General features: G+C 66.2%; 93 protein-coding genes, 4 tRNA genes and 1 pseudogene (1 of these 98 running past the window's edge). 50 read left to right on the forward strand and 48 right to left on the reverse strand.

Annotated elements, in window-relative coordinates; translation table 11 throughout:
* Nucleotides 1-87: 87 nt before the first annotated feature.
* The 4 genes from MKW15_RS11990 to MKW15_RS12005 form a co-directional block, all read right to left on the reverse strand.
* Nucleotides 88-1,257 carry an acyl-CoA dehydrogenase family protein gene (locus MKW15_RS11990; protein ID WP_240857853.1) on the reverse strand — a complete coding sequence of 390 codons (1,170 nt, stop codon included), beginning with the start codon at nucleotides 1,255-1,257 and terminating at the stop codon, nucleotides 88-90.
* A 13-nt stretch (nucleotides 1,258-1,270) separates the two neighbouring features.
* Nucleotides 1,271-1,885 (reverse strand): peroxidase-related enzyme, encoded by a 615-nt coding sequence (locus MKW15_RS11995; protein ID WP_240857854.1) that lies wholly within the window; start codon nucleotides 1,883-1,885, stop codon nucleotides 1,271-1,273.
* 26 nt (nucleotides 1,886-1,911) lie between these two features.
* Nucleotides 1,912-2,499, reverse strand: coding sequence for a peroxidase-related enzyme (locus MKW15_RS12000; protein WP_240857855.1), 588 nt, complete (start codon nucleotides 2,497-2,499; stop codon nucleotides 1,912-1,914).
* A 161-nt stretch (nucleotides 2,500-2,660) separates the two neighbouring features.
* The gene (locus tag MKW15_RS12005) at nucleotides 2,661-4,244 is read right to left on the reverse strand and encodes a peptidoglycan recognition protein family protein (RefSeq protein ID WP_240857856.1); all 1,584 of its coding nucleotides are present in this window, start codon (nucleotides 4,242-4,244) and stop codon (nucleotides 2,661-2,663) included.
* A 288-nt stretch (nucleotides 4,245-4,532) separates the two neighbouring features.
* On the opposite strand from MKW15_RS12005, the gene MKW15_RS12010 reads away from it, so the two are divergent.
* Nucleotides 4,533-6,065: a SpoIID/LytB domain-containing protein gene (locus tag MKW15_RS12010; protein ID WP_240857956.1), complete on the forward strand. Its 1,533-nt coding sequence runs from the start codon at nucleotides 4,533-4,535 to the stop codon at nucleotides 6,063-6,065.
* 25 nt (nucleotides 6,066-6,090) lie between these two features.
* On the opposite strand, the gene MKW15_RS12015 is transcribed toward MKW15_RS12010, so the two are convergent.
* From MKW15_RS12015 to MKW15_RS12035, 5 genes are all read right to left on the reverse strand, one after another.
* A complete protein-coding gene (locus MKW15_RS12015; protein WP_240857857.1) occupies nucleotides 6,091-6,774 on the reverse strand; it encodes a GAF and ANTAR domain-containing protein in 684 nt (227 codons plus the stop codon).
* Nucleotides 6,775-6,862: 88 nt separating this feature from the next.
* Nucleotides 6,863-7,525: a class I SAM-dependent DNA methyltransferase gene (locus MKW15_RS12020; protein ID WP_240857858.1), complete on the reverse strand. Its 663-nt coding sequence runs from the start codon at nucleotides 7,523-7,525 to the stop codon at nucleotides 6,863-6,865.
* The gene (locus MKW15_RS12025) at nucleotides 7,522-8,292 is read right to left on the reverse strand and encodes a PIG-L deacetylase family protein (protein WP_240857859.1); all 771 of its coding nucleotides are present in this window, start codon (nucleotides 8,290-8,292) and stop codon (nucleotides 7,522-7,524) included. The genes MKW15_RS12020 and MKW15_RS12025 overlap by 4 nt, the downstream gene beginning before the upstream one ends.
* Nucleotides 8,289-9,278, reverse strand: a complete 990-nt coding sequence (locus tag MKW15_RS12030; RefSeq protein ID WP_240857860.1) for an acyl-CoA dehydrogenase family protein — start codon at nucleotides 9,276-9,278, stop codon at nucleotides 8,289-8,291. Before MKW15_RS12030 ends, MKW15_RS12025 begins: the two co-directional genes overlap by 4 nt.
* Entirely contained in the window at nucleotides 9,275-10,003 is a 729-nt protein-coding gene (locus tag MKW15_RS12035) for a glycosyltransferase family 2 protein (RefSeq protein WP_240857861.1), read from the reverse strand. Before MKW15_RS12035 ends, MKW15_RS12030 begins: the two co-directional genes overlap by 4 nt.
* 161 nt (nucleotides 10,004-10,164) lie before the next feature.
* Here MKW15_RS12035 and glf point away from each other — a divergent pair, with 161 nt between their 5' ends.
* The 13 genes from glf (at nucleotide 10,165) to MKW15_RS12100 (ending at nucleotide 32,495) form a co-directional block, all read left to right on the forward strand.
* Nucleotides 10,165-11,367, forward strand: a complete 1,203-nt coding sequence (gene glf, locus MKW15_RS12040; protein WP_240857862.1) for a UDP-galactopyranose mutase — start codon at nucleotides 10,165-10,167, stop codon at nucleotides 11,365-11,367.
* A complete protein-coding gene (locus tag MKW15_RS12045; RefSeq protein WP_240857863.1) occupies nucleotides 11,368-13,308 on the forward strand; it encodes a glycosyltransferase in 1,941 nt (646 codons plus the stop codon).
* On the forward strand, nucleotides 13,289-14,032 hold the full coding sequence (locus MKW15_RS12050) for a phosphatase PAP2 family protein (protein ID WP_240857864.1): 744 nt from the start codon (nucleotides 13,289-13,291) through the stop codon (nucleotides 14,030-14,032). The genes MKW15_RS12045 and MKW15_RS12050 overlap by 20 nt, the downstream gene beginning before the upstream one ends.
* The gene (locus MKW15_RS12055; RefSeq protein ID WP_240857865.1) at nucleotides 14,029-14,952 is read left to right on the forward strand and encodes a decaprenyl-phosphate phosphoribosyltransferase; all 924 of its coding nucleotides are present in this window, start codon (nucleotides 14,029-14,031) and stop codon (nucleotides 14,950-14,952) included. Before MKW15_RS12050 ends, MKW15_RS12055 begins: the two co-directional genes overlap by 4 nt.
* The gene (gene zomB, locus MKW15_RS12060) at nucleotides 14,939-17,167 is read left to right on the forward strand and encodes a flagellar motor control protein ZomB (protein WP_240857866.1); all 2,229 of its coding nucleotides are present in this window, start codon (nucleotides 14,939-14,941) and stop codon (nucleotides 17,165-17,167) included. Before MKW15_RS12055 ends, zomB begins: the two co-directional genes overlap by 14 nt.
* A 443-nt stretch (nucleotides 17,168-17,610) precedes the next feature.
* Nucleotides 17,611-18,606 (forward strand): alpha/beta hydrolase, encoded by a 996-nt coding sequence (locus MKW15_RS12065; protein ID WP_240857867.1) that lies wholly within the window; start codon nucleotides 17,611-17,613, stop codon nucleotides 18,604-18,606.
* 245 nt (nucleotides 18,607-18,851) lie between these two features.
* Nucleotides 18,852-20,282 carry an alpha/beta hydrolase-fold protein gene (locus tag MKW15_RS12070; RefSeq protein ID WP_240857868.1) on the forward strand — a complete coding sequence of 477 codons (1,431 nt, stop codon included), beginning with the start codon at nucleotides 18,852-18,854 and terminating at the stop codon, nucleotides 20,280-20,282.
* Between the two features lie 168 nt (nucleotides 20,283-20,450).
* Nucleotides 20,451-20,987 (forward strand): DUF732 domain-containing protein, encoded by a 537-nt coding sequence (locus MKW15_RS12075; RefSeq protein WP_240857869.1) that lies wholly within the window; start codon nucleotides 20,451-20,453, stop codon nucleotides 20,985-20,987.
* Nucleotides 20,988-20,991: 4 nt separating this feature from the next.
* Nucleotides 20,992-21,999 carry a cutinase family protein gene (locus MKW15_RS12080; RefSeq protein WP_240857870.1) on the forward strand — a complete coding sequence of 336 codons (1,008 nt, stop codon included), beginning with the start codon at nucleotides 20,992-20,994 and terminating at the stop codon, nucleotides 21,997-21,999.
* Between the two features lie 231 nt (nucleotides 22,000-22,230).
* Complete coding sequence (locus MKW15_RS12085) at nucleotides 22,231-23,232, forward strand: LLM class F420-dependent oxidoreductase (protein WP_240857871.1); 1,002 nt, start codon at nucleotides 22,231-22,233, stop codon at nucleotides 23,230-23,232.
* Between the two features lie 284 nt (nucleotides 23,233-23,516).
* Nucleotides 23,517-25,424 carry a long-chain-fatty-acid--AMP ligase FadD32 gene (gene fadD32 / locus MKW15_RS12090; RefSeq protein WP_240857872.1) on the forward strand — a complete coding sequence of 636 codons (1,908 nt, stop codon included), beginning with the start codon at nucleotides 23,517-23,519 and terminating at the stop codon, nucleotides 25,422-25,424.
* Nucleotides 25,425-25,614: 190 nt separating this feature from the next.
* A complete protein-coding gene (pks13, locus tag MKW15_RS12095) occupies nucleotides 25,615-30,942 on the forward strand; it encodes a polyketide synthase Pks13 (protein ID WP_240857873.1) in 5,328 nt (1,775 codons plus the stop codon).
* 2 nt (nucleotides 30,943-30,944) lie between these two features.
* Complete coding sequence (locus MKW15_RS12100; RefSeq protein ID WP_240857958.1) at nucleotides 30,945-32,495, forward strand: acyl-CoA carboxylase subunit beta; 1,551 nt, start codon at nucleotides 30,945-30,947, stop codon at nucleotides 32,493-32,495.
* Nucleotides 32,496-32,869: 374 nt separating this feature from the next.
* On the opposite strand, the gene MKW15_RS12105 is transcribed toward MKW15_RS12100, so the two are convergent.
* The 5 genes from MKW15_RS12105 to MKW15_RS12125 form a co-directional block, all read right to left on the reverse strand.
* Nucleotides 32,870-34,078: a DICT sensory domain-containing protein gene (locus MKW15_RS12105; RefSeq protein ID WP_240857874.1), complete on the reverse strand. Its 1,209-nt coding sequence runs from the start codon at nucleotides 34,076-34,078 to the stop codon at nucleotides 32,870-32,872.
* Nucleotides 34,079-34,137: 59 nt separating this feature from the next.
* Nucleotides 34,138-34,368, reverse strand: coding sequence for a hypothetical protein (locus MKW15_RS12110; protein WP_240857875.1), 231 nt, complete (start codon nucleotides 34,366-34,368; stop codon nucleotides 34,138-34,140).
* Nucleotides 34,365-34,922, reverse strand: coding sequence for a Dps family protein (locus MKW15_RS12115; RefSeq protein ID WP_240857876.1), 558 nt, complete (start codon nucleotides 34,920-34,922; stop codon nucleotides 34,365-34,367). The genes MKW15_RS12110 and MKW15_RS12115 overlap by 4 nt, the downstream gene beginning before the upstream one ends.
* Nucleotides 34,923-35,038: 116 nt before the next feature.
* Nucleotides 35,039-38,359, reverse strand: a complete 3,321-nt coding sequence (locus tag MKW15_RS12120) for an arabinosyltransferase domain-containing protein (protein ID WP_374247009.1) — start codon at nucleotides 38,357-38,359, stop codon at nucleotides 35,039-35,041.
* Complete coding sequence (locus MKW15_RS12125; RefSeq protein WP_240857877.1) at nucleotides 38,352-41,759, reverse strand: arabinosyltransferase domain-containing protein; 3,408 nt, start codon at nucleotides 41,757-41,759, stop codon at nucleotides 38,352-38,354. Before MKW15_RS12125 ends, MKW15_RS12120 begins: the two co-directional genes overlap by 8 nt.
* A 135-nt stretch (nucleotides 41,760-41,894) precedes the next feature.
* Here MKW15_RS12125 and MKW15_RS12130 point away from each other — a divergent pair, with 135 nt between their 5' ends.
* Both MKW15_RS12130 and MKW15_RS12135 read left to right on the forward strand, forming a co-directional pair.
* A complete protein-coding gene (locus MKW15_RS12130; RefSeq protein WP_240857878.1) occupies nucleotides 41,895-45,212 on the forward strand; it encodes an arabinosyltransferase domain-containing protein in 3,318 nt (1,105 codons plus the stop codon).
* Complete coding sequence (locus tag MKW15_RS12135; protein ID WP_240857879.1) at nucleotides 45,205-48,513, forward strand: arabinosyltransferase domain-containing protein; 3,309 nt, start codon at nucleotides 45,205-45,207, stop codon at nucleotides 48,511-48,513. The genes MKW15_RS12130 and MKW15_RS12135 overlap by 8 nt, the downstream gene beginning before the upstream one ends.
* A gap of 518 nt (nucleotides 48,514-49,031) precedes the next feature.
* Here the strand turns inward: MKW15_RS12135 and MKW15_RS12140 are convergent.
* Complete coding sequence (locus tag MKW15_RS12140) at nucleotides 49,032-50,999, reverse strand: heavy metal translocating P-type ATPase (RefSeq protein ID WP_240857880.1); 1,968 nt, start codon at nucleotides 50,997-50,999, stop codon at nucleotides 49,032-49,034.
* Nucleotides 51,000-51,058: 59 nt separating this feature from the next.
* Between MKW15_RS12140 and MKW15_RS12145 the strand changes: the two genes are divergently transcribed.
* Nucleotides 51,059-51,415, forward strand: coding sequence for an ArsR/SmtB family transcription factor (locus tag MKW15_RS12145; protein ID WP_240857881.1), 357 nt, complete (start codon nucleotides 51,059-51,061; stop codon nucleotides 51,413-51,415).
* A gap of 112 nt (nucleotides 51,416-51,527) precedes the next feature.
* On the opposite strand, the gene MKW15_RS12150 is transcribed toward MKW15_RS12145, so the two are convergent.
* Nucleotides 51,528-54,890 carry an arabinosyltransferase domain-containing protein gene (locus MKW15_RS12150; RefSeq protein WP_240857882.1) on the reverse strand — a complete coding sequence of 1,121 codons (3,363 nt, stop codon included), beginning with the start codon at nucleotides 54,888-54,890 and terminating at the stop codon, nucleotides 51,528-51,530.
* Between the two features lie 58 nt (nucleotides 54,891-54,948).
* Here MKW15_RS12150 and aroQ point away from each other — a divergent pair, with 58 nt between their 5' ends.
* The 4 genes from aroQ to MKW15_RS12170 all read left to right on the forward strand — a co-directional run bounded on the left by aroQ (nucleotide 54,949) and on the right by MKW15_RS12170 (nucleotide 57,443).
* On the forward strand, nucleotides 54,949-55,428 hold the full coding sequence (aroQ, locus tag MKW15_RS12155; protein WP_240857883.1) for a type II 3-dehydroquinate dehydratase: 480 nt from the start codon (nucleotides 54,949-54,951) through the stop codon (nucleotides 55,426-55,428).
* A 226-nt stretch (nucleotides 55,429-55,654) separates the two neighbouring features.
* On the forward strand, nucleotides 55,655-56,107 hold the full coding sequence (locus MKW15_RS12160; protein ID WP_240857884.1) for an SRPBCC domain-containing protein: 453 nt from the start codon (nucleotides 55,655-55,657) through the stop codon (nucleotides 56,105-56,107).
* On the forward strand, nucleotides 56,100-56,459 hold the full coding sequence (locus MKW15_RS12165; protein ID WP_240857885.1) for an ArsR/SmtB family transcription factor: 360 nt from the start codon (nucleotides 56,100-56,102) through the stop codon (nucleotides 56,457-56,459). Before MKW15_RS12160 ends, MKW15_RS12165 begins: the two co-directional genes overlap by 8 nt.
* A gap of 21 nt (nucleotides 56,460-56,480) precedes the next feature.
* Entirely contained in the window at nucleotides 56,481-57,443 is a 963-nt protein-coding gene (locus MKW15_RS12170) for a DUF389 domain-containing protein (protein ID WP_240857886.1), read from the forward strand.
* Nucleotides 57,444-57,749: 306 nt separating this feature from the next.
* Here MKW15_RS12170 and MKW15_RS12175 read toward each other — a convergent pair whose 3' ends face one another.
* The 10 genes from MKW15_RS12175 to MKW15_RS12220 form a co-directional block, all read right to left on the reverse strand.
* Nucleotides 57,750-58,496: an MBL fold metallo-hydrolase gene (locus MKW15_RS12175; protein ID WP_240857887.1), complete on the reverse strand. Its 747-nt coding sequence runs from the start codon at nucleotides 58,494-58,496 to the stop codon at nucleotides 57,750-57,752.
* Entirely contained in the window at nucleotides 58,493-60,460 is a 1,968-nt protein-coding gene (locus tag MKW15_RS12180; protein ID WP_240857888.1) for a galactan 5-O-arabinofuranosyltransferase, read from the reverse strand. The genes MKW15_RS12175 and MKW15_RS12180 overlap by 4 nt, the downstream gene beginning before the upstream one ends.
* A 3-nt stretch (nucleotides 60,461-60,463) precedes the next feature.
* The gene (locus MKW15_RS12185; protein WP_240857889.1) at nucleotides 60,464-61,225 is read right to left on the reverse strand and encodes a decaprenylphospho-beta-D-erythro-pentofuranosid-2-ulose 2-reductase; all 762 of its coding nucleotides are present in this window, start codon (nucleotides 61,223-61,225) and stop codon (nucleotides 60,464-60,466) included.
* A 95-nt stretch (nucleotides 61,226-61,320) separates the two neighbouring features.
* Nucleotides 61,321-62,745 carry an FAD-binding oxidoreductase gene (locus tag MKW15_RS12190; protein ID WP_240857890.1) on the reverse strand — a complete coding sequence of 475 codons (1,425 nt, stop codon included), beginning with the start codon at nucleotides 62,743-62,745 and terminating at the stop codon, nucleotides 61,321-61,323.
* Nucleotides 62,746-62,809: 64 nt separating this feature from the next.
* Nucleotides 62,810-63,232 (reverse strand): type II toxin-antitoxin system VapC family toxin, encoded by a 423-nt coding sequence (locus MKW15_RS12195; RefSeq protein WP_240857891.1) that lies wholly within the window; start codon nucleotides 63,230-63,232, stop codon nucleotides 62,810-62,812.
* A complete protein-coding gene (locus MKW15_RS12200; RefSeq protein ID WP_240857892.1) occupies nucleotides 63,229-63,501 on the reverse strand; it encodes a type II toxin-antitoxin system Phd/YefM family antitoxin in 273 nt (90 codons plus the stop codon). The genes MKW15_RS12195 and MKW15_RS12200 overlap by 4 nt, the downstream gene beginning before the upstream one ends.
* A 61-nt stretch (nucleotides 63,502-63,562) precedes the next feature.
* Nucleotides 63,563-64,024 carry a hypothetical protein gene (locus MKW15_RS12205; RefSeq protein WP_240857893.1) on the reverse strand — a complete coding sequence of 154 codons (462 nt, stop codon included), beginning with the start codon at nucleotides 64,022-64,024 and terminating at the stop codon, nucleotides 63,563-63,565.
* A 112-nt stretch (nucleotides 64,025-64,136) separates the two neighbouring features.
* A complete protein-coding gene (gene arr, locus MKW15_RS12210; protein WP_240857894.1) occupies nucleotides 64,137-64,562 on the reverse strand; it encodes an NAD(+)--rifampin ADP-ribosyltransferase in 426 nt (141 codons plus the stop codon).
* On the reverse strand, nucleotides 64,559-66,091 hold the full coding sequence (locus MKW15_RS12215) for a phytoene desaturase family protein (protein WP_374247017.1): 1,533 nt from the start codon (nucleotides 66,089-66,091) through the stop codon (nucleotides 64,559-64,561). Before MKW15_RS12215 ends, arr begins: the two co-directional genes overlap by 4 nt.
* A 40-nt stretch (nucleotides 66,092-66,131) precedes the next feature.
* Nucleotides 66,132-67,331 carry an alpha/beta hydrolase family protein gene (locus tag MKW15_RS12220; RefSeq protein ID WP_374247019.1) on the reverse strand — a complete coding sequence of 400 codons (1,200 nt, stop codon included), beginning with the start codon at nucleotides 67,329-67,331 and terminating at the stop codon, nucleotides 66,132-66,134.
* Between the two features lie 88 nt (nucleotides 67,332-67,419).
* On the opposite strand from MKW15_RS12220, the gene MKW15_RS12225 reads away from it, so the two are divergent.
* Genes MKW15_RS12225 through MKW15_RS12235 form a run of 3 tightly spaced genes read left to right on the forward strand, consistent with a single transcriptional unit; the run spans nucleotide 67,420 to nucleotide 70,197 of the window.
* Nucleotides 67,420-68,250 (forward strand): aldo/keto reductase, encoded by an 831-nt coding sequence (locus MKW15_RS12225; protein ID WP_240857896.1) that lies wholly within the window; start codon nucleotides 67,420-67,422, stop codon nucleotides 68,248-68,250.
* 9 nt (nucleotides 68,251-68,259) lie between these two features.
* Entirely contained in the window at nucleotides 68,260-68,757 is a 498-nt protein-coding gene (locus MKW15_RS12230; RefSeq protein WP_240857897.1) for a GtrA family protein, read from the forward strand.
* 9 nt (nucleotides 68,758-68,766) lie between these two features.
* Nucleotides 68,767-70,197 (forward strand): phytoene desaturase family protein, encoded by a 1,431-nt coding sequence (locus tag MKW15_RS12235; RefSeq protein WP_240857898.1) that lies wholly within the window; start codon nucleotides 68,767-68,769, stop codon nucleotides 70,195-70,197.
* 353 nt (nucleotides 70,198-70,550) lie between these two features.
* Here the strand turns inward: MKW15_RS12235 and MKW15_RS12240 are convergent, their stop codons facing one another.
* The 4 genes from MKW15_RS12240 to MKW15_RS12255 all read right to left on the reverse strand — a co-directional run bounded on the left by MKW15_RS12240 (nucleotide 70,551) and on the right by MKW15_RS12255 (nucleotide 76,698).
* On the reverse strand, nucleotides 70,551-73,160 hold the full coding sequence (locus MKW15_RS12240; protein WP_240857899.1) for a dipeptide ABC transporter ATP-binding protein: 2,610 nt from the start codon (nucleotides 73,158-73,160) through the stop codon (nucleotides 70,551-70,553).
* A complete protein-coding gene (locus MKW15_RS12245) occupies nucleotides 73,157-74,122 on the reverse strand; it encodes an ABC transporter permease (RefSeq protein ID WP_240857900.1) in 966 nt (321 codons plus the stop codon). The genes MKW15_RS12240 and MKW15_RS12245 overlap by 4 nt, the downstream gene beginning before the upstream one ends.
* Nucleotides 74,123-74,127: 5 nt before the next feature.
* Nucleotides 74,128-75,663 carry an ABC transporter substrate-binding protein gene (locus tag MKW15_RS12250; RefSeq protein ID WP_240857901.1) on the reverse strand — a complete coding sequence of 512 codons (1,536 nt, stop codon included), beginning with the start codon at nucleotides 75,661-75,663 and terminating at the stop codon, nucleotides 74,128-74,130.
* A 156-nt stretch (nucleotides 75,664-75,819) separates the two neighbouring features.
* Nucleotides 75,820-76,698, reverse strand: coding sequence for a TIGR03619 family F420-dependent LLM class oxidoreductase (locus tag MKW15_RS12255; RefSeq protein ID WP_240857902.1), 879 nt, complete (start codon nucleotides 76,696-76,698; stop codon nucleotides 75,820-75,822).
* A 164-nt stretch (nucleotides 76,699-76,862) separates the two neighbouring features.
* Here MKW15_RS12255 and MKW15_RS12260 point away from each other — a divergent pair, with 164 nt between their 5' ends.
* On the forward strand, nucleotides 76,863-77,303 hold the full coding sequence (locus MKW15_RS12260) for a hypothetical protein (protein ID WP_240857903.1): 441 nt from the start codon (nucleotides 76,863-76,865) through the stop codon (nucleotides 77,301-77,303).
* Between the two features lie 262 nt (nucleotides 77,304-77,565).
* Here MKW15_RS12260 and MKW15_RS12265 read toward each other — a convergent pair whose 3' ends face one another.
* Entirely contained in the window at nucleotides 77,566-78,042 is a 477-nt protein-coding gene (locus tag MKW15_RS12265; RefSeq protein WP_240857904.1) for a winged helix-turn-helix transcriptional regulator, read from the reverse strand.
* 54 nt (nucleotides 78,043-78,096) lie between these two features.
* On the opposite strand from MKW15_RS12265, the gene MKW15_RS12270 reads away from it, so the two are divergent.
* The gene (locus MKW15_RS12270; RefSeq protein ID WP_240857905.1) at nucleotides 78,097-79,518 is read left to right on the forward strand and encodes a DHA2 family efflux MFS transporter permease subunit; all 1,422 of its coding nucleotides are present in this window, start codon (nucleotides 78,097-78,099) and stop codon (nucleotides 79,516-79,518) included.
* A 7-nt stretch (nucleotides 79,519-79,525) separates the two neighbouring features.
* Here MKW15_RS12270 and glfT1 read toward each other — a convergent pair whose 3' ends face one another.
* Genes glfT1 through MKW15_RS12290 form a run of 4 tightly spaced genes read right to left on the reverse strand, consistent with a single transcriptional unit; the run spans nucleotide 79,526 to nucleotide 82,690 of the window.
* A complete protein-coding gene (glfT1, locus tag MKW15_RS12275; protein WP_240857906.1) occupies nucleotides 79,526-80,428 on the reverse strand; it encodes a galactofuranosyltransferase GlfT1 in 903 nt (300 codons plus the stop codon).
* Nucleotides 80,425-81,228, reverse strand: coding sequence for a galactan export ABC transporter ATP-binding subunit Wzt/RfbE (wzt, locus tag MKW15_RS12280; protein ID WP_240857907.1), 804 nt, complete (start codon nucleotides 81,226-81,228; stop codon nucleotides 80,425-80,427). Before wzt ends, glfT1 begins: the two co-directional genes overlap by 4 nt.
* Before the next feature lie 9 nt (nucleotides 81,229-81,237).
* Nucleotides 81,238-82,104 (reverse strand): galactan export ABC transporter permease subunit Wzm/RfbD, encoded by an 867-nt coding sequence (wzm, locus tag MKW15_RS12285; RefSeq protein ID WP_240857908.1) that lies wholly within the window; start codon nucleotides 82,102-82,104, stop codon nucleotides 81,238-81,240.
* A gap of 52 nt (nucleotides 82,105-82,156) precedes the next feature.
* Nucleotides 82,157-82,690 (reverse strand): bacterial proteasome activator family protein, encoded by a 534-nt coding sequence (locus MKW15_RS12290; protein ID WP_240857965.1) that lies wholly within the window; start codon nucleotides 82,688-82,690, stop codon nucleotides 82,157-82,159.
* Between the two features lie 80 nt (nucleotides 82,691-82,770).
* Between MKW15_RS12290 and MKW15_RS12295 the strand changes: the two genes are divergently transcribed.
* The 3 genes from MKW15_RS12295 (at nucleotide 82,771) to MKW15_RS12305 (ending at nucleotide 86,332) form a co-directional block, all read left to right on the forward strand.
* The gene (locus MKW15_RS12295) at nucleotides 82,771-83,967 is read left to right on the forward strand and encodes a cysteine desulfurase-like protein (protein ID WP_240857909.1); all 1,197 of its coding nucleotides are present in this window, start codon (nucleotides 82,771-82,773) and stop codon (nucleotides 83,965-83,967) included.
* Nucleotides 83,968-84,038: 71 nt separating this feature from the next.
* Entirely contained in the window at nucleotides 84,039-84,509 is a 471-nt protein-coding gene (locus tag MKW15_RS12300) for a MarR family winged helix-turn-helix transcriptional regulator (RefSeq protein ID WP_240857910.1), read from the forward strand.
* Nucleotides 84,510-84,847: 338 nt separating this feature from the next.
* The gene (locus MKW15_RS12305; protein ID WP_240857911.1) at nucleotides 84,848-86,332 is read left to right on the forward strand and encodes an ICP22 family protein; all 1,485 of its coding nucleotides are present in this window, start codon (nucleotides 84,848-84,850) and stop codon (nucleotides 86,330-86,332) included.
* A 71-nt stretch (nucleotides 86,333-86,403) separates the two neighbouring features.
* Here the strand turns inward: MKW15_RS12305 and MKW15_RS12310 are convergent, their stop codons facing one another.
* Complete coding sequence (locus MKW15_RS12310) at nucleotides 86,404-87,378, reverse strand: NAD(P)H-quinone oxidoreductase (RefSeq protein WP_240857912.1); 975 nt, start codon at nucleotides 87,376-87,378, stop codon at nucleotides 86,404-86,406.
* A gap of 79 nt (nucleotides 87,379-87,457) precedes the next feature.
* Here MKW15_RS12310 and MKW15_RS12315 point away from each other — a divergent pair.
* The 3 genes from MKW15_RS12315 (at nucleotide 87,458) to MKW15_RS12325 (ending at nucleotide 89,105) form a co-directional block, all read left to right on the forward strand.
* Nucleotides 87,458-87,542, forward strand: a tRNA-Ser gene (locus tag MKW15_RS12315).
* A gap of 648 nt (nucleotides 87,543-88,190) precedes the next feature.
* Nucleotides 88,191-88,382, forward strand: a complete 192-nt coding sequence (locus MKW15_RS12320) for a hypothetical protein (protein ID WP_240857913.1) — start codon at nucleotides 88,191-88,193, stop codon at nucleotides 88,380-88,382.
* Nucleotides 88,383-88,394: 12 nt separating this feature from the next.
* Complete coding sequence (locus MKW15_RS12325) at nucleotides 88,395-89,105, forward strand: hypothetical protein (RefSeq protein WP_240857914.1); 711 nt, start codon at nucleotides 88,395-88,397, stop codon at nucleotides 89,103-89,105.
* Nucleotides 89,106-89,175: 70 nt separating this feature from the next.
* Here the strand turns inward: MKW15_RS12325 and MKW15_RS12330 are convergent, their stop codons facing one another.
* On the reverse strand, nucleotides 89,176-89,565 hold the full coding sequence (locus tag MKW15_RS12330; protein ID WP_240857973.1) for a DUF5997 family protein: 390 nt from the start codon (nucleotides 89,563-89,565) through the stop codon (nucleotides 89,176-89,178).
* 48 nt (nucleotides 89,566-89,613) lie between these two features.
* Here MKW15_RS12330 and MKW15_RS12335 point away from each other — a divergent pair, with 48 nt between their 5' ends.
* Together MKW15_RS12335 and MKW15_RS24435 are read left to right on the forward strand one after the other, a co-directional pair.
* Nucleotides 89,614-90,363, forward strand: coding sequence for a LysR substrate-binding domain-containing protein (locus MKW15_RS12335; RefSeq protein ID WP_240857915.1), 750 nt, complete (start codon nucleotides 89,614-89,616; stop codon nucleotides 90,361-90,363).
* 851 nt (nucleotides 90,364-91,214) lie between these two features.
* Nucleotides 91,215-91,346, forward strand: a complete 132-nt coding sequence (locus MKW15_RS24435; protein ID WP_276614896.1) for a hypothetical protein — start codon at nucleotides 91,215-91,217, stop codon at nucleotides 91,344-91,346.
* Between the two features lie 116 nt (nucleotides 91,347-91,462).
* Here the strand turns inward: MKW15_RS24435 and MKW15_RS12340 are convergent, their stop codons facing one another.
* The 3 genes from MKW15_RS12340 to MKW15_RS12350 all read right to left on the reverse strand — a co-directional run bounded on the left by MKW15_RS12340 (nucleotide 91,463) and on the right by MKW15_RS12350 (nucleotide 94,690).
* Nucleotides 91,463-92,305, reverse strand: a complete 843-nt coding sequence (locus tag MKW15_RS12340; RefSeq protein ID WP_240857916.1) for a hypothetical protein — start codon at nucleotides 92,303-92,305, stop codon at nucleotides 91,463-91,465.
* A gap of 33 nt (nucleotides 92,306-92,338) precedes the next feature.
* On the reverse strand, nucleotides 92,339-93,736 hold the full coding sequence (locus MKW15_RS12345; RefSeq protein ID WP_240857917.1) for a phosphatase PAP2 family protein: 1,398 nt from the start codon (nucleotides 93,734-93,736) through the stop codon (nucleotides 92,339-92,341).
* A gap of 123 nt (nucleotides 93,737-93,859) precedes the next feature.
* The gene (locus MKW15_RS12350) at nucleotides 93,860-94,690 is read right to left on the reverse strand and encodes a class I SAM-dependent methyltransferase (RefSeq protein ID WP_276614898.1); all 831 of its coding nucleotides are present in this window, start codon (nucleotides 94,688-94,690) and stop codon (nucleotides 93,860-93,862) included.
* A gap of 160 nt (nucleotides 94,691-94,850) precedes the next feature.
* Here MKW15_RS12350 and MKW15_RS12355 point away from each other — a divergent pair, with 160 nt between their 5' ends.
* The gene (locus MKW15_RS12355) at nucleotides 94,851-95,525 is read left to right on the forward strand and encodes a winged helix-turn-helix transcriptional regulator (protein WP_240857918.1); all 675 of its coding nucleotides are present in this window, start codon (nucleotides 94,851-94,853) and stop codon (nucleotides 95,523-95,525) included.
* 12 nt (nucleotides 95,526-95,537) lie between these two features.
* Here MKW15_RS12355 and MKW15_RS12360 read toward each other — a convergent pair whose 3' ends face one another.
* The gene (locus MKW15_RS12360) at nucleotides 95,538-96,518 is read right to left on the reverse strand and encodes an alpha/beta hydrolase (protein ID WP_240857919.1); all 981 of its coding nucleotides are present in this window, start codon (nucleotides 96,516-96,518) and stop codon (nucleotides 95,538-95,540) included.
* A 117-nt stretch (nucleotides 96,519-96,635) separates the two neighbouring features.
* On the reverse strand, nucleotides 96,636-97,688 hold the full coding sequence (locus tag MKW15_RS12365) for a magnesium transporter CorA family protein (protein ID WP_240857920.1): 1,053 nt from the start codon (nucleotides 97,686-97,688) through the stop codon (nucleotides 96,636-96,638).
* Between the two features lie 57 nt (nucleotides 97,689-97,745).
* Here MKW15_RS12365 and MKW15_RS12370 point away from each other — a divergent pair, with 57 nt between their 5' ends.
* Both MKW15_RS12370 and MKW15_RS12375 read left to right on the forward strand, forming a co-directional pair.
* Complete coding sequence (locus tag MKW15_RS12370) at nucleotides 97,746-98,879, forward strand: acyltransferase family protein (protein ID WP_240857984.1); 1,134 nt, start codon at nucleotides 97,746-97,748, stop codon at nucleotides 98,877-98,879.
* A gap of 30 nt (nucleotides 98,880-98,909) precedes the next feature.
* Nucleotides 98,910-100,175, forward strand: a complete 1,266-nt coding sequence (locus MKW15_RS12375; RefSeq protein WP_240857921.1) for a hypothetical protein — start codon at nucleotides 98,910-98,912, stop codon at nucleotides 100,173-100,175.
* Between the two features lie 4 nt (nucleotides 100,176-100,179).
* Here MKW15_RS12375 and MKW15_RS12380 read toward each other — a convergent pair whose 3' ends face one another.
* Nucleotides 100,180-100,614, reverse strand: a complete 435-nt coding sequence (locus MKW15_RS12380; protein WP_308221043.1) for an acyl-CoA thioesterase — start codon at nucleotides 100,612-100,614, stop codon at nucleotides 100,180-100,182.
* A gap of 174 nt (nucleotides 100,615-100,788) precedes the next feature.
* On the opposite strand from MKW15_RS12380, the gene MKW15_RS12385 reads away from it, so the two are divergent.
* Nucleotides 100,789-101,772, forward strand: coding sequence for an alpha/beta hydrolase (locus MKW15_RS12385; protein ID WP_240857922.1), 984 nt, complete (start codon nucleotides 100,789-100,791; stop codon nucleotides 101,770-101,772).
* Between the two features lie 159 nt (nucleotides 101,773-101,931).
* On the opposite strand, the gene hisC is transcribed toward MKW15_RS12385, so the two are convergent.
* A complete protein-coding gene (gene hisC, locus MKW15_RS12390) occupies nucleotides 101,932-102,999 on the reverse strand; it encodes a histidinol-phosphate transaminase (RefSeq protein WP_240857923.1) in 1,068 nt (355 codons plus the stop codon).
* Between the two features lie 131 nt (nucleotides 103,000-103,130).
* Between hisC and MKW15_RS12395 the strand changes: the two genes are divergently transcribed.
* From MKW15_RS12395 to MKW15_RS12420, 6 genes are all read left to right on the forward strand, one after another.
* Nucleotides 103,131-103,219, forward strand: a tRNA-Ser gene (locus MKW15_RS12395).
* A gap of 56 nt (nucleotides 103,220-103,275) precedes the next feature.
* Nucleotides 103,276-103,348: transfer RNA gene (locus tag MKW15_RS12400), tRNA-Arg, on the forward strand.
* 206 nt (nucleotides 103,349-103,554) lie between these two features.
* A complete protein-coding gene (gene aqpZ, locus MKW15_RS12405) occupies nucleotides 103,555-104,316 on the forward strand; it encodes an aquaporin Z (protein WP_374247031.1) in 762 nt (253 codons plus the stop codon).
* A 350-nt stretch (nucleotides 104,317-104,666) separates the two neighbouring features.
* Nucleotides 104,667-106,364, forward strand: coding sequence for a cation:proton antiporter (locus MKW15_RS12410; RefSeq protein ID WP_240857924.1), 1,698 nt, complete (start codon nucleotides 104,667-104,669; stop codon nucleotides 106,362-106,364).
* 89 nt (nucleotides 106,365-106,453) lie between these two features.
* Entirely contained in the window at nucleotides 106,454-107,230 is a 777-nt protein-coding gene (locus MKW15_RS12415; RefSeq protein ID WP_240857925.1) for a hypothetical protein, read from the forward strand.
* 161 nt (nucleotides 107,231-107,391) lie between these two features.
* Entirely contained in the window at nucleotides 107,392-107,946 is a 555-nt protein-coding gene (locus MKW15_RS12420; protein ID WP_240858005.1) for a putative glycolipid-binding domain-containing protein, read from the forward strand.
* Nucleotides 107,947-108,036: 90 nt separating this feature from the next.
* Here MKW15_RS12420 and MKW15_RS12425 read toward each other — a convergent pair whose 3' ends face one another.
* A complete protein-coding gene (locus tag MKW15_RS12425) occupies nucleotides 108,037-109,008 on the reverse strand; it encodes a prephenate dehydrogenase (RefSeq protein ID WP_240857926.1) in 972 nt (323 codons plus the stop codon).
* 77 nt (nucleotides 109,009-109,085) lie between these two features.
* Between MKW15_RS12425 and MKW15_RS12430 the strand changes: the two genes are divergently transcribed.
* The 6 genes and pseudogenes from MKW15_RS12430 (at nucleotide 109,086) to MKW15_RS12455 (ending at nucleotide 112,741) form a co-directional block, all read left to right on the forward strand.
* On the forward strand, nucleotides 109,086-109,625 hold the full coding sequence (locus MKW15_RS12430) for a tRNA adenosine deaminase-associated protein (RefSeq protein WP_240857927.1): 540 nt from the start codon (nucleotides 109,086-109,088) through the stop codon (nucleotides 109,623-109,625).
* Between the two features lie 22 nt (nucleotides 109,626-109,647).
* Complete coding sequence (locus tag MKW15_RS12435; RefSeq protein ID WP_240857928.1) at nucleotides 109,648-110,124, forward strand: nucleoside deaminase; 477 nt, start codon at nucleotides 109,648-109,650, stop codon at nucleotides 110,122-110,124.
* A 105-nt stretch (nucleotides 110,125-110,229) separates the two neighbouring features.
* Nucleotides 110,230-110,439 carry a hypothetical protein gene (locus MKW15_RS12440; protein ID WP_240857929.1) on the forward strand — a complete coding sequence of 70 codons (210 nt, stop codon included), beginning with the start codon at nucleotides 110,230-110,232 and terminating at the stop codon, nucleotides 110,437-110,439.
* 171 nt (nucleotides 110,440-110,610) lie between these two features.
* Nucleotides 110,611-110,820 (forward strand): CsbD family protein, encoded by a 210-nt coding sequence (locus tag MKW15_RS12445; RefSeq protein WP_240857930.1) that lies wholly within the window; start codon nucleotides 110,611-110,613, stop codon nucleotides 110,818-110,820.
* Between the two features lie 65 nt (nucleotides 110,821-110,885).
* Nucleotides 110,886-110,976: transfer RNA gene (locus MKW15_RS12450), tRNA-Ser, on the forward strand.
* Between the two features lie 155 nt (nucleotides 110,977-111,131).
* Nucleotides 111,132-112,741, forward strand: a pseudogene (locus tag MKW15_RS12455) (FMN-binding glutamate synthase family protein).
* Between the two features lie 318 nt (nucleotides 112,742-113,059).
* On the opposite strand, the gene MKW15_RS12460 reads toward MKW15_RS12455, so the two are convergent.
* The 3 genes from MKW15_RS12460 to MKW15_RS12470 form a co-directional block, all read right to left on the reverse strand.
* A complete protein-coding gene (locus tag MKW15_RS12460; protein WP_240857931.1) occupies nucleotides 113,060-114,196 on the reverse strand; it encodes an acid phosphatase in 1,137 nt (378 codons plus the stop codon).
* Nucleotides 114,197-114,302: 106 nt separating this feature from the next.
* Nucleotides 114,303-114,779 carry a glutathione peroxidase gene (locus MKW15_RS12465; RefSeq protein ID WP_308221044.1) on the reverse strand — a complete coding sequence of 159 codons (477 nt, stop codon included), beginning with the start codon at nucleotides 114,777-114,779 and terminating at the stop codon, nucleotides 114,303-114,305.
* A gap of 55 nt (nucleotides 114,780-114,834) precedes the next feature.
* Nucleotides 114,835-115,343: the 3' end of a TY-Chap domain-containing protein gene (locus MKW15_RS12470; protein ID WP_240857932.1), read on the reverse strand. The gene runs 670 nt beyond the window's last position; only the last 509 of its 1,179 coding nucleotides appear in the window; the start codon falls outside the window, past its right edge; the stop codon is at nucleotides 114,835-114,837.

Here is a 115,343-nt window from a genome sequence, read left to right on the forward strand (position 1 = left end):
CCGAACTTCTCGCGGAGGACTCAAGAAGTAGGGGAGGAAGTTCTTCCCCTAGTTTTGTGCGGGACCCCGCGCCGAAAGCCTGTACGGCTACAGCAACCCGAGCGCGAACGACCCGACGAAGGTGCGTGCGCTGTCGCTGTTCGGCGGATGGAAGGCGCCCGCCCGCACGTCGCGGTAGAGACGTTCGAGCTCGTTGCGTCGGTGCAGCGCTCCGGCCCCGGCGACCTCGAGCGCGAGGTCGGTGACGGTGCGTCCGGTTCGGGTGCCGTTCTCCTTGGCCGCGAACAGCCGCAGCAGCGCGCGGTCACCGAGATCCTCACCCGCGGTGAGCTGGGTGGTCAGCCGGTCGAGCTGTCCCTGGGTGCCTTCGAGAGCGAACTCCGCTTCGGCGACGTGATACTGGGTGAACGGCTTGTGCGCCACCGATTCTCCCCCGAGGCTCAGCGCGGTGCGCGACGTTGCCGAGGCGATCGCGAGATCCAAAGCACGACGCCCGATTCCGAGGTAGATGTTGCCCAGCAGCGGAAGAACCCAGGGGAAGATACCGGCGACGTAGCCGGTCGGTGGCTCACCAACGGCGTGGACTCCGACGGTGCGCTCACTCGGGACGAAGACGTCGTCGAGGAGGGTGTCGTGGCTGGCGGTGGCGCGCACGCTGAGCGTGTCCCACGTCTCGACCGTCGACACGCCGATCTCGTCGCGCCGGACGAAAGTGTGCACGATCTTCGGGTTGTCGGGGTCGGAGTTGTCGCGCGCATGCACGCCCAGCCAATCCCACGCCGGCGACAGGGAGGTGAAGATCTTGTGTCCGGTGATGCGATAGCCACCGTCGACCGGCGTGGCGATGGTCGTGGAGTCGTCGATGACGAGATCGTTGCCCGGTTCGCCGTGGCCGGCGGCGATCACCTTTCCGGCAACGATTTCCTCTGCGAGCCAGAGTAATTCCTTGTTGCCGGCGTTGAGCTGATCGGCCAGCGGGCCGGTCCAGTACAGGTGCATGTTGACCCCGAGTGCGGTGGCCGGCGCAAACGCAGCCAGGCGACGCTGCTCGAGATTCAGCTGGTGCAGGCTGATGCCGAGTCCGCCGTGCTCGCGGGGGAGTGCCGCCCGCAGGTAGCCGAGCTCGCGCAGCTCTTCGAGATCCTCTGCGAAGAAACGATTCTCACGGTCGTAGGTGACAGCTCGCTCGCGGAAGCGCTCGAGGGTGTCCTCGGGGAGGACGAAGTCGGTGGTGGCTTGACTGGTGGTGCTGGTCATGGGTTACTCCTGGTCACGAATGTGCGGCGGTGTGATCGCCGTCGAAGATCTCCGGGTCGGGCAGCAACCCGAGAGCGAGGGAGATCCGGTTGGTGGCGTTGAAGATTGCGGTGATCTGGACAGCTTCGAAGATCTCGGCGTCGGTGAGCCCGAGGCCGCGCAGGCCCTCGATGTCGTCGTCGGAGACGCCACCGGGATCGTCGGTGACCGTCAACGCCAGTTCGATGAGGGAGTGTTCGCGCTCGGATAGTTCGGGCACTTCCCGGTGGTCGAGCGAAATGCGGTGTGCGAGCCAGGCATCGCCGAGGAACTGGGCGAGTTCATGTACGTGCAGGGCGTGGCAGTACGCGCAGCCGTTGCGGACCGATACGACGGTCGCAAGGATCTCCCGTTCACGTCGGGTGATCGAACTCGGCACCGACGGGTCGCCCTGGACGAGCGGGAACAGGTAGGCGTTGAGGCGTTCGAAATGCCCCTCGTCGAGTGCGAAGCCGCGAAGCCAGTTCGGGACGAAGCCGGACTCCTTCTCGGTCTGATCAAAGAGTGCGGCGACCGAGGGGGAGAGTTGGTCGTCGGTGGGCGTGCGCAGGCGCGAGATGCGAAGCGAGGCTCCGGTGGTGGCCGTCATGAGAGTGGATCTCCTTGTGTGCCAAGTCAGTTGAAGAACTGGTCGTCGGGTGTGACCTGCAGGAAGATGGTGAACCGGTTGGCGGCGGCGAAGGCCGAGATGACGTGCACCGCCTCGAAGATCTCCTCGTCGTTCAGGCCCAGATCGCGCAGTTCGTCGATGTCGGCGTCCTCGATCTCACCGGGATGCAAGGAGAGTTTGCCTGCGAAGCGAGCGAGCGTGCGGTGCCGCGGCGAGAGTTCACGCACCTCGCGGTAGTCGATGGCGACTCGGGTGCCGAGCTTGCGGTCACCGAGCGCCTCACCGAGGCTGCCTGCGTGGTTGAGGCGGCAATAGGAGCACTTGTTCTCGGCAGAACTCACCGTGGCGAGCACCTCACGGTCGACGTAGGGCAGTCGGCCGGTGTTCGGATCGAGAAGGCCGAGGATGTAATCGTTGAACCGTGCGGCGTGCGCACCACCGAGGCTGAGCGCGCTGGCCCAGTTGGGGATGTAGCCGAGCTGACGTTCGAGCGACCCGAGTTGCTGGCGTAGGTTGTCGGGAAGCTCGTGGAGCTCGGGGACGTGCAGCCGAGAAATGGTTGTGGCAGAGGGGGATTCGAGAGTGTCGGTCATGGCTCTTCTCACGATCGAGGAAGCGATCGGCGGCGTGGCCGGTCGCGGGTGACTCCTCAGACGGTAGAGCCGGCCGCGAGATCGTCACAGAGATGAACTTTGCGTGATCGCAACCCGTGAGATGTTCCCCCAGATTCAGTTCAGGGGATCGAATGGACTTGTCAGGCGGACGGGACCGGTACCGGATTCGTCGGTGTCGCAGAAGGCGTCGACTCCGGCGGCTTGACGGACGCACCGCCGGCCAGGCCGCGGATCTGTGCGAGAGCCGAGTAGCCGTGTGTGCCTGGGCAACTCGTGCTGTTGTAGTCGCGGTGCCCGGCGATCATCGGAAGGGTGGTCTGGGCGCCGGCGGGAAACTTGCTGCCGGAGAAGCCTTCCGAGGTCAGGTTTGCCGTCCCACCGGGATTGAGCCCGGCCTTGCCGAGGCGCCAGCGCAGGAACCGGGCCACCGCGGCGACCATCGCGCCGGTGGGCGGTGTCTGGTCGAGGTTGCCGATCATCGACACCCCGACCGTCGACTTGTTGAATCCGCCGGTGTGCGTGCCCTCGACATTGCGGTCCAGTCCGCCGAACGCGCCCTCGAAGATCTGGCCGTACTTGTCGACGAGCACGTTGTAGCCGATGTCGCACCAGTTGAGGGTGCGGGCGTGGTAGGCGTAGATGCCGCGGACGATCTCCACCGACTGCGCCGCGGTGTACTCGTTGGAACCGGCGGTGTGATGCAGGATCGCCCCGCGGACCGTCGGCGAGAACGTGGGCTGAGAACAACGAATGGCCTCGTCGGCGCCCCACTGCGCGCGGGCCACCACCGAGGGGCCGCCGAGTAGCGGTGTTAGCAGCGAAGAGCCAAGGGACAGAATCGATTCCGGGCTGATCAGGGTTGCCTTGATGGCCGACAGTGCGGTGGTGACGAGCTTGGTGATGATCTCACTGGCCGAGCCCATGGCCAGCTGGGCCGGTCCGCCGCCCTGCGGTTCGGCCGCGGGGATGGCCAGGCCGTTGTCGGTCGCGGCGATCTGCACCTCGCGTGCGTTGCCGATCCAGATGGGTTCGGTGCCGGCCGGGTGGTCGGGGCTCGCTTCGCTCCCAGCTGCTTGCTCGAGCGCGGTCCATGCACCCCATCGCCCATTCGGACGCTTGGCGCGAACGAACATGTCGACGTCGACCGGGCGGTCCCAGGTGAAGGCGAGCATCTTGATCGGGGTGCTCCGACGAAGCGTTGTGACCGCCGCGCCCACGGGCCTGCCGTCGGCCATGCGGGGTTGGGGCGCGCGTGCTCGGGCCGTGGATCGGGGTGTGCCGGACGTCGTCGAGGTCGTTGTCGTCGTCGAGGTCGAATCCGACGTCGTGGTAGTCGTCGATGTGGAGGTCGAATCCGGAGATGAGGACGTCGTGGTGGTCGCGGTGGGCGAGCTGCTCGTCGACGTCGAACTGGAATCCGAAGGCGTGGCCGTGGGGACGAGACCGGAAGGGAGCGGCACGGTCAGGTCGGGCAGCGGGAACTGGTTCGGGTCGATCTTGGGCAGCTTGATGCCGGCGGCGCCGAGGCCCGACGACGCCATGTCGAGCACGACGGTCGACAGATCGCGCAGTGGTACCTGCTCGATCGTGGTGTCGGCCACCTTCTTGGTGCGATCCACCAGCTCGGGATCGTGTTTGCTCACACTGACCACGAGCGGACTCGCCACGGCAACGATCGCGATCGTGGCCAGCACGATCGACGGTTTCGGTCGGGCATAGCGCACAGGGGCTCCTCAAGTGAACGGGGCAGGTGTGTCCGGTTGGTCCGAATGGTCGATCCGGGAGTCATCGTGGAGGCGAGGATGCCGCGTCTTCGTGCACACACGCCGCGCGTGGCAACTCGTGATGCTGTTGTTATCTTCTGGGGTTGTTGTGAACCGAGTGAGTTCACTATGGTCACTTAAGTCTCAATCGTCACACCAGTCACAGGCGTTACGTCTGAGGCGAGTGTCCAACTCAGGGATGTGTTTCCGTCAGTGCAGAAGTTCCGTCCGATGACGTGGTTGTCGGGTATGGCGCCGGGTGTACGGCCTCGCCATGCCCGTCGGCGCACGCTGTCCTGGACGGCCTTCGGATTGGCGCCGGCGCTGTTGGCCGGCGGGCTGGCGGTCGCGGGATCGACCATGAGTCAGGACGTGGAACTCTCTGTGGGTTCGACGGTGACGCTGATTGGACATGGGCACGGCCACGGGCGCGGTATGGGTCAGTGGGGTGCCTACGGATACGCACGAAAAGGCTGGCCTGCCAGTCAGATTCTGCGCCACTATTACGGCGGCACCACCGCGGGGAAGGTGGACAGGCCCGAGATCACGGTGAGACTCACCGGTCAGAACTCGGTGAATGTGCACGCGGACGCCGGGATGCGAGTCGGTGGCCAGACCGTGGCTCCCGGACAAGCGGTCAGCTTGTCCGGGACCACGGCCACCATCATGAGCGGCTGCGGCGGTGGCGCGATTCGGACCGTGCGGCTGACGGCACCGTTCGTCGAGCCGATCAGCATGGCGCCCTCTCGACCGGCGCGCGACTTCCTCAAATTCTGCGGGTCCAACACGGCCTACCGCGGGGCACTCGGACTCGACGGCGGCCGCGTCGTCAACCGGCTGCACATCGACGACTACGTCAAGGGCGTCATCCCCAAGGAGAGCGTGCCCGCCTGGGGTGACTCCGGCGGCATGGAGGCGCTGAAGGCGCAAGCCGTCGTCGCGCGCACCTACGCGCTGGCCGCCATCGCCGGCGGCAAGAAGATCGACGACACCCAGAACTCACAGGTCTACGGCGGCGTCGCGAGCGAGGATCGTCGGACAAATGTCGCGGCCGACGCGACCACCGGCCAGATCCTGCGTCAGAACGGTCAACCGGCGTTCACCGAATTCTCCGCGTCGACCGGCGGCTTCACGGCGGGCGGACGATTCCCCGCCGTCGCCGACGAGGGCGACACGGCTTCACCGAACCACAACTGGACGGCGACGGTGAGTGCCGGGAGCATCGGCTCCGCGTTCGGCGTCGGCGCGCTGCGCAGTTTCGAGGTCGTCGAGGCCAACGGACTCGGCGCCGAGAACGGTCGCGCGCTCAAGGTGCGCGCGGTCGGTTCCGGCGGCACCAAGGAGGTCACCGGCGAGCAGGCGCGGACGATGCTGCAGCTGAAGTCGTCGTTCTTCTCGGTGCAGGGACAGGCGACGAAACCGAAGATCGTGCGACCGCCGGTCGGTCCGAGCGGTGGCGCCGGAAGTCTCGATCTGGGCAGCCTCAACGGACTCGCCGACCAGATCATCCCTGGCTCGTCACAGCTGCTCTCGATCGCGACAACCGCGCTGAGCGGCAAGTTCACCGACCTCGGTGGCGTACTCGGACCGCTGGGCAAGGCGATCGGCGTGCCGACCCTCACCGCAGACGCGGCCGGCGTCATCCAGGTCTTCGAGAAGGGCATCATGTACTTCAGCCGGCAGACCGGCGCGCATGCCCTCGCCGGCCGCGGACTGCAGCGCTATCAAGCCCGCGGCGGGATCGCGGTGCTCGGCTTCCCCAAGCGCGACGCCCTGCGCTGACCACCTCGCGCCGGGCCGGCGGAACTCAGGCTCCCGGGCCTGCGTCCACGATCTGCAGTGCGATGTCCACGAGCTTGGTGTTGGTGTCCTGAGAGAGTCGCGCCAGAAGCGAGAACGCGGCCGTGGCATCGATCTGGTACCGCTCCATCAGCATGCCCTTTGCCTGCCCGATGATGTCGCGTGAACTGAGTGCCGCCCGCAACTGTTCCTTCTCCCGAACCGCACCGAAGGCGGTCGCTGCGTGAGCGGCAAACAATTCGCCGAGCAGGCGCGAATCCTTGCCGAAGGAATTCGGCTCGGTGCTGTGCAGGTTGAGGGCGCCAAAGTCGTTGCCTTCGATGTAGAGGCAGAAGCACGCCATCGACCGGATGCCCAGAGCTGCGGCGGCCGGGGCGAAACGCGGCCAGCGGCGCTCGATCCGCATGTCCTCGACCCAGATCGTCTCGTCATCGACGGCGGCACGTACGCACGGTCCCTCGTCGAACTCGCGCTGGAGCTCATCGGACTTTCCGCCGAGATCGCCGACGATCACCGGGGATTCGATGACCCCTCCGCGTACCAGGGTGACTGTTGCGTATTCCGCGCCGGGGAGGGTGTCGACCGCGTACTTCGACATCTTGCGCAACACCGCTTCGGTGTCGTCGCTTTGAGCCCGCAACTCGTTCGCGATCCGGGTCATGTCAGATCGGTCATCTGCCTGCACGGTCATCCTCCTTGTATGCCAGGCGGGTCGCATCCTCACCGCACCCGATAACCACCCCGTCGGCCAATACATCCTAATGTCGTGCACCAGAAATTCACCACAGGCGCCGGAACTGCGTTCCCACGAGTCCGTCGCGCTCGGCCACCCATGGAATCCGTTGCGTGTCCCGACGCGTGAACGAGTCGGCCCTGAAGTCGCTGTCGGTGTACGTTGCCCGGCGACTCAGGCCCGGTGATTCCGAGAGTGCGTCATGTACGGCATCTCCGGACGACGGGTACTCGGCGACGTGATGGCGCCAATGAACCGCGACCAGTTCGCCGCGAGGTGTCAACGACTTGGCCAACCGCGCGATCAGCCTCGGCAAGGCCTGTTCATCGTGGTAGTACAGCAATTCGCTGACGACGATGAGGTCGAAGCTGGTCGCCGGCCACTGCGTGAACGCATCGCCGACCTGCAGACACACATGATCGGCTCCCCGCAGACGTTCGCGTGCGAGGTCGACAGCGCGTTCGCTGACATCGGTACACAACAGGCGATCGCATCGAGCGGCCAGCGCTTGGCTCAACACGCCGATCGAGCATCCGGGTTCGAATGCCGACTGGTATCGCGGCGACGAGAGCATGGCCAGCGTCAATCCGTACTTGCGCTGCTCATACCAGCGGCTCGCGAATCCCCACGGATCGTCGCTCGACTCGTACATCGCGTCGAAGTACGAACGCGGCAGATTCCCGCGCACGTCGGGCCCGGGCGTACTCATTCGAAGACGAACTCTCGGTCACGCAGCAGGTGAGACAACATGTGCGCGCTCAGGACCGCCCGATCCTCAGCTGCGTCCGACAACGGTCGCAGCTGGGATTCGAATGCGCGAACCGCCGCCCGCTTCACCTCGAGTACTCCCTCGTCGAGGGGATGGGCCCGCAACCGGTGCCAGGGAATCGAGGGGTCGCCCGGGCGCGCCCAGTGCCACATCCACACCGGGTACATCCACACCGGGATGCCGCGCTCGGTACCGATTGCCTGGGCGCAGCGGCCGACCGCTTCGTGATCGGGATGGCCGTCGTGAGCCCACACCGAGAGCAGGCCGACGCGGTTGCTGCGATATTCGTCGAGCAGCGAGCCGACGATGCCGACCATCTCCGGTTCCCGATTGTCGAGCCCACCATCGGGCAGTCCGCACCATCGCGGTGGGTCGAGTCCGAGGATGGCGGCTGCCGCGTCGAGCTCGAGGTGCCGGCGCGCAGCGAGCTGGGGCGGTGACATCGTCGGTGATCCCGGATGAGAGCCGGCCCCGTCGGACAGGCAAACGGTCACCACGTGTACGCCCGCGGCGATGGCCGCCGACATCATTCCGCTTGCTCCGAGTACCTCGTCGTCGGGATGGGCAGCCAGCACCACCAGAACCTCGACGTCGAACCGTGGGCGGGCCCACGGGCCCTGTCGGTCCAGCCACTTCGCCCACTCGGGTTCGGCGGTGCCGGTGTCCGACGGCGGTACCGCGGCGAATCGCGCCGCCGAGACGCTCACCGCGCCTGCCCGTTTCGGGTGGCCGGCAGGACTGTGTCCGGTGTTGTCGCCGTCGGGCCCGGAATGGCTGCCCCGGCCAGTGAACCGAGAACGACGAGGTCACGGTCGGCGTGCGACTGCCGGATGTACACCATGAGATCGGCGACGGCCTGAGCGTGGTCACCATCGGCGGCCAGCGGTCCGGGACCGAGCGCCCGGCCGGTGCGGTCGATGACGGTGGTGGCCACCTGCTCGATCGACCAGCGGACCTGGTGGGCCAGGCGTTTGGTGGATTCGTGAGGGTCGGCGTCGATGCGTCGGGCGGCGTCCTGCAACTGTGCCCAGCCCGCGGCGAGGACCGCGTCGACGGCCCCGAGATGCATCCGCAGCAGGGGGTCGTCGCGACGAATGGCAGCGCGGTAGAGCGGCGCCGCCACCCGGCGAGCACCACCGAACCAGCACGCCGCCACCCCGATCGCCCCATGCCAGAACCCGGGACGCTCGAGATATGCACCTGGTGGGCCCACCGGGTGGGCCCGCACACGGTCGAGCATCACCGTGCAGGTGTTCGACCCGCGCATGGCGTCGGTCTTCCACACCGAAGGGTCGGCCCGCACCCCGCCCTGACCGAGTTCGACGGCGAACAACCGATCCCCGAGCTCCGTGTGCGCGGTGATCAACGCATGGGTGCAGTGCTGCGCTCCGGAACACCACTGTTTGGTGCCGGACAGCTCCCATTCGTCGTCGCTGCCCAACGCATTGACTTGGGTGTTGGGTGGGTCGGCCGCCCACACCCCCCAGAATTCTCCCGGCCCGACCGACGCTCCGCCGATCTCGCCGAGGATCGCGTCGGCGTCCGCATGGGCCTCGATCAGCCGGCCGGTGGCGATGTCGTCCGTGCACGCCCGGGCCAGCGCGGCAAACCGCTCGCCGGTGTGTCCTGACCCGGGTCGGGGCAGGCCGAACCGGTCGGCTGTGACCGCGGCGAACGCGGCCCCCGCATTCATTGGGCAGCCTCGGTGGCCAGTTTGCGCAGATAGGCCGCGAATCCCTCGCCCACCCGGCTCGCCACGCGTGTCGACGTGCGCACCGGCGCTGCTGCGCACCGGGTGATCGAGCTGCCGAGTGCCTGCAGGCGGTCTACGAGATCGACGTCCTCGTGCACCGCCAGCGGTCGAAAACCGCCGACGGCCACATACGACGAGGCGCGCACACCGAGGTTCGCTCCGTGCACGTGTCGATGTCCGGGGCGGTGCGAATACCGCTCGAGGTAGCGCACCTCGAGGTCGTCGGGCCACTGGCCGAAACCGTCGGGGGTGACCGTGCCGACATACGCGTCGGTGCCCGCCTCGGCCGCGTCCAGATGCGTGCAGAGCCAGTCCTCGGGGACGGTGGAATCGGCGTCGGTGGTGGCGAACCACGTGGTGGCCGTCGGGCCGGATCTCTGAGTCGCGGCAAAACCCGCGCGGCGGGCGGCACCGACGTTGTGAGCGTCGATGCTCACCGCCGTGACACCGGGTCCGAGCACCGAGGCGGAATCGTCGTCGCAGGCGTCGAGTACGACGATGATCTCGACCGGCACGGGCACCGCCGCCGCGGCCGCGCAGAGCGCGTCGACACACGGTCGCAGGGTGTGCCGCTCGTTGTGTGCGGGCACCACCACGGTGACGGAGTGGATCGGTTCGGTGCCGAAACGGCGTTGGGAGAGGTCGGCAGGCTGTGAAGGCGTCACGCGGTCCCCTGATCGAGTGGGATGGGTGTCACGGGCCGCGTGTCTTCAGACCGATGTGTTCCTACCTTACCGGGGGGAGGCGCGACTGGTAGGGCAACGTTGTGATCGGGGCCGTGGTGGCTCGGAGAATCCTCAGGTTACGTCCGTTACCCTGAACACCCGTGGCAGCCGATACCAGTTATGACCTGATCGTCGTCGGATCCGGATTCTTCGGACTCACCGTCGCCGAGCGGGCGGCGACCCAGCTGGGCAAACGGGTCCTGGTCCTCGAGCGTCGCCCGCACATCGGCGGCAATGCCTACTCCGAACCCGAGCCGACGACCGGCATCGAGATCCACAAGTACGGTGCGCACCTGTTCCACACCTCCAACAAGCGGGTGTGGGATTACGTGAACCAGTTCACCGACTTCACCGGCTACCAGCACCGCGTCTTTGCGATGCACGCCGGTCAGGCCTACCAGTTCCCGATGGGGCTCGGTCTGGTCGCGCAGTTCTTCGGCAAGTACTACAGCCCCGACGAGGCGCGTGCGCTGATCGCCGAGCAGGCGGCCGAGTTCGACACCAAGGAGGCGGCGAACTTCGAGGAGAAGGCGATCAGCCTGATCGGCCGCCCCCTGTATGAGGCCTTCGTCAAGCACTACACCGCCAAGCAGTGGGAGACCGACCCGAAGAACCTGCCGGCGAGCAACATCACCCGCCTCCCGGTGCGTTACACCTTCGACAACCGCTACTTCAACGACACCTACGAGGGGTTGCCGGTCGACGGGTACACCGCATGGCTGGAGAAGATGGCGGCCGACGAGCGCATCGAGGTGCGGCTGGACGTTGACTGGTTCGACGTACGCGACGACCTGCGCGCCGCCAATCCCGATGCCCCGGTGGTCTACACCGGTCCGCTGGATCGCTACTTCGACTACTCGGCAGGCCGACTCGGTTGGCGCACACTCGATTTCGAGACCGAGGTACTCGACACCGGGGACTTCCAGGGAACCCCGGTGATGAATTACAACGACGCCGACGTCCCCTACACCCGGATTCACGAGTTCCGCCACTTCCACCCGGAGCGCGACTCGTACCCGACCGACAAGACCGTCATCATGCGTGAGTACGGACGGTTCGCCAACGACGACGACGAGCCCTACTACCCGATCAACACCCCCGAGGACCGGGCCACCCTCGCGGCCTACCGCGAGCTGGCCCGAGACGAAACCGCATCGGCCAAGGTGCTTTTCGGTGGACGCCTGGGCACCTATCAATACCTGGACATGCACATGGCGATCGCGAGTGCGCTCACCATGTTCGACAACACGCTGGCGCCGCACCTCGCCGACGGTGCGCCCCTGACCGAAGACAGCGGAGAGTAGATGAGTCTGAGCCCCGTGACCCAATCCGAGATCCCGACCGCCGGTTCCGGGCCGTCGAACGCGAAATCCCTTCTGCAGCGGGTGATCTTCCCGCGCGCCGGCGAACCGCTGGACGTGCGCTCGCTGTACCTGGTGGAGGATGACCGCAACGCCCGGCGCGCGCATGCGCCGAGTCGGACGTCGGTGCTGCTCGGTGCGGAGTCGCAGGTCAGTTTCGAGACCTACTTCAACGCCTTCGCGGCGTCGTACTGGCGCCGGTGGAGCATCCTGGATTCCGTCGTCCTGCGCGTCGAGGTCATCGGCTCGTGCCGGGTGGATCTCTACCGCTCCAAGATCGACGGCTCCCGCATCGGGATCGGCGGCGATCTCATCGCCACCGACGAAACCGGGCGTGGCGTAGCGGAATTCGAGCTCGACCTCGGGCCGTTCGAGGACGGCGGCTGGATCTGGTTCGACGTCACCACCGACACCGACACCGAGATCGTCTCGGCGGGCTGGTACGCACCCGTCGATGCGCCCGACGGTCAGGACCGGGTGGGCGTCACGGTTGGCATCCCGACCTTCAACCGGCCGGACGACGCGGTCGCCGCACTCGCCGCGCTGACCTCCGACCCGCTGGTCGACGACGTCATCGACGCGGTGCTGATGCCCGATCAGGGCACCCGCAAGGTGGTTGACGAGACCGGTTACACCGAAGCCGCTGCGCGCCTTGGTGATCGCCTGCGGATCTTCGATCAGGGCAACCTCGGCGGATCCGGCGGATACGCCCGCATCATGTTCGAGGCATTGCGTCTCACCGACAGCCCGTACGTGCTCTACATGGACGACGACATCGCCATCGAGCCCGATTCGATCTTGCGTGCGCTCGCCTTGTCGAGGTTCGCCAAGACGCCGATGCTGGTCGGTGGGCAGATGCTCAACCTGCAAGACCGCAGCCATCTGCACTGCATGGGTGAGGTCATCGACCGCGACCGGTTCATGTGGACCGCGGCGCCGTTCGTCGAATACGACCACAACTTCTCGAAATACCCTCTGCGCGACCGGGACAATTCGAAGAACCTGCACCGGCGCATCGATGTCGAGGGCAATGGCTGGTGGATGTGCATGATCCCGCGTGAGTGCGCGGAGACCATCGGTCTGCCCATGCCGCTGTTCATCAAGTGGGACGACTGGGAATTCGCCCTGCGCGCAGCCAAAGCCGGATACCCTACGGCGACCGTTCCGGGAATCGCGATCTGGCACATGGCCTGGAGCGACAAGGACGACGCAATCGACTGGCAGGCGTACTTCCATCTGCGGAACCGTCTGGTGGTCGCGGCGATCCATCACGACGGGCCGATCAACGGCATTCTGCGCTCGATGACCAAGGCGGCAGCCAAACATCTTCTGTGTCTGGAGTATTCGACGGTCGCGATCCAGAGCGAAGCGATCCGCGACTTCCTCGCCGGACCGCATCACATCCGCGAACTGCTGCCGACGGCGCTGCCCAAGGTGGCGCAGATGCGTAAGCAGTTCCCGGACGCCGTCGTACTCGCCTCGGCAACCGAGTTGCCCCCGACGTCGGGGATGGCGACGGCACTGGGCACCCGTCCGCCGCAGGGCAAACTGGCCAAGGCCAAGGCCCTTCTCGCGAGCGTGCGGAACAACGCCCGGCCCGCCGACCCGCGGCATCACGAAGTGCCGCAGGCGAATTACCCTCCGATCGAGGCGCGGTGGTTCAGCCTCGGCCGAGTCGACGGGGTCACCGTCACCACTGCGGACGGGCGTGGCGTCGTCTACCGGCAACGCGACCGGGACAAGATGATCGCGCTCGGACGGGAATACTTCGCGCTGGTGAAGGAAGTGCGGGAGAGGTTCCCGGAGATGAAGCAACAGTATCGGGCCGCGCACGCGGAACTGACCGGCAAAGAGAGTTGGGCGCGTGTCTTCGGAATCGATTGAGCGGGTCGATGGTGCAGAGCTGAGCGAACCGCGGGGCGAGGTCGCCGCACTCGTCGCGATCCAGGACGCGCTCGCCGACTCCCCCGGCGTGCTGCCCGCCGCGCGGGGACTGTCGCATGTCGGGGAGCACGCTTTCGGCTGGCTGGCGATCAGTGCCGTCGGCTGGGGTCTGGCCGTCCGCCGGGGCGATTCCGCCGCCGAGCGGCGTTGGGTCGAGGCTGGTGTCGGTGCCTTCGGTGCACACGCCGCGTCGGTCGTCATCAAACGGATCGTGCGGCGCAAGCGCCCGCACGACCCGCGGATCGTGGTCGGGGTGTCGACGCCGAGCCGCCTGAGCTTCCCGTCGAGCCACGCCACCTCGACCACCGCCGCAGCGATCCTGATCGGGCGCGCCGCCGGTTTGCCGAGGTGGCTGCTCCCGGCCGCGCTGGTTCCGCCTATGCTCACCTCGCGGCTCGTTCTCGGTGTGCACTATCCGAGCGACGTCGCGGCGGGCGCGGTGATCGGTGCACTGAGTGCGGGTGCGATCACCGCGGGCGACGCGCTCATCGAGCGCGCGGCCAACGGTGCGGCGGCCCATCCACGCTCGACGCGGGCCGCTGCGTTCGCGGTGCGCGCATCTGCGCTTGCCCTGCTGCCCGGGCAGACGGCGCGGGCAGCCGTACCGGCCGTCGCGCGTCAGTTGAGGGCTGGGCGGGTGTCGAGGAACAGGGAGAACGCATGAGCGAGGAGCCGATCGAGCACGGCAAGGTCATCGGACCGCCGAAGAATCTGGCGACCGGACTGATCAAGGCTGTGCGCCCGCGTCAGTGGGTCAAGAACGTGCTGGTTCTCGCCGCGCCACTGGCAGCGGGCACCGACTCCTTGACCAACGGTGCCGCGATGGCACGCGTTGGGATCGCTTTTGTGGCGTTCTGCCTGGTCGCGTCGTCGATCTACCTGATCAACGACGCACTCGACGTAGAAGCCGATCGCAACCACCCGACCAAACGGTTCCGTCCGATCGCGGCCGGCGTGGTGCCGCGCAACCTCGCCTTCGCGCTGGCCGTCGTCCTGGCCGCCGCGTCCATCGGAGTGTCGTTCCTGGCCAACTGGCAGACCGCCACCACCATCGCGGTCTACCTGGTGATTCAACTCGGCTACTGCTTCGGGCTCAAGCATCAGGCCGTCATCGACATCTGCATCGTGTCGTCGGGCTTCCTGCTGCGTGCTATCGCCGGTGGTGTGGCCGCCGGGATCGAGCTGTCACAGTGGTTCTTGCTGGTCATGGCCTTCGGCTCGCTGTTCATGGCGGCAGGCAAGCGGTACGCGGAGTTGCAGCTGGCCGAACGAACCGGGGCAAAGATCCGCAAGTCGCTGGAGTACTACACCACCACCTACCTGCGGTTCATCTGGACTCTCTCGGCCACGGCGATGGTCGTCTTCTACGGACTGTGGGCCTTCGACAAGGGTTCTCACGACACCAACGTCTGGTACGCGACGTCGATGGTGCCCGTCACCATCGCCCTTCTCCGCTATGCGGTCGACATCGACGGCGGCGAGGCCGGCGAGCCCGAGGAGATCGTGCTCGGAGACCGGGTTCTGCAACTGCTGGCGGTCGCGTGGATAGTATGCGTGGGTGTCGCGGTCTATGCAGTCTCCTGATCAGCGAGATCTCCAGGATGAAGAGTCCGACGATCTCGTTCTCGACGACCAGCCGACCACCCGGATCGACCGGGTAACCGACGAGCACACCGACGACGCTGCCGATTCCGCCGTCGACGAGGTCTCGACGGACGGCAGCCGACGCGGGATTCGTGCGTGGGGTTCACGCCAGTGGGTTCCGGTCATCAGTTTTGCCGTCGGCGCGATCGCGGTCAGCACGTTCTTCGCCATCGGCGCCTGGCAGCGGCGGTGGATCGCCGACGACGGTTTGATCGTCCTACGCACCCTGCGCAATCTGTTCGCGGGCAACGGCCCGGTGTTCAACGCGGGTGAGCGCGTCGAGGCCAACACGTCGACCGCCTGGACCTACCTACTGTGGTTCTGGGCGTGGGTCACCGACGGGCAACTCGAATATGTCGCGCTGTGGGTTGCTCTGGTGCTGTCGGTGTCGGCCATCCCGATCGCCATGTACGGCACTGCGCGCCTTCTGGGTTCGCGACTCGGTGGCCTGACCGGCGACGGCTGGACGCTGCTGCTTCCGCTCGGCTCGATCGTCTACATCGCCGTTCCGCCCGCCCGCGACTTCGCGACGAGCGGCCTCGAGAACGGCCTCTGCATCTTCTGGGTGGCGGTGCTCTGGTGCCAGGCGGTGGCCTGGGCCCGGCGAGGTCCGACGGGCACCCGCTCCGCGGCAGCGTTCACTCTCTTGTTGGCATTCACGGCCGGGCTCGCGCCGTTGGTCCGTCCCGAATTGGCCGTACTCGGCGGCCTGGTCCTGGTTCTGGTCTTCCTCGCGCCGCTGGGCGCGAAAATGCGGGTCGGCGTCGTGGTGGCGGCTGCGATCGTGCCGGTGAGCTACCAGATCTTCCGGATGGGCTACTACGCGTTGCTGGTGCCCAACCCGGCGGTCGCCAAGGACGCCAGCGGCGCCAAGTGGCATCAGGGCTTCGTCTACCTCGGCAACCTGTTCGGGCCGTATGTGCTGGTCCTGCCGGTGATCCTGGCCGTGATCGCCGGAGTGCTCCTGACGGTCGGAGCGCGGATGCGCGAGCGACCCGACACCGAACCCGGCGCCGGACCTGTGTCGCTGAGGACCCGGCTCGGCGGTTGGTCGCGCGGACTGCAGACCCCCAAGGCTGTGGTGATCACCGTGGTGATCGCCGGCCTCATCGGCGGCATCTACTGGATCCGCCAAGGTGGCGACTTCATGCACGGGCGCGTGCTGCTGGTGTCTCTGTTCACGCTGCTGCTGCCGGTGATGGTGGTTCCGGTGACCGTGCCCGCACATGTTCGCGCGGCGTTCCGGCGCACCCCCACCCCCGCTGACGAGGAGGTTCCGCTCCCTGAGGTGCGAGCGGAGCGAGCCTCGAAGGGCGTTGACGGTGCGTCGGAAAGCGTTGACGGTGCGTCGGAAACCGTTGACCGTGCGCCTGACCGTCGTCGTATCCGGGCTCAACTGGTCGGGGCGACTCTGATGGCGGCATTGTGGGTGACGACGCTCGTCTGGGCGATCACCTGTCACGAGAACTCCCTGCCGAATGCCGGCATCGACATCGGGCGCAGCGGCATCGTCGACGAGCGCCGGTTCTACGTCACCAACATGGGCAACGAGAACCCGGTGACCGCCGAGGACTACCTGAACTATCCCCGCATGCGGGCGATGGTCGAGATGATCGACAAGTATCGCGAGGAGGGTGGTGTCATCCTGCCGTCGTCGAGTTACGACGAGTGGTACGTCGCCCGGATGCCGGGCGTGATGCCCAAGGGCGCGGAGCGCAAGGTCACCGTCTACTTCCTCAATCTCGGCATGACCAGCATGAATGCACCGCTCGACGTGCGGGTCATCGACCAGATGGGTCTTGCCTATCCGTTGGCCGCCCATACCGAACGTCTCGAGGACGGTCGCATCGGTCACGACAAGATCCTGCCGAGCGAGTGGGTCGTCGCCGATTCGGGTGCCTATCCCCGACGCCCGGTGCTGCCCGGCTACCTCGACGAGGACACCGTCCGGCAGGCGGAAGTGGCTCTCACCTGCCCGGAGACCAAGGACCGCGAGGCCTCCTTCACGGGTCCGTGGACGTGGGCACGGTTCAAGCACAATCTGCGGGAGTCGTTCCGGTTCACCGACTACCGGATCGAACGCAATCCCGAGTACGAGTTGCAGCGATGCGGATTGCCGATCCCGCCGCCGCTGACGCCGTTGCCACCGAATTGAGTCGACTCCGCCGCACCCCGTTCGCCCTCCGGGAATCTGTACGCGGGAGGTCAGTCAAGCGCACGGTGCACCTCGCCGGGTTGAGGCGTACAGCTTTCCTGCGTGGCCTTGACCGCCGACACGAACCTCGTGTTGCCGAAGCATGTCTCGAATCGGTAACGTTCCCGCGGACCGCGGCGATACTCAGTTCGTCGTCGAGTGGTCTGGTCGAATGACCAGGCCTGCTTCGACGGCCGCTGTGTGACTGCGATCACACGGTTTGTCTGTCCTCTGGGATTGCAATAGGCTGCCGAAACGGTGAACAAAGCTCAAGAAAGAGCTGAGAATTCTCGTTTCGCCAGATGCTTTCGGGGGGACGGGCGACTGTGGTCGCTAAACCGATCCGGCTGGCAAGCTGGGGTAGAACCCCAGGTCAGACCGGTTGACGAGGGAGATTTGAGTCCATGCGCGAAGCTGTGAACCAGCCGCGAAAGCCCAGCCGGCACCGGTTGGGCAATCGCTTCATCGCCGCCACTGTTGCCCTGATGACCGTTTTCGGCCTCGCCGGAGTCGTGGTGGGGGCCGGCCAGGCCGACGCCCGGATCGGCGGCACCCAGTTCGGCAAGCAGGAGTTCTACGTCAACGGCTGTGGGATGCCCTCGGTCAAAGTGCGTGCCTGGAAGCGTAAGGGCAATTACAAGACCGTCATCATGCTCGACGGTATGCGTGCCCAGTACGACTACAGCGGCTGGGAGATCAACACCAACGTCCAGGAGATGGTCCGCTCCGGCGTGAACGTCGTCGAGCCGATCGGCGGGCCCGCCAGCTTCTACTCCGACTGGGATGCGCCGAGCAACTTCAACGGTCAGCGATACCGCTACCGCTGGAACTGCGTCATCAACCGCACCCTGGTGCCCGCGCTGGATCGCAAGGGCTTCCGCGTCGGCGCCAGCCGCAAGTACGCCATCATGGGCATCTCGTCTGGCGGCAACGCCGCACTGGTGCTCGCCGCCCAGAACCGCGCCGCCTTCGACCGCGCAGGTTCGTTGTCGGGCTACAACTTCCTGACGGCTCCCGGTATGCGGACCGCGTTGCGTCTCGCGATGCTCGACGTCGACCCCAAGCCGTGGAACATCGACTGCATGTGGGGCCCGCCGTGGAGCTTCCGCTGGTTCGACAACGACCCGTTCTGGAATCTCAACCGCATGCGCGGCATGAAGCTCTTCGTCGGCTCCGGCAACGGCCTGTTCGGCCGCTACAACGCACTGCCCAACGTCTTCGACGACCTGTTCAAGGGTTCGACGCTGGAACTGCTCGCGTTCACGCAGGCCAAGGCCTTCGAGGCGGCTGCATTTGTCCAGGGCATCCCGCTGATGACCTACTACGCCAACGGAACGCACGCGTGGGGTTACTGGCAGGACATGGTCTGGAACGCCAAGAACCGCGGTTTCTTCCGCTGATCTGAGCTCATCGAACGCCCCGCCCGGGACTACCCCGGGCGGGGCGTTTGTGTTGCTAGAAACCTCTGAAATCACATTGTTCACTCGTGTCACAGCGTGGCGCGCGTACATCGACACCCCTCGTCGTGTAAGAAACACCTGAGGCGTTTGTTGTTAGTGATGCTTGTGTGACTGGCGGGGAACCAGTCGGGCTCCGTATCCGTATCAGAACGCCAACGGACAGGGGCGAAGGAGTTCAGAAGACAATGCGGCGAACGGTGAGAGCTGAGCGGGTGGTCGGCACACGGGGGAACCGGCCACGCGGACGTGGGACCGTGGCAACGATCGTGGCGGTGTGTGCCGCCACGATCGCGTTGGTCCTCGCGGGCGGGGTCCCCGCCGGAGCGGAACCGGCACCGCCTCCCACGACCTCCCAGGAGGCACCTCCACCACCACCGGAGGCGAAGCCGGGCAAGGTCGTCAACACCTACTGGTACACCGACCGTCGCGTCGCGCTGTGGGTCTATTCACCGTCGATGAACACCAACATCCAGGTGCAGATCCTGCTCGCCCGTGATTGGTATGCGAAGCCGCGCGCCTCGTTCCCGCAGTTGACTATGCTCGACGGCCTGCGTGCGCAGGACGACCAGAGCGGGTGGGTGATCAACACCAAGGTCGTCGACTTCTACAAGGACAAGAACGTCAACGTCATCCTGCCCATCGGCGGTGAGTCGAGCTTCTACACCGACTGGAAAGAACCCGATCGAGGCAAGAACTACAAGTGGGAGACCTTCCTGATCCGCGAGTTGCCGCCGATCCTGGAGGGGCAGTGGCGCTCGACCGATGTACGCGGAATCGAGGGGCTCTCTATGGGCGGTTCGGCGGCGATGATGCTCGCCGCCCGCAACCCCGGGTTCTACAAGTTCGCGGCGTCGTTCTCCGGCATCCTGCAGATGACCTCGTACGGCATGCCGCAGGCAATCCAGTTCGCGCTGCGCGACGGCGGCGGCTACGACTCGATGAAGATGTTCGGTCCGCCCAGCGATCCGGCCTGGAAGGAGCACGACCCCTATCTGCTCGCGGAGAAGCTCCAGGGCACGAGTCTCTACATCTCATCCGGCAACGGACTCATCGGCGCACACGACAAACCGTCGGACATCCCGATGCTGGCGACCAACTATTCCGGCGTCGGCCTCGAGGTGCTGAGCCGGGTCACGTCGCAGCAGTTCGCGATCGAGTTGAACCGCAAGGGGATTCCCGGGCAGGCCGTGTACCGGCCGTCGGGTACCCACACCTGGCCCTATTGGGAGTTCGAGATGATTCAGGCGTGGCCGCAGGCCGCGAGTGCGCTGGGTCTGGCCGGCGACCGGGTCGCGTGTCGGGTCGGCGGCGCGTTCAAGAAGGTCTACGACCGCAACCGAGCACAGCTCGGTGGATGCCTCACGCCGGAGTACGGGGTGCCGGGCGGTCGGGCGCAGGACTTCTTCGGCGGACGCGTGTTCAGCGGCCCCAAGGGACCCAAGATCGTCACCGGAGCCATCGGCGGCGCCTACGCGTCCACCGGCGGCCCAGGCGGGCGTCTCGGCAAGCCGACGAGCGACGAGATGGCGACGCGCGACGGCAAGGGACGCTTCAACACCTTTGAGCACGGGCGGATCTTCTGGACCGCCAAGGGTGGCACCAAGGTGACGAAGTGATGTGTGCGGGCTGAAACTTCGCTGAGGAAACGGCGGGTTTCCGCAGGTGGAGCGGGTCGCGTGGCGGATGACCGGCCGCGTGGACGGTAGCCTGACCCGAGGTGGACGCAATGCGGCGTCCGCCCCGGGCGGGACCCGACCGGGAAGGACACGATCGAGGAAGTGGAGATGACGAGACCATTTGTTTCCACGGCGGTGATGGCCGTCGGACTCGTCCTGACACTCGGGTCGATCACGGCATGTGGCGACGACTCGACCGCGTCGGCCCCGATAACCGGCAACCCGGTCACGACCACGTCGTTGCTGTCGGGCGCCGATTCCAGCACCACCGCGGCGAATCCCTCGGCTTCGGCGACGCTCCCGAACTCGAGTACGCCGGGCGGTCAGCTGCCGGCGACCGGACCGAATCCGAGCACGACGGTGCCGTCGAACTATCCGGGTCCCAGTGGTGCGCCCCTCAGCGAGAAGGCCCGCCGGTATCTCGCGGCACTGAAGGCGCAGAACGTGACCTTCATGGGTGATTCGGACAACTCGGTGGCACTCACGATGGCCGAGTACGTGTGCGGCGCACGGGCCAAGGGCACCGACCCGACGACCGTGAAGGCCTTCGTGACCGCGTCGGTGGGGCCGGGCACCAAGACCGTCGAAGAAGCAAATGCCAAGGCCGACAAGGTGATTGCGGCCGCCGCGGACAACTACTGCTGACCGGGTGAACGCACGACGAGGATCGTCGACGGGCGGCAGACGCACCCGTCGGCGGATAGGGAAATTGGCGATCGCACTCGGTGCGCTCGCGATCCTCGCGATCATCCTGGTGGTGATCCTGGTGATCCAGCTGCTCGCACCCGGTCCCCAGCGCGGTCCGACACCGCCGAGGACCCCGACCACGCCGTCGGAGCGCCCGCAGGCTCAGCCCGCGGACTGCCCCGACGTGCTGACGGTGGTCATCCCCGGCACGTGGGAGTCGTCGCCCGACGACGACACCACCAACCCGAGTTCGAACCCCCGATCGCTGATGCTTCGGGTGTCCAAGGCCTTGCAGAGTGACTTCGACACCTCGCATTCGGAGGTGTACACCGTGGCCTACCTCGCGCAGTTCCGGAACCCGACCAACCTCGCCGACCGTCAGGCCGACTACAACGTGTCGCGCACCCAGGGATACAAGCGGGCCGCGGGCAAGATCATCGCCACCAACAAGCGCTGCCCGCTCACCCGATACGTCATCACCGGGTTCTCCCAGGGCGCGGTGATCGCCGGCGATCTCGCCAGCAACATCGGCAACGGGCGTGGCGTGCTCAAGGAAGGTGACCAAGACCTGGTGATCGGCGTCGGACTCATCGCCGACGGTCGACGCGAACCGGGTGAGCAGAACGACATCTCGCCCAGCCCGGACGGCGAAGGTGCCGAGATCGCGCTGGGCGGATTCGGCGGCCTCGTTCCGGGCATCACGATGACCGGTGCCCGCAATGGCGGCTTCGGCACGCTGCGCGACCGAGTTCAGTCGATCTGTGCCCCCGGTGATCTGATCTGCGACGCCCCGACGATCACCAATCCGCTGACCGCACTGGGACAACTCGCCAACGCGCAGAACAATCCGGTGCACGCCATGTACGCGACGACGCGGTACTGGGATCACGACGGGTCGAGCGCGACGCAGTGGATCTACCGGTGGGCGCACGACCTCATCGCCGACGCGCCCCAGCAGCCCCACGAGTGAACTCGATCGCTGGGACTCGAAAATCCGACCGACGTCACACGCGCGAGGGCTAACGTCTCGCGTATCGGCGACGACGTTCATCCGTACCCCGGGGACTGGTGGGACCCGATCGAAGACTGTGCGGTTCCTGCCAATCGATGGGCGCGTTTGGGTAGGCCACCTACGCTGCACTAACGTGTTGCCGGGTCGGCCGAACAGCCGACACCACCGAACCGACGAGGAGTGAGAGCGATGACGCAACCGGACGCCACATCGGAGCCGGGTCTGCGGAAGTTCCGCTTCGGCGCCGGCGGTGAGGGCAACAAGGACGAAGGTGGCGCGCGCAAGTTCGTCAAACTCGCCCAGACCGCCGAAGAGTACGGCTACGACACCTTCGCCATCCCCGATCACCTCGGTAACCAGGTCGGGCCGCTGGCCGCGCTGGGCGCGTTGACACAGGCCACCAGCACCATCCGGCTGGCCACCTCGGTCCTCGCCAACGGCTTTCGCCACCCCGCCCTGCTGGCCAAGGAGGCCAACACCATCGACGTGTTGAGCAAGGGTCGTCTCGAGCTCGGCATCGGCGCAGGCTGGATGAAAGACGAGTTCGACAAGGCGGGCATCGAGTTCGAGTCGCCGGGCGTGCGCATCCGTCGCCTCGACGAGGCGCTGACCATCCTCGATGGCCTGATGCGCGGTGAGACGGTCGACTTCGACGGCGAGTTCTACCAGATCAACGGACTCGAAGGCACCCCGCGACCACGCCAGGGACCCCGACCCCCCATCGCCGTCGGTGGTGGCGGACCGAAGATGCTCGCGCTGGCGGCCAAGCACGCCGACATCATCTCTGTCGCCCCGGGCACCACGCCCGACGGCAAGATGAAGCTCTCCGACATGACGATCGAGAAGACCGCCGAGCGGGTCGACCGGATCCGCCAGGCAGCGGGAGACCGCTTTCCCGACATCGAACTCAACTGGACCATCGCCGTCATCGTCATCACCGACGACCGTCATGCGACCGCGGAAATGGCCCTCAAGGCGCTCGACCAGGGCTATCCGCCGAACATCGAGCGCGACACCGAGTTCACCGTCGACGATGTGTTGTCGTCGCCGTACATCGCGATCGGCAGCTTCGAGGAGATCGCCGATCAGATCCGCGAGGTGCGGCGTCGGACGTCGATGTCGTATGTCGGGGTGTTCCCGACCCAAATGGATGCGTTTGCGCCCGTCATCTCTCTCGTCAAGGGAGAGTAAGACGCAATCGGATAAAGAGTAGAATGGCCGACGGTCTTGCGAGCGAACTGCGAGGTGAGGGCGATGACACTCGTGGTGGGTGCCGGCCAGAGAACTGCACCACAACGAAGAAATGCTTGACGATCACAAGGACCACAGAACGGGTATTGGACGAGCGCTACCGTGACCCGGCGGTAGCCATTGGGACGTGGACGCGCAGGGCTGCGGTGGTGTCGTGGGGAACGCCACAAACAGGCTTTGCGCGCATCGGTGGGGGAGTCCACGAGGGGGCCACAGGAGTATGAATGCTGAACACTGAATTCGAACAGTTCCTCGACGAGAACGGCAACCTGCACTTCACCGAGGATGCGACGCTGGTCGACTACGTCGAGCGCAATGTGCGCGACGAGGCCGACACGCTGGCCTACCGCTTCATCGACTACAGCCGCGAACGCGACGGCGAGGCACAGGACCTGACCTGGGCCCAGTTCGGTAAGCGCCTGCGTGCGGTGGCGGCCCGCCTCCAGCAGGTCACCAAGCCGGGCGACCGCGTCGCCATTCTCGCTCCGCAGTCGCTCGAATACGTGATCGGCTTCTTCTCGGCGCTGTACGCGAGCAACATCGCGGTACCGCTGTTTTCCCCCGACGAGCCCGGCCACACCGATCGCCTGCACGCGGTCCTGGCCGACTGCAAGCCGTCGGCCATCCTGACCTCCACCAAGTCCGCCGAAGCGGTGCGCGACTTCTTCGCGCCGCTGCCGGCCAAGGAGCGCCCGCGTGTGATCGCGGTCGACGCCGTGCCCGACTCCGTCGGTTCGAGCTGGGTCGCGCCGGTCGCCGGCAAGGACCACAACCGCGACACCGTCGCCTACCTCCAGTACACCTCCGGCTCGACGCGCGTCCCCGCCGGCGTGGAGATCACCTACGAGGCGGTCGCCGCGAACGTCCTGCAGATCTACGACTGCATCGAGATCGACCGCAACGCCCGCGGCGTCACCTGGCTGCCGATGTTCCACGACATGGGTCTGCTCACGGTGATCCTGCCCGCGCTGGGCGGCAAGTACATCACGATCATGAGCCCGCAGGCGTTCGTCCGCCGGCCGGGACGATGGATCAAGGAACTCGCCGCAGCGTCCGACGGCGCAGAGACCTACGCCGCCGCGCCGAACTTCGCGTTCGAACATGCCGCGGTCCGCGGCCTTCCGAAGCCCGGCGAGCAACTCGACCTCTCCAACGTCATCGGACTGATCAACGGGTCCGAGCCGGTCACGGTGAGTTCGATGAAGAAGTTCAACGAGGCCTTCGAGCCCTACGGTCTGCCCAAGACCGCGATCAAGCCGTGCTACGGCATGGCCGAGGCCACTCTGTTCGTCTCGGCGACGCAGCGCAACAACGAGGCGAAGATCATCTACGTCGATCGCGACGAACTCAATGCGGGCCGCTTCAAGATCGTCGACGTCGACGCGCCGAACGCCGTCGCGCAGGTGTCGTGCGGGCAGGTGGCTGTCAGCCAGTGGGCGACCATCGTCGACTCCGACACCGCCACCGAGCAGGCCGACGGGCACGTCGGTGAGATCTGGCTGCACGGCCTCAACATCGGTGCCGGCTACTGGAACAAGCCCGAGGAAACCGACGAGACCTTCCACAACACCCTCACCCATCCGCTCGCCGAGGGCAGCCATTCCGAGGGCGCGCCCGCCGATGCGCAATGGATGCGCACCGGCGACTACGGGGTGTGGCTCGACGGTGAGCTCTACATCACCGGCCGCGTGAAGGACCTCGTCATCGTCGACGGTCGCAATCACTACCCGCAGGACCTCGAGTTCAGCGCGCAGGAAGCCAGCACCGCGCTCCGACCGGGATTCGTCGCCGCGTTCGCGGTGCCCGCCAACCAGCTGCCCGCAGTGGTCTTCGAACAGGCGACCAGCGGACTGGCCTTCGACGCCGACGACGCCTCCGAACAGTTGGTCATCGTGGCCGAACGTGGGCCGGGCAAGAAGTCCGATCCACAGGAGATCGCCGACTCGGTCCGCGCCGCCATCGCTGCCCGCCACGGCGTGATGGCACGCGACATCCTGATGGTTCCCGCCGGCTCGATCCCCCGCACCTCGAGCGGAAAGATCGCGCGTCGGGCCACCAAGGCCGCCTACATCGACGGCAGCCTCCGCGGCGGCTACAAGCAGACCGCCTTCCCGGATGCGCCCGAGTCCTGATCCCACGAGCCAAGCCATTGCCGGCCCGAGAGTTGGTGCCGGCCCCCGAGCCATTGCCGGTCCCTGAGGTGCGAGGAGCGCAAGCGACGAGCCTCGAAGGGCTGGCGGACGGGTAAGCGAAGCGTGACCACCGGTCCCTGAGGTGCGAGCTTGCGCTCCTCGAAGGGCCCCGATCGTTAGTCTGGAAGCGATGTCTGAACTGAATACCGACCAGCCCGAAGCCCCCGCCGACACGACGGGGCACACCGACGGTGAGACCGCCGGCGATCTGACCGTCGCCGAGCTGCGGGACTGGCTGCGCAACTGGGTGTCGGAGGCGACGGGCCTGCCGGTCGACCAGATCTCCGACGACCGGCCGATGGAAGAGTTCGGGCTCTCGTCGCGCGACGCAGTGGCACTGGCCGCCGACGTCGAGGACAAGACCGGCGTGATCCTGACCGCGACCGCCGCCTACAACCATCCGACGATCGCGATGCTCGCCAAGCGCATCATCGAGGGCGACCCCGACGAGCTGCTCGACGATGCCGCCGACACCTACTGGCAGCGTGATCGCGACCCGGCAGACGACATCGCCATCGTCGGCCTCTCGACCCGGTTCCCCAAGGCCGGCTCCACGCCGGAATCCACCTGGGAAGCGCTGATCGAGGGCCGCGACGGCATCTCCGAGCTCCCCGACGACCGCTGGGTCGAGTTCAAATCCGATCCCCGCATGCTCGAGGTGCTCGAGCAGCGCAACCTCCGGGGCGGCTACCTCGACGACGTCAAGGGCTTCGACGCCGACTTCTTCCAGATGAGCCCGCGCGAGGTCGAGATGGTCGACCCGCAGCAGCGCCTCGCCATGGAACTGACGTGGGAGGCCCTCGAGGACGCCCACATCCCGGCCAGCGACCTCAAGGGCGGGCAGGTCGGCGTCTTCGTCGGCACATCCACCAACGACTACCAGCTGATGGCGGCGCTCGGCCTCGGCGAGGGCGCCGACGAGACCGCCGCCTACGCGCTCACCGGCACCGCCACCTCGATCATCGCCAACCGTGTCTCCTACTTCTTCGACTTCCACGGCCCGTCGGTCGCCATCGACACCGCATGTTCGTCGTCGTTGGTGGCGGTCCACCAGGCGGTGCGCAGCCTGCGTTCGGGTGAGTCCGACGTCGCGCTCGCGGGTGGCGTCAACATGATCCTCACGCCGGCCGCAACCGTCGGCTTCGACACCATCGGAGCCGTTGCCAAGGACGGCCACATCAAGGCATTCTCCGCAGACGCCGACGGCATGGTGCGTTCCGAGGGCGGCGGCATGTTCGTGCTCAAGCGCCTGTCCGACGCCCGGAACGACGGCGATGCGGTCCTCGCCGTGATCGCGGGGTCGGCGGTCAACTCCGACGGACGCTCCAACGGCATCTTCGCGCCGAATCCCGAGGCGCAGGTGGAGGTGCTCCGCAGCGCCTACACCGACGCGGCGATCTCCCCGCAGTCGGTCGACTACGTGGAGGCGCACGGCACCGGCACCATTCTCGGCGACCCCATCGAGGCCGACGCGCTCGGTCGCGTGGTCGGTCGGGGACGCGTGGTCGGCGCGCCCGCGCTGCTCGGCTCGGCCAAGACCAACTTCGGCCACATGGAGTCCGCCGCCGGTGCGGGTGCACTTGCCAAGGTCGTGCTCGCCTTGCAGCACAACACGATTCCCGCGTCGCTGAACTACTCCGGCCCCAACCCGTACATCCAGTTCGGCCCGAACGGCCTCAAGGTGGTCCCCGAGGCCACCGAATGGCCGCGCTACTCCGGGCACGCCATCGCCGGTGTCTCCGGCTTCGGCTTTGGCGGCACCAACGCGCATCTCGTTGTCCGCGAGGTACTTCCGGGCGATCTTGCCGATGCCGGCTCCCCGCTCCCCGAGGTGCTCGCCGAGTCCTCTTCGCTCGCCGACATCGACCTCGACGACGACGAGGAAGAGTTCCTCACCGAGGCCGAGCGTGCCGTCCTGGCCGCGCAGGCCAAGAAGGACGATGCCCCGGCCGAGATCGTCGAGAAGGATCCCGCCGAGGGCTTCGCGCCCTGCGCCGTCGAGGGTTCGGTTGTGCCGCTGGTGATCTCGGCATTCCTGCCGTCGCGCCGCCGCAAGGCCGCTGCGGACCTGTTGGAATGGCTCGAATCGGAGGCGGGGCAGTCGACTCCGCTCGCCGACATCGGGCGTGCGCTCGCGCACCGCAACCACGGCCGGTCGCGTGCCGTGGTCATGGCACGTACCCACGAGGACGCCGTCAAGGGCGTGCGGGCAGTCGCCGAGGGCAAGGCCAATCCGTCTGTCTACGCCTTCGATTCGCCCGACGCCGCGTCGGCGGTGTGGTTGCTGTCCGGGTTCGGCTCGCAGCACCGCAAGATGGCCAAACAGCTCTACACCGAGAACCCGGTGTTCAAGAAGTACGTCGACCGTGTCGACGAGTACATCCAGAACGAACTCGGCTACTCGATCGCCGAGATGTTCCTCGACGACGAGCAGACCTACGGCATCGAGACCTCACAGGTCGGCATCTACACCATCCAGGTCGCGCTGGCCGACACGCTGCGCCACTTCGGGGCGGAACCCGGTGTGTTGGTACCGCATTCGATGGGCGAGGCGTCGGCCGCCTACATCAGCGGCGGACTGTCGCTGCAGGACGCCACCCGCGTCATCTGTCAGCGGTCGCGGCTCATGGCCGAGGGCGAGGCAACGCTCACCGGCGACGACATCCGTCTGATGGCGCTGGTCGAGTACAGCGCCGACGACATCGAGGGCGTCCTGGTCGACTACCCCGACCTGGAGATCTGTGTGTACGCCGCGCCGACCCACACGGTCATCGGCGGTCCGGAGCCTCAGGTCGACGCGATCGTGGCGCGGGCCGAGGCGGAGGGCAAGCTGGGCCGCAAGCTGCAGACCAAGGGTGCCAGCCACACCTCGCAGGTCGATCCGATCCTGGGTGAGTTGGCCTACGAACTCACCGGAATCGAACCGCTGCGCCCGACGGTCGGCTTCTACAGTTCGGTCGATCGGGAGGTCTTCTACCGACCGGGGCACGAGCCGGTGCACACCATCGACTACTTCCTCAAGTGCATGCGGCACAGCGTCTGGTTCTCGCAGGCGGTCGCCAAGTCGGTGGACAACGGTCATCGAACCTTCCTGGAGCTGTCGCCCAATCCTGCGGTGCTCATCTCCGTTGCCGCAGTGACCTTCTCGTCCGGACTGCACGACGCGGAGCTGATCGAGACGTTGCGTCGCAAGGAGGACGAGAGCTACGGCCTCGTCAACGCGCTGATGAAGCTGTACGTGCACGGCCATCCGGTCAACGTCGGATCACTCTTCGGCACAGGCGATTTTGCCGACATCCCGCGAACGCGATTTGAACGCAAGGACTATTGGCTGCAGGCATCGGTCAACAGTGGTGGCGGCACGGGTCGTGTTCCGGGCTCCCACGTCGCACTGCCCGACGGCCGTCACGCCTGGGAGGTCAACGCCTCCGCTGTCACCGATGTGCGCGAACTGGTCCGCGCCGCGGCCGCCGAGGTGCTGTCCGGCGCCACGGTGGGTGTGGCCGTCCCCCACGGTGAGATTCCGGCGACTGGCACCCTCACCACCACGCTGAGCCCGCATCCGGGCGGTGCGTCGGTGATAGTACATGTCAAGCAGGACAAGAACTTCCGCCTGCTCTTTGAAGCTGCGGTGACCGGCGATCTCGCCGACGGTGCGGTGGCTGCTTCCCCTCCGCTCCCCGAGGTGCCGGCGGCCGACCGCATCGACCCCACCAAGGTCGGCTACATCGACAACACCGTCACGGTCGAGGAAGAGATCATCGACGACATCGGGAACAAGTGGAGCCCCGATTCCGGTGAGTCGGTCCAGGATCGGCTGGCGATCATCGTCGGCGAATCGATGGGCTACGACCCGATGGACCTCCCTCGGGAGATCCCGCTCATCGAACTCGGTCTCGACTCGCTGATGGCGGTGCGGATCAAGAACCGCGTCGAGTACGAGTTCGACATCCCGCAACTGCAGCTGCAGGCGATGCGGCAGGCGAATCTCGCCGACGTCACCAAGTTCGTCGAGTTCGCGGTCACCCACCGCGACCAGCTCGACGACCTGGCCTCCAACGCCGCCGGCGGAGGCGAACTCGACACCGCGGCCCTCAACGCCTATATCGACGAGCAGAACGCCAAGGACACCGCCGCCCCCGCCGCGACGGACTCCACCTCCCCCTCCGCTGGTGATGCCGCCACCCCCTCCGTTGGTGACGCCGCCGCCCCTTCCGCGACGGACTCCACCCCCGCTGGTCGAGGAGGCACGAGCGAGCGTAGCGAGCCCGAGCCGTCTCGAGACCACCCAGCCGCGCCCGATCAGTCCGCGCCCGCCGACCTCAGCGACCAGGCCGCCGTCGCTGCGGCTGCCGGCTCCGACGTCCCGCCCCGCGATGCTGCGGAGCGTCTCACGTTCGGTGTCTACGCGGTGGTGACCAAGCGTTCGGCGGGCGGCATCTTCAACAAGTTGCCGGTGCTCGAAGAGGAAGTCGCACAAGAACTCACGGACCGTCTGAACGAGCGGACCGGCGGCGACATCGACCTCGAGGACATCCTCGACTCGGAGACCATCGAGGAGATGTCGGATTACGTCCGCCAGTACCTCGACGCAGCCGCCGACACCGACGGCTTCGTCAGGTACCTGCGCCTGATCGACGGCAAGAAGTCCTACGACCCGTCGGCCGGAGACCCCGTGCCCGCGTTGCTGTTCCATCCCGCGGGCGGCAACACGTCGGCCTACGAGGCTTTGCTCAAGCGGCTTCCGGACAGTGTGCCGGTGATCGGCTTCGACCGGGTCGAGGGCACCATCGAGGAGCGTGTGCGCCAGTACATGCCGCGTCTGCGTGAAGTGCAACCGCACGGACCTTACGTCCTCATCGGCTGGTCGCTGGGTGGTGCTCTGGCCTACGGATGCGCGCAGGTGCTGACCGATGAGGGTGAGGACGTGTCGTTCGTCGGTCTCATCGACGTCGTGCGACCGTCGAAGCCGGTGATCGAGACGCCGGACACCAAGCGTGAGCGGCTCGAACGCTGGAAGGATTTCGCGATCCGCAACTACGATCTCGACGCCGACATCCCGATCCCGATGGACCGGCTCGTCGAGGCCGACGACGAGGGGCAGTTCGCGATCATCATGGAGATGATGTCGATGTCGGGCACCAAGATCCCCGGCGGCATCATCGAGCATCAGCGCACTTCCTTCCTCGACAACCGTGCGCTCACCAACATCGAGCCGACCCCTTACGGCGGCAAGGTGGTGCTCTACCGGGCCGACAAGATGCACGACGGGGCTGTCGAACTCGAGCCGCAGTGGGCCGAGATCGACGAGGACGGACGTTGGGGCGAGGTGGTCGACGATCTGGAGATCATCCACATCGGCGGTGATCACCTGTCTATCGTGGACGAGCCGTTCATCGGTCAGATCGGGGCCGATCTGACTCGACGCCTCGGCGAGGTCGAGAAGGAAGTGAAGTGACCGTGACCGACAGCACCGCAGCCAAGCTCGCAGACCTCCGGCAAAAGCTGGAGGCGGCGCGGGAACCGGGTGGTGAGAAGGCGCTCGCGAAGCGGGCCGCAAAGGGGATCTGTTCGCCGCGTGAGCGACTGAACATGCTCTTCGATCCGGGGACCTTCGTCGAGATCGGCGCGTTGGCCAAGATGCCGGGTGCCGCGCATTCGGGTTACGGCGACGGTGTGGTGACCGGGCACGGGCTGGTTCACGGCCGTCCGGTCGCGGCCTTCTCCCACGATCAGACCGTCTTCGGTGGCACGGTCGGAGAGATGTTCGGCCGCAAGGTATCCGCGTTGATGGAGTGGGCGGGCAAGATCGGCTGCCCGATGGTCGGGATCAACGACTCGGCCGGTGCCCGCATCCAGGACGCGGTGACCTCGCTGGCGTGGTACGCGGAGATGGGCCGACGCAACGATCTGCTGTCTGGTCTCGCGCCGCAGGTCTCGGTGATCCTCGGAAAGTGCGCGGGCGGTGCGGTGTACACGCCCGCCAACACCGACATCCTGGTGGCGGTAGAGGACAAGAGCTACATGTTCGTCACCGGACCCGACGTCCTGAAACAGGTCAACGGCGAGGACATCTCGGCCGAAGACCTGGGCAGCGCCCACAATCAGGCGCGGTGGGGCAACATCCATCACGTCGCCCCCGACGAGAAGTCGGCCTTCGAGTGGGTGCGCGAGTACCTGCAGTACATGCCGTCGAGTTGCTACGAGCGGCCGCCGGTGATCAACCCCGGACTTGAGCCGGAGATCACCGAGACCGATCTCGCGCTGAACAGCTTCATGCCCGACAACGACAACGCGGGCTACGACATGCACGACATCATCATCAAACTCTTCGACGACGGCGCCTTCCACGAGGTGGGAGAGTTGTTCGCGCCCAACCTGATCACCGGGTACGCCCGCGTCGACGGGCACAGCGTGGGCGTCGTGGCCAATCAGCCGAGCGTCATGTCGGGTGTACTCGACACGGACAGCTCCGAGAAGGCCACGCGATTCGTGCGTATCTGCAACGCCTTTAGCATCCCACTGGTCTTCCTCGTGGACACACCCGGCATCCTGCCGGGTCTCGCGGAGGAGCAGAAGGGCACCATCCGTCGCTCCGGCAAGTTCCTGTTCGCCTACGTGGAGGCCGATGTCCCCAAGGTCACCGTCGTGCTGCGCAAGGCGTATGGCGGGGCGTATGCGGTGATGGGCTGCAAGCAGCTCGGCGCCGACATCAACTTCGCCTGGCCCACAGCGAAGATCGCGGTGATGGGTGCGGAGTCGGCGGCCGCTGTGCTCACCCGGCGTCAGACCGAGGGTCTCTCTGCTCGGGATGCCGACAAGGTCCGACGCGACTTCATCGACTTCTACAACGAGCACATGGCCACGCCGTACCTGGCAGCCGAGCGCGGCTACATCGACGCCGTCATCGAACCCGCCGAGACACGTCTGCAACTCCGAAAGGCGTTGGCGCAGTTGCGCGACAAAGAAATGCTGCGCACCCCGCGCAAGCACTTCCTGATGCCCATCTGATCCGAAGAGTACTGTCTCAGGCCTCCTGACCTGCGGAAACATGCAAAGTGCCTGCCCGCAAAATCTAGGGGAAGAAGTCTCTTCCGCGAGGTTCGGAGTCGTCCCCCAGAAGTTTCTGGGGGAGGACTCCAACGGTAGGGGAGGAAGTTTCGTCCCCTAGATTTTGTGGGCGCAGGTGCCTGGCGTCGCGTTCGGGGGAACGCGACGCCCGACGACCGATGACCGGTGACTGAGATCGGGCCCGTCAGCGTTCGCTTCCGGGACATACCCGGACGACCACCGTCAGGGGCCCGATCCTGGCCACCGGCCCCTGACCCCAACCTTCCCGCCGCCACGATCGCCGACGACGTCGGCGGGTGCGTCGCTGACTCGATTCAGGCGAAACGACGAAGGATAGAATGCACCGCCTGCGTGACGGTGAGCCGGTCGTAGCTCTGGACGAAGTCGAAGCCGCGCTGCAGATCCGGGCCGCCGGTGTGGCAATCGCGGGCCGAGAGCAGTGCAGCGAAATGTGGTCCCAGAACTGCGACGTTCCACTCTTCGATCAGCTCGTCGTCGGGCTGCAGCGGCGCGCGATGCACGTTGCCGTCCCGGACGTCGGGCAGTCCGACGCCGTACACGCCGGCCAGCCCGGTGCGTTCGGACATGTCGCGCCATCGGGTCGCGGTGCGGGCGGTGAAGTGTTCGGCATATTGGAAGGTGCCCAACACAATTGACGCTCCGCCCACCGCCGCTTGATGTTCGAGCGCCTTGCTCATCTCGATGAGGAGTCGCTTGTCGCCACGTCGGGGTGTGTTGGCGGCCGATGCGATGGCGTAGGGCGTGGAGTGGTCGGAGTCGGGGGTCGACCAGACCGGCATCTCCGGTAGCGGCACAACGGTTCCGGACGCCAGGACGGTCGGGTCCTCCACCGCTGGGAACAGTGCTCCGATACCGAATTCGGCGCCCATCGTGAGTGCGGTCACGCGTCGAGCCTCGTCGTCGACACCCTCGGCGATGATCACGGCATGACTGCGTTCACGATGCGCCGCCAACGAATGCGCCAGATGTGCGGCGTCTGCGGTGGCAGGCGTTCGCAACACGTCGGGTCCGGTGACGATGATGTCGGGCTCCACCAGTGACAGCAGGGTGGCAGCGTGATCGTTGCGGGTCAGCCCGTCTACGCAGATGATCTTGCCGGCGGCCCGAGCCCGGGCGACTCGCGCGAGCGTCCGCTGCGGGCAGCGGGTCACCGCGTCCGGCATGACCACCATGACGTGGCGCTCCAGCGTCGCCGCGGTGGTGTCGTCGAGGTCGCCGATGAGGTCGAGATCGAGAGACACCAGCATGGGCAGCAGTTTGGCGACAGACTGCGCGCGAGCAGACTGCGACATCTGGTGTTTGCGCTGGTCGAGCACGGCGTGCTCCTCGACGACGCGCGCGGCCCGACGCAGCGCTTCGGGAGTCCCCAGCCGGGTTCCGGACGGCCCCCGCACCTGCAACTCGACCGCGGCCAGGGCGCCGTCGGACAGCCGGCAGACCGGCGCGAACTGCATGTGGAGCTCCAGATCGTCGAACAGGGTGAAGCCTCGGGTGTCGGTCACGAGAACCTCCCGTCAGAGCGGGAGTGCGCTCCGATCGATGCGACGGACGCGCCTCGGCTTCACATCCTGGACAGGGCGACAAAACCGCCCGTAGCCAGGCTAACAAAAACTCCGACAACTGTGACGGCGAGCCAGATCGAGCCCAGCAGGCCGACGGCGACGAGCAGCGCCCATACGGTGAAGGCGATGGCCAGGAGAATCCCGGCAGTACTGCCCTCCTCGTCGATCTCGGGGGTCGGCGATGCCGGGGGAGCCGACACCCCGGCATCACCTGCGATATGGCTTGTCATGAGTCTGCGCCGGCCGTGCGTGCGGCGTCGGCAGCGGCGGATTCGGAGGTGGCGCCGGCATTCGCGAGTTCGCCGGAGTAGCTCTCCAGGTGTGCGCGCACGAACCATTGGAACTTCTCGAGTTCGGCGGTCTGCCCGATGAGGATGTCCTCGGTGATCGGGTCCAGGTCGCCGGTCTTGGCGATGGCATCGCGATGAGAGCCGACGAAGCCGTCGTAGACGAGATCCAGCGCCCCGAGATGAGCTTGCGCGGTGTCGCGTCCGATCGAGTAGTCGCTCCAGCTACGGTCGTCCTCGATGGCCTTGGCCGTGCCGTTGGGCGAGGCACCGAGGGTGGCGATGCGCTCGGCGACGGTGTCGGCGTAGCCGCGCACCAGTTCGACCTGCGGATCGATCATCTCGTGCACGCCGATGAAGTTGGCGCCCACCACATTCCAGTGGATGTGCTTGAGTGTGAGATGGAGGTCGTTGAGCGCGCTGAGGCGTTCCTGCAGGATGCTCGTCACCTCGGTGGCGGCGTCGGCGGACAGTCCGGGTGCGGTGAATGACGTCATGGTTCGACGCTAAGCCGCCGACGCTCCTGGACCCCATGCCCGCAGCACGACGGCAACTCAACCGAGACGCTGATAACGGCGGGGTAACGGCCCCGCCGTCAGCGAGTGGTCGGGGGTCAGTACCCGCTCGACCGCATCGGTGCCGGGTCGTACATGCCCGACCGTCGGGCGGTGCCGATCTCCAACTGCGCCGGTGGTGCCGGTGCGATCTCGGTGAAGCGTTGCAGCCCACCCCAATCGCGGCCCCAGTTGTTGCGCAGGTACGTGGGCAGCAGCGTCGGATACAGCATCGCCTCGGTGATACCCAGTGGGCCACCGGCCTTTCCGGACATCCAGGTCTGGCTGTTCTTCCGGGTGGCCTCGGCGTCGGGCATGATGCGCCACTTGGGCACCTCGAGGACACCGTTGGCGACCTTCATCGGCTGCTGGCACGGGAACACGAATCCGGGCAGCCAGTCGATGAAGACCGGATCGGTGGTCCCGACAACCTCGTTGAGGGTGCCGAGTCGGCTCACCCGGGGTGGAGTGATGGCCACCCACTCGGCGGGTGCGGCTGACGTGTCCTCGACGACGACACGTACAACTGTCGCTCCACCCGGCGCGTCCGACAACGGGTATCGGAGGTTGCGCCAGATCGGGGCCTCGGCAACGTCGATCGGGGTCCGGATGCCCACGGGGATCACCTTGCCCGACGCGTCGACGCGACCGTATTGGACCACCACCTTCTGGCCCGGATGGACGACGCCGATACCGTCGACGGCCTCGACCGATCCGGCCACCGCGACGGTGAGGAGCGGGGCGTCGGCATCGCGGGGCGGCAGTTGATACCAGTCGGTGGTCAACGACGCTGTGCCCGAAGGAGATCCGTACGAGCCGAGCACCGGGGTCTTTGCCGGGTCGAGCCCGAAAGGCAGTCGGACGGTGGAGCCGTTGACGCCGCGGACACCACCCTTGCCGCCCTCGGTGCCGCCCTGCGCGGACGCGTTCTCCTCGTCGGAGGCTTCATCGGCGCCTGCGCCGGTCTGCGCGGTGTTCTGCGCCGAGGTGGTCGAATCCTGACCCTCGGTGGCGTCGACGGACAACCGGTCGGGCACGCCGTCGGGTGTGAAACCGGTTGCGCGCGGACCGGATAGCGCTGCGGAGACGGTAGGCGGTTGCCGACCGTCGACCGCCGCGGGTGCGAGCACCCCGGCGGTGGGGTCGGCCTCGACGAGCACGTCGTTGGCGAGTCCGCACGAATTTCCGGTCAGTGCACGGGCATTCGACTTTGCCCACGACCAGGAGTCGCGCTGCTCGTAGGCGCCCTTGATGAACGAGGCGACCATGAACAGCACCACGAAGCCGGCGATCACCGGCAGCGGTGAGAACTTGAGCTTCGAGTACCAGTGTTGGGAGTGGCCGGTCTTGGTCTGTTCGTCGACGTAGTCGTCGCGGAAGTGGAACCACAGGCCAACCAGGGCCGTGATCACCGCGAACACCAGGAAGGTCCAGCCCAGCTTGATCGGACCGATCGACGGCGGACGATCCCACCACGGCACGCCGAAACTGCCGACGAACCACCACCCGTTGGTCCCGGCGAAGGACATGCCGGTGACCGCGAGTACCGCCGCGGCGAAGAAGGTGCGGTTGCGTCGCGAGCGCAGGATCGCCGGCGCCATCATCGCACCGGCCGCCGCGGCCAGGCCGGCCGCGATGCCCGCGTACACGCCGAAGTGGTGAGTCCACTTGGTCGGGGTGAACGAGATGAAGAACATGGTGCCCAGCGTGACCGCGACGAGCCGCCAGATCGGGGCGCGCGCAACGCCGTTCGGATGTTCGCGACGCAGCAGTCGCAGCAGCACGACCACCAGGCACAGGATCATCGTCAGCACGCCGAAGCGTCGTGCGAGGGTGCCGTCGGCGGTCGGCAGGATGAGGTAGTAGTAGCGCACCGGCTCTTGCCACCATTCCAGCGTCGGACCGACGTCGGTGGCCACCTGGTTACCCGCGACCAAGGGCATCAACGGTTGGTCGGCGAAGATCTGGAAGAGCACGGCCGTTCCGGCGGCCAGGATCGGTGCGAGCATGGGCAGCAACCCATCACGACGCCGTCGGCTCACCAGGGTCTTGATGATCGGACGGATGCCCGCCAGCAGTGCGGCCACCGCCATCAGGCCGCCGGGTGCCAGTGCGAGGGTGAACGCGGCCGCGACCACCGCCACCGCGTAGGGGAGCAGTCGCCGCGTGGCGATGGCACGTTCGACGCAGCACCACGTCAGCAGCGCGCCGACGGCCTCGGCGGGTTCGGGACGCAGACCGTTGTTGTACGGCAACCAGATTGCGAGGAAAACGAATGCCGCCGACCACACCGCGGGTGTGCTGTTGCGTACGGCCCGGCCCAGCCGGGGAATGACCTCACGGCTGATCAGCCACCAGCCCAACAGCCCCAGCAGGAACGCGGGGAGCCGCATCCAGGGTGCCGACAGGCTGACGTGACTCATCGCCGAGATCACCTGGAAATGCCAGCCGAACGGGTCCTGTGGGACGCCGAAGTACCGGAAATAGTTGTCGGCGTAGCCTGCTCCGCCGGTGATCCGCCCGACGATGAAGTTGTATCCGTCGTCGGACGTGTTGGCCCCCATGAACCACCAGAAGGCGAGAATCAGGAACACTGCGACGTCCGGACCGCGGATGGTCCACCAACCCGACGGCAGGAATCGCCGGTGTCCCCGACCATCCCGTTGGTCGAGCATGCCGAGAGCCACCAGCGATCCGATGGTCATGAGGATGCCGAGGATGATCACCGTCAGCTTGAGTGCCGTTGGCGTGCTCACGTATCGGGTGTCGATGGTGGCGTGCAGCGACAGTCCATCGCGCGCGGCGTCGGCCGGCAGATCGCTGTAGATGCCGACGATCTGCGGTCGCATCTCCTGGTCGGGGATCGAGAAGGTCACCTGGCCGTTGGCCGGGGTGGCGGCGACATTGTCGAATCGTGCGGTGACGCCGCTGCCGTCGGCGTGGAAGACGATGCGGCATTGCGGGTTCGACTGCGCAGCTGCCCGCGGGGTGTTGAGGATGACGACGTCGCGGTCGGTGACCGTGAGGGTATCGGCGGTGGCCCGGACGAACAGACCCCGGGCAGCGGAATCCTGGCCCTGTTCGGGGATGGTCGACAGCAGCACACCGCCGGCCGCCGGCAACCGGGTGGCCAACGAACACGGAACCGTCACGTCCATGTCGATCGGCACATAGGACACCAGCGGAGCGGCGACATCCGAGACGGTGTCACCCTGCGGCCAGTTGAGTTCCGCGGTGGTCTGATTCACCGGAAGCAGCGGGGTCACGATCGCCATCAGGAATCCCAGCAGACCGGTGAGGACTGCGGCGATCTTGATGTTGCGGTAGTTGCGCGGCTTCGCGTCTTCGGTGGACCCCATGGTCGTGGTTGGCTCACTCATCCGCCTGCGGCTCCACCCTGATCGAACTGCTTCGCGACCAACCCCATTGCGTCATCTGCGTTGTCTCCACACGTGCCGGCGGTGCCCCCGTCGCCAGCGGGGTGAGTCGTTCCAGCGCACCCCAGTCGCGCGCCCAGTCGTCCTTCAGATAGGTCGAGACCGCCTGCGGTGTGGTCATGGACTCCGAGATCGACAGCAGGCCACCGTCTCTCGCGGCCTGCCACGTCTTGGACTGAGAGTTGGCGAGCGGGTAGTCGGGCAGGATGCGCCACTGCGGCACCTCGGCGACGCCGTGCGACACCTGCATCGGTCGCTGACATGGGAAGTGCGCGGCCGCGCTGAAGTCGATCAGGGTCGGCGCCGCGGACCCGACGACGGCCTGCAGACTTTGCAGTCGTGGCGCGCGCGGCGGCGTGATGCCGATGAACTGGTACTGCCCGAGGTTGTTGTCCAGCAACGACAGTCGCAGCAACGACGCGGCGGGCGGTGCCGCGGCCATCGGCACTCGGAGATTGCGCCACGACCGGTTGGTGATCACCGGTCCCGGATCGATCGGCAGCACGTCGGGGCCGACCTGGACGAAGGTGCCACCGGGTCCCGGCCTGCCGAACTGCACAACGAGTTTCTGGCCGAAGTTGCGCACCCCGAAGGTGTCGATGGTCGACACCGCACCCGCGGTGCTGAACACCAGGAGCGGCGAAACCGCTCTGTTGGTGGGCAATTCGTAGGCACCGGTGGTCAGTCGCGCTTCACCGACGTGGCCGTAGCTACCCAGCACCGGAGTCGTCTTGGGGTCGAGCCCGAAGGGCAGCAACACATTCGAGCCGTTGACGGTCGTCGGGCCGACGCCGCCGGTGGTGCCCGCGCCCAGGCCGCCGGTGATCGAGAACGGTTTGGCGAAACTGGCCGCCACATTCATCTGACCCGGACGTTGACTACCCGGTTCGGGCGACAGGTTCAGCGGAATCCCGTCGGGGGTGAACCCCACCGAACCGGTGCCGGTGAGCGCAGCGGTCGCCGACAATCCGCCGGCCGGCGTCAGCATGCCCGCATTCGGATCCTGTTCCACCAGAACCTCGTCGGCCATTGCACAGCTGTTGCCCCGCAGTGCGTCGACGTTCTCGGAGAACACGGTGACCGCGGGATAGCGCGTCACCGCGGCCTTGGCGAACACAAGCAGTTCGGCGACCACCATGAGTCCGGCGATCACCGCGATCGGCGACGACGCGAGGAACAGGCGGCGGCGGTCGGCTTTGCTCTCGCCCGGCCCGTCGGTGGTGTGTGCCAGGCCCTTGTTCTCGACGTAGTCGAGTCGCAGGTGCTGCCAGACCGCGATCGCGGCGGTGATGATCGCGAGAATCAGGAACATCGTCGACGCCCCGTATCCGGCGATGACCGGCGCGCGGTCGAACCAGGAGATGCCGTACTCGTAGACGAACGGCCACGCGTTGTAGCCGGCGAGCGCCGCGGCGAGGGCGAAGCACAGGCCGGACACGAACACGGTGAGGTTTCGCGCCGAACGCGCGGCCGACTGGGCGACCGCCAGCGTTGCGGTCGCCGCGATCGCCGCCGCGAGACCGGCCAGCACACCGAACTGGACCGTCCACTTGGTCGGGGTGAACGCGAACAGCAGCAGCGTGACGCCGATGGCGCCGACGAGGCGCCACGCCGGACCGGGCGTGACACCACGGATGCGGCCGCGCCGCAGCATCACCGCGACGGTCACGATCAGACCGGCCAACAGCAGCAGCAACGGCACCCGGCGGGTGAGTGCGCCGTCCTCGGTGGGAACGGTGATGAAGTAGTACCGCAGGAACTCCTGATGCCAGCCGATCACCGGCCCGATCTGGTAGCGCAGCTTCATCGCCTCGGCGACCGTCGCCAGTGTCTGATCGCGGAAGACGACCACCATGACCAGCATCCCGGCGGCTGCGATCGGAGCGATGAGCGCCAGGGTGCCGGTGATGCCGCCACCCGCCTCCCGGCGCCGGGAGCGAAGCGAGCGGGCCGAATCACGACGGTCCAGCAGGATGTGCAGCAGCGGGCGTGCAGCGACCAGCAGGATGGCCACGCCGATCACGCCATGCGGCGCGAGAGCCAGGGTGAACGTCGCCGCGATCGCGGCGAGTGCCGCCGGGAGGAGGCGTCGTGTGTCGATGGCCTGCTCGGCGGCCCACCAGGTGAGCAGCGACCCGAGCACGATGATGCCCTCGCTGCGCAGGCCGCTGCAGTAGGGCAGCCAGAACGCGGTGAACGTCAACGCGGCCGCCCAGAGTGCCCAACCGCTCGACCGAACCGTCGCACCGAGCCGGGGCAGCAGCACGCGACTCAGGATGAACCACGACGCCAGCCCCGCGATCAAGGCCGGGATGTGCATCCACAGGATCGACGGCGACACCGCCGCCCAATGGGCGAGGAAGCTGTAATACCAGTCGAACGGCGCTTCGGGGATGCCATAGAAGCGGTAGTAGTTGGCGAGGTAGCCGAATCCGTCGGCCGTGCGGCCCATGTTGAGGATGTAGCCGTCGTCGGGGCTGCCGGCGCCCAGGAGGAGCCAGATCAGAAGCACTGCGGTAACTACGACGTCGGTCAGCCGAGGACGCAGGGACGACCACCACGGGCCGGTGCGATGCGGTCGGCGAACGGTCGGCGCGTCGAACCGATCGAGCAGGTAGAGCGCAACGAGGGCGACGAGCACGCACAGCACCGCGAGCACCATCACGATCAGCTTCAGCACCGACGGCGAGCTCTCGTAGCGGTTGTCGATCTGTACGTGCACTGCCAGCCCTGTGGCGGCCCGTACCGCGGCGGTGGGTACTGCGGTGAACACACCGTCGACCTGCGGGCGTTTGTCGGGCGGCAGACCCGTCGGGCGCGCTTGCCCGAGTCCGACGAACTGCGCACCGACGCCGGTGGCCGACCAGATGCGCAGTTCACTGCATCGCGCCAGGTCGGCGCGGGAGGCCGTCGCGGCGACGGTGTTGCGGAAGGTCACGGTCACCGCGTCTGCGGTCGCCGTGACGAACAAGGCCGACGCCTTGGCCTTGGGGGCGTTCGCCGGCATGGTCGCCAGGATCACGCCGCCCTCGCGAGGCAGCGCCGGAAGGATGGTCGACCTCAGCGTCGTACAGGGAATGGTGACGTCCAGGCTCCGCGGCGTCTGGGCGATCAGTGGGGCCGTCACCGAGGCGGTATCGGCGGAAAGCGGCTGGTTGCGCGGCCAGTCGAAGGATGCGTCGGTGGCTTTCACCGGCAGCAGCGGGGTCAGCGCGCACAGGATCACACCGAGTACACCGGCGACGATGGCCACGGTTGCGGCCGTGCCCACCGAGACCCGACCGGAATCGGTGCCGGTCGGTTGATCTGCTGCTGACGCAGAGGTCGGGGCTGTCACAGGCACGATGTCTGATGGTAAGCGAGATGCCTGAGAGCACCTACTCATGTAGGTCAGATGGCCGTGAGAGGGCGAGCGCAGCGACGAGGTTTGCCACCGGTACCGATCGAGCGTTCCGCTCTCCACTAGGGTCACCAACTGATGACCACCGATTCTGCCGCCGCTGCCGACACCCCGGCAACGCCAACCGATGGCGCCACCTCGACGAGCCGCCGCTGGGCGCTGACCGCCGTGGTCGCGGGGATCGTCGCGGTCGCGGCGGCGATCCTGACGCCCCTGCTGCCGGTCACCGAGCACACGGCAAGTATCAGCTGGCCGCAGGAGACCGACTCGTCGGTGGTGTCACCCCTGGTGACGCAGACCCCGGCAGGTCTCGACATCACCATCGGCGGTACCACGCTGCGTCGGGCCGTCGAGAACGGCGAGACCACCCCCAGGGCGGGTACCGCACGGTTTGTGCTGGTGTCGACGATGCCTGTGCAGGCGCCCGGCGCCATGGACAAGGGTCTGTTCGTGACCACCGGCCCCGACGGCGTCCTGGTGAGCTTGCGGGGCAAAGAACTGCTGCGTGTGCCGCGCGCCGACCTGGCGCGCACCGAGCGGCTGCACGTGTGGTCGACCGCGACCATGATCGACGCGCGGGCGGTTGGGGCCGGACGCACCGGTTCGGCCGGCCCATCGGATCTGCCGCAGGTGTCCGGGGTGTTCACGGACATGGAGCCGATCGGGGTCCGCAACTCCGTGCGCGACGGTCTCGCGGTCCGCGTCGACATCGACAACCGATTCGACACCAGCCCCACCGTGCTCAAACTGCTGGTGATGATCCTCGGCATCCTGGCCGCCGTTCTGGCCTTCGTCGCCACCGCCGTCCTCGACGTCCGGGGCGGCTACCACCGCCGCGTCGGCCGGATCGACTGGCGTCGTCTCTTCCGCCCCCGCGTCGCCGACCTCGCGGTCACCGCGGTCCTCGTGGTGTGGCACTTCCTGGGTGCCGGGTCGTCGGACGACGGTTACATCCTGAACATGGGCCGCAACGGGTCCGACGCCGGTTTCCTGGCCAACTACTACCGATTCCACGGCATCCCCGAGGCACCGTTCGACTGGTACTACAGCTTTCTCGCCCAGTGGTCGACGATCTCCACCGCCGGCATCTGGATGCGGCTGCCCGCGCTGGTGGGCGGTCTGGTGTCGTGGTTCATCCTGAGCCGGGTGCTGCTGCCGCGGCTCGGTGGTGCGGTGCGTCGCTCCCAGTGGGCAATGCTGACGGCGGCCGCGGTCTTTGTGGCGTTCTGGATGCCGTTGTGCAGCGGCCTGCGCAGCGAGGGCATCATCGTGCTGGGTTCGTTGCTCACCTGGTGGGGGGTCGAGCAGGCGATCGCGACGCGCCGCATGCTGCCGGCGGCGAGCGCCGCCCTGGCGGCGCTGGCCACCGTGGCGCTGGCACCCCATGGCGTCATCGCCATTGCCCTGCTGATCGCCGGGTCGCGTCCGATGCTGCGGATCATTCGCCGCCGACGCGGCGAGCACGGCGTCGCGCCGCTGGTGGCCGGGATCGCTGCAGCGGCAGCCGTCGTGGTGATCGTGGTGTTCCGCGACCAGACCCTCGGATCGATGGCCGAGGCACTGCGCATCCGGTACACGGTCGGTCCGACGCTGGCCTGGTACCAGGAACTGCTCCGGTACTACTTCCTGTCGCTCACCACGCCCGACGGCAGTCTCGTCCGCCGCGTCCCGCTCCTGTTGTTCCTCGCTGCGCTGTTCGTCACGATGGCAGTGCTGTTGCGCCGCAAGCATATTCGGGGGGTCGACCGCGGACCGGTGTGGCGGCTGATCGGCGCTGTGCTGCTCACGGTGCTGCTGCTGTCGTTCACGCCGACCAAGTGGACGGTTCAGTTCGGCATCTACGCCGGGGTTGCGGCCGCGATGACGGCGGTCGCGACGGTGGCCGTGGCGTCGGCCGCCCGACGCTCGCCGCGCAACCTGTGGATGTACATCGCCGTGTTGCTGTTTGCCAGCGCGGTGGCCGCGGCCGGCAAGAACGCGTGGGGTTGGGCCTACGACTTCGGCATCGCCTGGTTCGACAAGGCGCCGACCATCGCCGGCATCCAGCTCTCGTCGATCCTGTTGGTGCTCACCGTGATTGCGCTTGCAGTGGCGGTCTGGTTCCACGTCCGCATCGACGTGGACGCCGAACGCGGCGTCGTCCGCGACGCACGAGAATCGCGGTGGCAGACGGCGATCGCGTCGTCGCCGATGCTGGTGATCGCCACCGCACTCGTGCTCGTCGAACTCTTGCTGTTCGCCAAGGCCGCCGCGACCCGGCTCGACACCTACACGACGTTCAGCGCGAACATTCACGCGCTGGCCGGCAACACCTGCGGCATGGCCGACGATGTGCTCGTCGAGGACGACCCGAATCGCGGTGCGCTGCAACCCGTCGGGACCACCGACATCTCCAAGGCCCTCGCCGGTGAATCCACCGGCTTCACGCCCGACGGCGTTGCCCCCGACCTGCTGCCCGATCCGACATCACTGGGTGCGGGCACCATCAACACCTCCGGCGACCTGTCTCGGCCGTTCGTGGTGTCCGGTGGCCCGCCGGGAACCATCGGCGGCTCCGGGCCGGTCGGCGTCAACGGCAGCCGAGTGAAACTGCCGTTCGGTCTGAAGCCCGAAACCACGCCCGTGCTGGGCAGTTACGGACACGACAACGAGACCGCCGAACTCACCTCCGACTGGTACCGGCTGCCGCCCAAGGATTCGTCGCCACTGCTGGTGATCACCGCTGCGGGTCCGGTGTTCTCGGTCGACCAGGACGGGGTTCCGCAGGCGGGGCGGTCGTTGAAGGTGCAGTTCGGTCGGGCCGAGGGGAATTCGTTCGTCCCGATGGGTCCCGGCTATGTACCGATCGATCCGGGACCGGTCCGGCCCAACCGCCCGTGGCGCAACCTGCGTATCCCGATGGACGCGGTGCCCGCCGGGGCGACCGCCATGCGGATCGTCGCGGAGGACAACAACGTGAGCCCCGACGAGTGGCTCGCGTTCACACCGCCCCGGGCCCCGCAGGTGAAGACGTTGCAAGACGTCGTCGGCTCGGAAATGCCGGTGCTGCTCGACCTTTCGGTGGGCAGCCAGTTCCCGTGCCAGCGTCCGATGGCGACCCGCAACGGCGTGATGGAGGTGCCGTCCTGGCGGATCGTGCCCGATCAGGTCACCACCAACTCGAAGTCCAAGACCTGGCAGGCGGCGATCAACGGCGGCATCCTCACCACCTCCGAGGCGCTGACCACCGCCGACACCGTGGCGACCTACTTGGACAACGACTGGTATCGGGATTGGGGTGGGCTGCAGCGGCTGACCCCGCTGGAGATGTCGCCGGCTCGGGTGACGACGGGGGAGAAGACGACGTGGGGCGTGAGCCGCTCGGGACCGATCAGGGTGGTGCCGCAGGATGACTGACCAACGTCTCCGAATTGCACGCATTGTCGCGGTCGTCGCCGGACTTCTCGGTGTGCTGCTTGCCTTCTCCGCGCCGTTCCTCCCGGTGTCCTATACCAAGGCCGAACTCAACTGGCCGCAAGAGGACGCGGCCGGTAATCCCGTGGTGCGCAACGTCGCCGCGCCCAACGTCGCGTATGTGCCGGTGTCGATGGACATCTCGGTGCCCTGTGCGCTCGGTGCGCAACTACCGGCCGCGGGCGGCGTGCTGTTGTCGACGGTGCCAGAGAACGGCGCCGAGGCAGGCACCGTCGGACTGTTCGTCCGGGCGACCGCAGAGCGACTCAACGTCACCCAGCGCAACGCCGTACTGCTCAGTGTTCCGCGCGCGCAGGCGCAGCAGAACCCGCAGTGTCGCATCGTCATTCATTCCGACACCAGCGGCACGCGCGGCGCGGTCGAGGGGATGACGTCCGACGCCGGGGTGACGAGTTTCGACCTCGCCGATCCCAATGCGCGCCCGCAGATCATCGGCGTGTACACCGACCTCCCGAGAACCGCGTCGACCGAAGGGCTTTCCTACCGGTCGACGATCGACACCCGGTTCAGCACGAGCCCCACCACCCTCAAGGGTCTTGCGCTCATCGCCGGCATCCTCTGCACGCTTGCGTCGTTGATCGCACTCGCCGTGCTCGACGCGCGAGACGGCCGTCGACTGCGAAAGCTGCTGCCCGCGCGGTGGTGGCGCCCACGGCTGGTCGACGTCGTGGTCGGTGGAGTTCTGCTGGTCTGGATGTTCATCGGCGGCAACACCGCCGACGACGGTTACCAGGTCACCGTCGGACGTGTGGCGCCCGGGGCGGGGTATCTCGACAACTACTACCGCTACTTCGGTGCGCCACAGGACCCGTTCGGTTGGCACTACCAGTACCTGTCCCTCTGGATGCAGGTCAGCACCGCGACACCGTGGCTTCGGCTGCTGCCGTTCCTGTTTGCGCTGGCGGGCTGGTTCCTCATCAGCCGTGCCGCGATCCCCCGGCTCGGCCGGGCGGTGAGTACCTCCAACGCCGCGATCTGGGCCGCCGGCCTCGGCTTCCTCGCGGTGTGGCTGCCGTTCAACAACGGTCTGCGGGTCGAACCCGCACTGTCGGTGGGCATCCTGCTGACCTGGGTCCTGGTGGAGCGGGCCGTCGCCACCGGCCGCCTGTTCCCGTTGAGCCTTGGCATTATCTCCGCCGCCTTCACTCTCACGATTCATCCGGCCGGCGCCATCGCGGTGCTGCCACTGCTGGCGGCACTGCGCCCGATCCTCAAGCGCCTCCGCGAACGAGGCCGACGCGACGGATATCTGCCGACCCTGGTGCCACTGCTGGCGGCCGGATTCGCGGTGCTGTTCGAGATCTTCGCCGACCAGTCGCTCGCGTCGATCATGGAGGGCGTCGAGGTACAGGGCATCGTGGGCCCCACCAACAAATGGTGGACCGAGGCGATGCGCTACTACATCCTGTTGAACCCGACGCCGGACGGTTCGATCGCACGCCGGGTGGGCATCTTCGTCACGATCCTCGCGGTGATCATCATCGTGCTCACGCTGTTGAGCAAACGTCGCGTGTCGCGGATTGCCAGCGCACCGCTGTGGCGTCTGGTCGCGGTGACCTCGGGTGCGGTGGCGGTGCTCGCGTTCGTGCCCACCAAGGCGACCCACCAGATGGGTGCCTTCGCCTGTCTCACCGGTGTTCTGGCGGCTGCGGCGACCGCTCTGCTGGAGCCCTCGGTGATGCGACGACGCTGCAATCGCACGTTTGTCGCGGCGGCAGCCGCGTACGCGCTCGCAGTGACCTTCGCCGGGCGCAACCAATGGTGGTACGTCGGCAGCTACGGCATCCCGTGGGGTGACGACACGCCCAACGTGCGCGGCATAGGACTATATGTGCCGATCCTTCTGGTTGCCGTCGGACTGACCCTGTACGGAGCCTGGCAGTACTACCGCGACGACCGGCTGGCCGAACGCGGTGAGGTGCCCGCCTTCTCGGTGCACGATGCGGGGCGCACCCATCGGCTGCTCCGTCGCGTACCGACGTACTCGCTGGCGATCATCTCCGCCGTCGTACTCGCCTTCACCTTCGTGTCGTTCGCGAAAGCCATCTCCACCCAGCGTGATTCGTGGTCGTGGGCGAGTTCCAACGTCGACGCGATGCGCGGGAACCCATGCGCCCTGGCCGACGCGGTCCTCGTCGAGAAGGACCCCAACACGGGTCTGCTGGCACCGGCTCGCGTTGCAGGGCAGAACAATCCGTCTCCCGGTGCAGCGCTGGCCGGACGTGGCATGGTCGGGTTCGACCCCAATGGCGTGTCGTCGCACCTGGAAAGCGACTCGGAGGGCGACGACAACGAGAACACCGAGGTCGACCGCACCCAGACCGATCCGAATGCGGCACAGCAGGAACCCAGCGGCACCGCCGGTTCCGCCGACACCGGCGGCGGGACAACCACGTCCAAGGGCGTGAACGGGTCGATGGTCAAACTTCCGTTCGGCCTCAACCCGCAACTGGTCCCGGTGCTGGGAACCTACGGGACCCCAACGGGTCTCGGCCACCTGCAGTCCGACTGGTACCAACTCCCGGCGCGGGGCGCGGACCGTCCGCTTGTCACCATGTCGGTGGCCGGAAAAGTCGAGTACATCGACGAACTCGCCGTGCGCCATCCGGGTCAGAAGCTGCGGCTCGAGTTCGGCCGGGTCGAGCCGGACGGTCGGGTCACCACCGTTGCATCGATGATCCCGCTCGACCTCGACGCCGCACCCGAGTGGCGCAACCTGCGCTTCCCGCTGGACCAGGCGCCGCCGCGCGCGACGGTGGTGCGCGTCGTCGCCGACGACACCTCGGCCGACCAAGCGCAGTGGCTGGCCGTCACACCGCCCCGGGTGTCGAACCTGGTGACGCTGAATTCGCTTGTCGGTGGCGAAGATCCGGTGCTGCTCGACTGGGAGGTGGCCTTCGCCTTCCCGTGCCAGCGTCCGGCGTCGGTCCACAACGGGGTTCTGGAGACCCCGATGTGGCGCATCACCCCCGACGCCGAAGGCGAGCGCGTGAACTCGCGCCGCTGGATGGCCGGTGACTACGGCGGCCCGCTCGGCATCGTGGAGAACGAATTGCGCCCGACCGTCCTGCCGGCCTATCTCCGCAACGACTGGGCCAAGGACTGGGGCAGTCTGCAGCAACTGACTCCGCTGAAACCGCAAGTGCCCGCCCAGATCGACCTCACCGAGGACGTCCACTGGGGCTGGTGGACACCCGGACCGATGCGCGCGGTCAAGAACTGACCTCAACCTTGTTGATCGTGCGTCCCCAACCGTTGATCGTGCGTCCCCAACTGTTGACCGTGCAGCGCCACCCGCTCCCTGAGGTGCGAGGAGCGCAAGCGACGAGCCTCGAAGGGCCTGGTGAGACAACCATATTCATGTCACCAAGGGCTTCGAGGCTCGCAGGCTCGCACCCTTCGAGACGCTCGCAAGCTCGCTCCTCAGGGCGACGCCTCAGCCGGCGGAAGGGGACCTGGGCTCCCTGGCTCGCTCCCTTCGTGAAGCTCGCTCCTCAGCCCGGATCCGTGGAAGCGTGTCGAACGATGACCGCAAGGACGCAGACCGGCCCAACTCCGCTCCCTGAGGTGCTCGAGGCGCTAGCCGAGAGCCTCGAAGGGCTGGTGAGACAAGGCAATTCGGCGACCATGTAACGACGGTCACCAGGCCTTCGAGGCTCCTCGCTAGCGCTCGTCGCACCTCAGGCAGCGGAATTTCGGGCCCAGCTCTGCCTTCCACGGATCCAAGCTCAGGACGGCGCCTCAACCAACAGGAGCCGGGCGGTCACGGGTCGGCCACGCCCGCGGTGACAGCAGGCGAAGTCCGTTGAGTGCGACCAGGATTGTCGAGCCCTCGTGTCCGGCCACGCCGAGTGGCAACGGTAGATGGCCGACGAGATCCCAGGTAACCAGGACCGCGATGAAGGTCGCGGCGATGGCGAGGTTGGCGATGACCACCCGCCGTGCGCGTCGGGCAAGGGCCAGCAGTGCGGGTACGGCGTCGAGGTCGTCGCGGACGATCACCACGTCGGCGGTGGCCAGAGCGAGGTCGGCGCCCATGTGGCCCATGGCGATTCCGATGTCCGCGGTGGCGAGGGCAGGTGCGTCGTTGATGCCGTCGCCGACCACAGCAACTCGGGATCCCCGGCCCTGGAGGTCGCGGACCGCGTCGACCTTGTGCTGCGGCAAGAGATCGGCGCGGACTTCGTCGATACCGACTGCCGGCGAAATGGATTGAGCGGCCGCCTTGTTGTCGCCGGTCACCATGATCGGGGTGCTGCCGGTCACCGAGGTCAGTGTGGAGATGGCGGACGCGGCTTCGGGCCGGATTCGATCGTGCAAGCCGATGACACCGATCGGGTGTCCGTCATCGAGGACTGCCACGCTGGTTCCGCCGGCGTCGTCGATGCGCACGCGCGAGCGGCTGACGCGCGAGTCTCCGAAAATCTGTGTGGCGTTGAGGACTTCGACCGTCCGGCCATCGAGTGACGCACGCACCCCTCGCCCCGGTAGCGCAGCGAAGTCGGCGACCGCGGCCACCCTGATCTCCCGTTGAGCTGCGGCTTCGACGATGGCGCGACCCAGCGGATGCTCACTGTCGTTCTCGGCGGCGGCAGCGATTGCGAGGACCTGGTCGGGGTCGTGGGTTTCGTCGAGGGCGACGATGTCGGTCACGACGGGCTGTCCGGTCGTGATGGTGCCGGTCTTGTCCAGGGCGACCAGATCGATGTCGGCCAGCTTTTCCATGGCCACAGCGGATTTCACCAGGACGCCGCGTCGGCCTGCGGTGGCGATCGCCGAGAGCAGCGGCGGCATGGTGGCCAGCACGACGGCGCATGGCGACGCGACGATCATGAAGGTCATGGCGCGCAACAGAGTTGGCTGTAGCTCGGCGCCCGTGGCCAGTGGGATCGCGAACAGCGCCACGGTGGCGGCAACGACCGCGATCGAGTAGACGCGCTCGACCTTCTCGATGAACAGTTGCGTTGTCGCTTTGGTCGCACTTGCCTCGCCGACCATCGCGACGATACGTGCAACCACGGTGGCCTCGGGGTCGGTTCCCACCTGCGCGCGTAATGCGCCGGTGCCGTTGAGGGTTCCGGCGTAGACGGTGTCGCCGATCGCCTTTGCCACCGGGAGTGGCTCGCCGGTGATGGAGGACTGGTCGACGTCGCTGGCGCCGTCGAGGACCGTGGCGTCGGCCGCGATCCGCTCTCCCGGCCGGATGACGATCACTTCGCCAACCGTCAACCTTGCTGCGTCGACCGTGGTCTCGGTGCCATCGGCATCGATTCGGGTGGCCTGATCGGGTGCGAGGTCGAGCAGGTTGCGTACGGAGTCCTCGGTGCGCCGGGTGGCCACGTCCTCGAGGGCGCCCGACGTGGCGAAGATGACGATCAGCAGCGCGCCGTCGAAGATCTGTCCGATCGCGGCGGCGCCGATGGCAGCGACGATCATCAGCAGGTCGACATCGATTATCCGGTGACGAAGCGCGGTCAGACCGTCGCGCGCGGACTGCCATCCGCCCGTGGCGTAACACGCCAGGTAGAGCGTCCACATCAGCCAGTTCGGCCCGCCGGCCACCTGCATCACCAGTCCGCAGACGAACAGGACGGTCGCGGCCGTCGCCCACCGCACCGAGCGCACCGCCCAGACGTCCGACCACCAGCGGCGTCCCGAGTCGCCGGTGGTGACAGCTCGCGAGGGGGACAGGAGTGTCGCCTCAGACATATGTAGAAGAATACACATGTAGATATGTACATATATTAGGGATGTGGTTGACTGCATTCATGGGCCATGGAGTGCAGGGAAGGTCGACGCCGAGCGGCCCACTCGACCCTGCGGCCGCGGCCACCGTCGCCGAGACGCTGCAGGCGCTGGCGTCGCCGAATCGCTTGCTGATTCTCACGCAGTTGCGGCAAGAGCCCTGCTCGGTGACCGATCTGGCCGAGGCGGTCGGAATGGAACAGCCGGCCGTCTCGCATCAACTGCGTCTGTTGCGAGCGCTCGGTCTGGTGGTGGGGACCCGTCAGGGGCGCAGCATCATCTACAGCCTGTACGACTCACACGTTGCGTCGCTGCTCGACGAGGCGATCTACCATATCGAACATCTCCGCCTCGGCGAGCGCGGCGACGACACCGCGTGAGCTGGCGAGTCCAGTCGTCGCCTCGCCAGGGGCTTCGAGGCTCGTCGCTAGCGCTCCTCATACCTCAGCCAGCGGGAGGTCGCTCCTCGCACCACAGCCGGCGGGGAAGCCGCTACTGCCGGATCGGCGCCGGGCTCCACAGCCCGCTGCGGACCGCGGTACCGGTCTGGATGTCGGCTTCGGTCGTGACGCCGCCGTACGGGTCGTAGCGTTCGAGCGCTCCCCAATCGCGTCCGATGTCGCCCTGTAGGTAGGTGGCAAGCGCCGTCGGCTTCTGGGACACCTCGAGCCAGCCGAGCGGTCCGCCGCCGAACGAGTCCTGCCACGCCGAGACGGCGGCGGCGAGGTCGGCGCCCGGCTTGATCCGCCACTGCGGAATCTCCGCCACGCCCACATTGTGGGAGAACGGACGCTGACACGGGAACGCCAGACCCGACGTCCAGTCCACCTGGACCGGATCCTCACGCCCGACGACGTCTTGCAGGGTCTTCATCTTCGGCAGGCGAGGCGGGGTGACGACGATGAACCGGTCCTCGGACAGATTGTCGTCGGTCGCGACGATGCGCACGGCAGTGGTGTCGGGCGGGAGTTCGTCGGTGTTGTAGCGCAGGTTTCGCCACGACGGGCGCGGTCCCGGATCGATGAGTTCGGTGTCGCCTGCAGGCTTGAGGTCGGCGTCGCGGGTGGCCGGTCCGATCGGGTCGGAGGTGTACTGCAGCGTGAGATTGGGGTTGTCGTATTCGCCGGCCACCGACATCGTCAACAGTGGTCGGTCACGCCAATTCGGTGGCAGCGCATACCATCCCGAGGTGAGTCGGGCCGGGACCTGATCGGTGAGCGAGTAACTGCCCATCACCGGGGTCCGCGCGCGGTCGAGGAAGAACGGCAGCGGCACATGGCTTCCGTTGACCCCCGCGACCGGTAGCGGATCGCCGCCGCCGGTGGCGCCGGGGTTGGAGTTGAGGACGTCGGGCGAGCCCGCCACGTTGCCGGCCAGCACGCCGAGCGAGCCCTCACTTGCGGTGCTCGACAGGTCGTCGGGGACGCCGTCGGGGGAGAAGCCGACGGTGCCCGGCGCGAGATTGGTACCCGGCGCCGGTGAGGGACCACCGAGTGGATTGGCCAGGGTGGCGTCGACGGGCGTGAGCATGTCGCGGCTGGGGTCTTCCTCGACCCACACCATGTCGGCCATGCCGCATTCGTGGCCGGCGAGCGCCTCGAGGTTCGACCGCGGCGTCGAGAACGAACTGCTCTGGTGAATCCCGGAGAACACCGCGGTGATGATCTCGAAGACGACCACGGCCGCGGCGACGTAGGCCAGGGGCGCTGCCGCCATCGAGCTGCCAAGACGTCGGTACGCGCGTGCATGTGTGGGGGCCGCGGTCTCGTCCGCCGGATCGGTCCCGGTGAACGGTTCGCGGAAGTGGAACCACAGGGCAACCAAGAGCAACAGCAGCGATGCGTAGAGCAGCAGCTGCCCCAGCATGAGCCCGCCGATGGTGACCTGGCTGATGCCCCACGGCATGCCCCAGGACGAGTAGTAGTAATACGAGTTCGGCGCGGTGAAGGCGACGCCGGTGATGAACAGCACGAGTGCGGCGAACAGCGTGCGATTGCGCCGCGAATGCATGGCCTGGTGGCTCGCCGCGATGGCGGCGATCGCGGCCAAAGCGGCGGCGAGCCCAGCGAACACACCGAAGTGATGGGTCCACTTGGTCGGCGTGAACATCAGGAAGACGAGCGACGCGAAGGTGATGCCGACGATCCGGCGCGACGGACCCAAAGCCGTTCCCGGGATGCGCGATTTGCGGATCAGCACGGCCGCGGACACGACCATCGCGATGATCATCGTCAGAACCGCGAAGCGACGCGCGATCGAGCCGTCGGCGGAGAACGCGAACAGCGCGCTGTAGCGGTCGATCTCGCTGAACCAGTGTCGGGACGGTCCAATCGCACTCTTCATCGTCGACGCCTCGAGGAATGATCGCAGCGTCAGATTGGAGAACACGACGAAGACGACGAAGGTCCCGGCGGCCACGATCGGCGCGATCAACGCGACATACGACCACGCCCCGTTGCCGATGGCGCGGGCCCGTTTGATGAGCGCCATGATCATCGGCCGTGCGCCGGCGATCAGGGCGGCCACCGCGAGCACGCCGGTCGGCCCGGCCGCCAGGCTGAACGCGCCGATGAGACAGGCCACCGCAGCCGGGAGCAGTCGGCCCGTGGCGATGGCTCGTTCCACCGAGCACCAGGTGAGCAGTGCGCCGAGGCAGATGATGGGCTCGGGCCGCAGGCCGTTGTTGAACGGGAACCAGAACGCGAGGAAGACGAAGGCGGCGGTCCAGTTCACCGACGTCCGGGTGAGTGCCGCACGTCCGAGGCGCGGCAGGACCTCGTGGCTGACGATGAGCCACACCAAGATGCCGCAGATCAGCGCGGGCAGCCGCATCCACGGGCTGGCAACGGAGACATGGCTGAGCAGCCCGAACACCTGGTAGTACCAGCCAAACGGTGCCTCTGGTGCACCGAACCAACGGAAGTAGTTCGCGGTGTAATCCGTGTGCTGGGCGACCCGCGACATCGTCAGCAGGTACCCGTCGTCGGACGTGTTGGGGCCGATCATGTGCCAGACGACGAGCGCGCCGATCACCACATAGTCGCGCGCGTTGAGGTGCCACCATCGGGCCGGCAGGAAGCGCCGATGGCGCCGGCCGTCGGTGGAGTCGAGCACGGCCAGTGCAGCCAACGACAACAGCGTCGCGATGACGCCGACGATCACGACCAGCCACTTCAGCACCGTCGGCGCCGTGTTGTATCGGGAATCGATGGTGACGTGCGCGCTGAGTCCGGCGACGTCGGCGGCCGGGCCCGACAGATCGGTGAACAGGCCGGTCACCTGCGGTCGCTGGTCGGGGAAGTACTCGTACTGGTCCTTGGTGGACGTCGACCCCATGAGCGGCTGCCCGTCGGGGCCGCGCATGCCGACGAACTCCGCCGACACGTCGTCGGCGTCCGCGTGCACCACGATCTCCCGGCAGTCCTGCGACCGGACGTCGGCCAGGGTCGCCGACGCCAGCGGCACATTGCGGTTGACGACTTCCACGGTGCGACGATCGGCGGGCTGATCCGGCGTCCCGGTGACGCGGATGAACAGGCCGCGCTCGCCGCTCTTCTCGGCCTGTTTCGGCGTGGTCGACAGCAGTACCGACTGGTCGCCGGAAAGACGGTCGACGGCCGAGCAGGGCACCGAGAAGTCCAGGTCGATCGGGACATAGCTGATCAGGGGGGCCGACACCGACCCGATCTGCCCCTCTTGCGGCCAGCTGATCTCGGCGGTCGTCTGCTTGACCGGCATCAGCGGGGTGGCGAGCGCCATGAACAGCCCGAGCAGACCGGTGACGATCGCGACGAGTTTGGCTCGTCTCACGGTCGGGGCTGATGGCACAAAGAGAGATGGTAGCCCCGCGCTCATGCCGGACCTGCCGGGACGGGTGCGCCCGGATGTCTCGCGGGCAACTACGCTTGGTGCCATGTCCGACGACGTCGACGCCGACCGTACTGCGGAGAATGCCGAGCCGCTCCCGATTCTGCTGCTCAACGGGCCGAACCTGAACACCCTGGGCATCCGTGATCCGGAGGTCTATGGCGCCTCGACGCTGGCCGACGTCGTCGACCTCGCCGAGCGCACCGCCGCCGACCTCGGTTTCGGTCTGCGCGCCGCCCAGACCAATCACGAGGGTCAGATGATCGACTGGATTCACGAATCCGTCGGCCAGATCTGCGGCATCGTGATCAACCCGGGCGGGTGGACGCACACCTCGGTCGCGCTGGCGGATGCGCTGGTCATCCCCGAGGTCCCGGTCATGGAGGTCCATATCAGCAACGTCGGCGCCCGCGAACCCTTCCGCCACCACTCCTACGTGTCGCCGATCGCGTCCGGCGTCATCGCCGGCTACGGCATTCGCGGCTATGAGTTCGCCGTTCGACGTCTGGCCGATCTGGTCGCCTGACGACCCTTGCCGCTGCGTCGTGAGTCCGATTCCGGTGGCTGAGGTGTGAGGAGCGCAAGCCGCCGGGCTGAGGAGCCCATGCGAGGTACGAGCATGGGGCGTCTCGAAGTCGACGAGCCTCGAAGCCCTTGGTGAGACACGACGACTAACTGCAATCAAGGGGTTGCACTTCATGTGCGATGGTGCAACCATGGAGTTGCACATGAATCCACGACGAGGAGTTCTCATGACGACCGCCGATTACGACCGCATCGAACGAGAGATCAGCATCGACGCCCCGCCGGAACGCGTCTGGGAGCTGGTGTCCGAACCGGGCTGGTACATCAACGACAAGGAGATCACCGAGCACCGGATCGAGGTGCGCGGCGAGGTCACGGTCGTCCACGATCCGACGCATGGTTCGTTCGCGATGCGAGTCGTCGAACTCGACGAACCGCGGTACGCCGCATTCCAGTGGCTCATCGACGCCGACAACCCGCAGAGCACCTCGACAGTCGTCGAATTCTGGATCACCCCAACGGATTCTGGCGTGATACTGAAGGTCGCCGAGAGCGGGTTCGACTCCCTCGACGACACGGAGGCCGATCGACGCTCCCGGTTCGACGACCACACGGACGGCTGGCGCATCGAACTCGAGCTCGCCCGGGACTACCTCACCCGGCAGGAGTCCCGTGCCTGAGAGCGACGCCGCCACGGTCGAGGTCTTCGCCGCGCTCGCCGACGACAGCCGCTGGGAGATCCTGGTGCGCCTCGGCCGCGAGCCCGCGTCGGCCTCGACCCTGGCCACCGAACTCCCGATCTCCCGCCAGGCGATCGCGAAACACATCCGTGTGCTCACCGATGCCGGACTGGTCACGCCCGTCCGGGTCGGGCGGGAGATCCGACACGAGGCGGTCGGGTCTCGCCTGTCGGGAGTAGCCCGGCGTCTCGACGATATCGCCCGCGGCTGGGATCGCCGACTGAACCGGATCAAGACGATGGCCGAGAGTGCTGTTGACACCGACCCGGCTCGGCACACGTCGAAAGAGTGAGGGACGCGGCACAATACAGACGTGCTGCATCTCGAACTGTCCTGCCCCGGTCACCTCACCGACGGCGTTCTCGAACTCGTGACCGACGACGAAGCGGTCAGTTCGATCGCCGTCGTGCGGGGGGCGTCGTTGCGTCCGGTGGGCGACCTGGTGAAGGTCGACGTCGCTCGCGAGGCCGCCGACGATCTCATCGCCGCGATCCGTGAACTCGGCGTCGACAGCGACGGGTGTCTCCGGGTCGAAGAAGTCGAGGCGTTCATCTCGCGGCAGGCACTCGAGGCCGACCGTCGCGCACCCGGCTTCGGGTCGGATGCTGTGGTGTGGCCGCAAGTGGGCCTGCGCGCCTACGGCGACTCCGAACTCAATTTCACCTACCTCGGGTTCATGATCCTGGCGACGACCCTCGCGGCCATCGCGGTGGTTCTCGACTCGCAGATCCTCACCATCGGCGCGATGGTGCTGGGTCCGGAATTCGGGGTGATCATCGCGATGTGCGTGGGCGTGGTGCTCCGCCGCCCAAACCTGTTCTGGATGGCCACCCGCACACTGACGATCGGGTTCGCCGTCGCGATGGTGGCGACGCTGGCACTATCCGCGATCGCGCGCGGCCTGGGCTGGATCAGCATCGACGACATCACTCATCACCCCGAGACAGACTTCATCTACTCGCCGGACAAGTGGTCGTTCATCGTCGCGATCGTGGCTGCGGTAGCCGGCGTGCTGTCGATCACCTCCGCGCGAACCGGCGGCCTTGCCGGAGTGTTCATCTCGGTCACCACGATTCCGGCGGCCGGCAATCTCGCGCTCGCCGCGGCGTTCGCCGAGTGGTCCGAAGTACGCGGCTCCGCACTGCAACTCGTGGTCAACATCGTCGGCATGACGATGGCCGGCTGCCTGACGTTCTGGCTTCAGAAGCGACTGTGGAAACCGTTCTCGAACCGTCGCGCGGCGCGTGTTCGGGAGATCAACGACGAGTTGTCCTGAGCGAGCGTCGGCCTTACAGCAACCGGATGTCTCCCTCCGCTGGCTCGAGGCGCTGGCCTTTCTACCGCCGCCTGAGGTCCGACGAGCGCTGCCTCTACCGCTGCCTGAGGTGCGACGAGCGCTAGCGAGGAGCCTCGAAGGCCTGGTGACCTTTGCTACCGGGATGCCCAATTGCCGTGTCTCACCAGGGCTTCGAGGCTCTCGGCTAGCGCCTCGAGCACCTCAGCCGGCGGAAGGGGACTCAAGGAGCGGGGGCAGCGGGCGTTGTTCGGCTCAATTTCTCGAGGTTCTGCTACAGATCCGGGCTCAGATGTCGAGCGCTCGTCTCGCCGCGTCGGCCACGCTGCCGCGGTGGACGGGTCCGTGGCCGGGGTACAGGACGGTCGCGTCGAGTCGGGTGAAGTCGCCGACCGTGCGCCGGGCCTCGTCGACGTCGTGCTGGAAGGCGTCGGCGATGCATTGGGGTCCGGCGATCGCGGAGATCGGGTGTCCGGAGACCAGCGCGTCGCCCGAGACCAGCACCTGCTCGTCGGCGACGAGGTAGGCGCTGTGCCCGTCGGTGTGGCCATGGGCAGCAACGGGTTTCGGACGTCCGGGAAGATCCAACGGTTCGGGGAACGGTTGCGCGTCGGGCAGTCCGGTGCGACTGAGGACGCCGAGCGGTGTCACCGTCGCCAGCCATCGCAATACCCGTGGTCGGTAGGCGATCGGTGCGATGTCGCGGACGTCGGCTTGCTGCAAATACTCACGCCGCGCGTGCGCGACCTCGACCGGGTCCATGAACACGTCGAATCCGTAGCGCTTCTGCAGCTTTGCGAGTCCGCCGAGGTGATCGACGTGCGCGTGGGTGAGTAGGGCACCACGGATGTCCTCAGGTCGCGCGCCGATGGCGCGAATCGATTCGACCACCGCGTCGGCCTGTCCCGGATATCCACCGTCGATCAAGGTCAGATCGGAACCCTCTTGGAGGACAACCCAATTGACTGGACCGGTCCCGACGAGATATGCGGTGCCGGCGTCGCCGTCCACACGCTCGATCGTGAACCCGCTCATCGGGCAACCGCTTTGCGAACCACCAGCACGAACGGCCCGATGCCGTCGGAGGTGACGGTGAAGCGGGGGTCGGCGAACAACGCGGGATCGAAGGTCACGGTGTAGCGCTTCACATTCGGATCATTCGGGTACACGTCCTCGGCGAGGCGCAGGGTGTAGCCGTCGGGGCTGTAGCGGAACAGGAAGACGTTGGGCGCGGGCCACGGCGAGCCGTTCAGCTTCTCGATCAGTTCCTGCGGGGTCTCTGCCTTCGACCAGCGCTCGATCGCGGCCGCCCGCTTGTCGAACTCGGCCAATGGATTCGCGTAGTGCGAGGTGAGGCCCTGGAATCCCCAGTATGGATAGATCGACAGGAAGCCGTAGTCGGCGGTCAGCACGATGTTGTCGGTCGGCGCGCGTCCGGTCTGCGCCCGGATGAGTGTGTCAAGTTTGGGATAGTACGACTCGGCACCGGGCGGTCGATGATCGCCGCGTTCCCCGTAGCCATCGGTGTCGGTGTAGGCAGTGGTGATCTCGGTGCTCAGATGCGCCGGAATGCCTTGCGCCATCGCGATCGCCGCGATCGTCGCGAGGGCACCGACGACGAACCTGACGTCGCCGAACCGCCGAACCGCCCAGTGCGCCAACTCGACCACTCCGAAGACGCCCGCCGCCGACAACACCACCGCGAGAATCGGGTCGAGGCGGAAGGAGAGCAGCGTCGACCCGGCCGCCGTCATCAGCAACGACAACAGGCAGAACAGGTAGACCGCCACCACCGTCGCGCCGAACGCGAGGGCGGCGGTGCGCTGCCGGAACCGCAGCAGGATCCACACCAGTCCGATCATGGTGATGACGCCGACGAGGCTCCACTGGAACATCGGCACCGGCAGGATCGAACCCCGCTCCGGCAGATAGTGTTCGGCGGTTCCGCCGCTGGCCGGCTGGTTGGTCACACGCGCCCACAGATAGGGTGCCCAGACGGTCAGTGCGACGAGTCCGGTGATCGCACCGATGGCGACGAGGCGACCACCCACCGCGACGAGGATGGTGCGGCGTTCACTGCGCAGTTGGTCGGTCGCGACCGTCTTGTTGGCAACGCTGCGCCAGCCCTGCACGGCGAAGTACAGCGAGAGCAGGATCGCGACGATCGCGAACAGGCCTATGAAGAGTGTGTACATCGTCGCGCACAGCCCGACGAACAGGCCGGCTGCGATCACCGCGGGCCAACTCGTCGCACGCACCGGTCCGTCGGCCGCCCGCGATCGACCTCGCAACGCATAGGTCAGCACGATCACCATCGGCACGGCGAGCAGAACCAGCACGCCCGCATAGGGTTCCGGTGCGGCGTAGAGCAGTGCAACCGTGGTGACCGCCAGTGCGATCGCGCCCCCGCGATCGGCGCCGTACATCCGGTTGAGCAGGATCGCGGTGATCGCGGCGGCGATGGCCAGTGAGACGATCGCCCACGGCTTGTAGGCCTCCCAGCCGGGTTGCCCCATCACATTCGCGAATCGTCCACCCCACCAGAACCATCCGGCCGGATAGTAGGGCGGCAGGTCGACGTAGGTCATGTCCGCGAGATGTGGACTCGACGTCATGCGGGTGAGGTACTCGGTCCGGAACTCCTGGTCGACGGAGAGTCCGAACAGATAGAGCCGGGTCGCACCGAGCGGCATGCCGAGGGTGACGGTGACGAACCCCGCCATCGCCGCTGCCGACAGGAACGGAATCGCCACGCGCGCACGGCCGTAGCGATACAACAGCGCAGTCGCCACGACCACCGCGATCGCGATGATCTGACCCGCCGTGGTGAGTGCGCGCGTGACGTTCGACGCGTTGTAGGCGGGCCAGTCGACGACGTCGATCACCTTGAGGCCGGCCATCGAGACGACGGCCCCGACGACGACCGCGATCGCAATGGTGAGCGCGTCACGTCCGAGTCTCGACAGACCTGCGGTGGAAGAACCTGCGGGCGCGGTCATTTCTCAGATGGGCAGCTTACGGAAGACGGGCCTCGGGATATGCCGCAGGACCATCATCACGAACCGGAATTGTCCCGGCACCCAGACGATCTCCTTGCCCTTGGTCGCGGCGGCGACCGCAAGCCGGCCGACGTCTTCCTTCTCCACCGTCATCGGTGCTTCCTTCACATGCGCCGACAGGCGGGTGCGGACCTGTCCGGGCCGGATCACGAGAACCCGGGGACCGAACGGCCGCAGGGCCTCACCGAGGCCGAGGTAGAAGCCGTCGAGGCCCGCCTTCGTGGAGCCGTAGACGAAGTTGCTGCGTCGAACACGTTCGCCGGCAACCGAACTCATCGCGATGATCTGTCCGTGGCCCTGCTCGCGCATCTTCTCGCCGAGCAGCACACCGACGGAAACGGCTGCGGTGTAATTGATCTCGGCCTCGGTGACCGCGAGCTTGTGGTCCTGCCACGCCTGCTCGTCGTCGCCCTGGATGCCGAAGGCGACGATCGCGACGTCCACATCGCCGCCGGCGAAGGCCTTGTCGATCACGTCGCGGTGGGTGTCGGTGGCCCGGGCATCGAAGTCGATGAGCTCGACGCTTCTAGCGCCGGCCTGCTTGGCCTTGGCCTCGGCCGCCTCGGCGGTGGGGTCGCCGGGAACGGTCGCCAGGATGACGCGGGCCGGTCCCTTCTTGAGGTATTCGGCGGTGATGGCCAGCCCGATCTCGGAGCTGCCACCGAGTACCAGGATGGATTGGGGAGCGCCGACGGCGTTCATCATGTCTTCACATCTCGCTTTCGATAGTTCGTGGTCTGGTGCCCGCCTCTTCGAAGCTCGCACCTCAGTGAGCGGTGGTGGGCTACTCCGTGGTGGCGTCAGCCGAGTTCGAAACGACGGCCCATGTCGGACATGAACACCCCGTTCGGGTCGACGCGGCGTCGAACGGCGAGCCACTCGTCGATGCGCGGATACATCTTGTGGAAGCTCTCGGCCGAGGTGCGCGAGTCCTTGGCGGTGTAGAGCCGACCCCCCATCGCCATGACCCGACGATCGAGTTCGTTGAGGAACTCGGCCAGGCCGTCCTTCACCGGGAAGTCCAGGCAGACGTTCCAGCCCTTGAAGGGGAAGCTGAGCGGTGCCTTGTTGCCCCCGCCGAACAGCTTGATGACGTTGAGGAAGCTGACGTGGCCCGACGCCTGGATGTCCTCGATGAGCTTGGTGAACTCGCCCTCGTTACCGGTCGGCACGATGAACTGGTACTGGGCAAAGCCGCCGCCGCGCCCGTAGGCGTTGTTCCAGTTCCCGAACACGTCGAGCATGTGATAGAACTGCGCGAGATTTTTCACCTTGCCCTCGCTTGGCGGGCCGATTCGGTAGTACGCCTCGCCGACCAGCGAGAAGCTGAGCTTGTTGGCCAGCCCGCGCGGGAAGACGTCGGGGAAGGTGATCAGCGGCTTGTTGTTGAAGCTCAGCGGGTCCTTGCGGTATTTCTCCGGCAGTTCGTCGAGCTTGGCCAGGTTGCCGCGGGAGAACGTGCCGCGCCCCAGCTTGGGGGGTGCGCTGATCGTGTCGAACCAGCCCGACGCGTATTCGTAACCGTCCTCGAAGCCGTCCTGAAGGTGCAGGTCGATGGTCTCCTGCAGCGTCGCGGTCTGGGCGGTGTCGGCGATGAAGTAGGCGCTCTCGGTGCGCTTCATCTGGATCTTGGCCCGCAGCACGATGCCGGTCAGGCCGATGCCGGCGACCGTCGCCCAGAAGATCGAACCGTCCGGGTCGTCGTCGGAGCCCGCCGGCTTCAGTGTCAACACCCGACCGTCTGCGACCAGCAGATGCATTTCGACGACGTGGTTGCCGAAGCTGCCCTGGCTGTGATGGTTCTTGCCGTGGATGTCGTGGGCGATGGCCCCGCCGACGGTGACCTGCCGGGTGCCCGGGAGCACCGGAACCCACAGCCCGTGTGGCAGCGCGACCTGCATCAATGCGTCGAGGCTCAGTCCGGCGTCGACGTCGACGATGCCCGTCTCGTCGTCGATCGAGTAGACGCGGGTCAACGGTGTCATATCGACGGTGAGGCCACCGCTGTTCTGACCGGACTCGTTGTACGACCGCCCGAGACCGCGCGCGATCACACCGCGCTTGAGGTAGTCGGGCTTGTCGGCGTTGTCGTCGGCGACGCGTGCCACCGCTTCGGCGATGACCTCGGGATACGGGGTGGAGAGCACGTGCCCTTCGGTGGGTGTCGTGCGGGACCACCCGACCAGGTGGCGGGTAGTGATCGGCAGCAACTCTTCAGTAGACATCGCACATGAGGGTACTCGGGTGATCCTGACGGGCGTATAAGCACGCTGTTCTCATGTGCGACCTTCAGTCACCGACCAGTTTCTCGGTCTCATCCGTCGGCGACGCGGTGGGAAAATTGAGGTCCGCGCATCCGTCCAGCAGGCGTTTGTCGTACGCGACGAGGGCGGTGAGGTGGTCACCCAGTTGCGCCGCGGACGCAAGGTGGATGGCATCCAGGGAACGCAGCGTCGGCGCTCCGATGGTCTCGGCCAGTTCCATCACGGTGTCGGTGAGGACGAGTACATCGATGCTGTCGAGTAGTTCGCGGGCACGTTCGACGATCCCTCTACTCGCGTCGCGCGCCGCGGTTCGCATCAACTCCACGCGCCCGAGTGCGCTTGTTGCCACCGCCTCGTCAGGGTGCTGTCCGAGCCAGGCGACCAGCGCAGGCGTTTCGGTCTCGCGCACAATGAGTTTCGTCATCGCCGAGGTGTCGAGGTAGATCATCGCTCGTCGCGAATGCTGTCGAGAGTTGCCGAGAGGTCGCGAGAAGGAAGAGCGTCGGGATCGATTGCGCGCAATCGCTGCGGCGTGCGCGACGGCACCAGCACGCCGGCCTCGATCAATGACTCGCGACTGCGCTCATCCGCGCTGACAGGAACGAGCTTGGCCACGGTCCGACCGCGATTCGTGATGGAAACCTCCTCGCCGGCTTCCACTTGTGCAAGATAGCGAGACGCGTGCTGACGTAGTTCGCGAATTCCGATGACTGCCATGGCCAAAGGTAGCACATATTGTGCTACCCGAGACGATCGTTTGGCCGCCGGCCCTGTCGCATCAGGGCAGCTTGTTGCCGTAGACCAGCACATATCCCGACGCCGTGGTGCTGCCGGTCAGGGACACCACGGTCTGCCCCTTGCTCAGCGTGGCAGTGCGGGGGTCCGAGCCGGGCGGGTCGACGGTGGTCACGGGCGAAAAGCCCGCGCCTTGCAGTTGGGTGAGCGCCGAGTCGAAGGCGCTCGGTCCCAGGCCGCGCACCTCGAGGATTCCGGCGCCGGTCTGCCCGTGCTGGTACCGGTAGGTGCCTCCACTCACGACGGGGATGTCCGACGGCCACTCCTGGGGCACCTGCGTCGACCCGGCCTCGGTGGTCCTCGTTGTCGGAACCGGGACCGTCGACGTCGTGGTCGACATGCTCGTGGTGGTCGACGCGGCGGAGTCCTCGCTCGCGTCGTCCCCGCATCCGGTGAGCAGAGCGATCGCGGCTGCGACGCCCAGAACAACGGAGATCCTCTTCATTCCACGACTCTCCTCATCCGTCGAACTCGGGGGTGCACACACAGAACTACCATCTACATCACGGATCTCGTGTGTACGTGGGAGTTCGGGGTGTGTGGAATTCGACCGATCATCAGTCGTAGATGACATCGAGTCCTCGACGCCGGAGATCGGCGAGGCCGTCGCGCATCGCCTGAATCTGCTCGGCGGGATGTCCCACCCAATCGGTGATCTCGCCGACCACGCGCACCGGTTCCGTTGATCGATACGAGAGTGTCGGATTGCCGGGGAACTTCTTGTCGGTGACGTTCGGGTCGTCCTCGAGATCACCGATCGGCTCGACGACGTAGATCCGGCCGCGTCCCTCGCCCTGCGCCATCTCCGCACCCCAGGTGGCGGCGTCGAGGGTCTTGGTGACGTAGATGTGGTTCATGATGCGGGATTCGTCGTAGTTCGACCGCCGACCGGGCACCAGCAGATCGCCGACGCCGAGGTCGGCTTTGGTGCCGTGCAGATACCCGCCCGACTCATGTGGTTCAAAAGGCTTGGGTGCGTTCACGCTTCCAATACTCTCATCGCCGCATTCCGGCCCGGGATTCCACTGACCCCACCACCACGTCGTGCGCCCGCCCCGCACAGCAGCAGCCGCGGGTGGCGCGTCTCGACACCCCACGTCCCGACCTCCGACTCGGTTTCAGCCCACGGCCACTGCAGACTCCGATGAAAGATGTTGCCGCCGGGCAGACCCAGCGTCTCCTCGAGGTCCTGCGGGGTCTTGAACTCGATACACGGGTTGCCGTCGCGATCATGTGCGACGACGGACTGAATGGGTTCGGCCAGAACCGAATTCATCGACGCCAGAGTTGCGCCGACAGCATGCTCGACGGCGCCCGGCTCGTCGAACACCTCAGGCGGCATGTGCAACCCGAACAGGGTGAGGGTGTGCATGCCGTCGAGTTCGCGGCCGAGGATCGACCGGTCGGACAGCGTGTGGCAGTACACCTCGCACGGTGGGAGTTCGGGAACCTCGCCACGGTCGGCCTGACGCCACGCGGTCCGCAACTGTGCGGCGGTCTCGTTGATGTGGAAGGTGCCCGCGAACGCGACCTCCGGCACGACCGGTGCGCGGAGTCGGGGCAAGCGGTCGAGCAGCAGGTTGATCTTGAGTTGTGAACCGCGCGGAGCGGATTCGGTGGCGATCGGGTCCTCGAGGTACGAGTTGATCACGGCCGGGGCGCAGGCCGCATACAGTTGCCGGCCCCGAACGGTGATGCCACCGTACTCGACCGTACCGTCGTCAACATCGATGCCGCCCAACGTGATTCCTGTTTCGATCTGCGCGCCCGCCGATTTCGCCGTCTCGTACAGCGCGCCGGACACCGCACCCATCCCGCCGACCGGCACATCCCAGTCGCCGGTGCCACCGCCGATGAGGTGATAGAGAAAGCAGATGTTCTGCCGCAGCGACCCGTCGTCGAGGTCGGCGAAGGTGCCGATCAGACCGTCGGTGGCGGCGATGCCGCGCAACACGTCGTCGTCGAAGTACTGGTCGAGGAGCTCGCCCAGGGGTCGTGTGGTGAGGCATTCCCACAGTTCGGCGTTGCTGGAATCGGTTCCGACCACCAACTCGTGCATCCGTTCGGGCGAGCGAAGCGGCTCGATCAGCGTCGGGAATACGCGTTCGGCGACGGTGGCCATGCGGGAGTAGAAGGACTGCCATGCCGTGAACGACGTCTCGCTGCCGGTCACCCGCCGGAACGACTCGGCCGTGGCGTCGGGGTCCTCGTTGTCCACCAGGATGCCGCGCACCGGATCACTCGGTAGCGGTGCGTACGACGAGTAGCGTCGTCGGACCAGACGGAGGTCGAGGTCGAGGTCGGTGATGATCTCCCGCGGCAGCAGCGACACCAGGTACGAGTACCGCGACACCCGAGCGGGCACACCGGGAAATGGCATCGCCGACACCGCCGCGCCACCGACATGGTCGGACCGTTCGAGTACCAGGACACTACGTCCGGCCCGAGCCAGATAGGCCGCGGCGGTGAGGCCGTTGTGTCCGGCGCCGATGATGATGTCGTCGAATTGCATCCCCATCAGTGTCGCGCGCCGGACGCGGGTTTGCTGCGATTCAGCGCATGATGCGCGCCAGGAATGGCGTCGAGTCGCGCATCGACGCGATCACCGTGCCCGAGTGATCCTGGTCGGGGTACACGTGCAACTCCACCGGTTGGCCCGCCGCGCGCATCTGCGCGTAGAGCGACAACGCCGATGGAGCCGGCACGTCGACGTCGCGCAGTCCCTGCCCCAGGAAGATCGGACGATCGAACCCGGAGTACGGCGTCCCCATGTACTCGGCCAGCGCCGCACGCGCGCCGGGAATCGACGATACGGGGGCAGAGAAGATGTCCCGCAACGACTTTCCGCGCACCAACGGCTTCAGCGACTGATAGCAGGTCGTGCGGGCCAACGCGACGATGCGTCGACCCTCGGGAGTGAGGACCGAGAGTGGTCGGAGGTCGGGCCGGGCGTCGCTGAAACCGGCCCACACATAACTGACATAGGCAGTGAGCGACGGCGGGAGCGTGGCCGGGAACGGGCCGGCCAGCGCGATCACCTGCTCGATGTTGGCCGGCGTCCCGGTTGCGACGACGCCGCGGTAGTCGAGCGCGCGTCCTGCCGACAGGCGATTGGCGTCCCGGGCGCCGGCGAGAGCCGCACCCGCACCCTGCGATTGGCCGATGATGGCCCACTTCCGAGCCAACGGCAGACCCATCTGGTGGGCCGCGATCACCGAGTCGACGATTGCGTGCGCCTCCGCCTTGCCGTTGAGGTAGCTCATCAGACCGGGTGTCCCGAGGCCGGCGTAATCGGTGGCGACGATCGCGTAGCCCTGGTGGAGCCAATGCCCAAGGTAGCGCGTGTCGCGGGCGATACGGGGCTGTGCGGACGGTGTGCAATCGTCGCCGAGACCCACGGTCCCGTGCGCCCACGCGAGCACCGGATAACCACCGGGTGGGGGCGGCGACTTCGGCAGGAACACCGCGGCGGTGCTCACGGCCGGCCGGTTCCGGATGTCGCGGGTGGCGTACAGGATTCGGTAGGCCCGACCGGCCGCGGGCAACGTGACCGACCGATCCAGCGGCACCTGCCGGATCAGCGTCCCCGGCACGGGGATGGGTCCGGGATATGTGCGCGCGTCGAGCCCCGACCACACCGGCGCACGCTGGGCCGCCGCGTCTTCGGCGGTGGCCGGACCGACTGCCGAGATCACGATCGCAGTGAGGGCAACCATCAAGGCGGACAACATTCGAAGACGTGGGCGGCGCATGGTCGAGACGATAGCCGTGCCGTCGTTCGCACAAACGGGTAACCGACATTCCAGTCCCTGGGATGGCCCGCGAGAATATCCTGTTGACGTGGACATTCCCACCGTGGAGTTGAACAACGGGTTCGCGATTCCGCTCGTCGGTCTCGGCACCTACGACATGCTCGGCCAGCCGTGTGCGGATGCGGTGTCGAGCGGTCTCCGTGCGGGATACCGGTTGCTCGACACCGCGAGCCGCTACAGCAACGAGATGAGCGTCGGAATGGGGTTGCGGGAGTCGGGGATATCCCGCACCGACGTCGTCGTCCAGACCAAGCTCGGGGGCGGCGACCAGGGTTTCGACGAGGCGATCAACGCCGCCAAGGAGAGTGCGCGCAGGCTCGGCGTCCGGCACATCGACGTGTACCTGATCCATTGGCCCTGCCCGAGTCTCGGGCGCACCGTCGAATCGTGGAAAGCGCTGTTGACCCTGGCCGACGAGGGATTCATCCGCGTTCCCGGGGTGTCGAACTTCAAACAGCACCACTTGCAGATGCTCTACGACGAGACCGGTCGCTGGCCTGCGCTCAACCAGATCCAGTGCTCACCGGCGATCGCGCGCACCGAGCTGCGCGCCTTCATGTCCGAGCACGGCATCCACGCCCAGGCCTGGCATCCCACCGGACGCAAGGAGCACATGCTCGCCGAACCGGGGGTGCTGCGTCTGGCGCGCCGGTTCGGCAAGTCGCCGACGCAGATCGCGTTGCGGTGGGCGGTTCAGCACGGCATCGGTGTGGTGCCCAAGTCGTCGCATACTGGCCGACAACTCGAGAACCTCGACCTCTTCGACTTCGATTTCGATTCCGAAGATCTCGCCGACCTCACCGCGCTGGATCGAGGCGAGCGAGCCGCCCGTGACTCGGACGTCGAAGAGGAGTTCTAGGCTGAGACCGTGTCACGACCAGAATCCGACCCGACGCAGCCGGACCATGACGATTTCGAGACGCGTCATGCGCTGACCCCGATCGAACTGCCCTTCGACGACGGTGAGGCGTCGACCAACGTCGATCTGAAGACCCAGATGATCCGGTTCATCATCACCGGCGCCGGTTCCGGGGTGCTCGACTTCGGGTTGACGATTTTCCTTCAGTACGTGGTCGGAGCGGATTTCTGGATCGCGAAATCCTTCGGCTTCATCCTGGGCACCACCACGGCGTATCTGCTGAATCGACGCTGGACCTTCGAGGCCGAACCCAGAACGTTGCGTTTCATCTCGGTGGTTGCGCTGTACGGCGTGACCTTCTTCGTCAACGTCGGCCTGTACACAGTGCTGTCGCACGCGTGGCCGGAGACTCTGCTCTACAGCTTCATCGCCTACGTCATCGCCCAGGGCACGGCGACGGTGATCAACTTCGTCGTCCAACGGCTGGTCATCTTCAAGATCAGGTGAGGTGGGCCGATGGTCGTCGGTAGTGGGGCCACCGCGGTGGTCGTCGGCAGCGGACCCAATGGTCTGACGGCCGCTCTTGCGCTGGCCCGTGCGGGGTGCGCGGTCGAGGTTATCGAGGCGGCCGACACCATCGGCGGCGGCACGCGCTCGAGCGAACTGCTCCGGCCGGGTGTCCTGCACGACCATTGTTCGGCCTTTCACCCGCTCGGCGCCGGGTCGCCGGCGTTCGGCATGCTCGGTCTCGAGGAGTTCGGCCTGCGCTGGCGCTGGCCCGAGATCGACTGCGCCCACCCCCTCGACGGTGGGCGGGCCGCCGTCCTGCGGCGATCGGTCGCCGAGACGGCCTCTGGCATGGGCGCCGATGGCGACGTGTGGCGCGACGTCGTCGGTTCGGTGGCAACCGATTTCGACGACCTGGCCGACGACATCCTCGGACCGATCCTGCGGATGCCGCAGCACCCGATCCGCATGGCCGAGTTCGGACATCACGCGTTGTATCCCGCGACGATGCTGGCGCGGGTGTTTGGCTCCCAGGAAGCCCGCGCCCTGTTCGGCGGTGTCGCCGCGCACGCGTTCACCCGCCTGGACCGGCCCGGTTCGTCGGCGGCCGGACTGATGCTGCTCGCCGCCGGCCACAGCCACGGGTGGCCGGTGGCGCAGGGCGGATCGGCGACCATCACCACCGCGTTGGCTGCCGCTCTGATCGACGCCGGTGGATCGATCACGACCGGCCAGACGGTCACCGACATCGACGATCTCGGCGCACCCGACGTCGTGCTGCTCGACGTGATGCCGGTCGCGGCCATCGGGATACTGGGAGAGCGGTTGTCGCCGGGAATGTTTCGCCGATACCGACGCCACCGTCCCGGGCCGGCAGCCTTCAAGGTCGACTACCTCATCGACGGTGAGGTCGGCTGGACCAATCCCGACTGTGCCCGCGCAGGCACCGTCCATCTCGGCGGACGGATCGAGGAGATCGTCGCCGCGGAAGGGGAAGTGGTGGCCGGGCGGATGCCGGAGCGCCCGTTCGTCCTCGTCGGACAGCAGTGGCTCGCCGATCCCACCCGGGCACCGGGTACCGAGAAACCGTTGTGGGCGTATGCGCATGTCCCGCAGGGTTATCCGCACGATGCGACAGAGGCCGTCACCGCGCAGATCGAACGCTTCGCCCCGGGCTTCCGGGATCGCATCATCGCCTCGGTGACCACCTCGCCACGAGACCTGGAACGCGGCAACGCCAACTTTGTCGACGGTGACATCGGCGGTGGTCGAAACGACTTGCGCCACTTGCTCTCCCGGCCCCGACTGTCACCCAACCCATACTCGACCGGCGTCGGAGGTGTCTACCTGTGCTCGTCGGCCACCCCGCCAGGCGGCGGCGTTCACGGCATGTGCGGATATCGCGCCGCCCAGGCGGCGATCCGGTATCTCTCGCGCTGAGCTAGTCAACACTGCCCAGGCGCTCCGTTGGCGCGCCTCTACCGCTCCCTGACCCAGGCGCTCCGTTGGCGCGCCTCTACCGCTCCCTGACCCAGGCGCTCCGTTGGCGCGCCTCTACCGCTCCCTGACCCAGGCGCTCCGTTGCTCGCCTCTACCGCTCCCTGAGGTGCTCGAGGCGCTAGCCGAGAGCCTCGAAGGGCTGGCGAGTTGACGTCGCGTAGGCCTTCGAGGCTCGTCGACTCCGAGACGCTCCATGCTCGTGCCTCGCACGGGGCTCCTCAGCCCGGCGGCTTGCGCTCCTCACACCTCAGGCAGCGGTGTGGCGGGCGCAGGGTTTCACGTTCGGCGGCGAATCACGCCCGACTGGGCGCTTCCGGCGGAACCGCGTCGAGAAGCATTCGGGTGTAGTCGGTTTCGGGGTTGTGCAGGATGTCGGCGGCGGGGCCGCTCTCCACGACCCGGCCGTTGCGCATCACCGCGACCGTGTCGCTGATCTGCTCGACCACGGCGAGGTCGTGCGCGATGAACAGGTAGGTGAGGCCCTTCTCGCGCTGGAGTTCGGCGAGGAGGTCGAGGACGTTGGCCTGAACCGAGACGTCGAGCGACGCGGTGGATTCGTCGAGGATCAGGATCTCGGGGTCGGCAGCGAGAGCGCGTGCGAGACAGACGCGTTGGCGTTGACCGCCGGACATCTCATGCGGGTACCGGGCAAGAAACGAGGTTTCGAGACTGACGTCGGACATCAGTTCCTCCGCACGCGAACGGATTTCATCACGTCCCGTCGCCAGGCGATGGGTGCGGAGCGGTTCGGCGATGGAAGCTGCCGCGGTCATCCGCGGATCGAGGGAGGCGGCCGGGTCCTGGAACACCATCGCGACTCGTCGTCGCAGTGTGGCGGCCTCCGAACCTCGCGCGCCGACCGCGTCGATCGCCGTCCTCTCCACGTTCACCACGGCGCTGCCGGTCAGCCGTGTGCCGCGACCGGCCTCGATCAGCCCGGTGAGAATACCTGCCACGGTGGATTTTCCCGACCCCGACTCGCCGACGATACCGAGCGTCGTGCCGCGCATCACGTTGAGGTCGACGTCGGTGATGGCGTGCACCGTCTCGCGGCCGGCGGCGCCCCGGACGGTGTAGTCGACGCCGAGTCCATGGACCTGGACGAGCGGCTCGGTGTCCGAAGAATCTTTCGCCGGCGGTGGCTTACGCTCGGCTACGTCGCGCAGCAGCGGCCGAGACTCCAGCAGTGTGCGGGTGTAGTCATCCTGCGGGTTCGCGAATATCTCGGCAACAGAACCGGTTTCGACAACCTGGCCCTCGCGCATCACCAGCACATCGTCGGCGATGCGGCCGATGACACCGAGGTCGTGGCTGATCCACACCACCGCCATGCCGCGTTCCCGTTGCAACTGCGCCACCAGGTCGATGATCTGCGCCTGGGTGGTGACGTCGAGAGCAGTGGTGGCCTCGTCGGCGACGAGGATGTCGGGGTCGCAGGCGAGTGCGACGGCGATCATCACCCGCTGGCGCTGCCCACCGGACAACTGGTGCGGGTAGGAATGTAGACGCGATTCCGGGTTGGGCAGGTTGACGTCCCGCAACAGCGAAAGGGCGCGCTCTCGCGCTTGCTCGCGATTGAGTCCGAGGTGGCGTCGAGGTCCCTCGGTGAGTTGTTCTTCGATGGTGAGCAAGGGATTCAGGCTCGACGACGGGTCCTGGAACACGAACCCGACCCGTGAGCCGTGCACGGCTCGCAGCGTCGAGGCCGATGCCCCGACGATCTCCGTGTCACCGATGTGGGCCGAACCGGTCACATACGAGCTGGGTGCGTCGAACAGACCGGTCGCCGACAGTACGCTCAGCGATTTGCCCGAGCCGCTCTCGCCGACGATTCCCAGCGTCTTGCCTGCGGTGACCGTGAATCCGATGCCGTGCACGATCTCTCGAGGGCCGACGCCCACGGTGAGATCGTCGACGATGAGGATCGGGGTGCCTTCTTTCGGCCGCTCACGAACCGCTGGTGCGACCGTCTTGTGCACGGCGATCGGTGCCTGCCGCGGCGCCTTGCCGCGGTTACGCAACAGGGTTCGTTGGCGTGGGTCGAGGACGTCGCGGACCCCGTCTCCGATGAGATTGAAGGCCAGCACCGTGAACAGGATTGCCAGACCGGGGAACACGCCCATCCACCAGGCGGTGGTGATGAACCCCTGTGCGTCGTAGAGCATGCGGCCCCAGGACGGATCGGGCGGCTGGACGCCGAGCCCGAGGAACGAGAGCGCCGCCTCCGACAGGATCGCGAACGCCAGTGAGATGGAGGTCTGGACGATGACGGGGCCCGAGATGTTCGGCAGCACATGGCCGATGAGTACCCGAGAGGTGGGCACGCCCATGGTGCGAGCCGCCATCACATACTGGGTTTGCCGCACCCGCAGGGTATCGGCGCGTGCGACGCGCGCAAAGATCGGGATGTAGACGATGCCGATCGCGATCATCGCCGACGTCACGCCGGGCCCCAGGATCGCGACGATCGCGAGGGCGAGCAGCATCACCGGGAACGAGAACAGCACGTCGACGATGCGCATCAGCACGGTGTCCAGGGCTCCGCCGCGGAACCCGGCGAGCATGCCCACGAACACCCCGACGAGCAGCGAGATCGCCACCGCCACAATCGCAACACGCATGCTGACCGACGCCGCCAAGACCACTCGCGAGAACACGTCGCGGCCCAGATCGTCGGTGCCGAACAGGTGCGACCACGACGGTGCCGCCAGGGCGTTGGGAACGTCGATCTCGTTGGGGCCGTACGGTGCGATGAGTCCTCCGGCGACGGCACAGACGATCACGATCGCAATGATCACCAGGCCGACGAGCGACCCTCGGTTGCGTAGCAGCAGCCGCCACGCGGTGTCCGTGGAGAGATCGCCGGTGGTGCTGGTTTCCGGTGGTGCGGGCTGGACGGTCATGACAGTCGAATCCTCGGGTCGATGACGGCGTAGAGAATGTCGACGATGAGGTTGACGATGAGGAAGATGACGGCGATCAGGAGGATTGCGCCCTGCAGAACCGGATAGTCGCGGGCGGCGACCGAATCGTAGACGAGCAGGCCCAAACCCGGCCAGGCGAACACCACCTCGACCACGATGACACCACCGAGGAGCGCGGCGAACTGAATACCGGAGATCGTCAGCACCGGCACGAGTGCGTTGCGACCGACGTGGGACAGCAGAATACGGCTGCGGCCCAGTCCTTTCGATTCGGCCGTCGTGACGTAGGGCGCGTTGACGACGTCCAGCACCGACGAGCGGACGTAGCGCGTCATGATCGCGCCGGTGACGATGCCCACCGTGATGGCGGGCAACACAAGGTGTTCCAGCCAACCGCCGAGGCCATCGGCGAGCGGCGAGTACCCGGCCGACGGCAACCACCCCAGTGCGGTCGAGAAGAGGCCGATGAGCAGGATGCCCATCCAGAAGTCGGGCACCGAGATGCCGACCTGGCTGACCACGCGGATGACGTTGTCGGCGGCGCGGCCCTCGCGCAGCGCTGCCCACGAACCGAGGGGGATGGCGATCACGAGCGCGACGACGATCGCGGCCAAGGCCAGCGAGATCGTTGCGGGCAGGCGGTCGAGCAGGAGCGTCGTCACCGATTCTCCGTTACGGAAACTCACGCCCAGGTCACCTGTGAACGCGTTGCCGATGTAGTGGAACAACTGCGTGAGCGGGGGCTGGTCGAGCCCCGACGCGCTGCGTAGAGCGTCGTACGACTCGGGCGTGTACCGCGTGCCGAGCGCGATCCGGACCGGGTCGCCGGGGACCACCTGAATCAGCAGGAACACCGCGACCATGACCCCGAGCAACACTGCCGCGGTGTAGAGAAGTCGGATCACGATGAACCGCAACAACGGAGAATGCAGGAACGTCATCGTTGTCAGCTCCTCTCCAGCCGCGCGGTGCGGAAGCGGACGGCCTTGTCGGAGCGGACGACGTAGCCGAGAAGCTGTGTCGTGTATGCCTGATTCGCCGACGGGTTATACAGGTAGAGGTAGCTCACGTCGTCGGCGATCGCAGTGGCGGCAGCCCCGTAGATGTCCTTGCGTCTGACCATGTCGAGTTCGGTTCGGCCGGCGTCGAGAAGGCGGTCGACGGTGGGGTTCTTGTACTTCTGGGCATTGGACTCGCCGCTCGAATGATGTTGTGCGTAATAGAAATCGTCGGGGTCGAGGTTGCCCAGCCAGCCCAGCATGAGGGCGTCGAAGTCGCCTGCGTTCTGCTTGTCGAGCCACGCACCGAAATCGAGTTGCTCGATTGTCACACCGATGCCGACGTCGTCGAGGTTGGATGCGATCACCTGCGCGGCGGTGACGGTCTCCGGGTACTCGGTGGTGACCATCAGCCCCATGTCGAGAGAGGTCGCGTCGGCCTGCCGCAGAAGTGCTTTGGCCTTGTCGTTGGCAGCGGAGCGGTCGAGGCCGGCGGTGAAGCGGTCGAAGTTCCAGAACCACGGACTGGTGGTCGGGATGGCGAGTTCGTTGGGTTTGGCGGTGCCGTACCCGACCACCTGGGCTATCGACTCCCGGTCGATCGCGTAGGCCACCGCTTGGCGAACTCTGGTGTCGCCGAACGGGCGTCGTGCGAAGTTCATCGTCAGATACCAGTAGTCGTTGGCCGTCACGGTTCCGACATTCAGCGAGTCGTCGCCGGAGAGGATGCTCAGCTGTTGCGCGGGCATGGCGTCGGTCCAGTCGATCTCGCCGGAACGCAGGGCGGAGACCGCGGTGGTGCCCTGGGAGATGAAGCTGAAGTTGACGCCGTCGACGGCGGGTGGCCCGGCCCAATGGTCGGGGTTGGCCTTGATCACGATGGAGGCGCCCGGGGACCGCGACACGAAGGAGAATGGTCCGGTCCCCACCGGCCGCGTCGCGATCTCGCCCGATTCCACGTTGCGGCGGTTGACGATTGCCAACCCTTTGAACCCACCGAGGTTGGTGAGCAGATTAGGTGTCGGCTTTGCGACGCTTATCCGCACCTGACGGTCGTCGACGGCGACGATCTGATCGATGGCCTCGAGTTTCCAGGCGTTGGAGAGTTCTTCGTCGATGATGCGGCGGTAGGAGTAGACGACGTCGGCCGCTGCACACGGATCGCCGTTGTGGAACCGCAATCCCGGTCGGAGCGTGAAGGTCCAGACCCGGTTGTCCGCGCTGACGGTCCAGCTCTCGGCAAGGGCGGGACGCATGACGAGGTGCTCGTCCGGTTCGACCAGGGTGTCGAAGACGTTCTCGAGTACCTGAAAGGTGAAATAGGAACTCGACTTGTGCGGATCGAGCTGATCGGGTTCACCGGCGATCGCGGCGCGTATGGTATTGCCGTCGGAACTGCCACTGCCACAGGCGCTTAGCGCGGAAGTGCCCAGAAGGCCCACGCCGAGCGCGCCGACGGCCGTGAGGAAGCGGCGTCGGCTCAACGCGGCTGAAGGTGTCGATGACTGGGGTCCGATGGGACCGGTCAGAGCAATCCTTCCCGCCCTCAGACCTGAATGTTCCGTACTTGCAGTCTGCCCCAGGAAGGGTATGCCCGCAACCACCCGACCGGCGTCGAAGGCGGTTGTCAGGAAAGGAATTCAGCCGTTGACCTTGGCAATCACGTTGTCGGCGTACCAGTTCAGATGGTCGATCTTCTTCTGCAGGGGTTCGGTGTCGTCACCCATGATGTAGGGCATGCGGAAGCCGACGATGACATCGGTTATTCCCTTGTCTGCGAGGCGTTTGCATCCGTCGACACTGTAGGCATCCAGCGAGATCACATGGATCTCGAAGGGGTCGTTGGTCTTGCCCTCGGCCTTGCGGATGTCGGCGATCTTCTCGAGCAAGGCATCGAGTTCCTCGCCCGGCCCGCCACCGTGCATCCAGCCGTCGCCGCGAACCACGGCGCGTCGCAGTGCGGCGTCGGCATGCCCGCCCACCAGCAGCGGGATCGGCTCGGTGGGTGCGGGGGTCATCTTGATCTTGGGGATGTCGTAGAACTCGCCGTGGAATTCGAAGTACTCGCCGCTGGTCAGGCCGCGGATGATGTCCATGCACTCGTCCATGCGTTTGCCGCGTCGCCGGAAGTCGACACCCATGAAGTCGTAGTCCTCCGGCCACGGGCTGGTGCCGACGCCCAGGGCGAGGCGGTTTCCGGTGAGATAGGCGACCGAACTGGCCTGCTTTGCCACCAGCGCCGGTGGCCGGACGGGGAGCTTGAGGACAAACGGGGTGAAGCGGATGGTCGAGGTGACCGCGCCCAGTGCAGCCGCCTGGATGAAGGTCTCGATGAAGGACTTGCCGTCCAAGAACTCCCGGTTGCCGTCAGGTGTGTAGGGATAGGTCGCATCGGACTCCGCCGGGTAGGCCAGCGAGTCGGGAATGGTGAACCCGGCGTATCCGGCCTGTTCGGCGGCCTGCGCCAGCGGCGCATAGTAGGCGGGGTCGGTCATGGCCTCGGCGAAGGTGAACCGCATCGTGCTCCTCGGGTCGGACGTCTCACCCGAGGGTAGAACACGTTCTAATTTCGGGGTAGTCCTGTTCGGTTTCCGGTTTCACCTCGGACGGTTGAATATTTCATATATGTTCGCGGGGAAGTGAAAGAGGCGACATCGGGGTTGCCTTAGGTCGGGAGGAAGTCATGACTGGTTTGTTCGTCCGACGGATTCTCCTCGGGGCCGCTGCTGTGTCGACGGTGGTGACGGCAGCTGTGTACGCCGCGCCGGCGGACGCTGCAGTGGTGAGCGGTCCACGAATCGTCAATCCGTCCGGCTTCGGTTCGGTGGGAACCGGTTACGGGGCCGGGTGCACGTACGTCATCGAGGCAAGAATCACGCCGAAGTCGGGCAAGACCGTGGTGTTGGCCGGTCGGGTCGGAACCCGTGCTGCGACTCTCTACAACCAGGTCCCGCCGCCGGAGGCGACGAAGGTGACCGTCTGGTGGACGCCGCCGTCGCCCGGTCGGTACCGGATCAGCGCGGGGCAGAGCTCCTCCCCGGATGGCCGGCGCATCACCGCCCGGAGCATGATTGTCGATGTGCGGCTCGGCGTGAACACCGGAAGTTCATGCATCGCAGTCTGACTCGACGAGTTCGGTGCCTCGAAGGACGGGTGAGGTGGCGCCGGCAGGTCGACAAGCTGCCGGGTGCCGCTGAAAGTAGGGGAGGAAGTTTCTTCCCCGGGGTTTGGTGTCTTCCGCCAGAAACTTCTCGGGGAGGACACCAAGGGTAGGGGAAGAAACTCTTCCCCTACTTTCTTGTGCGGTAGGGACTTTGGCGACACGTGAGGCTTCTTTGAGGAGCCCGCGATCTTCCCGCGTCTCCGATCGCCGACGACCGAGGTTGTCAATCCCGCACGGGCAGTAGGCTGTTCACCCCGGCACCGGGGCCCTGGTGGAGTGAGAGCGACGCTCGGGTGACGGGTTCGCCGCATTCGGAGCACACCGGCTCGATGGTCGTGATCTGCCCGCAGTCGCGGTGCCTGGCGACCACCGGAGCGCCGTCGGGTGCCGCCCATTTGTCGCCCCACTGCCGTAGCGCGGTGAGTACGGTCCACAGATCTCGGCCCTTCTCGGTGAGCCGGTAGTCGTAGCGCACGGGCTTGTCCTGGTAAGGCTCTTTGGTGAGCACGCCGTGTTCGACGAGGGTCTCCAGGCGCTGGGTCAACACGTTTCGGGCAATTCCGAGGCGCTCGGAGAACGCGTCGAAGCGCGTCACGCCGAAGAAGGCGTCGCGGATGATCAGCAGGGTCCACCATTCGCCGATGATCTCGAGGCTCTGGGCGACCGAACAGTTCATGTCGGCGAAGGAAGCGCGGCGCATGAGTTCAGACTAGAGGGTTGCGTGAAGCAACTCAAGTCTGATCTCATGAGTTTCATGACGGAACTCACTGATCGAGTCAGAACATCGGCGTCCGCGCCGCATCGGCCCGGCATCGTGTTGCTGGTGCTGTCGCTGGCGGCCTTCATGGCCAGCCTCGACGTCTTCATCGTCAACGTCGCGTTCGACGACATCGGTCGCGATTTCCCGGGGACCGGCCTGGCCGAGTTGTCCTGGGTCCTCAACGCGTACACGATCGTCTACGCCGCACTGCTGGTCCCGGCGGGCCGAATCGCCGATCGTTACGGTCGCAAGGGAGCGTTCCTCGTCGGCCTCGCGCTGTTCACCGTCGCGAGTGCGGCTTGTGCTCTTGCCCAGGGGATTTGGTGGTTGGTGGCGTTCCGGGTGCTACAGGCGGTCGGAGCGGCGATCCTGACACCGGCCAGCCTCGGGCTCGTGGTGTCGACGATGCCGGCCGCGGTGCGCGCCCGGTCGGTGCGTATCTGGGCCGCCACCGGAGCGCTGGCCGCAGCACTTGGGCCCGCGGTCGGTGGTCTGCTCGTCGAGGCATCGTGGCGGTGGGTGTTCCTCGTCAACGTGCCGGTCGGGGTCGCGGCCCTCATCGCGGGTGCCGTGGTGATCTCACGATCGGTTGACGAAACCGATGCGCAGATTCCCGACCTCTTGGGTGCCGGGCTGCTGGCCGTCGCCATCGCGGCACTGACCCTCGGGCTCGTCGAGGGGCCCGATTGGGGGTGGACCGACCCAAGGATCGTCGGCGCTTGGATTGTGGCAGCGGTCGCGTTGGCAGGGTTCATCGTCAGTTCCACCCGGCATCGGGTACCGGTGATCGACCCGGCTCTGTTGCGAGTGCGCTCGTTCGCCTTCTCGAACCTCACCGCGGTACTGTTCGCCATTCCGTTCGCCGGTGCACTTCTCGCCAACATCCTGTGGCTGCAACAGGTCTGGGGATACTCGGCGATCAAGACCGGCTTCGCCGTGTCGACCGGTCCGCTCATGGTGCCGATCTTTGCCGCGGTGGCGCACCGACTCAGCGCACGAATCCCGGTGGGTGTCATCGTTTCTGCGGGTTGTGTCCTGTTCGGATTGGGCGGTGTGCTGATCGCGTTGTCGGTGGATTCGACGCCGGATTACGCGACGGAGATCCTGCCCGGGTGGCTGATCGGTGGCATCGGGGTCGGGCTGGCGCTGCCGTCGATCCTGTCGTCGGCGACTGCGGACCTTCCCGCGCATCAGGCGGCGACAGGAAGTGCCGTGGTCAACATGAGCCGCCAGATCGGCATGGCGCTCGGCGTCAGCCTGTTGGTCGCGATCCTGGGCACGCCGATCGGATACGCCGCCGCGCACAACGCCTTTCAGGAGGCGTGGTGGGTTCTTGCCGTGGTGGCGGTCGCGGGAGCGGTTGCCGCACTGGGCATGACGCCGCCGAAGACTCCTTCCACCCCACCCGCTGGCTGAGGTGCGGTTATGGGCGACTGAACTTCTCGGACCGGCCCAGCCTGCGCAGCCGGACCCACTCGGCGAAACCTTTCGGATCGCGTTGCTGCACAAGGAAGTACCAACCGAATCGGGCGTATTCCTGTGGGATGAGTTTGCGCATGCCGGGTTGGCTCATCAGGTAGCCGCGGTTGCGGTAGGTGAAGAACCGCTTGACGGCGTTGTCGGGGTACTGGGTGTGCATCCGGCCACCGAGGATGGGCCGGAACTCCGCCGACCCGTCGGGGTGGAGGTAGCCGGCGCGCAGGCAGGTGCCGAAGCGCGCGCCCGAACGGACGAGCCGTCGGTGCACCTCAACCTCGTCCCCGCGGAAGAACAGTCGCAGATCCGGCACGCCGACTTGCTCGAGGCACGACGCGGAGAACAGCGCACCGTTGAAGAGCGAGGCAATGCCGGGCAGGAGGTCGGAGTCGTCGTCGAGGAACAGTTCCGAGCGCTTGCGGCGCCACACGAGGCCGCGACGGAGCGGGAACGCGAGGGTGTCGGGGTCGTCGATGTTGGCGACCACCGGTGACACCTCGTCGAGCTGATGCCGTGCGGCACAGTCCAACAGCGTGCCGAGAACCTGTGTGCCGTCGGGGCGGCCGTCGTCGTCGGCGCACCACACCCAGTCGGCGCCCAATGCCAGGGCGTGCAGCATGCCGAGGGCGAAGCCGCCGGCTCCGCCGAGGTTGCGCTGCGATCCCAGGTAGGTCGTCGGGACAGGCTGTGCGGCAACAAGTTTCGCCACAGCATCGTCATCATCGTTGTCGATGACGATCAGGTGATCGACGGCGCGCTCCTGTCCGCTCACCACCTTCAGTGATTCGGCGAGCAACTCGACTCGACGGTGGGTCACCACCACCGCGACCACCCGCGCATCGTCGGTCATGACTTGTCCAGGTTGGCCAGAACCTTGCGGACGTGCTCGGCGGCCTTGGGTCCCTCGTACGCCCCGACCACCTCTTCGATGCCGCCCTCCATCTTGATCTGACCGTGGTCGATCCAGAGTGCGCGGTCGCAGAGCTGCGCGAGGAATTCATTGGAGTGGCTGGCGAACACGAGGATGCCCGACCGCTCGACAAGCGCCTGCAGCCGTGCCCGCGCCTTCTTCATGAAGTCCGCGTCGACCGCGCCGATGCCCTCGTCGAGGATCAGGATCTCCGGGTCGATCGACGTCACCACCCCGAGCGCGACGCGCACCCGCATACCGGTCGAATAGGTGCGCAGCGGCATCTCGAGGTGATCGCCGAGTTCGGTGAATTCGGCGATGTCGTCGATCTTCTTCAGCATCTCCTTGCGGGTCAGGCCCAGGAACATGCCACGGATGATGATGTTCTCGTAGCCGGAGATCTCCGGGTCCATCCCGACGCCGAGGTCGAACACCGGCGCCACGCGTCCGTTGACGCGGCATGCGCCTCGGGTGGGCTCGTAGATCCCCGACAGCAAACGCAGCAGCGTCGACTTGCCGGCACCGTTGTGGCCGACGAGGCCGACGCGGTCGCCGTGTTTGAGGTGGAGGTTGATGTCGCGCAACGCCTCCACCACGATCACGTCGGAGTCGGTGGAGCCGATGACGCCACCGGCTGCGCCGATCACGGACTTCTTCAGTGAGCGGGTCTTGGCGTCGAAGATGGGGAAGTCGACGCAGGCGTCCCAGGTGTCGACGCGAACCCTGTTGTCAGGTGCCATGGTGAGGTCCTAAACCCAGTACGCCACGCGGGCGCGGTAGTTGCGCATCACGAACATCGCCATCGCCCAGCCGACCGCGGTGCACCCGAGCACGATGATCCAGTGATAGAGCTCCACGTTGTCCCCGAGTAGTTCCCCGCGGGAGATCTCGAGGTAATGAAACATCGGGTTGAGCTCGACGATCCGCAGCCGAGACGAGTCGTCGCCCGCCGTGGTCTCGCTCAGGCTCTGCGCCGACCAGATGATCGGGGTCATGAAGAACACGAGGCGTACGACGGTCGTCAGCAGCTGGCCGATGTCCCGGAACCTGGTCGAGAGGATGCCGAACACGATCGAGACCCAGATCGCGTTGAGGATGAACAGACCCATGGCCGGGATCACGAGCAGCATCGAGAAACTGAACGGCGGTGGGAACACGATGAAGATCACCACGATGATCACCACGTTGTGGGCGAAGATGATCAGCTGCCGCCACACCACGCGGTACACGTGAACGCTCACCGGTGCCGGAAGCTGTTTGATCAGGCCTTCGTTCTTGGCGAAGATCTCCGACCCTTCCAGGATCGAGCTCTCGATGAAGGCCCAGAAGATGAAGCCCAGGGCCACGTACGGCAAGAATTTGCTCAGGTCCTGGCCGAACAGTTCGCCGTAGAGCAGCCCCATGGCGACCGCGGTGACGCCGGTCGCGATGGTGATCCACAACGGCCCGAGAACCGACCGTCGATACCGCTGCCTGATGTCTTGCCAGCCCAGGTGGAACCACAGTTCGCGGCTGTCGACACCGTCGCGGAGGTCCTTCACCGCACGTCGGAGCGTGCGTGAATCCGAACTCTCGGGACGCGCTGGGATCGCGTCGTCGTCGACTACCGCTGACACGGGGACTCACTGTACTTGCCGGTAGAGATCAGACCCTCGCGCGCCCGGGTGTTCAGAGGTACTGGCCGGTGCTGGGTCCGTGGGGACCGCCGGCCGTCATCCCGGGCGGCAGCGCGCCCTGACGCATCTGCTCGAGCTGGGCGCGGGCCGCCATCTGCTGCGCGAACAGCGCCGTCTGGATGCCGTGGAACAGGCCTTCGAGCCAGCCGACGAGCTGGGCTTGGGCGATGCGCAGTTCGGCGTCGGACGGGGTGGCGTCGTCGGTGAACGGCAAGGCCAGCCGCTCGAGTTCCTCGCGGAGCTCGGGTGCCAGCCCGTCTTCGAGTTCCCGGATCGACGACTCGTGGATCTCGCGCAGACGTGCGCGTGACGCGTCGTCGAGCGGAGCGGCGCGCACCTCCTCGAGGAGCTGCTTGATCATGGTGCCGATCCGCATCACCTTGGCCGGCTGTTCGACCATGTCGGCGATGTTGGCCTGCTCGTCGTCCTTGCCGGCGGTCGCGTCGGAGCCGCCGACGATGATGACATTGTCGGCGTCGGGGGTGGGCGTGCCGCCGAACGGGCCGGGGGTTGTGTCGTCGCTCATCATCATGGGTCCATTGTGCAGAAAGCGGGCTCACACAAGAGGCGGAGGGCCACTTGTGCGCGCGGTCTATCGTTGTGCCCATGCCGTTCGACGTCGCTCACGTGCGTGGTTTGTTTCCCTCGCTCGGTGACGGCTGGATCCACTTCGATCCGCAGGCCGGGATGCAAATACCGGATTCGGTCGCGAATGCGGTGTCGAGGGGATTCCGGCAGTTGGTGTCGGCACCCGGTGACGCCTATCCGGCGGCCCGGGAGAGTGCGGACGCCCTCGACGGCGCGCGTCGGGCGATCGGTGATCTGCTCGCCGCCGACGCCGCGGGGGTGGTGCTCGGCCCGTCGCGAGCGGCGCTGTTGCACGCGTTTGCCGAGGCGATCGCCCCGAACACCTGGCTGCGCGGCGAGGTTGTCGTCAGCCGCCAGGACGACGAGGCCAACATCGTCCCCTGGTTGCGGATCGTCGACCGATTCGGCGCGCGTGTCCGATGGGCAGAGGTCGACGTCGAGACCGGCGGCCTGCCGGTGTGGCAGTACCCCGACCTGATCAACGAGAACACCGAGATCGTCGCGGTGACGTTGGCGTCGGGCACGACCGGTGCGATCACCGACGTCAACGAGATCGCGCCGTTGACTCGCGAGGTGGGTGCGCTGCTCGTCGTCGACGCGACGAATGCCGCGCCCTATCTTCCGCTCGACATCCACGAACTCGCCGCCGACGTGCTGGTGGTTTCCGCGGAACGCTGGGGTGGACCGCGGATGGGGGCGATGGCGTTCCGGGAACCGCACACCATCGATCGTCTGCGGATGATGTCGATGAATCCGCGTGCGACCGGGCCCGCGCGTCTGGAACTCGAACCGCATCAGGGTGCGTTGCTGGCCGGGGTGGTGGCGTCGGTGGAGCATCTCGCGGGCCTCGACGAGGACGGAATCGGCAAACGTCGTCGTCGGCTGGAAACCGCGATGGACGGCGTCTACGACTACCTGCAGCGTCTGACGTTCTACCTCACGACCACGTTGGAGCAGCTCAATCAGGTCAACCTGGTGGGCACCGAGGAGAACCGGATACCGGCGGTGAGTTTCACTGTCGAGGGTGTCAGCGCCGACAAGGTGGTGCGTCGCCTCGCCGACAACGGCATCTGCGCGCTGGGTGATCTGCCGAGTCGAGCGCTGAACAGGATGGGGGTCGACGACTTCGGTGGCGCGGTGACCATCGGTCTGGCCCCGTACTCGACGCCATACGAGGTTGATCACCTGGTCAGGACGCTCGGCTCGCTGGGCTGACACGCACGTTCATCTGGTCGGTTGACCCGAAGGACTCGCGCTGCGCAATCGTGGCCGCTAGGTTGACGACAATGAATGTTGACACGGACCGGCAGCGCGCACTGACGCCGCAGGAGGTCGAGACCTGGGGCGCATTCGTCGACGGGGGCTGGGCGTTGATGGCGCGCGTCACCGACGAGATGAGTGCGCGGGGACTGGCCGTCGCCGACATGCGCTTGCTCGAAGCGCTCGAGGACACACCCGATCGCGGTATCAGCGAACTCGCAGACGCCGTCCACATGCGGGTCAGCACCGTGTCACGTCAGATTGCCCGGCTCATCGACGACGGTGAGGTCGAGAAGATCAAGTCCGACGGCGACGGCCGGCACCGGCTGGTGCGCCTGACGGAGCAGGGCCGAGCCACGCTGCATGAGCATGTGATGGTCCGTGACAGCGTGATTCGACGGCACGTCATAGACGTTTTGTCTCCGGAGGAATTCACCGCTCTCGGCGACGTATTCCGCCGAATTCGCGCGGGGATCCCCGGCTGCGCGGGCGAGTGAGTTGACTCTCGATTTCCCGAGTTATCGTATGTGACTCAGGCATCGTTGTCCCGGAAATCGGAGAAATCCTTGTCCCCCTTTTGGGGGTCTCGTTCGAGGACTTCCGAACAAAAACAAGTCTTGGTCAAGCGTCCATATTCTCCACGCCACGCCGAAACGTAGGTCGCGCACTCATGAGCGGGGAAATCTGTTGCCGCTCGGGATTGTTCGCGCCCATTATTCAGGAGCCACTGGTGCTTCCCTGGATCAGTGGGACTTCCTATTGAGGATCTCGAAATGCGCGCATTGGTTTGTTAATTCCGGCAGGCTCGGCTCAATTTATGCTGCTTCTTTGAGCCGTGCCTATTTTGGTCGTTTACTGCATTCTGCAGAAAAGTTGTCGCCTGATTATTAGTGTGTGTGACTGGGATCATACCCATTCCTTCATGAGCCACGCGACGAATAGATCGGGAAATCCGATGCAAAGAGCTCTCCGTCCCATCGCCACCACCACCATCGCCTTTGCGAGTGTCACTGCGCTCGCGCTGGGCCCGATGACCACCCCGCCGGCGCTGACCCGCGATGTCGGGATCGAATCGCCGGCGATCGTCCCGACGGCCACGTGGACCGAATTGGTTCAGAACACGTCAGCGAACCTGGATCATCTGATACCGGTGCTGACGGCCGACCCATTGCCGGTGCTGTCGCAAATCCTCGACAACAACCTCACCAGCCTCGGGAATGTTGCGGGTCCGACGATCGACATCGTCGTGGGTGGCGCGGGGTACGTGATCACCCTGCCGATCACCGCAGTGCAGGCGATCCAAGCGCTGTTCGGTGGCGGCGGGATCGAGGAAGCGGCTCAGATTCTGATCGGGCCGCTGGTTTCGCTGGTTCAGGGGCCAGGGTCTGAACTCTTCGACGCCGTCGTCGCGGCGCTGACGCAGCCGTTCCAGAACTTCGTGAACGCGCTAGGCACCATCACTCTCGAGAATGTCGCGGCTCTCGCGCTGGGCGTCGTTTCTCCGCTTCTCGCGACCGTCGTGGCGACGGTGGAAGCCATTCAGAACTTCGTCGGTGCCGTCAATGACGACGACAGTGATTTCGGCGACGTGGTGCAGTCGCTGATCGACTTCATTCCCACCATCGTCGACGGGGCGCTCAACGGTGCGGATGTCGTTGACACGACGATCGATACCGGGCTTCCTTTGCTCCCGCCCATTGCCTTGACCTTGGCTGCAGGGGGCCTGCTGAGCCCCGCGGGAAACCTCGAGATCAGTGTTACGGGCTCAATCCTGCGTCCGGTGCTGAACATTGCGGCGACAACCTCGGGAACGATTGTGACCATCAACAACTACCTTAAGCAGGTCGCCGAAGCGATCACGCCGGTGAATACGGCCGCCAATCGACTGAGCTCGGAGAATGTGTCCACCTTCGCCGCGCCCGATTCGACCGACGCCGAAGCTGACAAGACCGATACCGAGAAGACCGCCCCGGTCGACGATGCTGCAGCCAACACCGTCGTGAACACGACGAACGTCGGGAACCCAGAAGGGCAACCGACCGGCGAGCCGGAGGGTGGTGCTGCCGCGAAACCCAAGGCACTGGAGATCCCCAAGCCGAAGTTGGGCAATGCCGGCAAGCCCAAGGGTGGTGATGGCGAGAAGTCGGAAAAGGACACTGCCGGGAAGCCCAACGGTGGTGACGCCGCAAAGCCGAACAGCGGTGACGCCGGCAAGCCCGACGGCGGCAGCCCGGAGGCCGGTGACGAGAGCGGAAACGCGGATGCCGGAAACCAGAGCGCCGACAACGGCGACAATGGTGGCGACGGCGACGACAGCTGATCCGACATTGATCCGTTTGAAGTTGAGTCCGGAATTCGGGCTCAACTTCAAACGGATCGCGCTTCTCGCTGTCAGACCGGAGCGACCGCCAGAAGGACCTTTCCGATCGCCTCGCCGCTGTCGAGTCGGGCGTGGGCGGCGTCGGCGTCGGCGAGTGGCACCACCGAGTCGATCACGGGCTGCACTCGTCCTGCGTCGATCAGTGGCCAGGTGGTTGCGAGCGTCTGACGCACCACCTCTGCTTTGCCGCCGACGCCGCCGACCGGGCGCGACCTCAACGTGGTGCCGTAGATCGAGAGGCGTTTGCCGAGCATCAGCCCTATCGGCAGTTCGGCTTTCACTCCGCCCTGCATGCCGATGATGACGAGACGCCCACCCGTTCGGAGGCAATCGATGTTGGGGCGCAGATACTTTGCGCCCATGATGTCGAGGATGACGTCGGCGCCACCGCTCTCGTTCACCAATTTGGTGAAGTTCTGCTGGGTGTAGTCGATGAGGATGTCGGCGCCGAGTGCGTCGCAGCGCGCGAGCTTGGCCTGACTGCGCGCGGTCACCGCGACCCGTGCGGCCAGCGCATGCGCCACCTGGATCGCGTGGGTGCCGATGCCGCTGGAACCACCATGGATCAGTACCAATTCACCCGGCTGTAGGTGTGCGGTGCCGAACAGATTCGACACCACCGTGCACGCCACCTCCGGCAAAGCGGCCGCCGAGGTGAGGTCGACGCCTTCCGGTACCGGCAGGAGTTGGGCAGCCGGGACCGCCACCTTCTCCGCATACCCGCCGCCGGCGAGCAGGGCGCACACTTCGTCGCCCTCCGACCAGCCGCTCACCTCTGATCCGACCGCCGAGATCCGCCCCGAAACCTCCAACCCGAGTGTGTCGGGAGCGCCGGGTGGCGGCGGATACAGTCCCTTGCGTTGGAGCAGGTCCGCACGGTTCACGCCGGCAGCGACGACGTCGACGATCACCTCGTCGTCGCCCACGACGGGATCGGGGATGGTCTGAAGTGACAGATTTCCGGACTCGACGACGATGGCCTTCACCCCGTCGATCGTGTCACACGCTGCTCAGCGATGGGTGCGACCGAGGCCTCGGGCCCCCTGCCGTAGTCTTGCTGCTCAGGGAAGCGTGGCAGAGCGGCCGAATGCACTCGCCTTGAAAGCGAGCGTGGGTAAAACCACCGGGGGTTCAAATCCCTCCGCTTCCGCACGAGCCTGTCACCTGTTTACGCAGGTGACAGGCTTTTCAGCTAGGTAGCGGTGTTGCTCTGACCCGCTTCTGCCCACACTCGCCGACGATCGAGCCTGATTTAGAGCGATCCCCACTGCATCGAGGTCGTCATCGAACAGGTCGCTGTATACGTCCAACGTCATGGCCGCAGGGGCAGCCGGTGCCGAACGGACTGCTGGCCGAGGCGAGGGAGTGCCGTACTCAAGTCGCTGCGTTGCCGGGGAAGCTGGATTTGGACGTCGAGGATGAGCCGGTGGTGGTTGCGTCGGTGCCGCGCTGGCTGCGCAGGCTCGTCGTTTCGAGGAGCGCTGGCACGTCGCTGGCCGGCGGTTCGCGTTCCGAATGGCGCTCGCGGCCGGCGAGAAGGTGGCCATGTGCTATGACCAGGTGTTGCGGGTGACCAGTGACCTGAAATACGCGTTCGACGGTTCGGAGTGGGGACGGTTTGTGCTCGTCGTGACCCGCTGGATCGGGCGACGACTGCGGTCAAGCGAGGACCAAATTCTATGCCTTGCATCACAAATCTTGACATTGATACCACCTACCTAGGTGTCGTTGTCGTGGCGTGGCTGTAGCCTCATGGCGTAGGTACTGGACGATCCGAACAGAGACAGGGAGTGAAGTCATGACAGCCGTGCACGAGCCGTGCGACTTACTCGAAGCCGCCACGGACGAAGACCGCGATGCTGCAATTGCTGACGCTCTCGCGAATGCTGGTTTGACTCTCGACGAGCTAACCGCCCAGGCCCGGACCGGCTCATTCGACAGTTTCAAGGCGCGCCTGGCATGGGTTGTTGTCGGTGGTGTTCATCGCTAGCGATCTCCGCAGGTGGCAACCACACGCGGCGAGGGGCTGCCTCATCAACTCGCCGCAAGCGCTCGCACTCTGATCGCTGACTTCAACACGCTGCTCAACGGAACCATCTGCGACGGAATGCGACTGAATGGCGTTCCATCGTTCACTGATTCTGAAGGCCCGATAGTTATTGTCGGGTACAAGATTTCGCCGCAGAGCACAGTGTCACGTATCGCAATGCCCGTCGGGGTTTCTGGCAAGCCTTCCCTTTGGCTGGGGTTCTCGATGCGACTTGCTGCGGACGCTGATTCGAAGTACCTCATGGTCAGTAGCTCCGTGATGTACGTGGCAACGAGCGAGTCCGGCGAACCGCTGTTTCACATCGACTACGAACGCGACAAGCCTGATGGCCACCCTGAGTCTCACATTCAGATCAATGCAACGTCTGACGATTGGGAGTCGATTGCCACCATCGACGGTCAGCGAAAGGGGTTGCCCAAGCTACATTTTCCTGCCGGTGGTCGACGGTATAGACCGACACTCGAAGATCTGATCAGATTTCTCATTGGCGAGGGGCTCGTGGTTCCGCGCAACGGTTGGGAGAGCGTGGTCGATGACAGTGCGCGGCAATTCGCGGTGAAGCAACTTCGCGCCGCGGTGAGGGCGGACCCTCATACGGCCATCGAAGCTCTAAGGGATCATCCGCCAGCGGATGTCGACTTAAGTACCGTATTTTCGGAGTGACTTCCGAGACTACGCCCCGCGTCGAGAGCTTCATCAGCGGGCGCGGCAAACAACGGGTTCTCGGCCGGGATCAGCCAGAAGCCTCGTCCGGCCGATCGTCGCTGTCACGTCGACGATCCGCGTGCAGCGACTTGACCCGACGCTCCTCGCGCAGCACCTCGACGTGTTTGGTGCGTTCGGCCTCGAGCCACTCGGGCATCTCGGCGAGTAGGGCGTTGATCTGTTCGGTCGTCAGGGCTTCGGTCACCTCGCCTCGAATCAAGCCGGAGTTCGAGATCCCGAGCTTGGCGGCGACAAGGTTCTTGGGGTGTGGACCGTTGGCGCGGAGGTCGCGCAGCCATTGCGGCGGGTCGGCTTGGAGCGCGGCCAGTTCCGCTCGAGTGATCGGCCCGGCGCGAAACTCTTCCGGTGTCGCCGGCAGGTAGACGTCCAGCTTCTTGGCGGCGGTGGCCGGCTTCATCGACTGCGAGCTCATCCTCGCAGCGTATCCCCGCGGTAGCCTCGACGCGTGAGCCAGCCCGCAGATGCCGACCGCGCTGTCTTTCGGGTTGCTTACGTGCCAGGTACGACGCCGGGGAAGTGGGTACGCATCTGGGGTGACCGCCACCCGGAAGTGCAGCTGCAATTGGTCGCCACCGAGGTTGCCGATACCGCTGCGGCGATCGGCAATCGAGACGTTGACATGGCGATCACCCGACTGCCCGACGCGCTCACCCACGCCGACCCCGGCGCGCACCACACCATCACGCTCTACGACGAGACGACGGTGGTCGTCATCCCGAAGGATCACCTGCTCAGCGCGGGCGAGGAACTGCAACCGGCAGATCTGGCCGACGAGAGCCTTCTGTGGCCGCTCGACGAGCCTCTCGTCGTCACCGATCGCCCTGGAACCGCGATCGAGCATCGACCCGACACGACCGCCGACGCGATCGAGCTCGTGGCCGCCGGCATCGGACTTCTTCTGGTTCCGCAGTCGCTCGCCCGACTGCACCATCGCCGCGACCTGGATTACCGGCCGGTCACCGATGTCGCGACGAGCAGCGTCGGCCTGCTGTGGCCGGACCCGACGTCGGAGCTGGCCGAGGAGTTCATCGGGATCGTCCGTGGCCGCAAACCCAACTCGTCGCGAGGCACGGCCGAACCGGCACCGAAACGGTCGGCCAAAGAGAAGGCAGCGGCCAAACGAGCCGCGAGGGAAGCGGCCGGCAAAACACCTGGGCCCGGAAGATCGAAGAGCCGTACCCGCCGGCCGCGCTAACTGGCCGCAGAATTCGGACGTCACCGCACGGCGGCGATGGTGGAGGCGGGAAGAGCGTGGTCGCCGAGCGTAAGGCATTCCGACCCACCGGGAAAGGCGTCCGAAACGGTCCTCCTCAGTGCCCGCCGAGGGCACATTGCCCTCGGCGACACCTCACGGCGACCGTTTTGGACGACACCTCCCGGGGCGAGCCGGTCCGACCACCCGAACGCACCGCGACCCCGATCGGATGTATGTACCCCTCAACCCGACCAAGTGCACTGTGTACGTGGCCAGGTTCCCAGGTACAGATCTCCGTAGGTGGCCGCGGCGGTCACCCAACTCTTCGGATCAGCGACCCACCCGCCGCCTGCGGCGGCGATCGTGGAGGCGGGAAGAGGGCCGTGGAGCGCGGCGCTGCGACGATGATCCACGAAAAGTAGGGGAAGAAACTCGTCCCCTATCCCTGGAGTCCTCCCCGCGAATTTTCTCGCGGACGACTCAACAAGCAGGGGCAGAAAGTAGGGGAAGAACCTTCCCCTACTTTCAGTGGTCCGGTGGCTCGCTGACGTGGCCCGTTCGCCTGCCCTTCGAGGCATCCCTCGGCTGGCGCCTCGGGCACCTCAGCGAGCGGTGGGGTGGTGGACGCTTATGTGCAGGTCAGAGCGCTAGTCACCGAACTCTTCGTATCAGGATCTCGCCACCGGGATATACCACGGCCACCAGTCCGGCACACCGCTCGGACATCGTTCGGCCGCAACAGGATCTGGTGGCGTGACGGGTACGGCCAGGGAGAGAATGAGCCACAGAACCGCGATCGCGAGAGAAGTGATCGCCGGGTAGTAAGCCGTGCAGTTGCATTTCGGAGGAGCGTGGAAGCGATCGACAGAACCAGAATCGAGGTGAAGAAGATGGCCGGGCCGCCAACGGTTGCCGCGAACAAAAAGCTGACATTCTCGTTCGGCTGGGAGTCGCACGAACTCCAGACGGACGAGATCACGTAGAAGCCCACGAGTGATGCGACGAGCGAGAAGGCAAGTGGGATAACGACGTTCCTGGCGACTCGGGTGCCCTGCGGGGTAACCCCGAGCCTCATGGTCATCCTTGTCATGGCCATCCGTCAGCGGCTCTGCGTGACGTCCGTGATGATCTTGCCCTCGGCGATGTTGCGGACAAACGATCGCGGCTCGTTCGACAGATCAGATGAGTCCTTCGCGGCAGACAGCCCGAAGGCGGCGAGGCAGACACCGTTGTCGAGAGTTCGGTAGGCGAGAGTCCGCGCCGCCGAAACCGAGTTGCGAGAAACAGATTCGGTGGCGTAGCGCCAGTCGCCGACCGTCTCGCTGTCCTTGAAGGCGGAACTGTTGATGCTCGAGCAGTTGAGGGTGAACAGTTCGACGATGGTGATCGGTTGCACCGTCGAGCCGCTGTCGTCGAGATCCTCGGACTGCCGGTCGATCTCGGTGTAGCTGCGCTGTTCGCGGCGCGGCGTCAGCAGGTATCGGTCGGGATACTCACTCGAGTTGGATTTGACGGTCTTCCAGCCGGACGGAACGTCGACCTCGATGGTCACGTTGCTCGCGAGTTGCAGTGTCTCGGTGCGGTTGTCGCCATCGTCGCTCGGCCAGAGCGCCACGACAAGGGTTGCCGTGAGGCATACGACAGCGACGACGGCGCAGATGACGCCGACGATCAGTGCGGTGGAACGACGACGCGGAGGCGGTGGGGCCCCGAACTGTGCAGCCCCGAACTGCCCGGTGCCGAACGCCGGCCCGAAAGACGGAGGTGCGCCGAACGGCGCCGGGTTCTGCGGCGGACCGAACCCGGGCCCGGCAGGGGGTGGACCGTAGGGGCCTGCCGGCGGACCCGGCGGCGGCATCGGCTGCGCGTGCGGCGGCCCGGGCGGGATCGGCTGCCAGCCCGAATCCGGGTCACCCGGCCCGGGGCCCCACGACTGCGTCATCTCGACCAACCCCCTCGACTCGCGGTCACGAGGTCAGTCTTGCACGGGCGACGGCTTGCGCTCGGCGAGCACTCGCCGACCGCGCCCCTCCCGAGTTGCGCTCAGCCCGGTCGGGACCAGTTCGGCGATCCGGGCATTGAGTGTCACCAATCGGTCGAAGGCGCGGAGAGGACCGTCGCCGAACCAGGTGAGGTAGAAGGTTCCGGCGAACGCCACCAGCGCCCCGAGGACGAGCGCGCCGGCCAGCACCGGGTAGTGCGCCATCGGAACCGCCAGGTAGCGGTAGGAGACGAGCAGGGTCGCGAACAGCACCGACCCGCCGGCGACCAAACGGATGCGGGGCGCACCCCATCCGCGGGCGGGGTCGCGCAGAGCCGAATCGATGGTCAGGCACAACACCGCGCCGGCGACCAGGTCGACGCCGTAGTGATAGCCGAAACCCAACGTCGCTGCGAGGGTGCAGACCAGCCACAGCGACCCGATCGTACGCATCCACAGCGGTGCGGGACTGCCGTCGACGTCGCGTCGGGAATGCAGGAACACGGCCAGCGCCCAGGCGGTGTGCATCGACGGCATGCAGTTGCGGGGTGGCCCGCCGTCGAAGTGCAGGGGAGCGGGTGTCAGGTCGATCGGTGGCAGCACGCCTGGCCAGTAGTCGCCGAACTGGGCGCCGCCGCCCTCGGGTCCGAACGCGAACATCGGGCCGATGACCGGGAACAGCACGTAGAAGAGTGGACCGACCAAGCCGAGCACCAGGAACGTCCGGACCAGGTAGTGGCTGGGCCAACGGCCCGTCCGCGCGACGCCGCGCAGCTGCCACACCGCGACCACCGCAGCGGCGGCCGGAAGCTCGATGTAAACCCAGTGCAGCAGCCATTCGACCTTGGGGCCGAGGGCTTCGAGAATGCGTGCCGCATGCCACGACGGTTGCCCGAGGGCGTGGTCGGCCAGCATCACGTACTCGTCCAAGACGAGCGGCTGGGTGTGGATGGTCACGCCCAGCCAGATGTCACCGACCTTGGTCGCCAGGATCAGCAGCGCACCCAACGCCGCAGCGTAGAGGGCATTTCGACGGTCGACGCCGGTCCAGCGCCAGCACGCGACGACGACGATCCCGGTCAGCACGATCACCGGTCCGTTGCCGACGGCCACCACCCCGGACTCCAGCCATCGGGGTATCGCGTACAGGGCGTCGATGGCCACTGCCGCACCGAGCGCGATGAAACGTCGTCGCCACGACAACCCGACCATCGCGAGCAGCAGACCCGCCCACGGCAGCGTCATCGATTTCGGGGTGCCCGCGTAGTCGTGCCAGAGGCTCTCCAACGGGCCCAGCGTCGACTGTCGGGTGGCGTAGATCTGCAGCCCGACGAGCAGGGCGACGACGAGCGCGAGCCCGCCGATGACCCGAACACGAGATGGCGACAGCATCCGCTGTCGCCATTCGTGTCGGCGTGGGTCCTCGACTAGCACGTTCGTATCGTAAACGGCATGTGAACTGAGTTGTTCAACCAGTTGAACGAAACGTCGGCAAGGTGAACAAATCGTGACCGATCAGACGACCGCCGCGGTCACCAGCAGGTACTCCCAGTCCATTCGCCCGCCGTCGATGTGGCGATCCGCCAGGTCGGCGATCGCCGCGTCGAGTTCCGCGGCCCGCTCGGCGTCGTCCCCGATCGCCGTGAACGCGGTGATGGTGGGTCCGTAGTTCGCCTTGAAGAAGTCGCGGAAGGCCGCTCCGTCGTCGAACCGGTCCACGGTGACAGCACCGACCTGCGCGTCGAGTCCGGTCACCGCGGTGCCGAACAACGAGCGCACGTGATCCTCGTCGCCCCACAGGACGCCGGGACGGGCGTGCGGCGGCGGTGGCGGAGCGTAGGGCTTCATCACCCCGAACAGTTGACCGATGAAACCGGTTGGGGTCCAGTTGATCAGGCCGATCCGTCCGCCGGGCCGGACGACGCGCACGAGTTGGTCGGCACACTTGCGATGGTCGGGTGCGAACATGACGCCCACGCAGGACGTCGCGATGTCGAAGGTGTCGTCGTCGAACGGTAGATCCTCGGCATCGGCTGTGCGCCAGGTGATATCGAGATCGCTGGCCGACTCGCCGGTCTGCAGCAGCTCCGGGGTGAGGTCGGTGGCGACCACGCGGGCTGCGGCTCGCGCCGCCGGTACCGCGACATTTCCATCGCCGGCCGCGACATCTACCAGGGTCTCACCCGGGTTGATCGTCAAGGCATCGACGAGGGTTCGGCCCAGCGGCGCGATGAGGTCGGCGACGGCAGGATAGTCCCCGGACGCCCACATCGCGCGATGCTTGGTCTTGATCGCGGCGTCGAGGTCGGGGGTGATGGTGCGGACAGTGGTCGTCGGGTGCGACATGGTGGTGATTCCTTGTGTTCGGATATCGGACCCATCCAGCGTCGCTCTCACGTGGCGGTCGTCTCCAGATCACGATCTGAACCACTCGTGGTACAGAATCTGTACTGGTCCCGAGCCGGGCGCGGGTGTGTACTTGAACGAAGCACACGGAGGTGGTCGCATGACCTCGTATGGACAATTCTGCCCGGTCGCCAAGGCGATGGAACTTCTCGACGAGCGCTGGACGATCCTGGTGATTCGCGAACTCCTCTTGGGCAGTAAGCATTTCAATGAATTGCGACGCGGGGTGCCCAAGATGTCACCCGCGTTGCTGACCAAGCGCCTGCGCGGTCTGGAACGGGCGGGAGTGGTTCGACGCACGGTGGTCGGAGGCCGGTCGGTGTACACACTGACCGAGAAGGGTGACGAACTCGCCGAGGTGGTCACCGCATTGAGCACCTGGGGAATCCGATGGATCGGGGAGCTGGGCGACGCCGACCTCGACCCGCACCTGCTGCTGTGGGACATGCACCGCACCATCCCGATCGACCAGTGGCCACGACGACGCACCATGGTGCAGTTCCGGTTTCGCGATGTGATCGGCAAGGCCGGAACCTGGTGGCTGGTCGTCGACGACGGCCAGGCGCAGGTGTGCGACTTCGACCCCGGCTACGACGTCGACGTCGCGATCGACACCGACCTGCGCACCCTCACCGAGATCTGGCGGGGTGACACAGACTGGCGAAATGCTCTGCGCGACAACAAGGTCGATGTGCTCGCCGCGCCTTCTGTTGCTCGACAAGTTCCGGGCTGGATCGGGCAGGGCAACTCGGCAGCCATTCCGCGGCCTGCGTGATCTGGTGGCGGTTCAGCGCAACCCGATCGAGCGCATCAGCATCGGCCACGAGGTGTTCAACTCGTCGCGCCAGTAGCCCCACTTGTGGGTGCCGGTGGTGCGCAGGTTGGTGGTGAACGGAATCGACAACTGCGACAACCGATTACTGATCTGGCCCGTGCAGAACCAGGTGCCGATCTCTCCGATGATGCCGCGGAAGGTCTCGTCGACCGGGTCGGCGATCAGGTTGTTGTACTTGCCCGGGACGCCGTTGCCCGACGACATGTAGATCGTCTTGCCGCGGAGGTTGGCCGCGAGGAGGTAGGGGTCGTGCGCACGCCATTCGGGATCGCTGAACGGACCCCACATGTTCTCGACGTTCCCGCCTCCGCGACTCACGTCCCAGCGGGTGAGCATCTGGTTGGGCAGGCTGGAGATGTTGGCGCAGTCGCTGTAGCCGGCCACGCCCTGGTAGAGGGCCGGGTGTCGCGCGGTCAGAGTGAGGGCCGCGACACCGCCCATCGATGCCCCGGCGATCGCGTTGCGGCCATTGCCGCCGTACTCGGCGTCGATCAGCTTGGGCAGTTCGCGGGTGAGGAAGGTCTCGTACATGTACTTCTTGCCGATCGCCGGGTCGACGGCGCGCCAGTCGGTGTAGTAGCTGTGCGGGTCGCCGACCGGCGTGACCACGTTGAGCTTCTCGGCTGCCGCGAGCGACTGTAGGTTGGTCATCGCGTACCAACCCGACTCCTCGTCGTGCGCTTCGGCGCCGTCGAGCATGTACAGCGTCGGGCGCTCACCATCACCCGACGGTCGTTGCAGGTCGACGGTGATCTCGCGCCCCATGATCGGCGACCACACCTTGAGTCGCTCCCGACCCTTGACGGTGGACTTCGACACGACGCGGACGACCGTCTTGTCCGGCTCGGCCTGCGCGCTCGACGTCCCGGTGACGAGCACGCCAGTGGCCATCACCGCCGCCACCAGGGCAGACAACAGAACACGTCCGGACACGACCGACCTCCTGGCCATACGATCTCGTGACCCAGCGTCACGAACACCTGCATCATTATGTGACAGAAGCGGCTGATGTGACTAATGGTGTGATCGTTCCGAAACCGGACGAATACGTCACAGCCAGTCGCGGCGTCGGAAACTGACGTAGAGCGCTCCGACGATCACCACGATGAGCACCGTGCTGGTGACGAACCCAAACGTGCGGGCGAAACCCGGGAACGGGACGTTCTGGCCGTAGAAGCCGGTGATCGCGGTCGGGACGGCGACGATCCCGGCCCACGCCGTCAGCTTCTTCATCACGGTGTTGAGGCGGGCGTCGGCCAGCGAGAGGTTGGTCTCGAACACCGTCGTGATCATGTCGCGCAACGACTCGGTCCATTCCGCGGCGCGCAGCGCGTGGTCGTAGAGGTCGGAGAAGTGCGGATCGAGTTCGGGTGGTGCTTGGTTCTCGAAGCGGCGGCGCTGAATTCCGGCGATGACCTCGCGCATCGGCAGGACGACGCGTCGCAGCACCACGAGATCCTTGCGCAGATCGTAGGTACGACGCTGCAGCGAGCGGCCGGGCACCCTGTCGTCGAAGAGGAGCTGTTCGAGATCCTCGATGTCGTCGTCGAGTCGCTCGACCGCGTAAAAATGTCCGTCGACCACGACGTCGAGCAGGCCGTGCAGTAGTGCGCCGACGCCGTAGCTTTCGCCGCCGATGTCCTTCCATCGCTGCACCACCTGGTCGATGTCGAAACCGGAGTTCCGCCGCACCGTGATGAGCGCGTTGTGTTTCACGAAGATCGAGATGCGATGCAGATCGAACAGCGTCGCCCGCTGTAGCGGCTGCTGTTGCGGCAATGGCTGCTGGGTGGGTGGGGCGACATCTGAATCCGACTGTCCGTCAACATCTTTGATGGTGATGGCGTACACCATCAAGAAGGTGTGGGCGGTATAGGTGACGGTCTTGACCCGCTCCACGGCCGCGGTGGTGTCCTCGACGGCGAACGGATCGAGGTCCAGTTCTGTTGCCAGGCGGATCAGTGTCTCGTGCGTCGGGCATTCGAGGTCGGCCCAAACGAGAGTGTCGGGTTCGTCGATGCAGTCGGAGATCTGGTCGAGCTGGAAGCCGTCGACGAACTGGCCGTCGCGCCAGATCTGTCCGCGGACATGTTCGTGGCCCATCCGACGATTGTGCACCGCTCGTCGCGCACCGAACGGTCGTTGCGGCAGGATCGCAGCATGACGGCCGGGCAGGGATCGCGCAGGATCGCGTCGCTGACCGGTATCCGGACCGTGGCGGCGCTGGCCGTCTGTCTCACGCATGCGGCGTTCTGGACCGGCAACTACACCGACGACTTCGCCGGCCGGATCTTCGCGCGGTTCGAGGTCGGCGTCGCGATCTTCTTCGTGCTGTCCGGATATCTGCTGTTCCGGCCATGGGTTCGCGCCGCGGCCGAAGCGTCGACGACGCCAGGGGTTCGACGCTACTTCCCCCACCGCGCGCGGCGCATCCTTCCCGCGTACTGGATCGTCGTGACCGCGGTGTACGTGCTCTACGCCGTTGCGCCGCCCGGTGGAGTCGAGTCGGCCACCGGCAACGGCTGGTCGGGCTATCTGCGGAACATGACGCTGACCCAGGTCTACGGGATCGGCCACCTGCACAGCGGGCTGACGCAGATGTGGAGTCTTGCTGCCGAGGTCGTCTTCTACCTGGTGCTGCCGCTCATCGGTTGGGTGCTGGTGGTGGCGCTGTCGCGCCGGCGGTGGCGACCCGATCTGCTGATCGTCGGTTTGGGCGGGGTGATGCTGATCAGTCCGATCTGGTCGGTGGTGGTCGCTGGCAGTGATGGCGTCGATCTCACCGCGCGGCTGTGGGCTCCGGCATTCATCGGTTGGTTCGCGGGCGGGATGCTGCTCGCGGTCTGCACCCGTCTGGTCCGACGCTGGCCGGCGTCGTGGTCGGTGGGCATCGCGATCGGGGCCTTTGTGCTGTCCGGATCTGCCATCGCGGGCGAGCCGACCATCACCCCGACCACCGCGTCGGCGACCATCGTCAAACACCTTCTCTATCTCGTCGTCGCCGTCGGGCTGATCGGCCCGCTGGTTTTCGCCGGGCGTGACCTGTGGACGAGGTTGTGCGGGAGCGCACCGATGGTGTGGTTCGGTGAGATCTCCTACGAGTTCTTCCTCGTCCACGTGGTGGTGCTCGAGGTGATGATGGACGTCCTGAACTACGGCGTCTTCACCGGGTCGTGGCTGATCGCGTTCCTGGTCACGACGGCGGTGAGCACTCCGATCGCCTGGGGGCTGCACCGTGCCACCGCACCCCTGTGGCGTGCGCGGACGCCGGGGAGTGTCGTCGAGCCCGGGTAGCATTGTCGGCAGAGAAGGCGGGAGAAATTCATGGTCGACAACCGGTATCCGGGGCGGCGGTCGCGTGCGCGTTCGGCCAAGGAGATCCGCGCCTGGTGCGACGCGTCGCAGATGCCCGGCGACCGGCCCGACCTCTCCGACGTCGCCGCACTGCTGATCGCGTCGGGTTTCCTCACGCCGGGCGGACGGGCGATCTTTGTCCGTCGGGTCTCGTTGGGACTGCCCGTGCCGACGCTGCCCGCAGGCTTCGGTGACCTCCGCCGACTCCAGCGCGGGATCACGCAGCTCGAGAATCAGCTGGTCAGCCCGGTTGTTCCCGGCGTGGTCGGCGCGGTGATGCGCAATCGCCTGAACGGCCTGGTGCGGCGTCGGGAGGATGCACACAAGGCGATCGTCACCGCCAAGGGCGTGTTCGCCGGTGGCACGCGAGCCATTCGCCGGGAGCGCCGCGAGAACGTCTACCTCGAGATCGATGAGCGGGAGCGCCTGTTCTCGGGCCTGCTGTGTACGCCCACTCCCAACGTCAACGCGTCGAGTTACATGCGCCGGGCAGGTTCGGCGGCGATCGATCGGATCGCGGGTGTCGTCGGCGCTGTGGCCGCGAAGTCGGGCAGCCCGCAGGCCGAGACGTGGGCGGGTCAGATCCTCGGGGGCGGTCGGGAGCAGGCGGCACCGCAGGCACCGCGGGCGGCCGGATTCATCGACGGCTACGAGACGCTTCTCTACGTCGCCGGGCACTACTACGACCGCATCGTCCGCAATCCGGCCTGGCGCTCCGACCATTTCGAGGTGCAGCGCACCCAGGTGAACCTGCACGCCGAACTCGCCGAGATCGCGGCCGACGTCATCGCATTGCGTGCGGTCCGCATCGACCTCGACCGCGCGAAGCGCAACGGCGGGTTCGACAAGTCCTTCGCCGAGCAGATCGACCGTCGGGAAACCGTATTGCGACCGGTCTGGACCGAACTCATCGACCGCGTGCAGGCCCTCGCCGAAGTCGCGTTCGTCGTCGAGTCGGCCGCCGTCGAACTGCGCATCCTCGCCGAGTACAACAAAGCACTCACCATCGACGACCGCATCGACGAACTGATCGCCAGGTCGGGGGATCGAGAGATATCCGTCGACAACTCCAAGCGCCTCACCGAACAGGTACGCAGTGGCGAGGAGCAACTGCGGATCTACCGAGATGTCTTGCAGGGCAACATCGCGCGAATTTCTCCCGCTGCCGCACGCGAGCTTCCGGCTCGGTATGAACCCGCGCCAGGGCGGTCCGGAACCGGGGATCGGAGAAGCTGACGCGTCAGCGCGACCACGAACGCAGATAGTCCTTTTCGGTCGGCGTGAGCCGACGCAGCGTGTGCGCCTCGATGTCGACGACCGCCATCTGGGTGCTCGCGACACATGCCGGACGGCTGTCGGGCTCGGCGTCGGCTCCCCGGATCTCGTAGCCGATGGTGAAGTCGACGGATCGAAAACCCTTGATCCACATGGCGATTCGCAGTGGCGAATCGGCGTGGCGCAGTTGACTCTGATAGCGGATCTCGACGTGGACGATCATCGCGCTCTGGATCAGCGGGGCGTACTCCTCGCCGGCACTGAGGAGCCACGCGATGCGCGCCTCTTCCATCAACGTGACCATGCGCGCGTGATTGATGTGGCCGAAGGCGTCCATGTCCGACCATCGGACGTCGACCTCTGCGACGAACGCGAAACCGCTGCTGTCTTGTGTCGCCACTGGTCTGGATGTCCTTTGTGTGATCGCAAACTCGATTGTGGGCCTTCTCGCGGTCGGCTATCCGCGGGTAGTCTGTCACCCTATAAGTGGTCTGTCCGCTGGGGGGCGCGCGGCCGCGTGTCGTGAGATCGGACCGACGGAGCACGTGTCTGAAACGGGGTAGGAGAAAACCGCATGGCGAGGCGTTGGATCGCAGTCGTTGCCGGGGTCGTTGCTGCGCTGTTGACGGCACCTGTGGCCGCACATGCCGCGCCCACGCCGACGGCGCGGATCGCGAAGTCGGTGAAACTGAGTGCCCTGCGGACCGACATCTGGGTGTACTCGCCGGCGATGAAGCAGCGGGTGAAGCTTTCGGTGCTCACGCCGGCCGGAGCGTCGGGTCCCCGTCCGACCGTCTACATGCTTGATGGCGCAGGTGCCGAAGGCGACGTGAGCGACTGGATCACCAAGGGTCGTGCGGGCCGTTTCTTCGCCGACAAGAACGTCAACGTCGTTCTTCCGACCGGCGGCAAGGGGAGCTTCTACACCGACTGGCAGAAGAACGACCCCAAGCTCGGTAAGCCCATGTGGGAGACGTTCCTCGCCAAGGAACTCCCCGCGCTGGTCGACAAACGCTTCAACGGCACCGGCCGCAACGCGGTGATCGGCTTGTCGATGGGCGGTCAGGCTGCCTTCGCGCTCGCCATTCGCCATCCGTCGCTGTACCGGGGTATCGCGTCGTTGTCGGGCTGCCCGCCGGTGTCGGGGCTCGCGAACGAAGCGTATGTCCGCACCACCGTCGGACGTGACGGCGGCGACGCCACCAACATGTGGGGGCCGTTCGGCTCGAAGGGTTGGCGTGCGCACGACCCGAGCCTGCACCTCGACGCCCTGCGCGGGAAGCAGATCTTCATCTCGGCCGGTTCCGGGGCCGTCGGCCCGCTGGACCTGCAGCGCCGGGTGGAGCCCGACGAGGGGCCGCGTGAGGCCGTCACCGCGTCGTCGTCGGCCCTTGAGCTCGGCGCCTACCGCTGCTCGTTGGAGTTCGCACTCACGATGCGTGCCGCCGGCGTCAACTACACCGACGGATTCCGTCTGATCGGCACTCACACCTGGGCGTACTGGGAACAAGACCTCCCCGCCCTGTGGCCGGTCATCTCGCGCGGGCTCTACAGCTGACCCGGCCACCGCTCCCGGACCCCACCACCGCTCCCTGAGGTGCGAGGAGCGCAAGCGACGAGCCTCGAAGGGCGCAGCGAGATGGCATTGTCATCGCACCACGGGCTCGCAGGCTCGCGTCTAGCCAGCGGTGGAACTCACAGCGTGAGGGGGCTGATCTCAGCCCCGCCGCCCGTCCCAGGATTCGGCGAACGCGAGGAACACGTCGTCCTCCTCCGGGTTGGTGACCGTCACTCGAACGCCGTCACCGGCGAACGGGCGGACCACCACTCCTGCCTCGACGCATGCGGTCGCGAAGTCGATGGCTGCATCGCCGAGGTCGAGCCAGACGAAGTTGGCCTGCGAGTCGGGTACGCGATAGCCCGCTTCGCGCAGACGCGCGGTCACTCGTTCGCGTTCGGCGACGACGCTGTCGGTGCGCGCCAACAACTCGTCGGCCGCCGCGAGACTGGCGAGCGCTGCCTGTTGGGCCACGCTGTTCACCGAGAAGGGCACGTGCACCTTGCCGAGGGCGGTGATCACCTCGGGCGTCCCGACGGCATATCCGACGCGGAGCCCGGCCAGCCCGTATGCCTTCGAAAAGGTGCGCAGCACAACAAGATTCGGGAACTCCCGACGCAGGTCGAGGGCGTCGTAGTGTTGCGATTCCGGTAGCCGCATGTACTCGAAGTACGCCTCGTCGAGGGCGACGATGATGTCCGACGGCACGGTCTGCAGGAAGGTGCGCAAGTCGTCGGCTTCGACGACGGTGCCGGTCGGATTGTTCGGATTGCAGACGAAGATCAGCCGTGTGCGGTCGGTGATGGCGTCGGCCATCGCCTTCAGGTCGTAGACGCGGTCTCCGGTGAGCGGTACTTGCACCGGCGTCGCACCGGCCACCCGCGTCGCAAGCGGGTACGTCTCGAACGAGCGCCAGCCGAAGATCACCTCGTCGCCCGGCCCGCTGGTGATGAGAATCAGGTTCTGGCAGAGGATCACCGAGCCGCAGCCCACCTGGATCTCGTCCTCGGTCACACCGAGCTGCTTCGCCAGTGTCGCGGTGAGCTCGACCATCCCGTTGTCGGGGTAGCGATTGACCGACGCGGCCGCGGCGCCGATGGCGTCGAGCACGCTGGGGAGCGGGCCCTGGGTCACCTCGTTGCTGGCCAGCTTCACCGCGCCCGGAAACGTCTTGCCCGGCACGTAGACGGGGAGGTCGTCGAGGTCAGGGCGGATGCGCAGCGTCACCCGTCCAGGGTAGGGGTCGACGAGAACGACCCACAAAGCGGTGGGTATCGGAGTCCTCGCTCTACTGGTTTGCTTCCCGGTGCGCCGAGTGTGTAACCTTTCGCTTCGGCAAGTTCGAAAGGACTCCGCTGGGAGGCGTGCCAGAGCGGCCGAATGGGACTCACTGCTAATGAGTTGTCTCACTAAAATGGGACCGGAGGTTCAAATCCTCTCGCCTCCGCCGCATCGCAGGCGCCACCCGCGATGGACAACTGAACAGCTATAACTGAAGACCACGCGCCCGTAGCTCAACGGATAGAGCATCTGACTACGGATCAGAAGGTTTGGGGTTCGAATCCCTACGGGCGCACGGAGAAGCCCCGTGGAACGCGCTGTGTTCCACGGGGTTTCTGCTTTCTCGACGTCGTCGTGCGCCGCTCCGTCACCGGTCTCGCGATCAAGACCGTTGTGAATTTTCTTCACTGACCTCTCGCGAATGCGGCGAATCGCTGTTCTACTGGAGCACGGGGGTTCCAGGCTGCTCGACCACGCATTCCCTAGCGAAAGGTCTCCATCGTGATCCCAGCTCCTGTGGCAAAACTCGCTGCCGAACTCTTCGGCACGTTCTGGCTCGTCTTCGGTGGCTGTGGTTCGGCCATCTTCGCTGCGAAACAGGTTGCCCAATCCGACAATGGCGCAACCACTTTCCAAGTCGGCATCGGATACCTGGGTGTCGCGCTCGCGTTCGGGCTCACGGTGGTGACCATGGCCTACGCGGTCGGCCACATCTCGGGCGGTCACTTCAATCCGGCGATCAGCCTTGGTGCTGCGGTCAGTGGCCGCCTTCCATGGAAGGATGTGCCAGGCTACTGGATCGCACAGGTTGCGGGCGGTCTGTCGGCCGGCTTGATGCTCTGGATCATCGCCAGCGGCAAGGAAGGCTTCGAGCGGAAGGGGTCGATGGCCGCCAACGGCTACGGCGACCATTCGCCCGACGGATACGGTCTGGTCTCCGTGCTGATCGCGGAGATCCTCCTGACGGCGTTCTTCCTCATCGTCATCCTCGGCGTCACCGACGCAAAGGCGCCGGCCGGATTCGCTCCACTTGCAATCGGCTTGACGCTGACCCTGATTCACCTCATCTCGATCCCGATCAGCAATACGTCCGTGAATCCGGCCCGCTCGACCGGAGTCGCGTTCTTCAACGGCAACGGTGCGCCCGCCCAACTATGGCTCTTCTGGGTGGCGCCGCTCGTCGGCGGGGCGATCGGCGGATTGATCTACGTGACTCTGTTCGCGAAAGAGGGCAGCGAGGACACCCAGTCCGAACTTGCCTGAACGGAGCACCTGCACGTCAAAGCGGACCCGGGTGCCACTTTGGACAGATGACCCACTGGGTCTTGCCCAATGAGTCGTTTTTGTGTGAAGGTGTCTTCAGTTCGCGCTCGTGAACGATGGTGGCCCTGGTCAGGGGGTTGCCGCCCCCCGCGTGGGGTGGGGGCGGCAGCACGGCCCGATGGTCTGCGACAACGGAGTCGATGACCATCACCACGCCACACGGCGCGTGACAGCTCGGCCGTATAGGCCTGACACCCGCGGGCGCATGGGGGTCCCGCGGGTGTCGCATCATCTCAGGGTCCCGCCGCGTGCCCGGCAGAATCGGACACCGGCTGACAGAATCTCCGGTCATGGAGTTGCTCATCCTCGTCCTGGTCGGGGCGATCATCGTGACCGCCGCCGCCGACCGGAGGGGCATGCAGCCGGCGCTGATCATCGTGCTGATCGCGCTGGGCGTGTCGTTCATCCCGGGTCTCCCGCAGGTCGAGCTGGATTCGGACATCTTGCTCACCGTCGTCCTGCCACCGCTGCTGTACTCGGCGGCGCTCGGGTTCTCCTTTCCCAACTTCCTGCGCAACATCAAGCCGATTCTCGGTCTCGGTGTCGCGATGGTGGTCATCACCGCGTTCGCGGTCGGCGCGGTCGCCGCGTTGCTGGTCCCCGAGTTCACCTTCTTGCTCGCGCTGCTCCTCGGCGCGATCGTGGCGCCGCCCGACGCCGTGACCGCGGTCGCCATCGGCCGCAAGCTCGGGCTTCCCAAACGCCTGATGGCGATCCTGACGGGCGAGAGTCTCGTCAACGACGCAGCGGCGCTCTCGCTGTTCGCGATCGCCATCTCGCAGATCGCCAACACCCACGCCTTCATCGACAACCCACTTCTGCTGTTCGGGTACAACGCACTGTTGGGCCCCGTCGTCGGGGTCGTGCTAGGCCTGGTCACCCTGTGGATTCGTCGCCATCTACGCAACCCGGCTCTCGAAACCGTGCAGGGTTTCGTGGTGCCGTTCGCGGCATTCCTCGCGGCCGAGCACCTGCACGCATCGGGTGTGTTGGCGGTCGTCATCGCCGGTTTCGTCGTCGGCTCGGGTTCGGTGCACGCCGGCTACCAGACACGACTGCAGGAACGCTATGTCTGGAACTCGGTGGATGTGCTGCTCGAGGCCTTCGTCTTCGCCTACATCGGCCTACAGCTGCGTTTCATCATCGAGGACCTGCGCGAGGCCCGCGAGTCCCTCGTGCAGATCGGCGTCGCGTCGTTGCTGGTTCTCGCGGTGGTCCTGGTGATCCGACCGATCTGCGTGTTCGCGATGTTCGGGCGCGGGGTGGTGAGTCGTCGGCTCGGGGAAGGCATGGGCGGCGTGCAAGTGCATGCCAACCCCCGACGACCCGCGGCCGCCCGCAGCACCCGGACCACCAAGACCCGGTGGGCGCGACTGCGCGAGCGCATCGACAACCGGCCGTTGACCTGGCAGGAGGCCACGGTCGTGGCGTGGACGGGTATGCGCGGTGTGGTCACCCTCGCGGCCGCCTCCGGTATCCCGGTCACTCTGGAATCGGGTGAACCATTCCCCGAACGCTCGGCCATCCAGGCGATCGCGTTCGTCGTGGCGGTGGGCACCATTCTGATCCAGGGCCCGACCCTGCCGTGGCTCATCGGACGCCTTCACCTGCACAACGAAGACGAGGAACGCTACGACCACGAACAGACCGAACGGGCCGAACGCATCGTGCAGATCGCGGCCCAGGTGGTGATCGACGACTTCGTGAAGAACCCGCCTGCGGGCCTCGACAACGCGACCGTCGACTACATCAAGGAGACGGTGGCGCGGCAATCGCGGGACGTCGAAGAAATGCCCGACCCCGACGCGCACACGGCCCGCACGGACGCGTTCGCCGCTTTGTACCGCGACGTGCTCTTGGCCCAGCGCGACTCGCTGGTGGAGAACCGCGACGCCGGCGCGGTCGAGGACGAAGCCGTGCGGGCGATGCTCGAGCGGCTCGACCTGCAGGAAGCCGGCCTGTCGTCGCGCCTGGAGAGCCGATTCTGACCGATCACCGCGTGACCGGTCCAGCGCATGACGCCGTACTGTCGAAGACATAGGCATCGATGACGCTCGGACCTGGAGGACTCGGACGAATGGGACAACCGCACGACCCGACGAGGTCTTCGGAGTCGTCCGACGACCAGGGTCGGAGTGCGAGCGACGACTACCGCGGTGACCTGAAGCAGTTCTATCCCCCTCTGGGCTACACACCGGACGGCACGCCGCGGTTCTGGCCCGGCGCTGCGCCGCCGCGTCGGGGAACTCGACGGGGTCAGGAAGCGATCACCTCGACGCCCGACGAGGCGTCGGCGTCACCCACCTCGACCTCGACCGCTGCGACGCCGGCGTCATCGAGATCCGCATCCAGCGTCCCGTCGGTTCGGAGCACGGCGTTCACCGTCGTCGCCCTGTTCGCCGCGGTGGTCGTGGTATTGCTCGTCGCAATGGCCTTCTTCCGCGACGACCCCGATTCCGACACGACGGCCGCCGATCAGCCGACCTTCACCGCCGAATACCCCACCCGTGTACCGACACTCAACCCGCGTTCGACGCCGCGCCCGTCCGGAGTCCCGACCCGACCCCGCTCACCGTCGGGCATCGACCCCAGCGGCCACGAAGTCGTCTACCAGGTGACGATCGAGGGCACCGGCACCATCCTCTACGTCGATTCCCTCGGCTTGCGGACCGAATTCTCCCCACCGGCCACCTGGAGAATCGCCTTCACCGGTGGCTACAACCCACTGCGGCTGATCGTGGTCGTCGGCAGCGGCAGCAGTGCCACCTGCACCATCACCGTCGACGGCGAGACCATCGTCAGCGACGAGGTCAGCCCGTCGTCGACCAAACGCAGCGCCTCCTGCATCGCCTGACGAGTGGTCCGGGGCACAATTGTGCTGCTCACTTGGATTGAGCTTGTCGAAATCACCTGCACATCAGTTGTGTGGAATCGGTTCCTGGTCGCTACCGTAGGAGGGTGAGTTCTCCGCAAGCAGCCCCCCAGACCGCGACACCCACCGGTGAGTACCGGACGATGCTGACGTGGCGGGGCGAAGGAACCGACCGCCTCGAGCAGGTTCGCCTTCATGTCAACGGCACACGGATCAAGGCCTACGGCCGGATCATCGCCGCCGCCACCGACACCCACGAGGCGTTCTCCGCGTCGTACGAGCTGGTCACCAACGATTCCGGTGTGACCAAGCGACTGTCCATCCACCTCGTCCAAGTGAGTGGGGAAACCCAGTTCGCCATCAACCGTGACGAAGAGGATCACTGGCTGGTGCACTCACCGAGCGGCGAATCGATTCGCAGCGACTTCGGGGGCGCGCAAGACGTGGACCTGGCCCTTTCGCCGATGTTCAACGCGCTGCCCATCCGACGCCTCGGCCTTTCCGCCGGCAGCGGTGCCGCAGTCGAGGTTCCCGTCGTGTACGTGTACCTCCCGCAGGGCACCGTGGAGCCGGCCACCCTCAGCTACACGCCGAAGGCCGACGGTGTCGGCGTGGTCTCACCGGTCGCGAACTCCACGCTCTCGGTCGACGAGAACGGGTTCGTGATCGACTACCCCGGCCTGGCCACCCGCGTCTGAGCCGACCCGCCCACCGAAGAGTTGCCCTCCGCTGGCTGAGGTGCTCGAGGCGCTAGCCGAGAGCCTCGAAGCCCTGGTGAGACGACAATGTCAACCCACCCAAACCCGACCCGCATGGGCCTGGCGTCGGAATTCGTGCTGCCAGCCGTCGTCACCGACCTCGGCGCCGGTGATGGCCTTCACCGCGCCGTTCGCCATCTCCTCGTAGGCGATGCGCGCGCGGTGCCCATCGTCGATGAGTACCTCCACGGTGCCCTTGTCCCGGAGGTCGTCGCGAGCCGCGATCAGGCGGTCGATCGTTTCGCTCAACACGTTGAGAACGGCAATTCGATTGGCCTCCACCATCGCTCGCTGCAATGCGGGTGCGCTCCCGGCCACGCGCGTGCCGTCACGAAAGCTCCCAGCGGCCAGACGTAGTGCCAAGCCGCTTTCGCCTGCGCCCACCGCCGCGGTGGCGGCCGCCGTCAGATGAGGCAGATGCGAGATCGCGGCGACCGCACGATCGTGTGCGTCGGCCGCCGCAGGAACCACCCGGGCGCCGGTCGCGAGCGCCATGGTCGCGACTGCGAGCCAGTCCCGTGCCGGTGTGGCGTCGTCGGTCGTGACCATCCACATCGCGTCGACGAAGAGGCTCGGGTCGGTCGCCGACCACCCCGACCGGCTCGTTCCCGCCATCGGATGTCCACCCACGTAACGCGCGTTCGGATGCAGTCGCGCCACGATCTCTGCGACCTCCTGCTTGACGCTGATCACGTCGGTGAGCAGGGCGTCGGGTGCGAGGTCGGCGATCGCCGACACCAACGGTTCGATCGTGGTGACCGGGGTTGCGAGCACGATCATGGCGTCCGACTCGGCGGCGCGGCGCAGCGTCGCATCCAGATCCGAGGAAGCCTGGTAACCGTCGCGGACGGCGTCGTCGACCGTCTGCGTCGAACGGTTGTAGCCGAAGGCCTGGTGCCCCGCGTCGTGCAGGACGCGAAGCAGCGATCCTCCGATCAGCCCTAGGCCCAGCACGCAGACGGGTGGGAGCGGTTCGGGCGCGGCAGTATTGGGATCACTCACCTGGACAGATTCCCATATCGCGATCGGCGTCTGCCGAGGACTTGGGCGGTTCGCCGTTTACGGCTACCGTGACCTGCATGGCTGGTGCCGGCGCGCAGAAGACGGGCTCGAACACGCAGAACGACGATGACATCGACGGTTTTGCCATAGCCGTGGTTCGCGAGGACGGTGCGTGGAAGGTCACCGCGATGAAACACGCCGCGTTGGGGGATCTCTCCGACGCCGAACGTCAACTTCGTGAGTTGCGCGCAGCGGGTGCGGTGTTCGGCCTGCTCGACGTCGACGACGAGTTCTTCATCGTCGTCCGCCCGGCGCCTGGCGGTGCGCGGTTGTTGATCTCCGACGCCACCGCAGCGCTCGACTACGACGTCGCCGCCGATGCGCTCGACGCGCTGGACGTCGACGTCCCCGACCTCGACCCGGATGACCTCGACGACATCGACCCGTGGGAGGAGGGCGACCTCGGGCTGCTCGCCGACCTGGGTCTGCCCGACGCGGTGATGAGTGTGATCGTCGGGGACACCGACCTGTACGCAGACGAGCAGATCGGCATGATCGCCGCGCGACTCGGGTTTGCCGACGAGCTCTCCAAGGTTCTCGACTCCCTCGGCCACTGACGGCCCGGAGATGGGTGAGCAGGTGAGCCCGCCGATCTGGGAGTCCATGATGGTGTGTGCGCTCGACGCGGCGGCCGACGCCGGGCCCGATGACGTTCCGATCGGAGCGGTGGTATTCGATCCGAACGGGATCGAACTCGCTCGTGCAGCCAACCGCCGCGAAGCCGACGCCGACCCGACCGCGCACGCCGAGATCCTCGCCCTGCGAGCCGCCGCCGCGGCGTTCGGGGACGGGTGGCGCCTTCCGGGCTGCACGATCGCCGTGACCGTCGAACCTTGCACGATGTGTGCCGGGGCCATCACCCTGGCGCGGGTCGATCTGCTCGTGTTCGGGGCGTGGGAGCCCAAGACCGGGGCGGTCGGATCCCTCTGGGATGTGGTCCGCGACCCGCGTCTGAGTCATCGTCCGCAGGTGCGCGGAGGTGTCCTCGAGGAGCAGTGCCGCGCGCTGATGGTCGGATTCTTCACCGACCGCCGGGATGCGCCACCGGCCGATTAGCCGCCTCGGGGTTGGACTCAGGGAAATCTCCGTGACCGCTCCCGATGCGGACACCGCGCACCGGCTGGCAATCTTGAGTCCAGAACCCCCGACGAGGAGTACAAGATGAGTGAGTCTGCCGACAAGATCAAAGATGTCGTCGACACCGCAGTGGCCAAGATCGACGAATTCGTCGAGAGCGGCAAGATCCAAGATGCCCTCGGCGTCGCGCGCGAGAAGGTCGAGGCGTTTGTCGACAACGACCGCGTACAAGAGGTGATCACGGTCACCCGCCAGAAGGCCGGCGAGGTCGCCGACAAGTTCAGCGGGCGATGATCCAGTGCGCTGACCTGCGATTCTGGGCAGCTCTGCCGTGCTGTGGCATGGTGGGTATCGGGGGAGTGACTCCCTCGTGGCCTTTCGCGTCCAGCAGCGGCGCGTGAGCAGGCCCGATGTTCGATTCCGGGTGGCAATCGGCTGCGCCGGACCTCACTCGAGGAGGATCAGATGGCAATCTCTGACGATGCGAAGAACAAGGCCGAGGAACTGAAGGGCCGTGGCAAGGAAGCCACCGGCAGCCTGACGGGCGACGAGGACCTCAAGAACGAGGGCAAAGCCGATCAGGGTGTGGCGCAGGGCAAGCAGAAGATCGCCGACGCTGCCGACGCCGTCAAGGGCAAGGTCGACGACGTCAAGGACAAGCTGACCGGCAACTGAAGGCAATCAGGCCGCTCTGACCAGCCAATTTAAGGCTGGACGCGAGCTGCGGTACAGTCTTCCGCGGTGGCGTGTCCGAGCGGCCGAAGGTGCAGCACTCGAAATGCTGTGTGCGGTAACCCCGTACCGAGGGTTCAAATCCCTCCGCCACCGCCACAGGCACCCTCCCACTTATCTGGTGGGAGGGTGCTTTGTTCTTCGGTGCGATGTCGTGGCCAACAATCGCTCGCGACGAGGGCCGATCCGCGATGATGTGGTGGACGCTGTACCGCCGGTCGGTGGGTTCGGTTCGGTGAAGTAGGAGGCACGGAATGCTCAGCTCGGTGTTCCGGATCGCAGGGGTGGTAGTACTCGCGGTTCTCGCTGTCGTGTCGGTGGTTGCGACCGTGCTCGGAGCATGGCAGTGGATCTTCGCGGCCGTCGTTCTCGTGCCACTGGCGGCACTGGGTCTCACGATCTGACGCAGCGGCGGCACTCGCTGCTGCGCAATTATCCGATCGTCGGGCGGATGCGATTTCTGCTCGAAGCCGTCCGACCGGAGCTTCAGCAATACTTCATCGAACGCAACTTCGACGGACGGCCCTATGATCGCGACGTCAGGTCGCTGATCTACGAACGTGCCAAAGGGACTACGTCGGACGTGGCGTTCGGCACCGAACGCGACATCGACGCCGACGGCTACGAATACCTGGTCCACTCCGCGGCGCCGCTGATCCCACCCGACGCGCCGTTCCGGGTGCGCGTCGGCGGGCCCGACTGCACACAGCCCTACGACATGGCACTGCTCAACGTCTCATCCATGAGCTTCGGTGCGCTCTCCGGAAATGCGTTGCGCGCCTTGAACAATGGCGCGCGCAAGGGTGGCTTTGCGCATGAGACGGGTGAAGGTGGACTCACCCCCTATCATCTCGGCGGCGCGGATGTGATCTGGGAGATCGGATCCGGCTACTTCGGGACCCGCGCCGCAGACGGGCGCTTCGATCCGCGCCAGTTTGCCGACAAGGCGGCCACCGAACAGGTGAAAGGCATCCTGGTGAAACTGAGCCAGGGTGCAAAGCCCGGCATCGGCGGGGTGCTGCCCGCGGCCAAGGTGACCGAGGAGATCGCTCGCTATCGCGGGATACCGGTCGGCGAGAAGTGCGTGAGTCCGCCGGCACATTCGGCATTCTCGACGCCGCGAGAACTGATCTTCTTCATTGCACAACTTCGAGAACTCGCCAACGGCAAGCCGATTGGGTTCAAGTTGTGCCTGGGTTCGCGGGTGGATGTGCTCGCCATCTGCAAAGCGATGCTGGCCGAGGACATCACCCCGGACTTCATTGTCGTCGACGGTGCCGAGGGCGGCACGGCCGCAGCGCCGCCGGAGTACGGGGATCACGTCGGATTGCCCCTGACCGACGGACTGATGACCATGCACAACGCCCTGGTGGGGACCGGCCTGCGGGACCGAATCCGCTTGGGCGCCAGCGGAAAGGTGGCCTCCGGGAACGACATCGTCAAACGGCTGATCCAAGGTGCCGACTACACCAACGCCGCTCGCGCCATGATGATGGCGGTCGGCTGTATCCAGTCGCAGCGATGTCACACCAACCACTGCCCGGTCGGCGTCGCCACTCAGGACGCGCGGCGGGCGCGCGCTCTGGACGTCGAGGACAAGAGCGAACGGGCCTACCGGTACCAGAAGGCCACCGTCGCCCAGGCGATGCGGCTGATGGCGTCGATGGGCGTCAGCGACCTGTCCCAGCTGTCGCCGCACCTGCTGCGCAAGCGGGTGTCGCCGACCGAACAGCGGACGTACGCCGAGATCTACGAGTGGCTGAGTCCGCGCCAGTTACTGGTGGAGACGCCGCCGACCTGGCTCGACGACTGGATGCGTGCCAACCCGGATTCGTTTACGCCGACCGGACTGATCCGGGCGTGACGCCCGCACTCCTCGGATCTGCGACCTACCCGCTGACGTCGGCGATCGTGGAGCGGGAAGATTCGTCTGCTGATTGAGTAGGCGAGCCCCTCAGGGCGAGTCATAACGAATTCGGGTGAGATTTCTAAGTCCGCACGTCGTGGTCACCGACAATCTCGACTCACGAGGTTTCGATACGCGCGCGCTCGCAGGCTCGCGCGTCGCTACTCAACCAGCAGGTGATTCGCGCAGGTCAGGAGGCCTAAGGCAGTACTCTTCGAGTCGGAAATCGACGCGTCATTGCCTCAAACGCGTCTCGGGGCTGGGCTTCCCGCAACATCAAGGCGTCGCAGCGAACGCAGCGGCGAGATCGATGCGGAGCCAGCCGCCGTCGGCGCCGGCCTGGTCGAGCGGATAGCCCGAGCCGATCGCGGTGCGCGTCAGGATTGCCAAGCGTTGGGCATCTGACAACCCGGGGAACCGCGTCCGCAGCAGTGCCGCCGCGGACGCCGGGATGGCGTTGCGCTGACCGGGCGCGATCCGTCCGAATCCGAACGTCATCATCCCTCGGTGTTCGGTGACGGCTGCGTTGGTGCTCAGGTAGGGCCGGTCGGTCGCGATGAATCTCGACAACGGCATACCGACGGCGCGTTCCAGTGCACCGCGAAGTTGGGTGCCGGCCTGCCTGATCAGTGATGCGAAACCAGGGTCGGTCAGCCTGGCGGCGACGATGTCGGTGGCCATGATCCGCCCACCCATCACATCGAGCGGGTAGTGAACTCCGAGCACCATGCGGCTGCGTCCGATCTCACCGGCGCGAGCGATGATCTGCGGACCCAGCTCGGGCAGCCAGTAGGCCAGCAATGCACCCTTCCAGTAGCCCATGCTCGTGTGGCCCGACGGGTAGGAGCCGTTGTTGCGCAACTCCGCGTACAGGTGCCCGCCGGGACGGTCGTAGCGGCGGATGCTCGACGGCGCCACCACAAACGGGCGTGGGTTGTCGAAGTACTCCTTCTCCAACAGCGTCGTTCCGAGAGGCACTCCCACGCGCGCGGTGTCACCCTTCACGAGCGCCGCGACCTTGGGCAGTTGGCCGCCCGCAATGAGCTTGCGGAACGTGGCACCGAGCTTGGCTCCCAACGCCACCGACAACGACTCGAGCCGGTCGTCGTAGTTGATCGCGATGGCGTCGGCCTGTTGCGCGGCGGTCGCGGAGTTGTTGGTGCGCTGCACGATTCGCAGGTTCTGCGCGATGATGTCGGGTCGGTGCGCCCGCAGGTACGAGAAGCCGTCCAGGACGGGGATGTAGGTGCCGCCCGGAGGAATGTCGGACGGGTACGGTCCGAGGAGCTGCGCAGTGCTGAATCGGCTCGGCGCCGCGACCGGAGCTGCGACCGCTGAGCCGACGGCGGGTACCGCCAGCGCGATCACCGCGAGGATGGAGACGACGACGGACCGGATGCGCGTGGCGATCATGGTTGGTGATCCTTCCGTCCCGACACCGCCGCGCACAAGCCCCGACGACGACCTTCGGGTGTGAGCACCGTCAGGACGTCAGATGTTCACCGGCCGGACGCGTTCTCTACAGCACCTTCTCGATCGCACCGGAGAGTTTGTCCGGTGTGGTGGTCGGTGCGAAGCGATCGACCACGTTGCCATCGCGGTCGACGAGGAACTTCGTGAAGTTCCACTTGATCCGCCCGCCCAGAAGTCCCTTCTTCTGCGTGCGAAGCCACTCGTAGAGCGGGTGGGCGTGCGGACCGTTCACGTCGATCTTCGCGAACATCGGGAAAGTCACGTCATAGGTGAGTGAGCAGAAGTTCTTGATCTCGTCGGCGTCGCCGGGCTCCTGGTGCCCGAACTGATCGCACGGGAAACCCAACACGCGCAGACCCTGGTCGGAGTACTCGCGGCTCAGCTTCTCGAGTCCCTCGTACTGCGGGGTGAAACCGCACTTCGACGCGGTGTTCACCACCAGCAGCGGCAGGCCCGTGAAGGTCGAGAGTGGGACGGGTTTGCCGTCGATGTCGTCGGCGGTGAAGTCGTAGGCAGTGCTCACGTGACCAACTTTCGGTGAGGATTGGCGACCCATCATTCTGCACGAGACTTCCGCGTCAGGACGCTGCCGCTGCGTCGTCGAGCCCGATGTCGGGTAGTGCCACCACACGCAGCGCCCCGCGCAGCTGCTCGGTTGTGCCCGACCATCGTTCGAGTTCGGTCTGCGCGAAGGCCGCCTCCTCGGCGTCGGGTGATCTGGTCGCATGCCGACGCCAACTGAGACATTGGTATTGGCAGAACTCGACCAGATCGACCAAGAGGTCTGCGTTGCCGTTGCACAGGCGGGCGACCTCGATCGGACTCAGTGTCGTTGCGTCGGGATCGAGCTGGATGAGGACTCGTAGCTGCGCAGGAGTCTCGTCAGGGTCTCCTTCGGCGTCGTCCGCGTCGTCGTTGCCGGACTCGAGGAGCTCGATCAGGAGCGGGACCTGTTCGCTGAGGAACTCGCGCCAATTGCCCAGTGCCGAAATGAGATTGGCGGGATGGAAGACCGTCGCTTCCAGGACGAGCTGGGCGTAGATGTGGCGTCCGCGAGGGACGAGAGTGATGTAGGGATTCAGGTGTC

The sequence above is a fragment of the Gordonia gummivorans genome (genome assembly GCF_022513585.1).
GTDB lineage: Bacteria > Actinomycetota > Actinomycetes > Mycobacteriales > Mycobacteriaceae > Gordonia.

What these genes read in the sequence shown, in the direction of transcription:
- MKW15_RS12460 (WP_240857931.1), bottom strand. Translation starts at nt 114,196, where the DNA reads ATGATCGCCACGCGCATCCGGTCCGTCGTCGTCTCCATCCTCGCGGTG.
- MKW15_RS12375 (WP_240857921.1), top strand. Translation starts at nt 98,910, where the DNA reads ATGGTCGACAACCGGTATCCGGGGCGGCGGTCGCGTGCGCGTTCGGCC.
- MKW15_RS12195 (WP_240857891.1), bottom strand. Translation starts at nt 63,232, where the DNA reads ATGATCTACCTCGACACCTCGGCGATGACGAAACTCATTGTGCGCGAG.
- MKW15_RS12300 (WP_240857910.1), top strand. Translation starts at nt 84,039, where the DNA reads ATGAATGTTGACACGGACCGGCAGCGCGCACTGACGCCGCAGGAGGTC.
- MKW15_RS11990 (WP_240857853.1), bottom strand. Translation starts at nt 1,257, where the DNA reads ATGACCAGCACCACCAGTCAAGCCACCACCGACTTCGTCCTCCCCGAG.
- MKW15_RS12110 (WP_240857875.1), bottom strand. Translation starts at nt 34,368, where the DNA reads ATGACAAGCCATATCGCAGGTGATGCCGGGGTGTCGGCTCCCCCGGCA.
- MKW15_RS12010 (WP_240857956.1), top strand. Translation starts at nt 4,533, where the DNA reads ATGGCGCCGGGTGTACGGCCTCGCCATGCCCGTCGGCGCACGCTGTCC.
- fadD32 (WP_240857872.1), top strand. Translation starts at nt 23,517, where the DNA reads ATGCTGAACACTGAATTCGAACAGTTCCTCGACGAGAACGGCAACCTG.
- MKW15_RS12190 (WP_240857890.1), bottom strand. Translation starts at nt 62,745, where the DNA reads ATGTCTACTGAAGAGTTGCTGCCGATCACTACCCGCCACCTGGTCGGG.
- MKW15_RS12410 (WP_240857924.1), top strand. Translation starts at nt 104,667, where the DNA reads ATGGAGTTGCTCATCCTCGTCCTGGTCGGGGCGATCATCGTGACCGCC.
- MKW15_RS12240 (WP_240857899.1), bottom strand. Translation starts at nt 73,160, where the DNA reads ATGACCGTCCAGCCCGCACCACCGGAAACCAGCACCACCGGCGATCTC.
- MKW15_RS12345 (WP_240857917.1), bottom strand. Translation starts at nt 93,736, where the DNA reads ATGCTGTCGCCATCTCGTGTTCGGGTCATCGGCGGGCTCGCGCTCGTC.
- MKW15_RS12350 (WP_276614898.1), bottom strand. Translation starts at nt 94,690, where the DNA reads ATGTCGCACCCGACGACCACTGTCCGCACCATCACCCCCGACCTCGAC.
- MKW15_RS12085 (WP_240857871.1), top strand. Translation starts at nt 22,231, where the DNA reads ATGACGCAACCGGACGCCACATCGGAGCCGGGTCTGCGGAAGTTCCGC.
- MKW15_RS12065 (WP_240857867.1), top strand. Translation starts at nt 17,611, where the DNA reads ATGCGCGAAGCTGTGAACCAGCCGCGAAAGCCCAGCCGGCACCGGTTG.
- MKW15_RS12245 (WP_240857900.1), bottom strand. Translation starts at nt 74,122, where the DNA reads ATGACGTTCCTGCATTCTCCGTTGTTGCGGTTCATCGTGATCCGACTT.
- MKW15_RS12265 (WP_240857904.1), bottom strand. Translation starts at nt 78,042, where the DNA reads ATGCGCCGCGCTTCCTTCGCCGACATGAACTGTTCGGTCGCCCAGAGC.
- MKW15_RS12205 (WP_240857893.1), bottom strand. Translation starts at nt 64,024, where the DNA reads ATGAAGAGGATCTCCGTTGTTCTGGGCGTCGCAGCCGCGATCGCTCTG.
- MKW15_RS12045 (WP_240857863.1), top strand. Translation starts at nt 11,368, where the DNA reads ATGAGTCTGAGCCCCGTGACCCAATCCGAGATCCCGACCGCCGGTTCC.
- MKW15_RS12415 (WP_240857925.1), top strand. Translation starts at nt 106,454, where the DNA reads ATGGGACAACCGCACGACCCGACGAGGTCTTCGGAGTCGTCCGACGAC.
- MKW15_RS12075 (WP_240857869.1), top strand. Translation starts at nt 20,451, where the DNA reads ATGACGAGACCATTTGTTTCCACGGCGGTGATGGCCGTCGGACTCGTC.
- MKW15_RS12135 (WP_240857879.1), top strand. Translation starts at nt 45,205, where the DNA reads ATGACTGACCAACGTCTCCGAATTGCACGCATTGTCGCGGTCGTCGCC.
- MKW15_RS12430 (WP_240857927.1), top strand. Translation starts at nt 109,086, where the DNA reads ATGGCTGGTGCCGGCGCGCAGAAGACGGGCTCGAACACGCAGAACGAC.
- MKW15_RS12270 (WP_240857905.1), top strand. Translation starts at nt 78,097, where the DNA reads ATGACGGAACTCACTGATCGAGTCAGAACATCGGCGTCCGCGCCGCAT.
- MKW15_RS12055 (WP_240857865.1), top strand. Translation starts at nt 14,029, where the DNA reads ATGAGCGAGGAGCCGATCGAGCACGGCAAGGTCATCGGACCGCCGAAG.
- MKW15_RS12370 (WP_240857984.1), top strand. Translation starts at nt 97,746, where the DNA reads ATGACGGCCGGGCAGGGATCGCGCAGGATCGCGTCGCTGACCGGTATC.
- MKW15_RS12260 (WP_240857903.1), top strand. Translation starts at nt 76,863, where the DNA reads ATGACTGGTTTGTTCGTCCGACGGATTCTCCTCGGGGCCGCTGCTGTG.
- MKW15_RS12320 (WP_240857913.1), top strand. Translation starts at nt 88,191, where the DNA reads ATGACAGCCGTGCACGAGCCGTGCGACTTACTCGAAGCCGCCACGGAC.
- MKW15_RS12000 (WP_240857855.1), bottom strand. Translation starts at nt 2,499, where the DNA reads ATGACCGACACTCTCGAATCCCCCTCTGCCACAACCATTTCTCGGCTG.
- MKW15_RS12180 (WP_240857888.1), bottom strand. Translation starts at nt 60,460, where the DNA reads ATGACCGCGCCCGCAGGTTCTTCCACCGCAGGTCTGTCGAGACTCGGA.
- MKW15_RS12340 (WP_240857916.1), bottom strand. Translation starts at nt 92,305, where the DNA reads ATGACGCAGTCGTGGGGCCCCGGGCCGGGTGACCCGGATTCGGGCTGG.
- zomB (WP_240857866.1), top strand. Translation starts at nt 14,939, where the DNA reads ATGCAGTCTCCTGATCAGCGAGATCTCCAGGATGAAGAGTCCGACGAT.
- MKW15_RS12015 (WP_240857857.1), bottom strand. Translation starts at nt 6,774, where the DNA reads ATGACCGTGCAGGCAGATGACCGATCTGACATGACCCGGATCGCGAAC.
- MKW15_RS12330 (WP_240857973.1), bottom strand. Translation starts at nt 89,565, where the DNA reads ATGAAGCCGGCCACCGCCGCCAAGAAGCTGGACGTCTACCTGCCGGCG.
- wzt (WP_240857907.1), bottom strand. Translation starts at nt 81,228, where the DNA reads ATGGCACCTGACAACAGGGTTCGCGTCGACACCTGGGACGCCTGCGTC.
- MKW15_RS12255 (WP_240857902.1), bottom strand. Translation starts at nt 76,698, where the DNA reads ATGCGGTTCACCTTCGCCGAGGCCATGACCGACCCCGCCTACTATGCG.
- MKW15_RS12440 (WP_240857929.1), top strand. Translation starts at nt 110,230, where the DNA reads ATGAGTGAGTCTGCCGACAAGATCAAAGATGTCGTCGACACCGCAGTG.
- MKW15_RS12220 (WP_374247019.1), bottom strand. Translation starts at nt 67,331, where the DNA reads ATGCGCCGCCCACGTCTTCGAATGTTGTCCGCCTTGATGGTTGCCCTC.
- MKW15_RS12130 (WP_240857878.1), top strand. Translation starts at nt 41,895, where the DNA reads ATGACCACCGATTCTGCCGCCGCTGCCGACACCCCGGCAACGCCAACC.
- MKW15_RS12445 (WP_240857930.1), top strand. Translation starts at nt 110,611, where the DNA reads ATGGCAATCTCTGACGATGCGAAGAACAAGGCCGAGGAACTGAAGGGC.
- MKW15_RS12215 (WP_374247017.1), bottom strand. Translation starts at nt 66,091, where the DNA reads ATGCAATTCGACGACATCATCATCGGCGCCGGACACAACGGCCTCACC.
- MKW15_RS12070 (WP_240857868.1), top strand. Translation starts at nt 18,852, where the DNA reads ATGCGGCGAACGGTGAGAGCTGAGCGGGTGGTCGGCACACGGGGGAAC.
- MKW15_RS12115 (WP_240857876.1), bottom strand. Translation starts at nt 34,922, where the DNA reads ATGACGTCATTCACCGCACCCGGACTGTCCGCCGACGCCGCCACCGAG.
- MKW15_RS12150 (WP_240857882.1), bottom strand. Translation starts at nt 54,890, where the DNA reads ATGAGCGCGGGGCTACCATCTCTCTTTGTGCCATCAGCCCCGACCGTG.
- MKW15_RS12290 (WP_240857965.1), bottom strand. Translation starts at nt 82,690, where the DNA reads ATGAGCGACGACACAACCCCCGGCCCGTTCGGCGGCACGCCCACCCCC.
- glfT1 (WP_240857906.1), bottom strand. Translation starts at nt 80,428, where the DNA reads ATGACCGACGATGCGCGGGTGGTCGCGGTGGTGGTGACCCACCGTCGA.
- MKW15_RS12420 (WP_240858005.1), top strand. Translation starts at nt 107,392, where the DNA reads ATGCTGACGTGGCGGGGCGAAGGAACCGACCGCCTCGAGCAGGTTCGC.
- MKW15_RS12140 (WP_240857880.1), bottom strand. Translation starts at nt 50,999, where the DNA reads ATGTCTGAGGCGACACTCCTGTCCCCCTCGCGAGCTGTCACCACCGGC.
- aroQ (WP_240857883.1), top strand. Translation starts at nt 54,949, where the DNA reads ATGTCCGACGACGTCGACGCCGACCGTACTGCGGAGAATGCCGAGCCG.
- MKW15_RS12120 (WP_374247009.1), bottom strand. Translation starts at nt 38,359, where the DNA reads ATGAGTGAGCCAACCACGACCATGGGGTCCACCGAAGACGCGAAGCCG.
- MKW15_RS12235 (WP_240857898.1), top strand. Translation starts at nt 68,767, where the DNA reads ATGGTCGTCGGTAGTGGGGCCACCGCGGTGGTCGTCGGCAGCGGACCC.
- MKW15_RS12355 (WP_240857918.1), top strand. Translation starts at nt 94,851, where the DNA reads ATGACCTCGTATGGACAATTCTGCCCGGTCGCCAAGGCGATGGAACTT.
- MKW15_RS12200 (WP_240857892.1), bottom strand. Translation starts at nt 63,501, where the DNA reads ATGGCAGTCATCGGAATTCGCGAACTACGTCAGCACGCGTCTCGCTAT.
- MKW15_RS11995 (WP_240857854.1), bottom strand. Translation starts at nt 1,885, where the DNA reads ATGACGGCCACCACCGGAGCCTCGCTTCGCATCTCGCGCCTGCGCACG.
- MKW15_RS12030 (WP_240857860.1), bottom strand. Translation starts at nt 9,278, where the DNA reads ATGAATGCGGGGGCCGCGTTCGCCGCGGTCACAGCCGACCGGTTCGGC.
- MKW15_RS12185 (WP_240857889.1), bottom strand. Translation starts at nt 61,225, where the DNA reads ATGATGAACGCCGTCGGCGCTCCCCAATCCATCCTGGTACTCGGTGGC.
- pks13 (WP_240857873.1), top strand. Translation starts at nt 25,615, where the DNA reads ATGTCTGAACTGAATACCGACCAGCCCGAAGCCCCCGCCGACACGACG.
- MKW15_RS12365 (WP_240857920.1), bottom strand. Translation starts at nt 97,688, where the DNA reads ATGGGCCACGAACATGTCCGCGGACAGATCTGGCGCGACGGCCAGTTC.
- MKW15_RS12295 (WP_240857909.1), top strand. Translation starts at nt 82,771, where the DNA reads ATGCCGTTCGACGTCGCTCACGTGCGTGGTTTGTTTCCCTCGCTCGGT.
- MKW15_RS12385 (WP_240857922.1), top strand. Translation starts at nt 100,789, where the DNA reads ATGGCGAGGCGTTGGATCGCAGTCGTTGCCGGGGTCGTTGCTGCGCTG.
- MKW15_RS12020 (WP_240857858.1), bottom strand. Translation starts at nt 7,525, where the DNA reads ATGAGTACGCCCGGGCCCGACGTGCGCGGGAATCTGCCGCGTTCGTAC.
- MKW15_RS12160 (WP_240857884.1), top strand. Translation starts at nt 55,655, where the DNA reads ATGACGACCGCCGATTACGACCGCATCGAACGAGAGATCAGCATCGAC.
- MKW15_RS12145 (WP_240857881.1), top strand. Translation starts at nt 51,059, where the DNA reads ATGGGCCATGGAGTGCAGGGAAGGTCGACGCCGAGCGGCCCACTCGAC.
- MKW15_RS12175 (WP_240857887.1), bottom strand. Translation starts at nt 58,496, where the DNA reads ATGAGCGGGTTCACGATCGAGCGTGTGGACGGCGACGCCGGCACCGCA.